General features: G+C 70.7%; 89 protein-coding genes, 4 tRNA genes and 1 pseudogene (2 of these 94 running past the window's edge). 71 read left to right on the forward strand and 23 right to left on the reverse strand.

Annotated elements, in window-relative coordinates; all coding sequences use genetic code 11:
• Positions 1-120: the beginning of an aminopeptidase N gene (pepN, locus tag ACIPJI_RS01760; RefSeq protein ID WP_402243888.1), read on the reverse strand. The gene continues 2,442 nt to the left of window position 1, outside the view; 120 of the gene's 2,562 nt are visible here — the first part of the coding sequence; the start codon lies at positions 118-120; the stop codon falls past the left edge of the window.
• A gap of 116 nt (positions 121-236) precedes the next feature.
• Here pepN and ACIPJI_RS01765 point away from each other — a divergent pair, with 116 nt between their 5' ends.
• Positions 237-875, forward strand: coding sequence for a DsbA family protein (locus tag ACIPJI_RS01765; RefSeq protein ID WP_356620983.1), 639 nt, complete (start codon positions 237-239; stop codon positions 873-875).
• Positions 876-1,000: 125 nt separating this feature from the next.
• On the opposite strand, the gene ACIPJI_RS01770 is transcribed toward ACIPJI_RS01765, so the two are convergent.
• The gene (locus ACIPJI_RS01770) at positions 1,001-2,419 is read right to left on the reverse strand and encodes an amino acid permease (protein ID WP_307706436.1); all 1,419 of its coding nucleotides are present in this window, start codon (positions 2,417-2,419) and stop codon (positions 1,001-1,003) included.
• A gap of 136 nt (positions 2,420-2,555) precedes the next feature.
• The gene (locus tag ACIPJI_RS01775; RefSeq protein WP_402243890.1) at positions 2,556-3,941 is read right to left on the reverse strand and encodes an amino acid permease; all 1,386 of its coding nucleotides are present in this window, start codon (positions 3,939-3,941) and stop codon (positions 2,556-2,558) included.
• A 263-nt stretch (positions 3,942-4,204) separates the two neighbouring features.
• Here ACIPJI_RS01775 and ACIPJI_RS01780 point away from each other — a divergent pair, with 263 nt between their 5' ends.
• Positions 4,205-4,789: a biotin transporter BioY gene (locus ACIPJI_RS01780; protein ID WP_402243891.1), complete on the forward strand. Its 585-nt coding sequence runs from the start codon at positions 4,205-4,207 to the stop codon at positions 4,787-4,789.
• A 200-nt stretch (positions 4,790-4,989) separates the two neighbouring features.
• Here ACIPJI_RS01780 and ACIPJI_RS01785 read toward each other — a convergent pair whose 3' ends face one another.
• Positions 4,990-6,471: an amino acid permease gene (locus tag ACIPJI_RS01785; RefSeq protein WP_356620980.1), complete on the reverse strand. Its 1,482-nt coding sequence runs from the start codon at positions 6,469-6,471 to the stop codon at positions 4,990-4,992.
• A 169-nt stretch (positions 6,472-6,640) separates the two neighbouring features.
• On the opposite strand from ACIPJI_RS01785, the gene ACIPJI_RS01790 reads away from it, so the two are divergent.
• Both ACIPJI_RS01790 and ACIPJI_RS01795 read left to right on the forward strand, forming a co-directional pair.
• On the forward strand, positions 6,641-7,129 hold the full coding sequence (locus tag ACIPJI_RS01790; protein WP_307706432.1) for a ribose-5-phosphate isomerase: 489 nt from the start codon (positions 6,641-6,643) through the stop codon (positions 7,127-7,129).
• 80 nt (positions 7,130-7,209) lie between these two features.
• The gene (locus ACIPJI_RS01795; RefSeq protein ID WP_356620979.1) at positions 7,210-8,025 is read left to right on the forward strand and encodes a DNA-formamidopyrimidine glycosylase family protein; all 816 of its coding nucleotides are present in this window, start codon (positions 7,210-7,212) and stop codon (positions 8,023-8,025) included.
• Positions 8,026-8,297: 272 nt separating this feature from the next.
• On the opposite strand, the gene ACIPJI_RS01800 is transcribed toward ACIPJI_RS01795, so the two are convergent.
• Positions 8,298-9,527: a GNAT family N-acetyltransferase gene (locus ACIPJI_RS01800; protein WP_402243893.1), complete on the reverse strand. Its 1,230-nt coding sequence runs from the start codon at positions 9,525-9,527 to the stop codon at positions 8,298-8,300.
• Positions 9,528-9,635: 108 nt separating this feature from the next.
• Between ACIPJI_RS01800 and ACIPJI_RS01805 the strand changes: the two genes are divergently transcribed.
• Both ACIPJI_RS01805 and ACIPJI_RS01810 read left to right on the forward strand, forming a co-directional pair.
• Positions 9,636-10,781, forward strand: coding sequence for a PP2C family protein-serine/threonine phosphatase (locus ACIPJI_RS01805; RefSeq protein ID WP_307706429.1), 1,146 nt, complete (start codon positions 9,636-9,638; stop codon positions 10,779-10,781).
• A 68-nt stretch (positions 10,782-10,849) separates the two neighbouring features.
• A complete protein-coding gene (locus ACIPJI_RS01810) occupies positions 10,850-11,323 on the forward strand; it encodes an HD domain-containing protein (protein WP_307706428.1) in 474 nt (157 codons plus the stop codon).
• 25 nt (positions 11,324-11,348) lie between these two features.
• Here ACIPJI_RS01810 and ACIPJI_RS01815 read toward each other — a convergent pair whose 3' ends face one another.
• Positions 11,349-12,515 carry an acyltransferase family protein gene (locus ACIPJI_RS01815; protein ID WP_356620977.1) on the reverse strand — a complete coding sequence of 389 codons (1,167 nt, stop codon included), beginning with the start codon at positions 12,513-12,515 and terminating at the stop codon, positions 11,349-11,351.
• A 423-nt stretch (positions 12,516-12,938) separates the two neighbouring features.
• Here ACIPJI_RS01815 and ACIPJI_RS01820 point away from each other — a divergent pair, with 423 nt between their 5' ends.
• Positions 12,939-13,133, forward strand: coding sequence for a hypothetical protein (locus tag ACIPJI_RS01820; RefSeq protein WP_005317603.1), 195 nt, complete (start codon positions 12,939-12,941; stop codon positions 13,131-13,133).
• A 434-nt stretch (positions 13,134-13,567) separates the two neighbouring features.
• Here the strand turns inward: ACIPJI_RS01820 and ACIPJI_RS01825 are convergent, their stop codons facing one another.
• The 3 genes from ACIPJI_RS01825 to ACIPJI_RS01835 form a co-directional block, all read right to left on the reverse strand.
• Entirely contained in the window at positions 13,568-14,644 is a 1,077-nt protein-coding gene (locus ACIPJI_RS01825) for a pentapeptide repeat-containing protein (RefSeq protein WP_402243895.1), read from the reverse strand.
• A 91-nt stretch (positions 14,645-14,735) separates the two neighbouring features.
• Positions 14,736-15,062, reverse strand: a complete 327-nt coding sequence (locus ACIPJI_RS01830; protein WP_402243897.1) for a hypothetical protein — start codon at positions 15,060-15,062, stop codon at positions 14,736-14,738.
• 225 nt (positions 15,063-15,287) lie between these two features.
• Positions 15,288-15,361, reverse strand: a tRNA-Gly gene (locus ACIPJI_RS01835).
• A 143-nt stretch (positions 15,362-15,504) separates the two neighbouring features.
• Between ACIPJI_RS01835 and ACIPJI_RS01840 the strand changes: the two genes are divergently transcribed.
• The 5 genes from ACIPJI_RS01840 to clpX all read left to right on the forward strand — a co-directional run bounded on the left by ACIPJI_RS01840 (position 15,505) and on the right by clpX (position 20,252).
• Positions 15,505-15,581 (forward strand) — tRNA-Pro (locus ACIPJI_RS01840).
• A gap of 150 nt (positions 15,582-15,731) precedes the next feature.
• A complete protein-coding gene (tig, locus tag ACIPJI_RS01845; protein ID WP_402243898.1) occupies positions 15,732-17,129 on the forward strand; it encodes a trigger factor in 1,398 nt (465 codons plus the stop codon).
• A gap of 328 nt (positions 17,130-17,457) precedes the next feature.
• Positions 17,458-18,063 carry an ATP-dependent Clp protease proteolytic subunit gene (locus ACIPJI_RS01850; RefSeq protein ID WP_307710356.1) on the forward strand — a complete coding sequence of 202 codons (606 nt, stop codon included), beginning with the start codon at positions 17,458-17,460 and terminating at the stop codon, positions 18,061-18,063.
• 41 nt (positions 18,064-18,104) lie between these two features.
• Positions 18,105-18,815 carry an ATP-dependent Clp protease proteolytic subunit gene (locus ACIPJI_RS01855; RefSeq protein WP_037774645.1) on the forward strand — a complete coding sequence of 237 codons (711 nt, stop codon included), beginning with the start codon at positions 18,105-18,107 and terminating at the stop codon, positions 18,813-18,815.
• A 147-nt stretch (positions 18,816-18,962) separates the two neighbouring features.
• Positions 18,963-20,252 (forward strand): ATP-dependent Clp protease ATP-binding subunit ClpX, encoded by a 1,290-nt coding sequence (clpX, locus tag ACIPJI_RS01860; RefSeq protein ID WP_005317626.1) that lies wholly within the window; start codon positions 18,963-18,965, stop codon positions 20,250-20,252.
• Between the two features lie 71 nt (positions 20,253-20,323).
• On the opposite strand, the gene ACIPJI_RS01865 is transcribed toward clpX, so the two are convergent.
• The gene (locus tag ACIPJI_RS01865) at positions 20,324-21,277 is read right to left on the reverse strand and encodes a hypothetical protein (protein ID WP_356620973.1); all 954 of its coding nucleotides are present in this window, start codon (positions 21,275-21,277) and stop codon (positions 20,324-20,326) included.
• Between the two features lie 144 nt (positions 21,278-21,421).
• Positions 21,422-22,351 carry a hypothetical protein gene (locus tag ACIPJI_RS01870; protein ID WP_356620972.1) on the reverse strand — a complete coding sequence of 310 codons (930 nt, stop codon included), beginning with the start codon at positions 22,349-22,351 and terminating at the stop codon, positions 21,422-21,424.
• Positions 22,352-22,488: 137 nt separating this feature from the next.
• Between ACIPJI_RS01870 and ACIPJI_RS01875 the strand changes: the two genes are divergently transcribed.
• From ACIPJI_RS01875 to ACIPJI_RS01960, 18 genes are all read left to right on the forward strand, one after another.
• Positions 22,489-25,110: a valine--tRNA ligase gene (locus ACIPJI_RS01875; protein ID WP_402243901.1), complete on the forward strand. Its 2,622-nt coding sequence runs from the start codon at positions 22,489-22,491 to the stop codon at positions 25,108-25,110.
• 87 nt (positions 25,111-25,197) lie between these two features.
• The gene (locus ACIPJI_RS01880) at positions 25,198-26,706 is read left to right on the forward strand and encodes a folylpolyglutamate synthase/dihydrofolate synthase family protein (protein ID WP_307706419.1); all 1,509 of its coding nucleotides are present in this window, start codon (positions 25,198-25,200) and stop codon (positions 26,704-26,706) included.
• Positions 26,707-26,712: 6 nt separating this feature from the next.
• Positions 26,713-27,063, forward strand: a complete 351-nt coding sequence (locus ACIPJI_RS01885) for a DUF4233 domain-containing protein (RefSeq protein WP_402243903.1) — start codon at positions 26,713-26,715, stop codon at positions 27,061-27,063.
• Positions 27,064-27,172: 109 nt separating this feature from the next.
• Positions 27,173-27,583, forward strand: a complete 411-nt coding sequence (ndk, locus tag ACIPJI_RS01890; protein ID WP_005317637.1) for a nucleoside-diphosphate kinase — start codon at positions 27,173-27,175, stop codon at positions 27,581-27,583.
• A gap of 283 nt (positions 27,584-27,866) precedes the next feature.
• Positions 27,867-28,886, forward strand: coding sequence for a rod shape-determining protein (locus ACIPJI_RS01895; RefSeq protein WP_307710355.1), 1,020 nt, complete (start codon positions 27,867-27,869; stop codon positions 28,884-28,886).
• Between the two features lie 129 nt (positions 28,887-29,015).
• Positions 29,016-30,038, forward strand: a complete 1,023-nt coding sequence (gene mreC, locus ACIPJI_RS01900) for a rod shape-determining protein MreC (RefSeq protein ID WP_402243905.1) — start codon at positions 29,016-29,018, stop codon at positions 30,036-30,038.
• 13 nt (positions 30,039-30,051) lie between these two features.
• Positions 30,052-30,723: a rod shape-determining protein MreD gene (gene mreD, locus ACIPJI_RS01905; RefSeq protein ID WP_307706417.1), complete on the forward strand. Its 672-nt coding sequence runs from the start codon at positions 30,052-30,054 to the stop codon at positions 30,721-30,723.
• A 16-nt stretch (positions 30,724-30,739) separates the two neighbouring features.
• The gene (mrdA, locus tag ACIPJI_RS01910; RefSeq protein WP_402243907.1) at positions 30,740-32,908 is read left to right on the forward strand and encodes a penicillin-binding protein 2; all 2,169 of its coding nucleotides are present in this window, start codon (positions 30,740-30,742) and stop codon (positions 32,906-32,908) included.
• A gap of 3 nt (positions 32,909-32,911) precedes the next feature.
• On the forward strand, positions 32,912-34,114 hold the full coding sequence (rodA, locus tag ACIPJI_RS01915; protein ID WP_402243909.1) for a rod shape-determining protein RodA: 1,203 nt from the start codon (positions 32,912-32,914) through the stop codon (positions 34,112-34,114).
• A 653-nt stretch (positions 34,115-34,767) separates the two neighbouring features.
• Complete coding sequence (locus ACIPJI_RS01920) at positions 34,768-36,285, forward strand: CHAD domain-containing protein (RefSeq protein WP_402243910.1); 1,518 nt, start codon at positions 34,768-34,770, stop codon at positions 36,283-36,285.
• A 51-nt stretch (positions 36,286-36,336) separates the two neighbouring features.
• Positions 36,337-38,262, forward strand: a complete 1,926-nt coding sequence (locus ACIPJI_RS01925) for a TIGR03960 family B12-binding radical SAM protein (protein ID WP_307706413.1) — start codon at positions 36,337-36,339, stop codon at positions 38,260-38,262.
• Between the two features lie 132 nt (positions 38,263-38,394).
• On the forward strand, positions 38,395-39,567 hold the full coding sequence (locus tag ACIPJI_RS01930; protein ID WP_402244721.1) for a hypothetical protein: 1,173 nt from the start codon (positions 38,395-38,397) through the stop codon (positions 39,565-39,567).
• A gap of 123 nt (positions 39,568-39,690) precedes the next feature.
• Positions 39,691-40,458, forward strand: coding sequence for a TIGR03936 family radical SAM-associated protein (locus ACIPJI_RS01935; protein WP_356620965.1), 768 nt, complete (start codon positions 39,691-39,693; stop codon positions 40,456-40,458).
• Between the two features lie 233 nt (positions 40,459-40,691).
• Positions 40,692-45,056, forward strand: a complete 4,365-nt coding sequence (locus ACIPJI_RS01940; RefSeq protein WP_402243912.1) for a ribonuclease E/G — start codon at positions 40,692-40,694, stop codon at positions 45,054-45,056.
• Positions 45,057-45,491: 435 nt separating this feature from the next.
• Entirely contained in the window at positions 45,492-45,812 is a 321-nt protein-coding gene (rplU, locus tag ACIPJI_RS01945) for a 50S ribosomal protein L21 (RefSeq protein ID WP_005317674.1), read from the forward strand.
• Between the two features lie 14 nt (positions 45,813-45,826).
• The gene (gene rpmA, locus ACIPJI_RS01950; protein ID WP_005317677.1) at positions 45,827-46,081 is read left to right on the forward strand and encodes a 50S ribosomal protein L27; all 255 of its coding nucleotides are present in this window, start codon (positions 45,827-45,829) and stop codon (positions 46,079-46,081) included.
• A 119-nt stretch (positions 46,082-46,200) separates the two neighbouring features.
• The gene (gene obgE / locus ACIPJI_RS01955; RefSeq protein ID WP_307706409.1) at positions 46,201-47,637 is read left to right on the forward strand and encodes a GTPase ObgE; all 1,437 of its coding nucleotides are present in this window, start codon (positions 46,201-46,203) and stop codon (positions 47,635-47,637) included.
• A 330-nt stretch (positions 47,638-47,967) separates the two neighbouring features.
• Positions 47,968-49,701, forward strand: a complete 1,734-nt coding sequence (locus ACIPJI_RS01960) for a stealth family protein (RefSeq protein WP_356620963.1) — start codon at positions 47,968-47,970, stop codon at positions 49,699-49,701.
• Positions 49,702-49,780: 79 nt separating this feature from the next.
• On the opposite strand, the gene ACIPJI_RS01965 is transcribed toward ACIPJI_RS01960, so the two are convergent.
• Both ACIPJI_RS01965 and ACIPJI_RS01970 read right to left on the reverse strand, forming a co-directional pair.
• Positions 49,781-52,591, reverse strand: a complete 2,811-nt coding sequence (locus ACIPJI_RS01965; RefSeq protein WP_402243915.1) for a stealth conserved region 3 domain-containing protein — start codon at positions 52,589-52,591, stop codon at positions 49,781-49,783.
• Complete coding sequence (locus tag ACIPJI_RS01970; RefSeq protein WP_307706406.1) at positions 52,588-53,511, reverse strand: hypothetical protein; 924 nt, start codon at positions 53,509-53,511, stop codon at positions 52,588-52,590. Before ACIPJI_RS01970 ends, ACIPJI_RS01965 begins: the two co-directional genes overlap by 4 nt.
• Positions 53,512-54,003: 492 nt before the next feature.
• Between ACIPJI_RS01970 and ACIPJI_RS01975 the strand changes: the two genes are divergently transcribed.
• From ACIPJI_RS01975 to ACIPJI_RS02020, 10 genes are all read left to right on the forward strand, one after another.
• A complete protein-coding gene (locus ACIPJI_RS01975) occupies positions 54,004-55,929 on the forward strand; it encodes a PIG-L family deacetylase (RefSeq protein WP_402244722.1) in 1,926 nt (641 codons plus the stop codon).
• Positions 55,930-55,973: 44 nt separating this feature from the next.
• Positions 55,974-56,951 carry a UDP-glucose 4-epimerase GalE gene (gene galE / locus ACIPJI_RS01980; RefSeq protein ID WP_307706405.1) on the forward strand — a complete coding sequence of 326 codons (978 nt, stop codon included), beginning with the start codon at positions 55,974-55,976 and terminating at the stop codon, positions 56,949-56,951.
• Positions 56,952-57,086: 135 nt separating this feature from the next.
• Positions 57,087-57,464, forward strand: coding sequence for a hypothetical protein (locus ACIPJI_RS01985; RefSeq protein ID WP_402243917.1), 378 nt, complete (start codon positions 57,087-57,089; stop codon positions 57,462-57,464).
• 227 nt (positions 57,465-57,691) lie between these two features.
• Positions 57,692-59,185, forward strand: coding sequence for an SDR family NAD(P)-dependent oxidoreductase (locus ACIPJI_RS01990; protein WP_373465283.1), 1,494 nt, complete (start codon positions 57,692-57,694; stop codon positions 59,183-59,185).
• Between the two features lie 131 nt (positions 59,186-59,316).
• Positions 59,317-61,386: a hypothetical protein gene (locus tag ACIPJI_RS01995; protein WP_402243919.1), complete on the forward strand. Its 2,070-nt coding sequence runs from the start codon at positions 59,317-59,319 to the stop codon at positions 61,384-61,386.
• Between the two features lie 156 nt (positions 61,387-61,542).
• A complete protein-coding gene (locus ACIPJI_RS02000; protein WP_402243921.1) occupies positions 61,543-62,796 on the forward strand; it encodes a glycosyltransferase family 2 protein in 1,254 nt (417 codons plus the stop codon).
• Between the two features lie 60 nt (positions 62,797-62,856).
• Positions 62,857-63,924: a glucose-1-phosphate thymidylyltransferase gene (locus tag ACIPJI_RS02005; RefSeq protein ID WP_307706401.1), complete on the forward strand. Its 1,068-nt coding sequence runs from the start codon at positions 62,857-62,859 to the stop codon at positions 63,922-63,924.
• Positions 63,921-64,907, forward strand: a complete 987-nt coding sequence (gene rfbB, locus ACIPJI_RS02010; RefSeq protein ID WP_402243923.1) for a dTDP-glucose 4,6-dehydratase — start codon at positions 63,921-63,923, stop codon at positions 64,905-64,907. The genes ACIPJI_RS02005 and rfbB overlap by 4 nt, the downstream gene beginning before the upstream one ends.
• Complete coding sequence (rfbD, locus tag ACIPJI_RS02015; RefSeq protein ID WP_402243925.1) at positions 64,904-65,800, forward strand: dTDP-4-dehydrorhamnose reductase; 897 nt, start codon at positions 64,904-64,906, stop codon at positions 65,798-65,800. Before rfbB ends, rfbD begins: the two co-directional genes overlap by 4 nt.
• Before the next feature lie 77 nt (positions 65,801-65,877).
• Positions 65,878-66,672 (forward strand): class I SAM-dependent methyltransferase, encoded by a 795-nt coding sequence (locus tag ACIPJI_RS02020; protein WP_307706398.1) that lies wholly within the window; start codon positions 65,878-65,880, stop codon positions 66,670-66,672.
• Positions 66,673-66,733: 61 nt separating this feature from the next.
• Here ACIPJI_RS02020 and rfbC read toward each other — a convergent pair whose 3' ends face one another.
• Together rfbC and ACIPJI_RS02030 are read right to left on the reverse strand one after the other, a co-directional pair.
• On the reverse strand, positions 66,734-67,333 hold the full coding sequence (rfbC, locus tag ACIPJI_RS02025; protein ID WP_402243927.1) for a dTDP-4-dehydrorhamnose 3,5-epimerase: 600 nt from the start codon (positions 67,331-67,333) through the stop codon (positions 66,734-66,736).
• A gap of 64 nt (positions 67,334-67,397) precedes the next feature.
• Complete coding sequence (locus ACIPJI_RS02030; RefSeq protein WP_402243928.1) at positions 67,398-69,560, reverse strand: glycosyltransferase family 2 protein; 2,163 nt, start codon at positions 69,558-69,560, stop codon at positions 67,398-67,400.
• A 409-nt stretch (positions 69,561-69,969) separates the two neighbouring features.
• Between ACIPJI_RS02030 and proB the strand changes: the two genes are divergently transcribed.
• The 5 genes from proB (at position 69,970) to ACIPJI_RS02055 (ending at position 75,198) form a co-directional block, all read left to right on the forward strand.
• Positions 69,970-71,076 (forward strand): glutamate 5-kinase, encoded by a 1,107-nt coding sequence (gene proB / locus ACIPJI_RS02035; RefSeq protein ID WP_307706395.1) that lies wholly within the window; start codon positions 69,970-69,972, stop codon positions 71,074-71,076.
• Between the two features lie 131 nt (positions 71,077-71,207).
• Entirely contained in the window at positions 71,208-71,810 is a 603-nt protein-coding gene (locus ACIPJI_RS02040) for a hypothetical protein (RefSeq protein WP_356620954.1), read from the forward strand.
• Between the two features lie 139 nt (positions 71,811-71,949).
• Positions 71,950-73,242, forward strand: coding sequence for a glutamate-5-semialdehyde dehydrogenase (locus ACIPJI_RS02045; protein WP_307706392.1), 1,293 nt, complete (start codon positions 71,950-71,952; stop codon positions 73,240-73,242).
• Between the two features lie 88 nt (positions 73,243-73,330).
• Complete coding sequence (locus tag ACIPJI_RS02050; protein ID WP_402243931.1) at positions 73,331-73,954, forward strand: hypothetical protein; 624 nt, start codon at positions 73,331-73,333, stop codon at positions 73,952-73,954.
• A gap of 167 nt (positions 73,955-74,121) precedes the next feature.
• On the forward strand, positions 74,122-75,198 hold the full coding sequence (locus ACIPJI_RS02055; RefSeq protein WP_402243932.1) for a hypothetical protein: 1,077 nt from the start codon (positions 74,122-74,124) through the stop codon (positions 75,196-75,198).
• Here ACIPJI_RS02055 and ACIPJI_RS02060 read toward each other — a convergent pair.
• Complete coding sequence (locus ACIPJI_RS02060; protein WP_356620950.1) at positions 75,183-76,277, reverse strand: M48 family metallopeptidase; 1,095 nt, start codon at positions 76,275-76,277, stop codon at positions 75,183-75,185. The genes ACIPJI_RS02055 and ACIPJI_RS02060 overlap by 16 nt on opposite strands.
• Before the next feature lie 172 nt (positions 76,278-76,449).
• Between ACIPJI_RS02060 and ACIPJI_RS02065 the strand changes: the two genes are divergently transcribed.
• The 8 genes from ACIPJI_RS02065 to ACIPJI_RS02100 all read left to right on the forward strand — a co-directional run bounded on the left by ACIPJI_RS02065 (position 76,450) and on the right by ACIPJI_RS02100 (position 81,420).
• Positions 76,450-76,662: a hypothetical protein gene (locus tag ACIPJI_RS02065; protein ID WP_005317744.1), complete on the forward strand. Its 213-nt coding sequence runs from the start codon at positions 76,450-76,452 to the stop codon at positions 76,660-76,662.
• Positions 76,663-76,700: 38 nt separating this feature from the next.
• Positions 76,701-77,336 (forward strand): nicotinate-nucleotide adenylyltransferase, encoded by a 636-nt coding sequence (gene nadD / locus ACIPJI_RS02070; RefSeq protein WP_307706388.1) that lies wholly within the window; start codon positions 76,701-76,703, stop codon positions 77,334-77,336.
• A gap of 19 nt (positions 77,337-77,355) precedes the next feature.
• Positions 77,356-79,191: an LCP family protein gene (locus ACIPJI_RS02075; RefSeq protein ID WP_356620949.1), complete on the forward strand. Its 1,836-nt coding sequence runs from the start codon at positions 77,356-77,358 to the stop codon at positions 79,189-79,191.
• Between the two features lie 95 nt (positions 79,192-79,286).
• On the forward strand, positions 79,287-79,721 hold the full coding sequence (gene rsfS, locus ACIPJI_RS02080) for a ribosome silencing factor (protein ID WP_307706386.1): 435 nt from the start codon (positions 79,287-79,289) through the stop codon (positions 79,719-79,721).
• Positions 79,718-80,395, forward strand: a complete 678-nt coding sequence (locus ACIPJI_RS02085) for a histidine phosphatase family protein (protein ID WP_402244724.1) — start codon at positions 79,718-79,720, stop codon at positions 80,393-80,395. Before rsfS ends, ACIPJI_RS02085 begins: the two co-directional genes overlap by 4 nt.
• 115 nt (positions 80,396-80,510) lie before the next feature.
• Positions 80,511-80,583 (forward strand) — tRNA-Ala (locus tag ACIPJI_RS02090).
• Between the two features lie 351 nt (positions 80,584-80,934).
• On the forward strand, positions 80,935-81,168 hold the full coding sequence (locus tag ACIPJI_RS02095) for a hypothetical protein (protein WP_005317760.1): 234 nt from the start codon (positions 80,935-80,937) through the stop codon (positions 81,166-81,168).
• A gap of 179 nt (positions 81,169-81,347) precedes the next feature.
• Positions 81,348-81,420: transfer RNA gene (locus tag ACIPJI_RS02100), tRNA-Ala, on the forward strand.
• A 64-nt stretch (positions 81,421-81,484) separates the two neighbouring features.
• Here ACIPJI_RS02100 and ACIPJI_RS02105 read toward each other — a convergent pair.
• Entirely contained in the window at positions 81,485-83,080 is a 1,596-nt protein-coding gene (locus tag ACIPJI_RS02105) for an NADH-quinone oxidoreductase subunit NuoF family protein (RefSeq protein ID WP_189467938.1), read from the reverse strand.
• The gene (locus tag ACIPJI_RS02110; protein WP_307706385.1) at positions 83,077-84,666 is read right to left on the reverse strand and encodes a hypothetical protein; all 1,590 of its coding nucleotides are present in this window, start codon (positions 84,664-84,666) and stop codon (positions 83,077-83,079) included. Before ACIPJI_RS02110 ends, ACIPJI_RS02105 begins: the two co-directional genes overlap by 4 nt.
• A gap of 430 nt (positions 84,667-85,096) precedes the next feature.
• On the opposite strand from ACIPJI_RS02110, the gene leuS reads away from it, so the two are divergent.
• The 5 genes from leuS to ACIPJI_RS02135 all read left to right on the forward strand — a co-directional run bounded on the left by leuS (position 85,097) and on the right by ACIPJI_RS02135 (position 94,272).
• A complete protein-coding gene (leuS, locus tag ACIPJI_RS02115; RefSeq protein ID WP_402243935.1) occupies positions 85,097-87,949 on the forward strand; it encodes a leucine--tRNA ligase in 2,853 nt (950 codons plus the stop codon).
• 167 nt (positions 87,950-88,116) lie between these two features.
• Positions 88,117-88,869 carry a hypothetical protein gene (locus tag ACIPJI_RS02120; protein WP_402243937.1) on the forward strand — a complete coding sequence of 251 codons (753 nt, stop codon included), beginning with the start codon at positions 88,117-88,119 and terminating at the stop codon, positions 88,867-88,869.
• Between the two features lie 90 nt (positions 88,870-88,959).
• Positions 88,960-89,805: a DegV family protein gene (locus tag ACIPJI_RS02125; RefSeq protein WP_356620946.1), complete on the forward strand. Its 846-nt coding sequence runs from the start codon at positions 88,960-88,962 to the stop codon at positions 89,803-89,805.
• Positions 89,806-90,838: 1,033 nt separating this feature from the next.
• Positions 90,839-91,564, forward strand: a complete 726-nt coding sequence (locus ACIPJI_RS02130; RefSeq protein ID WP_402243939.1) for a helix-hairpin-helix domain-containing protein — start codon at positions 90,839-90,841, stop codon at positions 91,562-91,564.
• Complete coding sequence (locus tag ACIPJI_RS02135) at positions 91,561-94,272, forward strand: ComEC/Rec2 family competence protein (protein WP_402243941.1); 2,712 nt, start codon at positions 91,561-91,563, stop codon at positions 94,270-94,272. Before ACIPJI_RS02130 ends, ACIPJI_RS02135 begins: the two co-directional genes overlap by 4 nt.
• A gap of 95 nt (positions 94,273-94,367) precedes the next feature.
• On the opposite strand, the pseudogene ACIPJI_RS02140 reads toward ACIPJI_RS02135, so the two are convergent.
• Positions 94,368-94,822 (reverse strand): annotated as a pseudogene (locus ACIPJI_RS02140) (pyridoxamine 5'-phosphate oxidase family protein).
• 121 nt (positions 94,823-94,943) lie between these two features.
• Here ACIPJI_RS02140 and ACIPJI_RS02145 point away from each other — a divergent pair.
• The 3 genes from ACIPJI_RS02145 (at position 94,944) to holA (ending at position 97,146) form a co-directional block, all read left to right on the forward strand.
• Positions 94,944-95,792, forward strand: coding sequence for an arylamine N-acetyltransferase (locus ACIPJI_RS02145; RefSeq protein ID WP_402243943.1), 849 nt, complete (start codon positions 94,944-94,946; stop codon positions 95,790-95,792).
• Positions 95,793-95,871: 79 nt separating this feature from the next.
• Positions 95,872-96,117 carry a hypothetical protein gene (locus tag ACIPJI_RS02150; RefSeq protein ID WP_356620943.1) on the forward strand — a complete coding sequence of 82 codons (246 nt, stop codon included), beginning with the start codon at positions 95,872-95,874 and terminating at the stop codon, positions 96,115-96,117.
• Positions 96,118-96,162: 45 nt separating this feature from the next.
• Positions 96,163-97,146 carry a DNA polymerase III subunit delta gene (gene holA, locus ACIPJI_RS02155; RefSeq protein WP_356620942.1) on the forward strand — a complete coding sequence of 328 codons (984 nt, stop codon included), beginning with the start codon at positions 96,163-96,165 and terminating at the stop codon, positions 97,144-97,146.
• 477 nt (positions 97,147-97,623) lie between these two features.
• Here the strand turns inward: holA and rpsT are convergent, their stop codons facing one another.
• Positions 97,624-97,890 (reverse strand): 30S ribosomal protein S20, encoded by a 267-nt coding sequence (rpsT, locus tag ACIPJI_RS02160; RefSeq protein WP_159692127.1) that lies wholly within the window; start codon positions 97,888-97,890, stop codon positions 97,624-97,626.
• Positions 97,891-98,143: 253 nt separating this feature from the next.
• Here rpsT and lepA point away from each other — a divergent pair, with 253 nt between their 5' ends.
• The 4 genes from lepA (at position 98,144) to hemW (ending at position 105,692) form a co-directional block, all read left to right on the forward strand.
• Positions 98,144-100,006, forward strand: a complete 1,863-nt coding sequence (gene lepA, locus ACIPJI_RS02165; protein ID WP_356620941.1) for a translation elongation factor 4 — start codon at positions 98,144-98,146, stop codon at positions 100,004-100,006.
• 268 nt (positions 100,007-100,274) lie between these two features.
• A complete protein-coding gene (locus tag ACIPJI_RS02170) occupies positions 100,275-102,164 on the forward strand; it encodes an AMP-dependent synthetase/ligase (protein ID WP_402243946.1) in 1,890 nt (629 codons plus the stop codon).
• A gap of 202 nt (positions 102,165-102,366) precedes the next feature.
• Complete coding sequence (locus ACIPJI_RS02175) at positions 102,367-104,445, forward strand: SpoIIE family protein phosphatase (RefSeq protein WP_402244726.1); 2,079 nt, start codon at positions 102,367-102,369, stop codon at positions 104,443-104,445.
• 14 nt (positions 104,446-104,459) lie between these two features.
• Positions 104,460-105,692 (forward strand): radical SAM family heme chaperone HemW, encoded by a 1,233-nt coding sequence (gene hemW, locus ACIPJI_RS02180; protein ID WP_356620939.1) that lies wholly within the window; start codon positions 104,460-104,462, stop codon positions 105,690-105,692.
• A 75-nt stretch (positions 105,693-105,767) separates the two neighbouring features.
• On the opposite strand, the gene ACIPJI_RS02185 is transcribed toward hemW, so the two are convergent.
• Positions 105,768-106,574, reverse strand: a complete 807-nt coding sequence (locus tag ACIPJI_RS02185; protein ID WP_356620938.1) for a DUF3097 domain-containing protein — start codon at positions 106,572-106,574, stop codon at positions 105,768-105,770.
• 26 nt (positions 106,575-106,600) lie between these two features.
• Entirely contained in the window at positions 106,601-107,323 is a 723-nt protein-coding gene (locus ACIPJI_RS02190) for an MBL fold metallo-hydrolase (RefSeq protein ID WP_356620937.1), read from the reverse strand.
• Between the two features lie 186 nt (positions 107,324-107,509).
• Here ACIPJI_RS02190 and hrcA point away from each other — a divergent pair, with 186 nt between their 5' ends.
• From hrcA to ACIPJI_RS02210, 4 genes are all read left to right on the forward strand, one after another.
• Positions 107,510-108,535: a heat-inducible transcriptional repressor HrcA gene (hrcA, locus tag ACIPJI_RS02195; protein ID WP_307706371.1), complete on the forward strand. Its 1,026-nt coding sequence runs from the start codon at positions 107,510-107,512 to the stop codon at positions 108,533-108,535.
• On the forward strand, positions 108,536-109,672 hold the full coding sequence (gene dnaJ, locus ACIPJI_RS02200) for a molecular chaperone DnaJ (protein WP_307706370.1): 1,137 nt from the start codon (positions 108,536-108,538) through the stop codon (positions 109,670-109,672).
• Positions 109,673-110,064: 392 nt separating this feature from the next.
• The gene (locus tag ACIPJI_RS02205; RefSeq protein ID WP_402243948.1) at positions 110,065-111,141 is read left to right on the forward strand and encodes a nitronate monooxygenase; all 1,077 of its coding nucleotides are present in this window, start codon (positions 110,065-110,067) and stop codon (positions 111,139-111,141) included.
• The gene (locus tag ACIPJI_RS02210; protein WP_402243950.1) at positions 111,141-111,884 is read left to right on the forward strand and encodes a 16S rRNA (uracil(1498)-N(3))-methyltransferase; all 744 of its coding nucleotides are present in this window, start codon (positions 111,141-111,143) and stop codon (positions 111,882-111,884) included. The genes ACIPJI_RS02205 and ACIPJI_RS02210 overlap by 1 nt, the downstream gene beginning before the upstream one ends.
• 50 nt (positions 111,885-111,934) lie before the next feature.
• Here ACIPJI_RS02210 and ACIPJI_RS02215 read toward each other — a convergent pair whose 3' ends face one another.
• The gene (locus tag ACIPJI_RS02215) at positions 111,935-112,327 is read right to left on the reverse strand and encodes a hypothetical protein (protein WP_307706367.1); all 393 of its coding nucleotides are present in this window, start codon (positions 112,325-112,327) and stop codon (positions 111,935-111,937) included.
• 74 nt (positions 112,328-112,401) lie between these two features.
• Between ACIPJI_RS02215 and ACIPJI_RS02220 the strand changes: the two genes are divergently transcribed.
• Together ACIPJI_RS02220 and ACIPJI_RS02225 are read left to right on the forward strand one after the other, a co-directional pair.
• Entirely contained in the window at positions 112,402-112,929 is a 528-nt protein-coding gene (locus ACIPJI_RS02220) for a hypothetical protein (RefSeq protein WP_356620933.1), read from the forward strand.
• A 45-nt stretch (positions 112,930-112,974) separates the two neighbouring features.
• Positions 112,975-115,343 carry the 5' portion of a S41 family peptidase gene (locus tag ACIPJI_RS02225; protein WP_356620932.1) on the forward strand. The gene runs 835 nt beyond the window's last position, so only the first 2,369 of its 3,204 coding nucleotides appear in the window; the start codon lies at positions 112,975-112,977; the stop codon falls past the right edge of the window.

The following is a 115,343-nucleotide window of genomic DNA, read 5'->3' on the forward strand; positions in this document are numbered from 1 at the left end:
TGAGGCGTCCTCGGGCTCCCCGACCGCGGACCGCACGTCGAGGGCCACCTCGTACCCGTCGACGGACAGCAGTCCGGCCCGGGAGCGGGCCTCGTCGCGGGACAGATTCTCACCGGGCACAAGCACTCCTTCGTGTCTCGTTCGAACACGAGCGATCCTCCCATGGGAATCGGCGGAGCCATCGGCGGCGTTGCCCGGGCAGGCGCGCAGGGCGCCGATCCCTTCCGAGGAGTGATATGTCGCACAACGGCAAGACGCCCGTGGACTTCTGGTTCGACCCGCTGTGCCCGTGGGCCTGGATGACCTCACGCTGGATGCTCGAGGTGGAGAAGGTCCGTGACGTACAGGTGCGCTGGCATGTGATGAGCCTCGCCGTGCTCAACGAGGACAAGCTCGACGAGCTTCCCGAGGAGTACCGGGACATGCTGGAGAACAAGGCGTGGGGCCCGGTGCGCGTCGTCGTCGCCGCCCAGCAGGAGCACGGTGACGAGGTGGTCGGCAAGCTCTACACCGCGCTCGGCACCCGCTTCCACAACGAGGGCATGGGTCCGGTCCGGGAGGCCGTCGTCGCGGCGCTCAAGGATGTCGGTCTGCCCACGTCCCTCGCCGACTTCGCGGACAAGGGCACGTACGACGCCCAGCTGCGCGCCTCCCACAAGGAGGGCATAGAGAAGGTCGGCCAGGAAGTCGGCACGCCGGTCATCGCGGTGCCCGGCTCCGACGGCGAGCAGATCGCCTTCTTCGGTCCGGTCGTCACCCCCGCGCCCAAGGGCGAGGAGGCGGCCCGGCTGTGGGACGGGACGCTGATGGTCGCGTCGATCCCCGGGTTCTACGAGATCAAGCGCACGCGGACCCAGGGCCCCATCTTCGACTGAACCGCCCGCCGGACGGCGACACCCGCGGCCCGGCAGCAGCCGCATCCCGCACAGCACGGTGCCCCCGCGAGTACATGACTCGCGGGGGCACCGTGCTGCGCGGGTGTGTTTGTGCGCCGCCGGGCTCAGTCCGTCGCGCCGGCCTCGACGGCGGCACGGGACTCACGCGTCTTCTGCAGCACGAATCCGACGACGGCGAGGACCAGCGTCAGGACACCGGTGCCGAGCAGCTGCATCCGGGTCTCCTCCTCGCGCAGCATCAGCGCGAAGACGGTCGCCATGCCGGCCAGGGCGAGCAGCGTGAGGCCGGGGAACAGCCACATCTTCACGACCAGCTTCTCGGGGTTCTCCCGCTCGGTGCGCCGGCGCAGCACCAGCTGCGAGACGGCGATGAAGAACCAGACGACCAGGATGATCGCGCCGATCGTGTTGAGCAGCCACATGAAGATGTCGTCCGGCCGCCAGTACGACAGCAGCACGCACAGGAAGCCGAAGACGGAGGAGACCAGCACTGCGGTCCGCGGCACGCCGCCGGAGATCCGGCCCAGCGCCGTCGGACCCTGGCGGCGGGCGACCAGCGAGCACGCCATCCGGGAGGCGCCGTAGATGTTGGCGTTCATCGCGGAGAGCAGGGCGATCAGCACGACCACGTTCATGATCTGGCCCGCGCCGTCGATGCCCAGGTGGTCCAGGGTCGCGACGTACGGTCCCTTCTCGGCGACCGCCTTCTCGTGCCACGGCACCAGCGTGACGATGACCGCCATCGAACCGATGTAGAAGACGGCGATGCGCCACATCGCGGTGCGCACGGCCTTGGCGACGCCCTGCACCGGGTGCTCGGACTCGGCGGCGGCGATGGTGACCGTCTCCAGACCGCCGTAGGCGAAGACGGAGGCGAGGAGACCGACGATCAGGCCCTCGGTGCCGTTCGGCATGAAGCCGCCGTCACCCGTGAGGTTGGCGGTGCCCGGCGCTTCGCTGCCCGGAAGGACTCCGGCGATCGCGAGGACGCCGATGCCCAGGAAGAGCACGATCGCGCCGACCTTCAGCGCGGCGAACCAGAACTCGAACTCGCCGAAGTTCTTCACCGCCGCCAGGTTCGTGCCGCAGAACACCAGCATGAACAGCGCCACCCAGGCCCACTCGGGCGTCCCGGGGAACCAGCCCGTCATGATGCCGGCGGCGCCGATGGCCTCCAGGCCGACGGCCACGCACAGCAGGAACCAGAACGCCCAGCCGGCGGTGAAGCCGGCCCACGGCCCGATGGCCCGCTCCGCGTGCACCGAGAAGGAGCCGGAGGCCGGGTTGGCCGCCGACATCTCGCCCAGCATCCGCATCACCAGCATGACCAGCAGTCCGGAGAGCGCGTACGCGACGACGATCGACGGTCCGGCCGCGGCGATGCCGGCGCCCGATCCCACGAAGAGCCCGGCGCCGATGACACCGCCGAGGGCGATCATCGACAGGTGGCGTTGTTTGAGGCCGTGCGTGAGCGTGGCGTCGGCCGGCTGGTCGACGGGCGCGGGCGCGGTGGTCCGAGACATGGGCGTGCCCTGTTCATGAGCTGAGACGGGGGAGCGGCCCAGTGTGGGCATGGTCGTCGCTCACAGGGAACAGATGTCCGCTATACGGTCACGACCTTCACGGAACGTCAACAACCGAACACGTGAACCCCGCAATTCAGCGGCGTCGTTCGCGTAGCTCCCGGACGGCCGAAACCAGCAGTACACCGGCGGTCGCGCCGCTCGACCACAGCACCTGCGGCCGGGCGGTGTCGTCGGTGAGCATCAGCCCCAGCACGGCCGCCATCACGGCGAGCGCCACCCAGGTGAGCCACGGGAAGCCCCACATGCGCAGGGTCAGCTTCTGAGGCGCCTCGCGCTCGAGGCGCCGGCGCAGCCGCAACTGCGACACCGCGATCAGCGCCCAGACGAACAGCAGTACCGCGCCGACCGAGTTGAGCATGTAGAGGAAGACCGAATCCGGCCACTTCAGATTCAGCAGCACCGACACGAAGCCGAACGCGACGGAGGCGAGCACCGCCTTGCGCGGCACGCCGCTCGGGGTGAGCTTCAACAGCCCCTTCGGGGCCTCGCCACGCTCCGCGAGCGAGAACACCATCCGGGAGGCGCCGTACAGGTTGGCGTTGAGCGCGGACAGCAGCGCCACGAAGACGACGATCTCCATGATCCGTCCGGCGCTCGGCACCCCGATGGAGTCGAGAACGGTGACATAGGGGCTCAGACCGGCCTTCTGCGCCGTCCAGGGCAGGACGGTCACGATGACGACCATCGAGCCCACATAGAAGAAGAGGATGCGGACCACCGCGCTGCGCACGGCGCGGCCCACCGCGCGGGCCGGGTCCTCGGTCTCCGCGGCGGCGATGGTGACGACCTCGAGGCCGCCGAAGGCGAAGACGACGGCGAGTACGCCGGAGATCACGCCGGACCAGCCGCCCGGCAGGAAGCCGCCCTCGCCGGTGAGCCGGGTGAGGCCGACCGGGTCCGTGTCCGGCAGCAGCCCGAAGATCGCCAGGGTGCCGAGCGCCAGGAAGAGCACGATCGCCCCGACCTTGAGCGCGGCGAACCAGAATTCGAATTCGCCGAAGTTCTTCACCGCCGCCAGGTTGGCGACGGTGAAGACCACCATGAACACCAGCACCCAGCCCCACTGGGGGACGGCGGGTGCCCAGCCGTGTGCGATCGCAGCGGCGGCCGTCGCCTCCGCCGCGAGCACCACCACCAGCAGGAACCAGTACAGCCAGCCGACGCTGAACCCGGCCCAGCGCCCGAGGGCGCGTTCCGCGTGCACCGAGAACGAACCGGAGGCGGGCATCGCGGAGGACATCTCACCGAGCATCCGCATCACCAGCATCGCGAGGGCGCCCGCGATCAGATAGGACAGGACGATGCCGGGGCCGGCCAGCGCGATGCCGGCGCCCGAGCCCACGAAGAGCCCCGCGCCGATCACCCCGCCGAGCCCGAGCATCGTCAGATGGCGCTGCTTGAGCCCGTGGCTCAGGGGTTCGGCCTCTGCGGCCAGGGGCGTGGGCGGCGCGTCGTGCATGTGCTGGAGAACTCTCGGATCACTCGGTACGAGTTATGGGGTCCCTACAGTCTTCCCGAGTTGATACCTCCTGTGCAAAACGGACGCCTACGCCCCGGACCTCAGTGACGAGCATCACGTCATCGTCGGCATGATCGAGACTCTTTGTGTGAACCCCACCAAGCCGTCAACCGCCGCTTTGTGGGCGGCTGCTGGTGATCGAGCGATTCTCCGTGGGCTACGGTCACCCTGTCCCGAACTGCCCTCACCCTCGCGGAGTCCCGATGAGCACTGCTGCCGCCCCCGTCCGATCGGGGCTCGTCCTCGCCGACCTGCTGCCCGCGTCCCGCGTCCGGGACATCACCCTCGTCGTCGGCGGCGCCGCGCTCACCGGCATCGCGGCGCAGATCGCTGTCCCGGTCCCCGGCTCCCCGGTCCCCGTGTCCGGCCAGACCTTCGCGGCACTCCTCGTGGGCACCGCGCTGGGCGCCCGCCGCGGCTTCCTCTCCCTCGCCCTGTACGCGGTGGCCGGCATGGCGGGCATGCCGTGGTTCGCCCAGGCGACCTCCGGCTATGCGATGCCGTCCTTCGGCTACATCCTCGGCATGCTGCTCGCGGCGACCGTCGTCGGCCACTTCGCCCGTCGCGGCGCCGACCGTTCCGTGCTGCGCATGGCGGGCACGATGGCGGTCGGCTCGGCGATCATCTACGCGGTCGGCGTCCCCTACCTGGCGCTGGCCACCGGCATGTCCCTCGGTGAGGCGGTCGCGGCCGGCCTCGTGCCGTTCCTGATCGGCGACGCGCTGAAGGCGGCCCTGGCGATGGGCGCTCTGCCCACGGCCTGGAAGCTCCTCGGCCGCCGCGGCTGACGCACGGCCCCTGTCCGCAGAAGAGGCTCGCCTCGGTTCTCAGCTCCTGAGACCGGCGGGCCTCTTGCGTTTTCCGGTCCGTACGCGAGGCGTACAAGAAGGGGAACAGAAGGGAGGCTCTCCGTCCGTCCCTCGCAGGACCGACGGAGAGCCTCCCGGGTTCACCTGACGCCACTTGGCATGTGGCGTCGGGTTCCCTCTCAGACTCCGGAGACCGTCTCCACGTCTTCGTCACGGGCGGCCGTGACGGGCGCGGCGGCGGGCCGCGGGAAGAACTTCTCGCGGGTCACGGCGATCGCGACCACCACCGCGGCGACGGCGATCGAGAGCAGCGCGACCTGCCGGTTGGCGTCGTCGACGACCATGTAGACGAGCACGAAGGTGATCATCGCGGCGGTCGCCCAGGTGAGGTACGGGAAGAGCCACATCTTCACCGTCAGCTTCTCCGGCGCCTCGCGCAGCAGGATGCCGCGCATCCGCAGCTGGGTGAAGCAGATCACCAGCCAGACGAACAGGGCGACGGCGCCGGACGAGTTGAGCAGGAACAGGAAGACCGTGTCCTTGAAGGCGTAGTTGAAGTACACGGCGGCGAAGCCGAAGACCACAGAGGCGAGGATGGCCGCCGTCGGCACACCCTTGGCGTTGACCTTGGCGAACGACTTGGGCGCGTCACCGCGCTCACCGAGCGAGAAGGCCATGCGCGAGGCGGTGTAGAGGCCCGAGTTGAGGCAGGAGAGGACCGCCGTCAGGATGATCACGTTCATGATCTGGCCGGCGTTCGCGATGCCGATGGAGTCCAGGGCGGCGACGTACGACCCCTTCTCCTCGATCGACTTGTCGTTCCACGGGAGCAGCGTCAGCACGACGAAGATCGAGCCGAGGTAGAAGAAACCGACACGCCAGATCACCGAGTTGGTGGCCTTGGTGACCGCGCGCCGCGGGTTCTCCGACTCGCCGGCCGCCAGGGTGACGATCTCGCTGCCCATGAAGGAGAAGACGACCAGCAGCACACCGGCGAGGATCGCGCCGGCGCCGTTCGGCATGAAGCCGCCCGCGTCGGTCAGATGGGCGAGGCCCGCCCCCGGGTTGTCGGAGCCCGGCAGTACACCGAAGACGGCCAGCAGACCGACGACGACGAACGCGCCGATGGCGACGACCTTGATGCCGGCGAACCAGAACTCGAACTCGCCGTAGGAGGAGACGGACACCAGGTTGGTCGCCGTCAGCACGACCATGACGATCAGCGCCCAGCCCCACTGCGGCACCGCCGGCATCCAGCCCTCCAGGATCTCGGCGCCGGCGGTGGCCTCCACGGCCAGCACGACGACCCAGAAGAACCAGTAGAGCCAGCCGATGGAGAAGCCCGCCCAGCGCCCGAGCGCGCGGTCGGCGTACGCGGAGAAGGACCCGGAGTTCGGGCTCGCTGCGGCCATCTCGCCCAGCATCCGCATCACGAACACGACCAGCATGCCCACGAGCGCGTACGACAACAGGATCGCCGGGCCGGCCGCGGCTATACCTGAGCTCGATCCGACGAACAGGCCGGCGCCGATCACACCGCCGATTGCGATCATGGAAAGGTGGCGGTTCTTGAGACCGGCCTTGAGACCGTCAGGGGAAGGCGACTGTCCCGGGGTGTCGGGCATGTCGCCTTCCTTTGTGAGGGTCGACTGCGACGTCATGGACGAATCCTTATGTCTTGGTGCCGCTCGGGTTACGAACTTCGGAATTAGAACCCAGTACGTGCCAGTACGGAAGGGTCGAATCCGTTTCGTTGCACTCGTCACTCCGGCGCGCCCCGAGCCCGGCCCCGCGCCGGACTGCGCATGCCCCGCATGCCACACTCGAACCATGCGCGTGTACCTCGGCTCGGACCATGCCGGCTTCGAACTCAAGAACCACCTCGTCGAGTGGCTCAAGGCCCATGGCCACGAGCCCGTGGACTGCGGTCCCCACATCTACGACGCCCAGGACGACTACCCGCCGTTCTGCCTCCGTGCCGCGGAGCGGACGGCCGCGGACGAGGGCAGCCTCGGCATCGTGATCGGCGGCTCGGGCAACGGCGAGCAGATCGCCGCCAACAAGGTCAAGGGCGTGCGTGCCGCGCTCGCCTGGAGCGAGCAGACCGCCGCGCTCGGCCGTGAGCACAACAACGCCAACGTCGTGGCCATCGGCGGGCGGATGCACACCCTCGAGGAGTCGACGAAGTTCGTCGAGATCTTCCTCAGCACCCCGTACTCGGGTGAGGAACGTCACACCCGCCGCATCGAGATGCTCTCCGCGTACGAGACCACCGGCGAGCTCCCCCCGATCCCGGCCCACCACCCGCAGCAGGGCTGAGCCCCGCACCCGCATCCGCTTCCCTGTGCCGCCGGGTCCGTCCCGGCGGCACGGTCATGCCGTCCAGGAGGGCCGACCTCATGCCCGAGGGGCACACGATCCACCGCCTCGCGGAGGACTACCTCCACCGCTTCGCGGGGTGGAACGTCCGGGTCAGCAGCCCCCAGGGCAAGTTCTCCGACAGCGCCGCGCTCCTCGACGGCCGGGTGCTCGACGGCGCCGACGCGCACGGCAAGCATCTGTTCCTCGGCTTCGAGGACATCGGGTGGGTCCACATCCACCTCGGCCTGTTCGGCAAGCTCGGCTTCGGCACGGCCCCCGCGCCGCCGCCCACCGACACGGTCCGCCTGCGCGTCCTGAACGAGGACCACTACGCCGACCTGCGCGGCCCGACCACCTGTGCGCTGATCACCGAACCCGAGAAGCGGGCGATACACGACCGGCTCGGTCCCGATCCGCTCAGGCCGTCCGACGACCCGGACCGGGCGTGGGCGCGGATCTCCCGCTCGCGCACGACGATCGCCGCGCTGCTGATGGACCAGAAGATCATCGCCGGCGTCGGCAACGTCTACCGCGCGGAGGTCCTCTTCCGTCACGGCATCGACCCCTACCGGGCCGGTAAGGACCTCACGCGCCGCCAGTGGGACGCCATCTGGGGGGACCTGGCCGAGCTGATGCGCGAGGGCGTCCGCAACAACCGCATCGACACCGTCCGCCCGGAACACACTCCGGAGGCGATGGGCCGCGCACCGCGTGTGGACGACCACGGTGGCGAGGTCTACGTGTACCGCCGGGCGAACATGCCGTGCCATGTCTGCACCACGCAGATCCGCACGGCGCCCCTGTCGGCGCGCAACCTCTTCTGGTGCCCCACCTGCCAGCCGGCCGCCGCCTGAACCGGGGCCTTCCCTCACCCCGCCCCTTCCCGAACCGGGCTCCGCCCGGACCCGCCGCGCGACCCCCCCTACGGCCTGACGGCCGTGGGAGGTGTCCCCAGTGAGGCCGGATGTGCCGGCGCGGCCGGATGCCGCGCAGCGGCGTTTCCAGCCCGCCCGGCGTTCGAGGGCACCGCGCGAAGCGCGGTACGGGGCCCGGGGCTTGCCCCGGTTCGGGAAGGGGAGGGGACAAGCCCGCCGCAGGCGCCACCCGCCCCCGCAGCCCACCCCCGCTAGAACCCGTGCGGCAGCCACGGCGCCACGTCGGAGCCGAACCCCACCGACGCCTCCGCCAGCGCCCCTTCCCGCAACTCCCGGACCCGTCCCGCACCCGCCAGCGCCGACAGCGCCACGCCCCCCAGATACGCCGCCCCCAACTCCCGTACGGACAGCGCCAGGTCCGCCTCGTCCCGGGTCCGCTCGCACGACGCGCCCTTCGCGTCGCCCGTGAGCCGCCAACGGCCGGTGTTCCAGGGGCAGAACGCGTCGTCGACGTCGAACACCACGTCGACAGGCGCGGTGTAGCGCCGGGCCTCCAGCGCGGCCGCCACGTCGACCAGCCGGACGTGCAGCGAGTCGCGTACCCGCACGCCGCAGCGGCGGATGTCCGTGACCAGCTGGAGCAGCGGGTCGTCCACGGGACGGTTGCGGGACCGCACGGTCGTCGTCAGGTCGATGCCGCACAGGAAGCGCCACAGCGCCGCGTACGCGACCGGGTCCAGTGCGTCGATGTGCCGTACGGAGATGGAGCCCTCGGGGCCGGCCGCCGACCAGTCCGGCTTGTTGTGGAAGCGGGCGTATCCCACGACCTGACCGTCCCTTTCCGCGAGTACGCACTGCATGGGGGACGCGCCCTCCCGCTCGCTCGGCGGGTCCAGCAGCGGCAGCCGCTCCCAGCCCGGCCGGCGGGCGAGCATCCCGGGCCGTGTGCCGATCGTGCGCCGGTACACCTCTTCGCACGCCTGAGCGCCCTCGGTGACCGACACGAAGCGGAGCCGGACGTCGTCGGCGCCGGGCGGCGCGGTGATCCGCGTCCGCGAGGAGTCGATCTCGACGGACATCTGGTGGGTGGCGACCCCGTAGCCGAACCGGCCGTAGATCTCCGGCTCGGAGGCCGTGAGCACGGCGAGCGGCTCGCCCCAGGAGCGGACGTCGTCGAGCTGGCGCCGCATCATCGAGGTGAGGATCCCGCGCCGCCGGTGGGTCGCCGCCACGCTGACCATGGTCACGCCGGCCGCGGGCACGAACGTGCCGCCCGGCGCGGACACGGAGAAGGTGAACGCCCCCGCGGTGCCGACACAGTCGTCGCCGTCCCAGACGCCGATGGAGCGTTCGGTCTCCGTCAGGTCCGCCCAGAGTTCGCGCTCCGGCCGGGTCTCGGGGACACCGCCGAAGGCGAGCTCCAGACTCCGGTACCACCGGTCCCACTCGGACTGTCGCAGCACCCGCAGATCTGTCGTCATATGCCATCCCTACCAGCCGTCCACGGCCCGTCGCGACCCGATTTCGAACGCAATGTCGTGGGGGTCTCCCCTGCACGCCGGGGCGGCGGGTGGATAGGGTCCACGGCAATGGCCCGCGGCTCTGCAGCAGACTCGTCCACGGCCCGGTTGCGGAAAGCGGTGCACCGGGCACGTATCGCGCTGCGCAAGTCCGGGGTCGACTACTTCCGCGGCGACGGTTCCGACTGGCTCGCCCTGGCCGGACTGCTGTTGACGATCCCCGCGATCACCTGGGGCACGATCGCCGCGCCACTGTGGTGCTCACCGGTGGCGCTGGCCCTGCCGATCGTGGCGGGCGGCCTGCTGTTGCGGCCGGCCAGTCTGCTCGGCCTCTACGCGGCCGCGGCCGTGGCGCTCATCGTGGAGTCCATAGCACTCGGTCCGTACACGGACGGCCCGGCGAGGGTCACCCCCGGCACGGTCCTGGTCGTCGCGGCGTGCGGCATGTTCGGCCTGCTCATCGCCCAGTTCCGGGCCAGGGTCGGCGTGCCGTGGCGACGCGGCGGCACCATGCTCTTCGACCTGCGCGAACGCATCCGGGTGCAGAGCGCCCTGCCGCGGCTGCCGAAGGGCTGGCACCAGGAGATGGCGCTGCGCCCGGCCGGCGGCCAGTCGTTCTCCGGCGACTTCGTGGTCGCCGCCCGCACCAACGGCGGCCGCTCCCTGGAGGTCGTCCTCACGGACGTGTCCGGCAAGGGCATGGACGCGGCGTCGCGGGCGCTGCTGCTGTCGGGGGCGTTCGGCGGCCTGCTGGGCTCGCTGCCGCCCCACGGCTTCCTTCCCGCGGCCAACGGCTATCTGCTGCGGCAGGACTGGGACGAGGGCTTCGCCACGTCCATCCACCTCGTGCTCGATCTCGACTCCGGCGACTACGAGTTGCTGTCCGCGGGACATCTGCCCGCGCTCCAGCTCCACGCGGGCAGCGGCCGCTGGGAGGAGATGGCCGCGGAGGGCCCGCTCCTCGGTGTGTACGACGCGGCCCAGTTCGACCCGGTCAAGGGCTCACTGCGCCCCGGCGACGTGCTGATGCTGTTCACCGACGGTCTGGTGGAGGCGTCGGGCCGGGACATCAGCGAGGGCATCGACCGGCTGACCGGCGAGGCGGACCGCTATGTGACCGCCGGCTTCGAGGGCGCCGCCTGGCATCTGATCGAGGCCGTCGCCAAGGACGTCAACGACGACCGGGCGCTGCTGCTGCTGTGCCGCCAGGCGTGAACCGCCCCCACGGCGTGAGCGTGCGGCGGGCCCTCATGACGGCGTTCCGCGACGCGTACAGTCGTGCCATGTCCGAGCAGATGCTGACCCTGGCCGAGGTCGAGACCGTCGCCCGCGAGGCCCATGCCGCCCAGCGGGACAAGGCGGGCCGCCCTTACGCGCAGCACCTCGAAGCGGTCGCGGAGGGGGTGCGAGCCCGGGGCGGGAGCGACGACCAGATCGCCGCCGGCTGGCTCCACGACGCGGTCGAGGACGGCGTGCTGAGCCGCGAATGGCTCGAACGCGCCGCACTTCCACGGGCCGTGAAGGACATCGTCCTCGCCCTCACCAGAGGCGAGGACGAGGACCTGGAGACGTATACGCGGCGGATCGCGGCCACTCCCGGCGCCCTGCTCGTCAAACAGGCCGACCTGGCCCACAACGCCGACCCCGCCCGCCTCGCGGTGCTCGACGAGGCGACGCGGAAGCGGCTGGCGGAGAAGTACGCCAGGACACGCGAACTGCTGGGCCTGACGGCCGACGAGGGCCCGGCGGCCGACTGAGAGCCGGCCGCCCAGGGGCCGGCGGCTACCGGCGCGGCCCCGCCTCGGCCGCGTCCTGGCGGAACGCCCACTTCATCTCGGGCTCCGTGACGCACTTCAGAGCCCGGCGCACCGGCGGCGAGCACAGCAGGGTCACCATGCCCGTCGCGCAGACCGTCACCACGACCAGACCGACCGGGCTGCCGAGCCACTTCTGGCTCTCGAACAGCCCCCAGTAGTCACCGGCCTTGACGACGAAGCCGTGCAGCAGGTACCCGCTGATGGTCCCGGCACCCAGCACCGTGAACCATGCCCGGCGACCGGGGACCAGCGCGAGGAACGCGGCGCTCAGCAGTACCGCGCACCCGAAGAACGCGATGATCACCACGAGTCCCGACCACCACGGCCAGCCCAGGTCCTGCACGCTGCTGGAGCGGTAGAACCAGCCGAGGTTCATCCGGGGCGCCACCCAGTACGCGAAGACGAGCGTCACGGCGAAGAACGGAACGGCCAGCAGCCGCACCTCGCGCCGGCGCAGCATCTGGAAGTGCTCGGGCTTCAGGCACAGGCCCAGCACGAAGAACGGCAGGAACTGCAGCACACGCGCGAGGTTGAGGTCCGCCCCGATGTTCGGGGTCAGAGTGGCCAGCGCGCCGATGACCAGCGCGATCGGCAGCGGCCACCGCACGATCCGCCACAGCGGGGTGGTGAGCCGCCAGATGAACAGCGCGGCCAGGAACCACGTCAGGTAGTACGGGTCGAGCAGGCTGATGGGATGGGAGGGATCGTCGTTCCCGTACCGGGCGAAGAGGGAGTAGGCCACCTCGAAGACGACGTACGGCAGCGCGATGCCGGTGAGCAGTCGTCTGAGCTGATGCGGCTTGCCCTGGTAACTCCGGGAGAAGTAGCCGGAGACGATGATGAAGGCCGGCATGTGGAAGGTGTAGATCACCATGTACAGGGCACGCGTGGCCCTGCTGCCCTCCATCACCGGTTCCCAGGCGTGGGCCACGGCCACCAGCACGATGGCCAGGTACTTCGCGTTGTCGAAGTAGGCGTCCCGTCCGATGGCCTTGGGAGCCGTCCGCGGAGCGGACTTCAGGCCACTCGTGGCAGGGGCGAGAGCGGTCGCCGCCCGGCTCGTCGGGGTGGTCTCGGGCTCCTTGACCTCGGGTGCCGGAGCCCTCTCGTATCCATGCGCAGCGTGGAACATTCAAGGCACCCTAGCCGCGCCTATTCGATTTCGTAAAACACGCCGGGCACCTGACCTATTCGAATCTGACACGGGCGCCAACAGACCCGTATGCCCTGGTTAATCCCTCTTAAACGGGGCATATGGCCCGGGTGGCCCGCGAGGTGAATTACCTCACGAAGAGGCTTCGAATTTCTCGTGACCAAAGTGTGGGGACAGTGAAACGATCACGTTGATTTCCTTCCCGAATTTCACTCGCCCGGCCCCGCCGGTACGGCCGTCACCCGGGCGCCGTCCGGGGCGGGTTGGCGTGATCTTGTTCAGGACGGTTCGTCACCGGGCAACAGGGGCAGGGGGGTTGGTGGCACGATGGTGCAGGCGGGAGTGTGCTGGGCCGTGCGCTCCCGGGCCGGCAAGGCGGACCGACCGAGGGTGTGATCAGTTGTGGCCATTTCACTGTCAGTGGTGCTTCTGTTGGCGATCGTCCTCGTGGTGCTGATCCGCGGCGGTTCCATCAAGGCCGGGCCCGCGATCGTGGCGGTCCTCTTCGGCTTCTTCCTCGCCTCGACGGGCATGGCGCCGTCGATCAACAGATTCATGAACTCGATAGCCGAGACGATCAACCAGATCAGCTTCTGAGACCGACCGCCGGGCGCCGGCTCCCGCGATCGGCTCTGCTCGATCCACCTTGGAGATCACCTTCGGAGATCACCTTCCGGGAGGCGCCTTGCGCGGCTCTCCTCGCGGAACGACCTCGGGCCCGGCCCGGTGAATGATCACCGGGCCGGGCCCGAGTCGTGCACAGAGCGAGCGACGGGAATCGAACCCGCGCAGCCAGTTCGGAAGACGCCGTATGCGGCTGGTCGCTGAGCTGCGGCGCTGCTGACCTGCGGCTGGGCAGGTGCGTCTCTCTGGTTCCCCGTGTCTCCCGACTTCCCCGGCGATCGGGCACGGATGGGGCACGCCGCTAGCGCTTCGGGGCCTGTACCGCTTGAGTAGCGCGTTGCTCGCCCGGCCGCGCGCGGCGAGCGGAGCGAGCTGCCCTGATGGAGGTGGAGAAACCTGTAACTGGCCTAATTCTCCTGCGGGAGCCCACGCGCGCCGGTCCGCTTCGCATCCTTCAGCTCCGCACCGGTCAGCTTGGCGCCACGGAAGTCCGCGTTCGTCAGGTCCGCGTTGGTGAGGTTCGCGTTCGTCAGGTCCGCGCCACGAAGATCCGCATCGTTCAAGGTTGCGTGACGAAGGTCGGCCTGGCTCATCTTGGCGTTTCGCACATCCGCCCCGTCCAGAAAGGCGTACTCAAGGTCCACGCAATCTGTCAGCTCGATCACCTCACCGGTCTCTGGGTCACCCTCGAAGCCCCCGCATGTCATGTCTGCTCCGCGAAGGTTCGCGCCTGTGAGATTCGCGACGACGAGGCTCGCCCCCATCAGCTCCGCACCGCTGAGGTTGACCTCATGGAGAGAGGACTCGTCCAGGTTCGTGTAGCCCAAGGACGCCTTACGGAGGTCCGCGCCGGACAGATCGGCAGAGCGGAGATCCGCGTCGGACAAGTTCACCCCGGGGAGGTGGATGGGGGCCCGGTCGGTGAAGCGGAGGCCACGTAGATCGGTTTTGCTCAAGTCGATGACCGTCCCGCTGTCGCGGTCGGGGCGGCGCCTAACCAGCGTGGCGATCGCTGCCCGGACATCGGCCCTTGGTGTGCGGTTGTAGGCGCTCTCAGACGGCTCCTTCAGGCTCTCTGTGCTCGAGCCGGCGTGCCGCTGTGCGAAGGCGGCCAGTACGGAGACAACCGTGGGGTGGTCGCGAGCGGAGTCCTGCATGATGCGCTGCAGGGCGTAGATACCGCCCAGTCGGATATCCAGGGACTCCGATCCCAAATTGTCGATGGCGGCATTGAACCTGCTGGTGATCTGCCCGTGCTCGGAGATCCGTAGCTCCTTGCTGGCCTGTCCGACCTGCATCCAGGTGAACAGCAGCGCGCCCAGCGCGGCGAGCCCCGGCAGGCTGACCGCGATCAGAGTGATCCATTGTGTCCGGTCCCTGCCCTCGGACCTGGGTGCTGCCGAGCGGCTGACGTACCCACGTCGGCGGACACGACGCCGACGAGCGATGCGGCGAAGCCCATCGGCACTCAGTTTCCCAGCCACCTGCCCATCGCATCCCGCGCTCCAAGCGGCAGCAAGCCTTATTACGCCAGGAAGACCACGACCAAGGTCTGCCCGGTGATCAGGGGTCGCCCTAGCCGGCGCGACCGAGCGTGGTCAGGTGATCCAGGTACTCCCGGCCCGTCGCCTCGTCGGCGAAGTCCCGGTTCACGATGGCTGCCGGTTCACGGCTGACCATGAGCAGGGGCGGCAAAGACTGCCGGTCGCCCTTCAGCGCCCATTCGCCGTAGGTGACGGCCTGCTCCAAGTCGCCCTGCCCGGCTGCGACCACGCCGAGCGTGATCCGCGCCTCGCCGTGTTCGCCGAGCCGGGCCCGGACGGCCGGTTCTTCATCGGGGCCAAGAAGGCGACGCCTCGCCGGAACCACTTCGGCAAGCTGTGGCGCAAGGCGTGCGATCAATGGCCCTGATGACCAGGAGGGGCCGCAGCACCGCCCGTGCCGCGCTGATCCACCAGCACGCCACGGCCGAGCGGGAACGGCTGATCGGCCAGGCCGTGAGCGCGGTCGTCGAGCAGGCCCAGAAAGCAAGATCCCGATCCGGACGGGCACGTAGGCGGAAACGAAGATCCGAAACGCATCAGGGCCAGGCTGGAGGATGAACCTCCGACCTGGCCCTGAGCCATGTGGAGCGGGCGACGGGAATCGAACCCGCGTAGCTAGTTTGGAAGACTAGGGCTCTACCATTGAGCTACGCCCGCAAGCTCGCACCGCAGGTCACGAGGGCCGCGGCACGAGAAGCATCGTAGCGGGTCCGGGGCCCTCGCCGCACACCCCGTTTCGGTACGCCCCGTAAAGGGGGCCGCCCACGCTGCCGGGGCATGTACCCTACGGTTCGCACCGACGGGGTGTGGCGCAGCTTGGTAGCGCGTCCGCTTTGGGAGCGGAAGGTCGTCGGTTCGAATCCGGCCACCCCGACCACCAGCAAGATCGCGTTGTGAGGCGCCTCCCGCTTGCCGTTACTATGCAGGCTGTGTGCCCGTGTGTCTGATGTGCCGGGCTCCATCCGCTGAATCGCCGAATCCGGCGCCAGCAGTACCCCAAGATGTCAGCCACCAAGGAGACCGAACCGTGAAGAGCGCCGTGGAGACCCTGAACCCGACCCGGGTTCGGCTCACTGTCGAGGTGCCCTTCGAGGAGCTCAAGGACAGCCTCGACGCGGCGTACAAGAAGATCAACCAGCAGGTCACGGTCAAGGGCTTCCGTAAGGGCAAGATCCCGGCCCGAGTGATCGACCAGCGGTTCGGCCGTGGTGCGGTGCTGGAGGAGGCTGTCAACGACGCGCTTCCCAAGCTCTACACCGAGGCTGTCAACGAGGCCGAGCTGAACCCGCTCGGCCAGCCCGAGGTGGACATCACCGAGCTGAAGGACGGCGAGACGCTGGCCTTCACCGCTGAGGTCGACATCCGCCCCGAGATCCAGATCCCGGACTACTCCGGCATCGAGGTCACGGTCGACGCCGTCGAGGTCACCGACGAGGACGTCGAGAAGTCCGTGGAGCAGCTGCGTGAGCGCTTCGCCTCGACGAACCCGGTCGAGCGCGCCGCCGCCGAGGGCGACGTCGTCACGATCGACCTCGAGGCCAAGGTCGACGGCGAGGTCCTGCCCGACGGTGTCGCCGAGGGTGTCTCCTACACCATCGGTTCCGGCGAGCTGCTCGACGGCATCGACGAGGCCGTCACCGGCCTGGAGGCCGGCGGCGAGGCCACCTTCACCTCGCAGCTGAAGGGCGGCTCCGCCGAGGGCAAGGACGCGGAGGTCACCGTCAAGGTCACCGCCGTCGCCGCCCGTGAGCTTCCCGAGCTCGACGACGACTTCGCGCAGATGGCGAGCGAGTTCGACACCCTCGAGGAGCTGAAGGCCGACAGCCGCAAGCGCCTCGAGAACATGAAGCAGTACGACCAGGCCACCCAGGCCCAGGAGCGCGTCCTCGACGAGCTGCTGAAGCTGGCGGAGGTCCCGATCCCCGAGAAGCTCCTCGAGGACGAGGTCAAGACCCGCAAGCACAACCTTGAGCACCACCAGCTCGGCCAGATGGGCCTCGACCTCGCCAAGTACCTGGAGATCCAGGGCAAGACCGAGGAAGAGTTCGACGCCGAGACCAAGGAGCAGGCGGTCAAGGGCATCAAGACCCAGTTCATCCTGGACGAGCTCGTCAACAAGGAGAAGCTGAACGTCAACCAGGAGGAGCTCACCGAGCACCTCATGCGGCGTGCGCAGTCCTCCGGCATGAGCCCCGACCAGTTCGCCCAGGCCGTCGTCGAGGGTGGCCAGGTGCCGATGCTCGTCGGCGAGGTCGCCCGCGGCAAGGCGCTGGCCGTGGTCGTCGAGGCCGCCAAGGTCGTCGACACCAACGGTGAGGTCGTCGACCTCGAGGACGAAGAGGACGAGGCCGAGGTGACCGAGGCCGCCGCCGAGACGGCCGAGGCCGCCGCCGAGGGTGAGGCCGAGGAGAAGAACGAGGCCTGAGCCTCGCGCTGACCCTGCTACGGGCTCCGGACGCGACCACGCGCCCGGAGCCCGTACGCGTACCACCGGCCTTCCACAGGTCCGTGCACGGCCCTTCCCGGGCCCGTTCGCGGCCTTCCGCAGGGCCCGTTCACGGGTTGCGCCGGTGTCCCGCGAGGAGTGTCGACCTTGCGCTCCGAGCGAACAGTTCGGGAAGCGGGATGGCTCTGTCCGACCTGCGCGTTAGGGTCCATGAATACGAGGGCAGGGGAGTCCCCGCCCCCGGTTACGAAGACGCTGAGACGGTCGAAGCCGTCAGAGACGAGCAGGTGGACACGTGACGAATCTGATGCCTTATGCCGCCGGCGAGCCCTCCATCGGTGGTGGCCTCGGCGACCAGGTCTACAGCCGGCTGCTCGGCGAGCGGATCATCTTCCTCGGCCAGCAGGTCGACGACGACATCGCCAACAAGATCACCGCACAGATGCTGCTCCTTGCCGCCGATCCGGACAAGGACATCTACCTCTACATCAACAGCCCCGGCGGTTCGGTGACGGCCGGCATGGCGGTCTACGACACCATGCAGTACATCCCGAACGACGTGGTGACGATCGGCATGGGTATGGCCGCGTCGATGGGCCAGTTCCTGCTCACCGGCGGCGCCGTCGGCAAGCGGTTCGCGCTGCCCAACACCGACATCCTCATGCACCAGGGTTCTGCCGGCCTCGGCGGCACCGCCTCGGACATCAAGATCCAGGCCGAGTACCTGCTCCGTACGAAGAAGCGGATGGCGGAGATCACCGCCCAGCACTCCGGTCAGACCGTCGAGACGATCATCCGCGACGGTGACCGCGACCGCTGGTTCACCGCCGAGGAGGCCAAGGACTACGGCCTCATCGACGAGATCATCTCCGCCGCCTCGGGCGTCCCGGGCGGCGGCGGCACCGGCGCCTGAGCGCCTGCCGCACCGAACCCCGCCCGCCGAACGCCACCAGGATGGTGAACACCCACATGAGTAACTTCCCCGGCATCCCCGGTCTGTCCGGACACTCCGGCGCCTCCGCGAGCGGCCTCTACACGGGCCCCGCGGTGGACAACCGCTACGTCGTCCCCCGCTTCGTCGAGCGCACCTCGCAGGGCGTGCGCGAGTACGACCCGTACGCGAAGCTCTTCGAGGAGCGCGTGATCTTCCTCGGCGTGCAGATCGACGACGCGTCCGCCAACGACGTGATGGCGCAGCTGCTGTGCCTGGAGTCGATGGACCCGGACCGGGACATCTCGATCTACATCAACAGCCCCGGTGGGTCCTTCACCGCGCTGACCGCGATCTACGACACGATGCAGTTCGTGAAGCCGGACATCCAGACGGTGTGCATGGGCCAGGCGGCGTCCGCCGCGGCCGTGCTGCTCGCCGCCGGTACGCCCGGCAAGCGGATGGCCCTGCCGCACGCCCGTGTGCTGATTCACCAGCCGTCCTCGCAGACCGGCCGCGAGCAGCTCTCCGACCTGGAGATCGCGGCCAACGAGATCCTTCGTATGCGTGAGCAGCTGGAGGAGATGCTGGCCAAGCACTCCACCACGCCGATCGAGAAGATCCGCGACGACATCGAGCGCGACAAGATCCTCACGGCCGACGGCGCCCTCGCCTACGGCCTGGTGGACCAGATCGTCTCGACCCGTAAGAGCACGGCCGCAGCGGCCGCCTGACCGATCCGGCGCCCTTGGCGCGGTACACGACAATGTGTGAACCGCGCCAAGGGGGGCCCGTACGGGGGGCTCGGCAAGGTACCGTCGAATATGAGGCACCAGGAGCCGGCTGAACCAAGCCGCTCCCAGGCGAAGGGGAAGCACCTCGTGGCACGCATCGGTGATGGCGGCGACCTGCTCAAGTGCTCGTTCTGCGGAAAGAGCCAGAAGCAGGTGAAGAAGCTCATCGCAGGCCCCGGTGTGTACATCTGCGACGAGTGCATCGACCTCTGCAACGAGATCATCGAGGAGGAGCTCGCAGAGACCTCCGAGGTGCGTTGGGAGGAACTTCCCAAGCCGCGCGAGATCTATGAGTTCCTCGAGGGGTACGTCGTCGGGCAGGAGCCCGCGAAGAAGGCCCTCTCGGTCGCGGTGTACAACCACTACAAGCGCGTCCAGGCCGGCGAGAACGGCGGCGCGCAGGGCCGGGACGACGCGATCGAGCTCGCCAAGTCCAACATCCTGCTGCTGGGGCCCACGGGTTCCGGCAAGACACTGCTCGCCCAGACGCTCGCGCGCATGCTCAACGTCCCGTTCGCCATCGCCGACGCGACCGCGCTGACGGAGGCGGGCTATGTCGGCGAGGACGTGGAGAACATCCTGCTCAAGCTGATCCAGGCGGCCGACTACGACGTCAAGAAGGCCGAGACCGGGATCATCTACATCGACGAGATCGACAAGGTCGCCCGTAAGAGCGAAAACCCGTCGATCACGCGTGACGTCTCCGGCGAGGGCGTCCAGCAGGCCCTGCTCAAGATCCTGGAAGGCACCACGGCCTCCGTGCCCCCGCAGGGCGGCCGCAAGCACCCGCACCAGGAGTTCATCCAGATCGACACGACGAACGTGCTCTTCATCGTGGGCGGCGCGTTCGCCGGCCTCGAGAAGATCATCGAGTCGCGCGCGGGAGCGAAGGGCATCGGCTTCGGCGCGACGATCCGCTCCAAGCGCGAGATCGAGGCGAGCGACCAGTTCCAGGAGGTCATGCCGGAGGACCTGGTCAAGTTCGGCATGATCCCCGAGTTCATCGGCCGTCTGCCCGTCATCACCTCGGTCCACAACCTGGACCGCGAGGCCCTGCTGAAGATCCTCGTCGAGCCGCGCAACGCGCTGGTCAAGCAGTACCAGCGCCTCTTCGAACTCGACGGCGTCGAGCTGGACTTCGACCTCCCCGCCCTCGAGGCCATCGCCGACCAGGCGATCCTCCGCGGCACCGGCGCGCGCGGCCTGCGCGCCATCATGGAGGAGGTCCTCCAGTCGGTGATGTACGAGGTCCCGTCGCGCAAGGACGTGGCCCGCGTCGTCATCACGCGTGACGTCGTCCGCAACAACGTCAACCCGACGCTGGTCCCGCGCATCGTCAAGGACGACGGCAACGGCCGTCACGAGAAGAGCGCGTAGCGCTTTCGTTCCTGAACGCCGAAGGGGCGCCCGGTCGTTGACCGGGCGCCCCTTTCGTGTACGTGGTGCCGCTACTTGGCGACACGCACCTCGTTGCGCACGTCGGAAGCGAGCTTCGCCGCCTCGTCGAGCGTGGTGCCCTTCTCGCCCTGGACCGGCTCGACGACGCCGAGGGTGCTGTAGTCGGACCACAGGCACATGTAGGTCTTCTGGGTCATGCCCGTCTTCTGGTTCTTGCTCTCGGCCTCCTGGCACTTCATCAAAGCGCCGTCCAGGCCGTCGGGGTTCACCTCCTGCGGGTCCCCGATCATCTTGGTCTCCGTGTCCTTCGTGTTCTTGCTGAACTCGGCGAAGGCCGCGTCGAGGACCTTCGCCGGGTCCTCGATCTTGCCGTAGAAGCCGATGAAGACCAGGTTCTGCGCCTTCGAGACCTTCTCGATCGCAGTGGGGTCGCTCGGGTCGAGCTTCGTCAGGTCGATCGTCGAATACGTCGAACCGATGGACATGGCATCGGTCACCCCGCTGGCGGCGAGCATCTTCGAAGAGTCCTTGTCGGCCGGCTTCGGCTCGGGATCCTTCTTGTCGGCGCGCATGTACTTGCCACCGATGATGGTCTTCGGCGCCGTCAGCTTGTGCGGGCCGTCGTCCTCGAGGCCGCCACCGCCGCCGCCGAAGACGAAGTAACCGCCCACACCCAGCGCGGCCACCAGCACCACCGCGCCGATGATGAGTCCGGTCTTCTTGCCGCCCCCGCCCTGGGCCGGCGGCGGGGGCGGATAGCCGCCCGGCTGCTGCGCGCCGTACTGGGGCTGCTGGCCGTAAGGGCCGGGCTGGCCGGGCTGCTGAGGGTATCCGTAAGGCTGCTGCGGCGGCACACCCTGCGGGGCCTGCTGGGGGTACCCGTAACCGGGCTGCGGGGCCTGCGGCTGCTGGCCGTAAGGGCCCGGCTGGCCCTGCGGCTGGCCGTACGGTCCGGGCTGCTGCGGCTGCTGCCCGCCGTACGGACCTGGTTGGTTGTAACTCATTCCAGTTCTCCTTGGACGACAGCCGGTGCGGGGCTGAGCGGCCTTGATCGTCTGTTGTGGTTTCCCGGGTCTCAGCGGCCCGGCTCAGGCAGGCCGCAGGGCGCCGCGGTGTACACCGGGCGCCCTCGCGCGGTGGCCTTCGCGTCAGAGCTTGACGCGAACTTCCTTGCGCAGCTTGGCGGTGGTGACGGCCGCTTCCTCGGGCGAGGTTCCCTTGCCGGCCATCAGACTGGCGATGTCCATGGGCATAACGAAAGCGAGCGTGCTGTGGTCGCCCCACACGCACATCGACATGGTGATCTCCTTAGGCCCCATGTCGGAGGAATCGGCACCATCGGGCTTGGTCTTGATCTGCTGGCACTTCACCACAGCGCCCTCGGCCTCGGCGGGGGTGTACGCCTTCGGCTCGCCGACCAGCTCGGCCTCCGAGTCCTTCTCCTTCTGGGACTCCGCCTTGATGGTCGCGAACACCGCGTCGACGACCGCCTCAGGGTCCTCGATGTCGCCGTACACGCCACCGAACTGGAGCAACTTCCCAGCCAGCGGGTTGGTCTCGTCCTTCACCTCGTACTGGGCTTCGACTTCCTTGGCGTTCTTGACGCCGCTCTCCTCGGCGTCCTTCAGGAAGTCGTCCCCGTCGCCGCTGCTGGACGGCGACTTCTTGTACTCGCCGAGCACGGTCGCCGGCGTCGTCAGCTTGTGCGGGCCGTCGTCGGCGACGTCGCTGCCGCCGCCGCCCGAGGTGAAGAACCACACGCCGCCGGCCACCACCGCGACCGCGACGACGGCGGCGGTGACCATCAGGCCGGTCTTCTTCTTCGGCGCGGGCGCCGGAGGCGGGTAGCCGGGGCCCGCGCCGTACGGGGGCTGCGGAGGCTGGCCGTACGGCTGACCGGGCTGCTGAGGGTAGCCGTACGGCTGCTGCTGCGGCGGAACGCCCTGCGGGGCCTGCTGGGGGTACCCGTAACCGGGCTGCGGGGTCTGCGGCTGCTGGCCGTAGGGCCCCGGCTGGCCGTACGGTCCGGGCTGCTGCGGCTGCTGCCCGCCGTACGGGCCCGGCTGGTTGTAGCTCATTACGGGTTTTCCCCTCGTGATGTCTATGTGTTCCGAACATCCTGGCCCAAGCCCCGGCCGGATGGGGCGCCGGGGGGCACACCGTTACCGAAGAATCGAGTTTCGGAACGGCTCCATGACACCTCTAAACTGGGCCCGTGACCGAGAAGACTCAGCAGCAGACAGCGCCCACTCCCGAACTGCCGACCCAGTACGCGCCGGCCGAGGTCGAGGGGGCGTTGTACGAGCGCTGGGTAGAACGTGGGTACTTCGAGGCGGACGCGAAAAGCGACAAGCCGCCCTTCACGGTCGTCATCCCGCCGCCCAACGTCACCGGAAGTCTCCACCTGGGCCACGCCTTCGAGCACACGCTGATCGACGCGCTCACCCGCCGCAAGCGGATGCAGGGTTACGAGACGCTGTGGCAGCCCGGCATGGACCACGCCGGCATCGCCACGCAGAACGTCGTCGAGCGTGAGCTCGGCAAGGAGGGCAAGTCCCGCCACGACCTGGGCCGTGAGGCGTTCATCGAGCGGGTCTGGCAGTGGAAGGGCGAGTCCGGCGGGCAGATCTCCGGCCAGATGCGCCGCCTCGGCGACGGTGTCGCGTGGTCCCGCGAGCGGTTCACGATGGACGAGGGCCTGTCCCAGGCCGTCCAGACCATCTTCAAGAAGCTCTACGACGACGAGCTGATCTATCGCGCCGAGCGCATCATCAACTGGTGCCCGCGCTGTCTGACCGCCATCTCCGACATCGAGGTCGAGTACCAGGACGACGACGGCGAGCTCGTCTCCATGAAGTACGGCGAGGGCGACGAGACCATCGTCGTCGCGACGACGCGCGCCGAGACGATGCTCGGTGACACCGCCGTCGCCGTCCACCCCGACGACGAGCGCTACAAGCACCTCATCGGCAAGCAGATCAAGCTGCCGCTGACGGACCGTACGATCCCGGTCGTCGCGGACACGCACGTCGACCCCGAGTTCGGCACCGGCGCCGTCAAGGTGACGCCCGCCCATGACCCGAACGACTTCGAGATCGGGCAGCGGCACGACCTGCCCTCCATCGCGATCATGGACGAGCGGGCCGTCATCACCGCTCACGGTCCCTTCGAGGGTCTCGACCGCCTCGAGGCACGGTCGGCGATCGTCGGTGCCCTGCGCGCCGAGGGCCGGATCGTCGCCGAGAAGCGCCCGTACGTCCACTCCGTCGGCCACTGCTCGCGCTGCAAGACCACCATCGAGCCGCGGCTGTCCATGCAGTGGTGGGTCAAGGTCGGCCCGCTGGCCAAGGCGGCCGGTGACGCCGTCCGCGACGGCCGGGTCAAGATCCACCCGCAGGAGATGGAGAAGCGCTACTTCGACTGGGTCGACAACCTGCACGACTGGTGCATCTCGCGCCAGTTGTGGTGGGGCCACCGCATCCCCGTCTGGTACGGCCCGAACGGCGAGATCGTCTGTGTCGGCCCCGACGAGGAACCGCCGAGCGGCGACGGCTGGACCCAGGAGACCGACGTCCTCGACACGTGGTTCTCTTCGGGTCTGTGGCCCTTCTCCACGCTGGGCTGGCCGGAGCAGACCGAGAGCCTCGCGAAGTTCTACCCGAACTCCGTCCTGGTCACCGGCTACGACATCCTCTTCTTCTGGGTCGCCCGGATGATGATGTTCGGTCTCTACGCGATGGACGGCACGCCGCCGTTCCACACCATCGCCCTGCACGGCATGGTCCGGGACCAGTTCGGCAAGAAGATGTCCAAGTCCTTCGGCAACGCGGTCAACCCGCTGGACTGGATGGACAAGTACGGCTCCGACGCGCTGCGCTTCACGCTCGCCCGCGGCGCCAACCCGGGTGTCGACGTCCCGATCGGCGAGGACTGGGTCCAGGGTTCGCGGAACTTCGCCAACAAGATCTGGAACGCCACCCGATTCGCGCTGATGAACGGCGCCACCGTCGAAGGCCCGCTGCCGGCGCCCGAGGAGATGTCCTCCACGGACCGGTGGATCCTGTCGCGGCTGAACAAGACCGTCGCCGAGGTGGACGCGTACTACGAGGACTACCAGTTCGCGAAGCTGTCGGAGACGCTCTTCCACTTCGCCTGGGACGAGGTCTTCGACTGGTACGTCGAGCTGTCCAAGACGACGTTCTTCGCGGGCGGGGAGCCGGCCAAGGTCTCGGCGCGCGTCCTCGGCGAGGTCCTCGACGTCATGCTGCGGCTGCTGCACCCGGTGGTCCCGTTCGTCACCGAGACGCTGTGGACCGCGCTGACCGGCAAGGAGTCGCTCGTCATCGCCGACTGGCCGGCGATGAGCGCCTTCCGCGACGAGGCGGCCGAGCGGGAGATCGAGCTCGTCCAGCGGGTCGTCACCGAGGTCCGCCGGTTCCGCAGCGACCAGGGGCTGCAGCCCGGCCAGAAGGTCCCGGCCAGGCTCACCCTCGACGGCACGGCGCTCGTCCCGCACGAGGCCGCGATCCGTCAGCTGCTGCGCCTCCAGCCGGAGGGCGAGGGCTTCCACGCCACCGCGTCGCTGCCCGTCGCCGGCGCCACCGTCGCGCTCGACCTGTCGGGAACGATCGACGTCGAGGCGGAGCGCAAGCGTCTGACGAAGGACCTGGGCGCGGCGGAGAAGGAGATCGCCCAGGCGACCGCCAAGCTCGGCAACGAGGCCTTCCTCGCCAAGGCACCGGACAACGTGGTCGACAAGATCCGTACCCGGCTCGCCAAGGCCGAGGAGGACATCGCGCGGATCAGCACCCAGCTCGCCAATCTGCCGGTGAGCTGAGCCGCGGGACGCGGATACGGCCGAGGCCCCGGGGACGCCCCCGGGGCCTCGGCCGTATCCGTCGGCGCCCGTCCGTAGACTGGACCCGTGAGTGAGCAGCCCGACGCCTTCGACGAGTCCGACGCCTTCGACGAGATCGTCGACGCAGAGACCGACCGCGACCCCGACCTGGCGGTGATCGAGGCCGGCAGCCGCACCCTGCGCGCACAGGCCGGATCGCCGCAGGCCGACCAGGTGCCGTCCCGCCCGGCGGATCCGGAGGTGGACAGGGCGCTGCGCGAGGTCGAGGCGGATCTCGCGACGCGCTGGGGCGAGACCAAGCTGGAGCCCTCCGTCGCCCGTATCGAGGCGCTGATGGACGTGCTGGGCGAGCCGCAGCGGGCCTACCCCTCCGTCCACATCACGGGGACGAACGGCAAGACGTCCACGGCCCGGATGATCGAGGCCCTGTTCTCCGCCTTCGATCTGCGCACCGGCCGGTACACCTCGCCGCACGTGCAGTCGATCACCGAGCGGATCAGCCTGGACGGCGCTCCCATCGACGCCGAGCGCTTCATCGAGACGTACAACGACATCAAGCCCTACGTCGAGATGGTCGACGCGCGCCAGGAGTACCGGCTGTCGTTCTTCGAGGTGCTCACGGGCATGGCGTACGCGGCCTTCGCCGACGCCCCTGTGGACGTGGCCGTCGTCGAGGTCGGCATGGGCGGCAGCTGGGACGCGACCAACGTGATCGACGGCTCGGTCGCCGTGGTCACCCCCATCGACCTGGACCACACCGACCGGCTCGGCACCACTCCTGCCGAGATCGCCACCGAGAAGGCCGGGATCATCAAGCAGGGCGCGACCGTCATCCTGGCGCAGCAGCCGGTGGACGCCGCGCAGGTGATGCTGAAGCGGGCCGTCGAGGCCGACGCGACCGTCGCCCGCGAGGGTATGGAGTTCGGCGTCGTCTCGCGCGAGGTCGCGGTCGGCGGGCAGCTGCTGACCCTGCGCGGCCTGGGCGGCGAGTACGAGCAGATCTTCCTCCCGCTCTACGGCGCGCACCAGGCACACAACGCGGCGGTGGCGCTCGCGGCGGTCGAGGCGTTCTTCGGCGTCGGAGCGGGTGACGCGCGCACGCTGGACGCCGACACCATCCGCAAGGCGTTCGCCACCGTGGCCTCGCCCGGTCGGCTGGAGGTCGTGCGCCGCAGCCCCACCGTCGTGCTGGACGCCGCGCACAACCCGGCGGGCGCGCGGGCGGCGGCGGCCGCCGTCACCGAGTCGTTCGGCTTCTCCCGGCTGATCGGTGTCGTGGGCGCGAGCGACGACAAGGACGTCAGGGGCTTCCTGGAGGCCTTCGAGCCGATCTTCCACGAGGTCGTCGTGACGCAGAATTCCAGTCACCGTGCCATGAACGCGGACGCGCTGGCCGCTGTCGCCGTGGAGGTCTTCGGTGACGACCGGGTGGTCGTGGAGCCGCGGCTCGACGACGCGCTCGAGGCGGCGATCACGCTCGCCGAGGAGGAGTCGGAGTTCGCCGGCGCCGGTGTGCTGGTGACCGGTTCCGTGATCACGGTCGGCGAGGCCCGGCTGCTGCTGGGGAGGGGCTGACATCCCGTGCGTACGCTTTGTGCATCGACCCTGATCGGCGAGTTCTTCGTGATCGGCTTCGCCGGCCTCGTGGCCATGAAGTCGGACGACGTCTCGATGGCGGCGGTCTGGACGGTCTGCGGCGTAGCGATGCTGCTGTCGCTGCTGCTGTGCGGCATGATCACCCGCCCCGGCGGGACCCAGCTCGGCTGGGCGCTGCAGATCGCGCTGATCGTCGGTGGCTTCGTCGTCCCGGCGATGTTCTTCCTCGGCGTCCTCTTCGGCGGCCTGTGGTGGGCCTCCATCCACTACGGCCGCAAGATCGACGAGGCGAAGGCCCGGTGGGCCGCGCAGTCGGCGGAGGCTGACGCCCGGTAGCCGGCCGAGACCTTGACGCCGGGGGTACGGGGCGGGTGCCGCACCCGGCGTCACACCCGGTAATCTCGGCCCGACCGCACACATCCTGGCCTGCAAGGAGCCGCACACCATGACTCAGCGCACCCTCGTCCTTCTCAAGCCGGACGCCGTCCGTCGCGGACTCGTGGGCGAGGTCATCGGCCGCATCGAACGAAAGGCCGACTGGAAGATCACCGCGCTGGAGCTGCGCACGCTCGACCGGGCCACCCTGGAGCAGCACTACGCCGAGCACGTCGGCCGGCCGTTCTACGAGCCGCTGGTGGAGTTCATGCTGTCCGGCCCGGTGGTGGTCATGGCCGTCGAGGGTGAGCGTGTGATCGACGGCGTACGCCAACTGGCGGGGCCGACCGACCCGATCGCGGCTGCTCCCGGGTCCATTCGGGGTGACTTCGGCACGATCGTCCGGGAAAATCTGATCCACGCCTCGGACTCCGAGGAGTCCGCCGTTCGGGAACTGAAGCTGTTCTTCCAGGAAGGCTGAGGCCTGCCCCTTTCCAGGGCTTTTCTGACAGGACGTCAGCCGAACAGCGCTCTTGTCCTGGGGCGACCGATGGAATTCGGTCGCCCTTCGGCATACGCAAGGGCATTGCGGGAACGCATCGCTCCGACGCATCGTCACCATAAACAAGAGGTGGACCACCGCGCGGTGTCCGTGCAGGCGGCACTACGATGGAAGCCTCCACGCCACAGCACTCACCTCGCCATCCTGAAAAGCCATCAACGCTCGATTTGGGAAGGCCAGACGCATCCTCATGGGGAACAACATGTCGTTCATCGGCCGTGACATGGCTGTCGACCTCGGGACCGCCAACACGCTGGTGTACGTCAGAGGCCGGGGGATCGTTCTCAACGAGCCGTCCGTCGTCGCCATCAACACCAACACGGGCGGCATTCTCGCGGTCGGCGCCGAGGCGAAGAAGATGATCGGCCGGACACCGGGCAACATCGTTGCCGTCCGGCCGCTGAAGGACGGCGTCATCGCCGACTTCGAGATCACGGAGCGGATGCTCCGCTACTTCATCCTCAAGATCCATAAGCGCCGTTATCTCGCCCGGCCCCGCGTCGTCGTCTGTGTGCCTTCCGGTATCACGGGTGTCGAGCGCCGCGCGGTCATCGAGGCGTCGACCCAGGCGGGCGCCCGACAGGTGCACATCATCGAGGAGCCCATGGCCGCGGCCATCGGCTCCGGCCTCCCGGTCCACGAGGCCACCGGCAACATGGTGGTCGACATCGGCGGTGGCACCACAGAGGTCGCCGTGATCTCGCTGGGAGGAATCGTCACGGCACAGTCCATCCGTGTCGCCGGCGACGAACTGGACAACGCGATCATCCAGCACATCAAGAAGGAGTACTCCCTCCTCCTGGGTGAGCGGTCCGCGGAGAGCATCAAGATCACCATCGGTTCGGCGTACGAGATGGAGCAGGAGGAGCACACCGAGATCCGCGGCCGCGACCTGGTCTCCGGTCTGCCCAAGACCGTCGTCATCTCCGCCACCGAGGTCCGCAAGGCCATCGAGGAACCGGTCAACGCGATCGTCGACGCCGTGAAGACCACGCTCGACAAGTGCCCGCCCGAGCTCTCCGGCGACGTCATGGACCGCGGCATCGTCCTCACCGGCGGTGGCGCGCTGCTGCGCGGCCTCGACGAGCGGCTCCGCCGGGAGACGGGCATGCCGATCCACATCGCGGAGAACCCCCTGGACTCGGTGGCGCTCGGATCCGGCAAGTGCGTCGAGGAGTTCGAGGCGCTCCAGCAGGTGCTGGACGCCCAGCCGCGTCGTTAGACGGTCGGACAATACGCCGTACGGGGGCCGTGAGGCCCCCACATGGGGTCCTCCCCGCCTCCGACACGGGGGAAGGATCGTTGCTCTACCGACACGACCATTCCTACGAGGAAGGCACGGCCGCCGCACGTGAGGGACACAAAGGAGAGCCGGCTGCTCCTGGCATTGCTGATCGCCATCGCGTTCGCCCTGATCACGGTGGACATCCGCGGCGGTGAGGAGTCACCGGTCGACGGTGCACGGCAGGCCGCTGCGTCGGTCTTCGGGCCCGTGGAGAACGGCGTCGCGGCCGCCGTCGACCCCATCGGCAACGCGATCGGAGCGGTCCGGGACTCCGGTGACCGTCACGACCGCATCAAGCAGCTCCAGTTGGAGAACGCCGAGCTCAAGCAGCGGCTCGGCAGCGACGAGCGCAACAACAGCCGGCTCCGCCAGCTCGACGGCATGATCAGGACGGCTGCCGCCGGCCAGTACGGCATCAAGGGCGCCGAGGTCATCGCCATAGGAGCGGCCCAGGGCTTCTCCTGGACGGTGACCATCGACATCGGCTCCGAGGACGGCATCAGGCGGGACATGACCGTCATCAACAGCGAGGGACTCGTCGGCCGCGTCACGACCGTCGGCCCGCGTACCTCGACCGTACTGCTCGCCAGCGACCCGGACTTCACCGTCGGCACCCGGATGGAGAAGACCGACGAGCTCGGCTTCGCCACCGGACAGGGCGACCGACCGCTGCTGGTCCAGCTCCTCAACGGCAAGTCCAAGGTGAAGAAGGGCGACCGGCTGGTCACCTTCGGCTCCCAGGGCAGCAAGCCCTTCGTGCCCGGCGTGCCGGTCGGCGAGATCATCCGGGTGGACCCCGCCCGGGGCGACCTCACCCGCAACGTCTACGTGCGTCCCTACGTCGGCTTCAGCAGGCTCGACATCGTCGGCGTCGTCGTTCAGGCGCCGCGGACCGATCCCCGTGACACCGTGCTGCCCCCGAAGCCCGCGGGCCCCAGGCCGACGCCGACCGTCACCGTCACCGTCACTCCCGGCGCGACCCCGCCGGAGGGCGAGGCGCCGGTCCAGGACGACGACGGTCAGGTCCAGGGCGGCGGGCCGGATCCCGGTGCCTCCGGCGACGCCACAGGCCAGAACGACGACCAGTAGGAGCTGATCCGTCATGCGTGTCAACCGGATGCTGCTCTCCACGACGCTGGTCGTGGTCGCCCTCGTCATCCAGGTCTCCGTCCTCGCGCGGCTCCAGCTGCCCGGCGCGGTGCCCGACCTCGTCCTGCTCGTCGTCCTCGGACTCGCCATGGTCTACGGCCACATGGCCGGGGCGTTCATCGGCTTCGGCGCCGGCCTGCTCGCGGACCTCGCCCCGCCCGCCGACCACGCGGCCGGCCGCTACGCGCTCGTCCTGTGCGTCATCGGCTATCTCGCCGGTCTGGTCCGCCCGGAGAACGGCAAGCCACTGCGGTCCGCCAGCGGGCCCATGGCCGTCGTCGTCGCGGCGGCGATCGGCTCGACCCTGCTGTACGCCCTGGTCGGCGCTCTCGTCGGCGACACCGCCGCCCGCCATGTCGGCCTGGGCAGCCTGCTGTTCACCGCCGCGGTGTACGACCTGCTCCTCGCGCCGTTCACCGTGCCGCTGATCATGTGGCTCGCCAGACGCAGCGAGAACGATCCGCTCGCCGAGAGCCAGAGCGCCGGCGGCACGGACGTGGCCGCGGGCTGGCTCGCGTCCGGCACCGGCCTGCGCATCGGCGACCAGCGCGGCGGACTGCGGCTCAGGGCGGCGAAGACCCGGGCCGCACGGGCCGGACGCATCAAGGGAGTCAAGCGACTGTGATCGAGGGGGCAGCAGCGTGAGCAACATTCCGGAGACCGGCCGGACCCCCCGGGTCCAGATCCGTCTCGTCATCATCCAGGTCCTCGTCTTCTCCCTTCTCCTCACCCTCGGCGGCCGGCTCTGGTACCTCCAGATCCGCAACGGCGACGAATACGCCGACGAGGCCAGCGGCAACCACGTCCAGCGGGTCGTCACACCCGCCGTACGCGGCTCGATCCTCGACGCCCGCGGTGTGCCGCTCGCCGACAACGAGACCCGCCTCGTGGTCTCCGCCTCCCGCACCGAGCTGCTGAAGATGAAGGACGACGGCGAGGCCGTCCTCACCCGCCTCGCCGGCGTCCTCGGCATGAAGCCGAAAGAGGTCATGGACAAGGTCCGCCTCTGCGACTCCAAGACACCGCAGCCCTGCTGGAACGGCTCCCCGTACCAGCCGATCCCGGTCACCGACGAAGCCACCACCCAGCAGGCGCTGCAGATCCGCGAACGCTCGGAGGACTTCCCCGGCATCACCGCGGAACCCACCGCCGTACGCCGCTACACGGCCCCCGCCAAGGCCCGGACCGCGCAGGTGCTCGGCTATCTGTCGCCCGTCACCGACGAGGAGATCCAGAAGGCCAAGGACAGCGACTCGCCCTACCTGCGCTCCGACCAGGTCGGCCGCTCCGGCCTCGAGCGCACCTACGACAAGGAACTGCGCGGCAAGGCCGGCGTCACGTCCTACGAGGTCGACAAGCTCGGCCGGGTCATGGGCCAGGCCGAGGCGGACCCGGGCGTGCCCGGCTCCCACCTCGTCACCAGCATCGACGCTCGCGTCCAGGCCGTCGCCGAGTACGAACTCCACCAGGCGATGAAGACCGTCCGTGGGGAGACCGACAAGATCACCGGTCGCCCGTACGAGGCCGACGCGGGTGCCGTCGTGGTCATGGAGTCCAAGACCGGCCGGGTCGTCGCCATGGCCTCCCAGCCCGACTACGACCCCAACGCCTGGGTCGGCGGCATCTCCGCCAAGGACTACGCCAAGCTCACCGGCAAGAGCTCCAACTACCCGCTGCTCAACCGGGCCACCCAGGGACAGGCACCCGCCGGCTCGGTCTTCAAGGTGGTCTCGGCGAGCGCGGCCGTGCGGGCCGGCTACCCCTTCGACGACCTCTACAACTGCAGCAGCTCCTACAGCATGGGCAACCGGAGCTTCGCCAACTTCGAGTCCCAGGGACACGGCCCCATCACCCTCGGCGACGCCCTCAAGTTCTCCTGCAACACCGTCTTCTACCGTCTCGGCCACCAGGAATGGCAGCGCGACGGCGGCCTCAAGCCCAAGAAGGGCGCCCACGACTGGTTCTACCGGACCGCCCACGACTACGGATTCGGGTCCGAGACCGGCATCGACCTCCCGAACGAGGTCAAGGGCCGCATCCCCGACCGCCAGTGGAAGCAGGCCTTCTGGGAGGCCAACAAGGACTCCTGGTGCAAGCAGGGCAAGAAGGGCGGCTCCTACGTCGAGCAGATCGCCTATGAGAGCTGCCTCGAAGGCAACCAGCTGAAGGCCTTCGACAGCATCAACTTCGCCATCGGCCAGGGCGACGTACTCATCACCCCGATCCAGCTGGCCACCGCCTACGCCGCCATCAGCAACGGCGGCACCCTCCACAACCCCACCGTCGGCAAGGCCGTCATCAGCCCCGACGGCAAGAAGATCGAAGAGATCAGGCCCAAGTCCCACGGCAAGCTGCCGGTGAACGCCGAAACCATCAAGGACCTCGACAAGGGACTGCGCTCCGTCGTCGAGCCCGGCGGCACCGCCGCCTGGCGGTTCGGCGGCTGGCCCCAGGACAAGATCCCCATGCGGGCCAAGACCGGCACCGCGCAGGTCTACGGCAAGCAGACCACCTCGTGGTTCGCCACCTACACCGACGACTACACGATCGTCATGACGATCTCCCAGGGTGGCACGGGCTCCGGCGCGTCCGGTCCCGCCGTACGCAACATCTACGACGCGATGTACGGCCTGGACAAGGAAGGCAACCAGAACCTCAAGCGGGCCCTGCTGCCCAAGCCGCAGCAGACCCTGCCCAAGATCGCCCCGGACGGCTCGATCGACGCCCCCGAGGTCAAGCCCTACGTTCCTCCGAAGCCGAAGGACACCCAACCAGTGCTCGCGGGAACACCCGCGTCGCGGAGGGACTGAGACATGACAGGCGCAGGCGGCTTCTCCGTCCCGGGATACGGCCCGGAGCGCGGCGGGGTCTGGACCAGGCTCACCGCCCGTGACTCCGTGGTGCGCAGGCTCGACTGGCCGATGCTGCTCTCCGTGATCACGCTCTCGCTGCTCGGCGCGCTCCTCGTGTGGTCCGCCACGCGCGGGCGCACCGAACTCAACCAGGGCGACCCGTACTACTTCCTCGTCCGGCACCTGCTCAACACGGGCATCGGCTTCGTACTGATGGTCGGGACCATCTGGCTCGGCCACCGCACCCTGCGCGGCGCCGTCCCGTTCCTCTACGGGCTCTCCGTCGTGCTCGTGCTGCTCGTCCTCACCCCGCTCGGCGCGACCATCAACGGCGCGCACGCCTGGATCCAGCTCGGCGGCGGCTTCTCCCTCCAGCCCTCCGAGTTCGTGAAGATCACGATCATCCTCGGGATGGCGATGATGCTCGCGGCCCGCGTCGACGCCGGGGACCAGGTGCACCCCGACCACCGCACCGTCGCCAAGTCGCTCGGACTCGCCGTCCTGCCGATGGTCATCGTCATGCTGATGCCGGACCTCGGCTCGGTCATGGTCATGGTCGTCATCGTCCTCGGAGTGCTGCTCGCCTCCGGCGCGTCCAACCGCTGGGTCTTCGGCCTCATCGGCGCCGGGGCGGTCGGCGCGATCGCCGTCACGGCGCTCGGGCTGCTCGACGAGTACCAGCTCAACCGCTTCGCCGCCTTCGCCAACCCCGAGCTCGACCCGGCCGGCGTCGGCTACAACACCAACCAGGCGCGCATCGCGATCGGTTCCGGCGGGCTGTACGGCGAAGGGCTCTTCAACGGCCACCAGACCAGCGGCCAGTTCGTGCCCGAACAGCAGACCGACTTCATCTTCACCGTCGCCGGCGAGGAACTCGGCTTCCTCGGCGCCGGGCTGATCATCGTGCTGCTCGGCGTCGTACTGTGGCGCGCGTGCCGGATCGCCCGCGAGACGACCGAGCTCTACGGCACGATCGTGGCCGCCGGGATAATCGCCTGGTTCGCCTTCCAGTCGTTCGAGAACATCGGCATGGCGATGGGCATCATGCCGGTCGCGGGCCTGCCGTTGCCGTTCGTGTCGTACGGGGGCACGTCGATGTTCGCGGTGTGGATCGCGATCGGGTTGCTGCAGTCGATCAGGGTGCAACGGCCCATAAGCGCGTAGCCCTTGGGCGGGCGGCATACCCGACCCTTGGGGCGCGGCGCCCCGGCCATCGGGCCGGGCTGGTCCGATGGCCCCGCCCGGGCCGGTCCGCGTGCGCGGCGTTCTCGGGGCGTCCCGGTCCGGTGGCGTTGTGCCCTGCGGGGCGGGCTGCGTGGGTGGGTGCCGGGTGTCGGGGCCTCCGGAGGGGGGTGTCCGGAATGGCTGTCCTCACCGCGCTTCGCGCGAGTTGCGACGCTTTACTTCCGGACACCCCCCTCCTCCGACCCCGCCCCCCTCCCGTCCGTGGGGCCCGCTCCGGTCGCGTTGTTCCCGGTGGGTTCTGGTCCTGAGGCCGGTAGCCGTCGGGGTCGGGCGGTGTTTGCGGCGCGAAGCCGCCGTTTCGGGGGTGGTTCAGCCCCCACCGAACTCTTCTCCCCCCTCCCAGGGGAGGGGGGAGGGGGCGTCAGCCCCATGGGGGCCGGGCTCGCCCCGGGTCAGGAAGCGGCATGGCCGGGACCGGGCCGCGCATCGGCTGGTCGGGGGTGCGGGAGCCTGTCCCCTCCCGGGGGAGGGGCGCTGGGGGCGTCGGCCCGCACGGGGTCCGGGGGAGACCCCGGTTACGGAAAAACGCGTGGGCCTGCTTACCTAGCGGCCGCGCGGTTAGATTCGATGGCATGGCGGACACCAAGCGCGAGATCGAGCGGAAGTACGAAGCCACCCCCGACACCCCGTTGCCCGACCTGACCGAAGTGGCGCGTGTGGCCGAGGTCGTGGGGAAGGGCATGGCCGAGTTGGATGCCGTCTACTACGACACCGCCGATCTGAGGCTGGCGGCCTCGTCCGTCACGCTGCGGCGCAGAACGGGAGGCGCCGACGCGGGATGGCATCTCAAGCTGCCCGTGGCACCCGGAGTACGGGACGAGATCGCGGCGCCCCTGTCCGACGGGGTGCCGGACGACCTGGCCGGCCTTGTGCGGGCGTACGCGCGGGGCCGGGAGCTCGTGCCCGTGGTGCGGCTGCTGTCCTCGCGGGACGTACAGCACCTCGTCGACGCCGACGGCGCCCTCCTCGCGGAGCTCAGCCGCGACGCCGTCGTCGCGGAGCGCCTCCATGGTGGCGAGGGGACCGCTCAGTGGGACGAGATCGAGGTCGAGCTGGCCGACGGCGGAGAGCCGGCCTTTCTGGACGCCGTCGACAAGAAGCTCAGGAAAGCGGGCGTCCGCACGGCCGCCGCGCCGTCCAAGCTGGCCAGGGCGCTGACGGAGACCGGGGCCGGTCCGGCAGAGCGCCAGGTGCGGGGCGATGCCAGGACGGCGGGCGATCATGTTCTCGCCTATCTGGAGAAGGAGGTCGCCGCGGTCGTCGCCCACGACCCCGGCGTGCGCCGCGACCTGCCCGACGCCGTGCACCAGATGCGGGTCGCCACCCGGCGGCTCCGCAGCGCCCTGCGGAGCTACCGGAAGGTCGTCGACCGCGATGTCACAGGGCCCCTCATCGACGAGCTCAAGTGGCTCGCCGGGGAGCTGGGCGTCGCGCGTGACCAGGAGGTGCTCGCGGAACGGCTGGCCGAGCGGGTCGACGCCGTGCCCGTGACGCTGCTCCTCGGCCCGGTCGACGCACGGCTGGCCGCGTGGGCGGTGGCCGGCGCCGCCGACGCCCGGGAAACGGTGATCGCCGCGCTCGACAGCGACCGCTATCTCGCCCTGCTCGACGCGCTGGACGAGCTGTGCGCCCGCCCGCCGCTGCTGAAGGCGGCCGCGGGAGCGCCCGGGGACGTACTCCCCAAGGCCGTGCTGAAGGAGTACGACCGGCTGGCCGCCCGTATGGACAGGGCCCTGGCGCTGTCCGAGGGGGAGGAGCGGGACCGCGCCATGCACGACGCCCGGAAGGCGGCCAAGCGCGCGCGGTACGCGGCCGAGGTCGCGAGGCCCGCGCTCGGCAAGGCCGCGAAGCGGTTCGGGAAGCGTATGAAGGCCGTGCAGAGCGTGCTCGGCGACCACCAGGACAGCGTCGTCGCACGGGAGGCGCTGCGTGAGCTGGCGGTCCGGGCGCACCCGGCGGGGGAGACCACCTTCGTCTGGGGACTGCTGTACGGCCGGGAGGAGGCCCGCGCCGCGGCGCGGGAGGCCGAGCTGCCCGGGGTGTGGGTCAAGGCATCGGCCCCCCGGATCCGGACGGCGCTCGGCCGCTGAGTGGGCGGGTACGCTTGAGAGTCGCCCCCTTGCCAGCCCACGAAGGTTTCCATGTCTGCCGAGTCGGTCTTCCCACAGCTCGAAGCGCTGCTCCCGCATGTGCAGAAGCCCATCCAGTACGTCGGCGGTGAGCTGAACTCCACCGTCAAGCCCTGGGAGTCCTGCGACGTCCGCTGGGCGCTCATGTACCCGGACGCCTACGAGGTCGGTCTGCCCAACCAGGGCGTCATGATCCTCTACGAGGTGCTGAACGAGCGCGAGGGCGTGCTGGCCGAGCGCACGTACAGCGTCTGGCCGGACCTCGAGGAGCTGATGCGCGAGCACAAGGTCCCGCAGTTCACGGTGGACAGCCACCGGCCCGTCGGCGCGTTCGACGTGTTCGGGCTGAGCTTCTCCACGGAGCTCGGGTACACCAACATGCTCACGGCCCTCGACCTCGCGGGCATCCCGCTGGAGTCCAAGGACCGCACGGTGGACCACCCGATCGTGCTGGCCGGCGGGCACGCGGCGTTCAACCCGGAGCCGATCGCGGACTTCATCGACTGCGCGGTCATCGGCGACGGCGAGCAGGCCGTGCTCGACATGACCGAGATCATCCGCGCCTGGAAGGCCGAAGGCCGCCCGGGCGGGCGCGAGGAGGTCCTCTTCCGTCTCGCGAAGACCGGCAATGTGTACGTGCCGCGCTTCTACGACGTCGAGTACCTGGCCGACGGCCGCATCGGCCGTGTGGTCCCGAACAGGTCGGGTGTGCCGTGGCGGGTGTCCAAGCACACCGTCATGGACCTCGACGAGTGGCCCTACCCGAAGCAGCCGCTGGTCCCGCTCGCCGAGACCGTCCACGAGCGGATGTCCGTCGAGATCTTCCGCGGCTGCACCCGCGGCTGCCGCTTCTGCCAGGCCGGCATGATCACGCGCCCCGTGCGGGAGCGAAGCATCACCGGCATCGGCGACATGGTCGAGAAGGGTCTCAAGGCGACCGGCTTCGAAGAGGTCGGCCTGCTGTCGCTGTCCTCCGCGGACCACAGCGAGATCGGCGACATCGCGAAGGGCCTCGCGGACCGGTACGAAGAGGACAAGATCGGCCTCTCGCTGCCGTCGACCCGCGTCGACGCGTTCAACGTCGACCTCGCCAACGAGCTGACCAGGAACGGCCGCAGGTCCGGTCTGACCTTCGCCCCCGAGGGCGGCTCCGAGCGCATGCGCAAGGTCATCAACAAGATGGTCTCGGAGGAGGACCTGATCCGTACGGTCTCCACCGCGTACGGCAACGGCTGGCGTCAGGTGAAGCTGTACTTCATGTGCGGTCTGCCGACGGAGACCGACGAGGACGTCCTCCAGATCGGCGACATGGCGGTCAAGGTCATCGCCGAGGGCCGCAAGGTCTCCGGGCAGAACGACATCCGCTGCACGGTGTCCATCGGCGGTTTCGTGCCCAAGCCGCACACGCCGTTCCAGTGGGCGCCGCAGCTGAGCGCGGAGGAGACCGACGCGCGTCTGGAGAAGCTCCGCGACAAGATCCGCGGCGACAAGAAGTACGGCCGCTCGATCGGCTTCCGCTACCACGACGGCAAGCCCGGCATCGTCGAGGGCCTGCTCTCGCGCGGTGACCGCCGCGTCGGCGCGGTCATCCGCGCCGTGTACGAGGACGGCGGCCGCTTCGACGGCTGGCGCGAGCACTTCAGTTACGACCGCTGGATGGCGTGCGCCGCCAAGACGCTGCCGGACTTCGGCGTCGACGTCGACTGGTACACCACCCGTGAGCGCACGTACGAGGAGGTCCTGCCCTGGGACCACCTCGACTCCGGTCTCGACAAGGACTGGCTCTGGGAGGACTGGCAGGACGCCCTCGACGAGACCGAGGTGGAGGACTGCCGCTGGACGCCGTGCTTCGACTGCGGCGTGTGCCCGCAGATGGACACGCACATCCAGATCGGTCCGACGGGCAAGAAGCTGCTCCCGCTGACCGTCGTCAAGTAACACAGCTCGGGGGACGGCCCGGCCGCGGGGAAACCTGCGGCCGGGCCTTCTTCCGTTGCACGCGAGGACCCGGGGGAAAAGCGCAGGTACTGGATCCGAACGGGCCTGTGATGCGTCATCTGTGACATGGACTTGGAAAAGCCGACGCACACCACCGCGCCCCGGCGCCACGGCGCCCACCAGGCGCCGAAGGACTACGAGCCGGGCGACGGCTGCCTCGCCCAGGTCGTGCGGGTCCCGGTGCGTGTCGTCGTGGTGCTCGTCGTCGTCCCGGTGCGGATGGTGTGGGACGTCCTCGTCCTCTGCGGCCGGGCGGTCGAGCGGGTGCTGCTGAGGCCGCTCGGGCGGGCGCTGGCCTGGATCTTCGAGAAGGTGCTCACCTCCGTGGCGCGCGCCGTGGGGCGGGTGGCCACCGTCACCCTCAAGGCATTGTTCTACTGGCCGTGGGTGGCGCTGTGGCGGTACGTGGTCGTGCCGGTGGTGACGTACGGGCTGGTGGTGCCCGTGGTGTGGGTGTACCGGCAGCTGCTGACCCCGCTCGGCCACGGCATCGCCTGGCTCGTGGAGCACCTGCTCCTCGCCCCGGCGCGATGGATCCACCGCACGCTCCTCACCCCGCTCGGCCACGGGACAGCGGCCGTGCTGACCTGGCTCGGCAAGGCGTTGTTCTACTGGCCGTGGGTGGCGCTGTGGCGGTACGTGGTCGTGCCGGTGGTGACGTACGGGCTGGTGGTGCCCGTGGTGTGGGTGTACCGGCAGGTCCTGACCCCGCTCGGCCACGGCATCACCTGGCTCCTTCGCACCCTTGGCCGGGGCTTCGCATGGCTGGTGCGGACGCTGCTCGTGGTCCCCGTGGTGTGGCTGTACCGGTACGTCCTCGCTCCCGTCGGGCGCGAGATCGCGGCGGCGGTCGCCGTGGCCTGGCGCATCGCCGGCTACATCTCGCGTGCGGTCGGCCGCGGACTGAAGTGGCTCGCGTGGAACCTGGTGGGCCGCCCGGCGAGCTGGTTCTACCGCGGCGTGTGCACGCCCGTCGGACACTTCGTGCGCGATGCCGTGTGGCGCCCGGCCGCCAGGGCCGCCGCGCAGGCGGGCCGAGCGGCCCGGGCGGCCCTCGCGTCGGCGCGCGAAACCGTACGTCAGGCACGGCGCGACGCCTGGCGCGCGCTGATCGGCACGCCCCGCGAGCCGCGGCCCGTGGTGGGTACGGCGGGTCAGGCGCGTAACCTGGGTGGCAGACAACAAACACAGACCGTTCCCGGCGTGGCGGCCGAACCCGAGATCTCCCTGCACAAGCAGGGGTGAACCGGTCGGCCCCCGGGGAGCACCCCGCACCTTGAGGGCGGCGCGCCACCCGCGCCCGCTCCACACCGAGGAGAAGAACCACTGGGCAAGCGACAGCCCGAAGGCCCGCCGCCCGCACCTGCGGTGCAGCGCATCCGACTGCGCTACACCAAGCGCGGCCGCCTCCGGTTCACCAGCCACCGTGACTTCCAGCGTGCGTTCGAGCGGGCACTGCGGCGCGCCGAGGTGCCCATGGCGTACTCGGCGGGCTTCACCCCGCACCCGAAGGTGTCGTACGCCAATGCCGCACCCACCGGCACGGGCAGCGAGGCCGAGTTCCTGGAGATCGCCCTCACCGACCACCGCGACCCGGACAAGCTGCGCGAGCTGCTCGACGAGTCGCTGCCGGACGGGCTGGACATCATCGACGCCGTCGAGGCCCGCACCGCGGGCCTCGCCGACCGGCTCACCGCCTCCGTGTGGGAGCTGCGCCTGGACGGTGTCGGGCCCGGGGACGCCGAAAGCGCCGTGGCCGCCTTCCTCGCCGCCGAGACCGTCGAGGTCACCCGGAAGACGAAGAGCGGCATGCGCACCTTCGACGCCCGAGGCGCCGTCGCGTCACTCGAGGCGTCCGATAGGACCGGGGACACGCCCTGTGCGATACTGCGCCTGGTTGTTCGGCACGTGACACCTGCCGTGCGACCCGACGACGTCCTGTCCGGTCTCCGAGCTGTGGCCGACCTGGCGCCGCCGGTCCCCGCAGCGGTGACCAGGCTGGCGCAGGGGCTCTTCGACGAGGAGTCCGGCACGGTGACCGACCCGCTCGCGCCCGACCGCGAGGCAGCTCCGGCCGCTCCACCCACGGCCGCCGGGACCGCTTCTGCGACGGCGCCGGAAGGTCCCGCCGCGTAAGGACGGTCGTCGTAGCGCGGCTCTTGCACTCGGGAGCCACCTGGGTCGGGCCGCGCGCTGACACAAAAGACTTTCGCCAGGCCGTGCGTACATCGCGTACGGAACCGGCGAGCCAGACATCAGCTCCCGTGCGGCGCCCGCGCCCCGGACGGCGGCACCGCGCACATCACGCGGGCCGCGGCCGGACCGGATACAGGCGCGGCGCCCGGGAGCGTGACGGGAGAACCGCCCGCATGCTCGAGTCGAACGAAACCGGCACCGCCGGAAACAACGAGAACGAAGACAACAACAACAGCCCCAGCGACACGCTGCCGCCGCGCCGCAGGCGCCGCGCGGCGTCGCGACCCGCGGGAGCCCCGAAGACGGGCGAGTCCGCCGCCGCACAGGCACAGGCCGCCGAGGCCGTCATCCCGGCAGTGGCCGCGGTGGGCGCCGTGGTGGGCGGGTCCGGCGAGGCCGCCGAAGAGACGCCCGCCGACGCCGGTGCCGCGGAGGCCGCGCAGGTCGCCAAGGCCGTGACCGACGAACCGCGGGCGCGCCGTCGTGCCACCCGCAAGGCGACGGCCCCGGCCGGTTCGCCGCAGACCGCGGAGCCCGCAGAGGCCGACGCCACCGCCGGTGGCGAGGCCGAGGAAGCAGCGCCCCGCACCCGTCGCCGTGCCACCCGTAAGGCCACCGCGCCCGCCGGCGCCCCGCAGGCCGCCGAGGTCACCGAGCCGGAGACGGCCGTCGCCGGCGGATCCGCCGAGGACGCCGCAGCCACGCGGCCCGCGCGCCGTCGTGCCACCCGCAAGGCGACCGCCCCTGCCGGTTCGCCGCAGGCCGCCGAGACCGTGGAGCCCGACGTCACCGCGGAAGCCGCGGAGCCGGTCGCCGACGAGGCCCCCGCGCCGCGCCGCACCCGCCGCCGCGCCTCCGCTCCGGCCGGTGCGCCGGCCGCCGTCGAAGCGGCACAGGCCGCCGAGGCCGACAGCGCCGCGCAGGCGGCTCCGGCACAGGTGGCCGAGCAGGAGACCACGGAGCCCGCACCGCGTGCCCGTCGCCGTGCCACCCGTAAGGCCACCGCGCCCGCCGGTGCGCCGCAGGCCGCCGAACCGCTGACCGGTGAGACGGTCCAGCCGGAGCCCGTCGCCGAGGAGGCGCCGGCCGCTGAGGCGGAGTCCGTCGCCCCCCGGCGCACACGCCGCCGTGCCTCCGCGCCCGCCGGTGCGCCGAAGGCCGTCGAGGCGCCGGCCGAGGCCGCCGTCCCGGTCGCCGAGGACGAGGAGACCATCGTGGCCGAGGAGCACGAGGCCCCGGCGGTCGAGGCCGCCGAGGAGGCCCCCGTCTCCCGGCGTACCCGCCGCCGTGCGTCCGCGCCCGCCGGTGCGCCCAGGACCGGGACCGTGGAAGAGGGCGAGCAGGCAGAGGCCGAGGCGTCCGCGCCGCGCAGCCGTCGCCGTGCCACCCGTAAGGCGACCGCTCCCGCGGGCGCTCCGCAGGCCGCCGGCGAGGAGATCACGGAGGCCGGCGAGAGCCTGCCCGAGAGCGCCGTCTCCCAGATCGCCGCCGGTGAGGCGGAGGTCGCGGCAGCCGAGAAGGCCGCCACCCGTGGCCGCTCCCGCCGCCGCGCGGTGTCGCCGCAGTTCACCTCGCAGCCTGCCGCCAAGGCGGAGCAGGCCGCCGAGGAGGAGCCCGCTCGTGGTCGCCGTGCCCAGCGGCCGGCCGTACCCACCTTCCGGGCCCCGGTCTTCACCGAGCCGATGTTCCAGACCCCGGAGACGGCCGCCGCCGCGGCCGTCGCCGCGGCGGCCGGCCCCGAGCCGGAAGAGGAAGAGGAGACCGCGGTGACGCCCGCGGCGGAGAGCGCGGCCCCCGAGCCGGCCGGCCGCCGTCGCCGCCGCCGTCGTGGCGAGCCCGCGGAGCCCGTGGAGGCGCCCGTCGCCGAGCCCGTCGCGGCCGAGGCCGCACCGGCCGAGGACGAGGCGGAGCCCGAGGAGGCGGAAGCGGCCGAGGCCGAGGAGCAGGACGACTACGAGGACCGCCCGTCGCGCCGCCGCCGTCGTGGTGGCCGCCGTCGTCGCCGTGGAGAGGCCCCCGACGCGGACGAGTCCGCGGAGGAGCAGGCCGAGGACGCGGACGCCGAGGCGGAGGAAGCCCAGGACGAGGGCGACGAGGAGGACGAGACCGACACGGAGACGCCTTCCGCCGTCGGAACGAGCAGCAGCCGTCGTCGTCGCCGTCGTCGCCGTCGCAGCGGTGACGGGGCCACGGAGGCCGAAGCGGTCACCGACGACCCGGAGCGCACGGTCGTCAAGGTCCGTGAGCCCCGTAAGAAGGAGGAGCCGAGCGACGAGGTCCAGTCCATCAAGGGCTCGACGCGTCTCGAGGCGAAGAAGCAGCGCCGCCGTGAGGGCCGCGAGCAGGGCCGCCGCCGGGTGCCGATCATCACCGAGGCGGAGTTCCTGGCGCGCCGCGAGGCCGTCGAGCGGGTGATGGTCGTCCGCCAGAGCGGCGAGCGCACCCAGATCGGCGTCCTCGAGGACAACGTGCTCGTCGAGCACTACGTCAACAAGGAGCAGGCCACCAGCTACGTCGGCAACGTCTACCTGGGCAAGGTCCAGAACGTGCTGCCGTCCATGGAGGCCGCCTTCGTCGACATCGGCAAGGGCCGCAACGCGGTCCTGTACGCCGGTGAGGTGAACTTCGAGTCCCTCGGCATGTCGGGTGGCCCCCGCCGAATCGAGGCCGCCCTCAAGTCCGGTCAGTCGGTCCTCGTCCAGGTGACCAAGGACCCGATCGGCCACAAGGGCGCCCGGCTCACCAGCCAGGTGTCCCTGCCGGGCCGTTACCTGGTCTACGTGCCCGAGGGCTCGATGACCGGCATCAGCCGCAAGCTGCCCGACACCGAGCGCGCGCGTCTGAAGACGATCCTCAAGAAGATCGTCCCCGAGGACGCGGGCGTGATCGTGCGTACCGCCGCCGAGGGCGCGAGCGAGGACGAGCTGCGCCGTGACGTCGAGCGTCTCCAGGCGCAGTGGGAGGACATCCAGAAGAAGGCGAAGAGCGGCAACGCGCCGACGCTGCTCTACGGCGAGCCGGACATGACCGTCCGGGTCGTCCGCGACATCTTCAACGAGGACTTCTCCAAGGTCGTCGTCAGCGGCGACGAGGCCTGGGACACCATCCACGGCTATGTCTCGCACGTGGCGCCCGACCTCGTCGACCGGCTGCAGCGCTGGACCAGCGAGACCGACGTCTTCGCGGTGCACCGGATCGACGAGCAGCTGATGAAGGCGCTGGACCGCAAGGTCTGGCTGCCGAGCGGCGGCTCGCTGGTGATCGACAAGACCGAGGCCATGATCGTGGTCGACGTCAACACCGGGAAGTTCACCGGTCAGGGCGGCAACCTCGAGGAGACCGTCACCAGGAACAACCTGGAGGCGGCCGAGGAGATCGTGCGCCAGCTGCGGCTGCGCGACCTGGGCGGCATCGTCGTCGTCGACTTCATCGACATGGTGCTCGAGTCCAACCGTGACCTGGTCATGCGGCGGCTCCTGGAGTGCTTGGGCCGTGACCGGACCAAGCACCAGGTGGCGGAGGTGACGTCGCTGGGCCTCGTGCAGATGACCCGTAAGCGGGTCGGCCAGGGCCTGCTGGAGTCGTTCTCCGAGACCTGTGTCCACTGCAACGGCCGTGGCGTGATCGTGCACATGGAGCAGCCGACGTCCGTGGGCGGCGGCGGTGGCGGGAAGCGCTCGAAGAAGCGCGGCCGTGGTGCCGCGCAGGAGATCGAGGGCCGTCCGGAACCGCTCGAGCCCGAGACCGAGCTCGAGACGGAGGAGGAGGTCGCCGCCGAGGTCGCGGCACCCGTGGCGCTCGCGGAGCCCGACTTCGTCCCGGACGAGGAGCTGTACAGCAGCGCGGCGGAGGCCGAGGCGGCAGCCACGCGCGGTCGTGGCCGTCGCCGTGCGACCCGCAAGGTGTCGGCCCCGGCCGGCGCGCCGAAGGCCGCCGAGCCGGAGGCCCCGGCGGCGCCCGCCGCGGAGGCCGCGCCCGCCGTGGCGCCGGTGGAGGAGGCGGCCCCCGCGGGCCGTACCCGGCGCCGTGCCACGCGGAAGGCGTCCGCTCCGGCGGGCCCGCCCGCGACGTCGGAGCCGACCGTCGTGGAGACGACCGTTCCGGTCGCACCGGCCCCGGCCGAGCCGGAGGCGGCCCCGGCCGCTCCTGCCCCGGTCGTGGAGGAGGCGCCGTCCGCGGCTCCGCCGCGCGCCCGCCGCCGGGTGACCCGCAAGGTCACGGCTCCCGCGGGTTCGCCGTCGGGCGCCGAGGAGGCCGCGGTCGTCGTGGTCGCCGCGGAGCCCAAGGCCGCCGAGCCCGAGACGCCGGCCGAGCCTGAAGCGGCCATGTCGGAGGAGGCCGGAGCCGAGGCGCCGGCGGCCAAGAAGGCGGCCCGCAAGACCGCCAAGAAGGCCACGGCGAAGAAGGCGGCCGCCAAGAAGACCACCACCGCCAAGAAGACGGCTGCGAAGAAGACGACGGCGAAGAAGGCCTCGAAGAAGACCGTCGCCGCCGAGCAGACGCCGGCCCCCGGCGTCTCGTCCGACACGGAGGCGTAGTCGGTCACACGGCACACGTAGTACGGCGGTGGGCCCCTCTCCTGCGCGGAGGGGGGCCCACCGCCGTTCCGTGCGGCGTACGGCTGCGACGACGTACCGCGCAGGGTCCGGGAAATGCCCCGGCACGGGCCTGGCCCGGCCCGTGCGGCGTTCGCACGGCCTGCGCACACCGCGGACGGCGGTACCGCGACCGAGCGCGGGAGCCGGCGGGGAGCGGCCGGTGCGCCTGGGAGTCGGAGGCGCGGGGCCGGTTTGACCCTCCGAGCGGCGGCCCGTAACCTTGACCCTCGGCGTGTTTCCTTACACGTCCACTCCTGAGCACCTCCCTCCCGGCCCGCCGGGAGAGGCCGCTCGTCCATTCCGGACCGTCATGGGCCCCAGGCCCGTGCGAGCGGCTGGCATCAGGAGTTTCGTTCGAGCGAGAGAGAGATCCGCGTGTACGCCATCGTGCGCAGCGGTGGTCGCCAGCACAAGGTTGCTGTCGGCGACATCGTTGAGGTTGACAAGATTTCCACCGCCAATGTTGGCGACACGGTCGAGCTCTCGACCCTGCTCGTTGTCGACGGCGACGCCGTGACCAGCGACCCGTGGGTGCTGGCCGGTATCAAGGTCACGGCCGAGGTCGTGGACCACCACAAGGGCGCGAAGATCGACATCCTTCGCTACAAGAACAAGACCGGCTACCGCCGCCGCCAGGGTCACCGTCAGCAGTACACGGCGATCAAGGTCACCGGCATCCCCACGGCTGCGAAGTAAGGGACTGAGGAGAGATGGCACACAAGAAGGGCGCATCGTCCACCCGGAACGGTCGCGACTCCAATGCCCAGCGGCTCGGCGTGAAGCGCTTCGGCGGTCAGGTCGTGCTCGCCGGTGAGATCCTGGTCCGCCAGCGCGGCACCCACTTCCACCCCGGCGCCGGTGTCGGCCGTGGCGGCGACGACACGCTGTTCGCGCTGCAGCCGGGCGCGGTGGAGTTCGGTACCCACCGTGGCCGCAAGGTCGTGAACATCGTTCCGGTCGCCTGACCGGAATCCTTCACGAGGGGCGGACCTCACTTCCCGTACGGGAAGCGGGTCCGCCTTTCGTGTGTTGAGAGACAGACATTTACGTACGTACGTCACACGTCATCACTGGAGGCACATCCATGACCACCTTCGTGGACCGCGTCGAGCTGCACGTCGCCGCGGGTAACGGAGGCCACGGCTGCGCCTCCGTACACCGGGAGAAGTTCAAGCCGCTCGGCGGACCGGACGGCGGCAACGGTGGCCGTGGCGGGGACGTGATCCTGGTCGTCGACCAGTCCGTCACCACGCTGCTCGACTACCACCACAGTCCGCACCGCAAGGCCACCAACGGCAAGCCCGGTGAGGGCGGCAACCGCTCCGGCAAGGACGGCCAGGACCTGGTCCTGCCGGTCCCCGACGGCACCGTCGTCCTCGACAAGGAGGGCAACGTCCTCGCCGACCTGGTGGGCCAGGGCACGACCTTCGTCGCCGCCGAGGGCGGCCGGGGCGGCCTCGGCAACGCGGCGCTCGCGTCCGCGCGCCGCAAGGCCCCCGGTTTCGCGCTGCTGGGTGTCCCCGGCCAGACCGGGGACATCGTGCTGGAGCTCAAGACGGTCGCCGACGTGGCGCTCGTGGGCTTCCCGAGCGCCGGCAAGTCGTCGCTGATCTCCGTGCTCAGCGCCGCCAAGCCGAAGATCGCGGACTACCCCTTCACCACCCTCGTGCCGAACCTGGGCGTCGTCACCGCGGGCTCGACCGTGTACACCATCGCGGACGTCCCCGGACTGATCCCGGGAGCCAGCCAGGGTCGCGGCCTGGGCCTGGAGTTCCTGCGCCACGTCGAGCGCTGCTCGGTGCTGGTGCACGTCCTGGACACGGCGACGCTGGAGTCCGACCGTGACCCGGTCTCCGACCTCGACGTCATCGAGGAGGAGCTGCGGCAGTACGGCGGCCTCGACGACCGGCCGCGGATCGTCGTCCTCAACAAGGTCGACATCCCGGACGGCCAGGACCTCGCCGACATGATCCGCCCCGACCTCGAGGCGCGCGGCTACCGGGTGTTCGAAGTGTCGGCGGTGGCGCACAAGGGCCTCAAGGAGCTGTCCTTCGCGCTGGCCGAGATCATCGCGGAGGCTCGGGCCGCCAAGCCCGTGGAGGAGGCGACCCGGATCGTGATCCGCCCGAAGGCGGTCGACGACGCGGGCTTCACCGTCCGGCAGGAGGAGGACGGTCTCTTCCGAGTGCGCGGCGAGAAGCCGGAGCGCTGGGTGCGCCAGACCGACTTCAACAACGACGAGGCCGTCGGCTACCTGGCAGACCGCCTCAACCGCCTCGGTGTCGAGGACCAGTTGATGAAGGCGGGTGCTCGCGCCGGTGACGGCGTGGCCATCGGCCCCGAGGACAACGCGGTCGTCTTCGACTGGGAGCCGACGATGATGGCGGGCGCGGAGATGCTCGGCCGCCGTGGCGAGGACCACCGCCTCGAGGCGCCGCGTCCGGCCGCGCAGCGGCGGCGGGACCGCGACGCCGAGCGGGACGAGGCGCAGAAGGAGTTCGAGGGCTTCGACCCCTTCTGAGCCTCCGGTTCTGATCCTCCAGACGCAGGGTGAGCGGCCGCGGCGGCCGGCACCCCCGAGGTGCCGGGCGACCGGGCCGCACTTGGATCGGCGGCCGGGCCCGTACCTACGGGCCCGGCCGCCGAGTGCGGGGCACCGGCTCCGGCACGGCGCATGAACTCCGCCCGCGCCGGTCGTTCTCCGGCCCGGGCGGGCCGTCCGTACGGGCCGTGTGCCACGGTCCGGCCACAGTGGCGGGATACCGTGCCCGGCGGCCCGGAGGGTAGGGAACACCGGTCATACTGAAGGTGTTCACGTTCCCTTCCGATCACGTTCAAGGAGTCGCCCGCAGTGCGAAATCCCGAGGCACCCCGGCTGCTTGGGGTCTACCGCCGAGCCGTACCGGAGAGTGTGCGGCGGGCGATCGTCTCGCAGGTCGATGCCGATGTGCGTCGCCGTCTGAAGACGCGTATAGCCAATGGCACCGCCGTCGCGGAGCGTATCCGTGCCGGCCGCGTGGCCCGGCGTTACGAGGCCCTCGCCTCAGGACCCGACCGCGCCGTGATCTCCGTCGGCCAGGAACTGAAGGTGGCGTTGGTGGCGGTGGGGACGACCCCGCTGCAGGCCCGCCGGGACAATCTCTCCGCCGTGCTGCGGGTGCTGGCCGGGGCCGGCATCGAGCACTTCTGTGTACGGGGCCGTTCGGACCGCGCGTCCGCGGTGGCCGTCCGCGTCGAGGACCGCGCAGAGGTGCTGAAGGCGCTCGCCGCCGCCTGCCGTGACGAGCCCGGCTACGCCGCCGAGGTCCGGGGCAACGGCCCGGCTCCCCGGAGCTCGCTGCCCGGCTACGAGGCCTCCACGTGGCGTCGGTTGCGTGACGCGGAGATCATCCGCGTCACCTGGTACCGCACCGACCCCACCCGCCAGTTGAAGCTCGGTGCCGAGTACGGCTGCGACATCGAGTTCTGGCACGAGGAGGAGGGTCTGCTGACGGCCCCGCGGCCCGGGAAGCTCGCTGCGGCCCTGCCGCTCGAAGGCGGGACCGTCACCGTGTCGGAGGCGTACTTCACCGACCTCGCGCCCCGTGAGGCCGCCGACGCTCCGCAGGTGCCCACACGGGCCGAACTGGCCGTCGTCCCCACCGAGACGGTCACCTTCCCCATCGACGTCGTGTACACCTGGGTGGACGGCGCCGACCCCGCGTGGCTGCGGCGCCGGGCCGAGTTCTCCGGTGAGGGCTACCACGCGGAGGCGGCCAACGCCGCGCGTTACCTGAGCCGCGACGAACTGCGCTTCTCCCTGCGCTCGCTGCACATGTACGCGCCCTGGGTGCGCAACATCTACCTCGTGACGGACGACCAGACCCCGGACTGGCTGAACACCGAGGTGCCGGGCCTGAAGGTGGTCAGTCACAAGGAGATCTTCCGCTCCCCGAACCTGCTGCCCACGTTCAACTCGCACGCCATCGAGAGCCAGCTGCACCACATCGAGGGGCTGGCCGAGCACTTCCTCTACTTCAACGACGACGTGATGCTCGGCAGCGAGGTGACGCCGCAGGACTTCTTCCTTTCCAACGGCCTCACCAAGTTCTTCCCGTCCCCGGCGCTGGTGCCGCTCGGTGAGCGGACCGCCGAAGACCCGCCGGTCGCGGCAGCGGGCAAGAACAACCGCCGGCTGATCGAGGAACGCTACGGCGCGGTGCTCGTCCAGAAGATGAAGCACATGCCGCACGCGCTGCGCCGCAGCGTGCTCACCGAGATCGAGTCCGAGTTCGAGGCCCAGTACCGCCGCACGGAGGCGAGCAGGTTCCGCAGCATCGACGACATCTCCATCGCGTCGTCGCTGCACCACTACTACGCCTTCCACACGCAGCGGGCGGTGCCGTCGAAGCTGCCGTACAGCTACCTGGACCTGACGCACCCGTGGACGGAGGCCCGGCTGGGGCGGCTGCTCGCCAACCGCGACAAGACGGTGTTCTGCGTCAACGACACGGTCTCGACGGAGCAGGACGTGACGGGCCAGAAGGACCTGATCACGCCGTTCCTCGAGGCGTACTTCCCGGTGCGGAGCCCGTTCGAGAAGTAGCGGGGAACGCGCCGACAGCATGAAGGAGGGGCTCCTCGTCCGTACGGACGAGGAGCCCCTCCTTCATGCGCTGTTCGCCTCAGCTCCGCTCGAACCGCGAAGGGACCGGGAAGTAGGCGTTGAGGAAGGCGCGCAGCACACGGTCCTGCTCGTCGACGGGCACCTCGGCGTCCGCGGACTCCCCGATGCAGAAGACGTCGTGGCTCCGGGCGGCCAGCAGCCTGCTGAGCACCGAGTGGTGCTCGTAGTTGCCGACGTTGATGTAGCTGCAGGAGATGGCGGACGGCACGGAGCGGCCCGTGAGGTAGCCGTAGTGGTGGTGCAGCGACGAGGTGATCGACAGGTCGGTGTTGGCACGGAACGGATTACGGGCCGTCGCCGAGACCTCCTCGGGGAACCGCTCGGCGATCTCCGAGAGCACACTGCGGCGCAGCGGGTGGGGGGCGTGCAGGAAGCCGTGGGTGGCGACCCGGCCGAACGCCTCCTCCAGCAGGGCCCGGTTGTTCTTCGCGGCGGCGAAGTAGCCCTCGTCGTCCGGCGACGGCTCGCTCGGCGGGACGGGGGTCGGCGAACGGAACAGCTTCGCGACACCGTTGCTGAGGAAGAACGAACCGGCCGAGAGCGGACGGCCGATGAACACGTCGTCGTTGAAGTAGAGGAAGTGCTCGGCCAGTCCGTCGATACGGTGCAGCTGGCTCTCGATGGCGTGCGAGTTGAACGTGGGCAGCCACGACTGGTCCGGGAACATGTCGCGGTGGCTGACCACCTCGATGCCGGGCTGATCGGTGTCCAGCCAGTTGGGGGTCTGGTCGTCGGTCACGAGGTAGATGTTGCGCACCCACGGCGCGAACATCGCCAGTGACCGCAAGGAGTACCGCAGTTCGTCCCGGTTACGGAAGCGGACGTCACCGCTGTCGGCGTCGTCGACCGGCATGTCCAGGCGGCGGCGGACGTTGTCGCGCCGCTCCCGCCACGCCGGGTCGGTGTCGTCGACCCACGTGTAGACGACGTCGACGGGGAAGTCCACGTCCCACATCAGCTGCTTGGTGAACTGGGTCAGCGTCGGATAGTCGTGTTCGCCGACCTGGAGCTTGGCCGTGGGCTCCAGCGAGGGCAGACGGCGTCCGAGGAGCGTGTTGGAACGCGGGCTGTTCCGCCAGCCGTCGTCGTCCTCGTCCCAGAACTCGACGGTGCATCCGTACGCGGGGCCGTAGCGCAGTGTCCGGCTCTCGCTCGTCACCGGCTTGAAGACCCGTACACCGGCGATCTCACCGACGTCTTCGAGCCGCTCGGCCAGCACGGCGCCGGGTGCGGCACCCCGCGGAGTGATCAGCTCGCCGTAGACGGGCTTGCCCTGCAACTGGGTCGCCAGCGCCTGGAGGGCGCGGGCGCGCTGCTCGACGGGCACGGCCAGGAGGTGTGCGAGGCCGTCGTTGCGGACGAGGACGAAGGGGACACCCGAGTCCTCGAGAGCCTTGGCCGTTATCTCCAGGTTGAGGTTGGCCATCGTCGGCCCGTCGATGTCGTCCCGCTCTTCGGCGAGACGGCCGGCGGAGCGGATGAGCGACCGGTTCTGTGCCTGGATCAGTACCTCGCGCGCCTTCTGCTCGTCCGCGGAGTTCGCGAGCAAGGAGACGGGGGCCGCGACGCTGAAGCTCTTGGTACCGCCCTGGGCGATGCGCATGGCGGTGCGGTCGGCACGGTCGGCGAGGCGCTTCGGAGAGTCACGCCGGGCGACGAGGCGCTCGAAGAGCTCCTCCCACTGCGACGTGATCTTCTCGCCGGAGAAGCGCTCGTTGACCCCGGTCCTGGCCGCCTTGCCGAAGGCGTGCCGAGTGGCGTCGTCCTCCATCAGGCGGGACATCGCCGCGGCCAGTGAGTCGATGTCACCGGGCGGCACCAGCAGTCCGTCGACGTCGTGGCGGATGATCTCGGCGGGACCGGTCACGATGTCGTAGGCGATCACCGGAACACCCGCGGCGAACACCTCCAGCAGCACCAGGGGGAAGGCCTCGTTGCGCGACGGCAGCAGGCACAGCGAAGCCTTCGCCCACTCCTGCTCCATCTGGTCGGAGCGGCCCATGAGTTCGACCTGCGAGTGCATGCCGAGGCCCTCTACGAGGCGACGCAGCCGCACCTGCTGAGGACCGTCGCCGAAGATGCGCAGCGTCCAGTCGGGGAAGTCCCCGGAGACCCGGTGGAAGGCATGGATGGCATGGTCCAGCTGCTTCTCGGGAGTCATCCGGGCAGCCAGAACGATGGTTTTGCTCTCCAGGTCGGACCGCGGGCGGAAGCCGTCGGGGACCGCGTTCGGGATGGCGACCAGCTCGGGCGCGGCGCCCTGGAGCGAGTCGGCGAACCAGTCGTTCGTGCGCTCGGTGAGCGAGACGAGGGCGTCGATGCGGGGCGCGTAGACGAGGAGGGGCTCGCCGGAGACGCCGCGGAGCTGGGAGGCGCGGTGCTCCTGGTGCACGGTGACGACCCGCGCCGGAGCGAGGTCGGCGACGGCGGCCATGAGCGCCGGCGTGGTCGTGACGAGGACATCGGTGTCCAGGGAGCCGAGTGCCCTCGTCATCTCCACGTCGGAGAGGCGGTTGAAGGTGCTCTCCCACGCCGGCTTGATGATCTCGCTGGGCAGGGAGGCCAGCGTGCGGCAGGCCTCCGCGTCGAGCGCGGAGTCGCGTACGGGCCGCTCGTGCCCGTCCGTCCGGTCCACCAGGTAACGGCGCTCGACCTTCCGGGCGGCTGCGAAGAACGGTTCCTGCCGGGTCTTGAAGACGCTGAGGACTTCTACCTCATGGCGTGGCGCGAGATGGATCGCCTGGGTGTAGGCGGCCATCTCGGTGCCGCCCATCTCATCGCCCCAGGTGAGCAGAAACGTGATCTTCATGCGACTTCCTCTGTGCTGCGGGGCGCGGGTACGAGTTCGGCGCAGCTGACGGAAAGCGCGCCGGCCGCCGTGAGATGAGCGTGCACCCGCAGGAGAGAGCCGTTGTCGAGGGCGACGATACGGAAGGGGGTGCGGTAAACCTGCCGGGGATGACGGACATCGGTCAGCCGGCGGGTGATCCTGAGCCGGCTCCTGCCGAGCCGCAGGTACAAGTCCCAGGTCCGTGCTGTCCCCCCGCCCATCCTGTCGAGGGGCACATCGAAGGTGAACCGGTCGCCCTGCCACTCCGGTCTGGTGGTGACAGCCTTCTGGTTGCCGCGGCGCACAACGGCCTCGACCGTCCCGGAGGCTTGCGAGGGAGCGCAGCCGATGAGCCTGCCGTGCACGGTGACCCGGTCCCAGCGCAGGTCGAACGAGGTGAGTTCGGCGTGGGGGCGGGGCGACCTGACCTTCAGCAGCGCGAAGCCGTCGACGGAACGGACGGGACGGAACCACGCACCGCTCGTCGGCGAGGGCGAGTACGGCAGGGTCGGACCGTCCGACAGCACCGGCGGCGCGGGGGCGGTGACCCTGGTGCGATGCGTCTGCCCGTCGGCGGTGGTGATCAGGACCGCGAGTCTCCAGATACCGGTGCCCAGGGCGGGTCCGCGGTTCGTGGGCTCCTGCGCGTCGCGATGGCGCAGCGGCACCGTCGCGGTGAGCAGCAGTGTGCCGTCGGCCTGCGGCTCGAGCTCCAGGGGTACCTGTTCGCGGGCAGTCCCGTGAGAGAGCAGCAGAGCGGCGGAAGCGACCTGCCGCCCCGGGACGGCGACGGCGAAGTTCAGGGTCCGGCCGTTGGAGACCGAGTAGTGGACGGGCCGGAGCTGCGCGCGTGGGCGGATCCCGCCGCTGATCGTCGGGACCGTGTGCAGCTGCTCCACGCGACGGCGTATTCGGACGGCGGCCCGGCGAGCACGTTTGGCAGCGCCCACCGCATAGGGCAGCAGTGAGTCACTCACGGCGATCCCGGCTTCCACTCAGAGCTGATGGTCAGCGTCGCATGGTGCCAAGAATGAGCACCATCGGCAAGTTGACTCATAATTTGACCCTTATGTGATGACGATCACGTGATCGCGTGAAACCTGCCTATCTCTTACTCCTCTTCATCTGTGGCGATCTTGCTTGACCGCCACAGAGGTGGAGAAGGAGCCATGGGCAGGACCGAATCGCATTATCCCGCGCCGTCACGGCGTGCCGTACTGGCGTGTCTGGCGGGTGCTTCGGCAGCGCCCCTGGTGGGCGGCTGCACCGCCGCGGCAACCCGCTCGCCGGATTCAGACGCACCGGCGGGTGCGGGCGGTTCCGGCACGCCGGCCGAGCGACCGGGCAGGGAACAGCGGATCGGGTTCGCCCGGCCAGGACGTGCGCGTGTGATGCAGTTCGTGGCGCATCCGGACGACGACCTGTTCTTCATGAACCCCGACACCGCGGACACACTGTCGAGCGGAGTGCCGGTGACGACCGTGTATCTGACGGACGGGGGCTCCTTCGGCGTGAACGCGGTCCCGGGCCGGCCGAAGCCACGGCCGGACGTTCCGGCGTACGTCTCGTCACGTCAGCAGGGTCTGCGGCAGGCATACGCGCAGATGCTCGGGGCGCCGCTGTTCAGTACCTGGGAGCGCACCACCCTGCGGCTCCCGGGTGGCCGGGAGGTCGAGCTCGATCGGCTCGAACATCAGGGAAGGTCCGCGGAGCTGATTTTCCTCAACCTCCGGATGCATGCGAAGTACGACGGCAGGCCCGTCAACATGGCGCACCTCTGGGCCACTCCCGATGTCAGTCTCCCGGCGCGTCCCACGCCCGGCTCCCCCGTCCGCGCGCACTACTCCTACCGCCGGGCGGACCTGATCGACGCCCTTGTCTCTTTGCTCCGGCGCTACCGGCCCACGCTGATACGCACGCTCGACCCCGACCCGGACTCCCAGGTGCACGACCGGCTGCATCCGCGCGCCAGCGATCAGCGGGGCTACTCGGACCACCCCGACCACACTGCTGCCGCGCTCTTCACCTGGGCCGCGCTGGCCAGATGGGCCGGTGACAGCACCAGGATCCCGCTGTTCCAGACAGAGGCGTACCGGGGCTACTACAACGAGCGCTGGCCGAAGAACCTGCCTCCGGAGACGGTCGCCCTCAAGACGTGGCACCTCAACGCCTACGGCGGTGACGCTTCCTGGGAGTGCGGCAACCCGTCCGGTTGCGGTGACTACTCGATCGGCGGGGACCGCGTTCTGACGTCGAAGCGGGGATGGGTGCGCAGTACCCACCGCCGCTATCCCACCGCCGGCCCGAAGGCCGTCACCGGCACCGACGGCCGGACAGTGGTGTACGGCGTCCTGGGGACCCGCCTCGCTCGGTGGACCGCTACGACCGCCGGAGGGCCGGCCGCCCCGGAGGACCTCGGGGGCGGCCCCCTCGCCCCCGCGATAGCCGTCGCCACCGCTGCGGACGGCCGCCATCTGATCTTCGCCCTGCGCTTCTCCGGCCTGGCCGGGAGCACGTCGGGCAACACACGCGAGATCGTCATGCTTCGGCAACGAACGCCGGGAGGTGACTTCGAGACCGGCTGGCGCAGCCTCGGCAATCCTGAGACGGCGCCGCGGCGCAGCAGGCTCACCGGCCCGCCGACGGCGGTGACAGGACCCGACGGCCGCGTCCATGTCTTCGTACGGAACGGGAAGAAGGGCGTGAGCACCCGTGTGCTCGACGGGAACGGCAACTGGTCGGGCTGGCGGCGGCTGCCCGGCGGACACATACAGGAAGGGCTCACGGCCACGGTGGACGGCGACGGGCTCATCCATCTCTTCGCCTCCTCTTCCGGCTGGGTCGAGCACTGGGCGCAGCGCAAGCCGTCCGCCGGACTGCGCAAGGGGTCGCGAAGATTCGTGGCCGAACCGGGGGACGTCCCTGACGCGGTCACCGCCTCGGACGGCTCGGTGCTGGTCGGCTATCGGCAGGCGGCGGGCGACCGAGTCACGGTCGAGCGCCTCGGCTCCGGCAAAGCGGGCCGCTGGGCGACCGTGACGACGGTGCCCCTGCCAGGTTACGGGCGGGTCGGTCTCGTCGGTGGCCGCGATGCCCGCGCGGAGGAGTTGCTCATGGCCGTCAGGGCCGGAACAGGCGCGGCGCAGGTGTACGACGGTCGAGGCGGCAGAGTTGTCACGACGGGAGCTCCGGCCGTGATGGTGGGGACCTCCGGGACTCTGGGTGGCCCTGGCAGCGGCCGGGCTGCTGTCGTGACACTCGGGCTCGGGGGTGTGCCTGTGATCACACAGCTGGGGTCCGAGCCGGAGAGTGCCTGAGGCGGGGAAGAGGACCGTGCCCGCCGGTCTCCTAGAATGACCGGATGACGTGGATGATCACAGGCGGTGCGGGCTACATCGGTTCTCATGTGGTGAAGGCCCTCACCGAATGCGGGGAGCGCGTGGTCGTTCTCGACGACCTCAGCACCGGCGATCCGGCGAGGCTCCCGGCCGGTGTACCGCTGGAGCGCGGTTCCGTGCTGGACCGGGAACTGGTGGACCGCGTACTGCGGGACCACGCGGTCCAGGGCGTCGTCCATGTGGCGGCGAAGAAGCAGGTCGGCGAGTCCGTCGAGCGCCCGCTGCACTACTACAAGGAGAACGTCACCGGCCTCCAGACGCTCCTGGAGGCCGCGGCGGAGGCCGGGGTCCGCCGGTTCCTGTTCTCCTCGTCCGCCGCCGTCTACGGGATGCCCGACGTCGACCTGGTGACGGAGCAGACGGAATGCGCTCCGATGAGTCCCTACGGTGAGACCAAGCTCGCCGGCGAGTGGCTGGTGCGCGGGGCCGGCCGGGCGCACGGCATGGCCACCGCCTCGCTCCGCTACTTCAACGTGGCCGGTGCCGCTTCCCCCGAGCTCGGTGACCCCGGCATCTTCAACCTCGTACCCATGGTCTTCGAGCGACTTGACCAGGGCCGGTCGCCGCTGATTTTCGGGGACGACTACCCGACTCCGGACGGCACCTGCGTACGGGACTACATCCACGTCGAAGACATCGCCTCCGCGCATGTGGCGGCCGCACGCCGGCTGGTCGAGGACCCCTCCGCGGAACTGGTTCTGAACATCGGACGGGGCGAGGGCGTGTCCGTCGCCGAGATGGTGGACCTCATCCGCGAGGTCAGCGGCCGCACGGACACGGAGGCCGAGATCGCGGCCCGTCGTCCCGGAGATCCGGCCCGGGTGGTGGCCTCGGCCGAGCTGATCCGCAAGGAGCTGGGCTGGAGCGCCCGGTACGACGTCCGGCAGATGGTCGAGTCTGCGTGGCAGGGCTGGCGCCTGCGGCACCCCCAGGAGCGCTGAACCCCGAAAGAACCTCCCGCACCCCGCCGAGATCCCTCGGGCCCGGGCCGACGACCGCCTCGCGCGACCGTCGGCCCGGGCTTTTTCGTGCCATGGAGACGGGCTGCGCTGTCTGCCCGGCCTGCCCAGGAGGTGATGGGGCATCACCGCCGCCGGGGAGAAGGGACGGACGAGATCCATTTCCGTGGCAAAAAGGTCGGCAAGGACGGATTTCGGTTCCGTTTTTCCTCTTCCGTACCGGCGGCGTCACAGGTGAGTGGAAACGATGTGCGGGACTTTTTCATTCGCTGTGCGCCCGCTGTGAAGCCGGTGAGGATCGGCCGGCTGCTCGATGATCCGGTGATGAGGCAGCGGATTTTCGTATACCCGCACCCAGTGTCGGGGAAGCGCAGGCATACGGGCCTGTCGCGTGCGGTGGCACGGCGTGTGCTGGGAGGGCAACGAAAGAAGATCCGCGTGCACGTTTATTACACGCTCTCGAACGACCTCGCGCTCAATGTGGCGGATATGTAAGTGCCGCTTCTCCCGCTCTGTGATACTTCACTCCGTCCGAACGTGTGGCGTCGGTCACCTGATCGAGAGGTACCGTTCGGGGTCGCATGCCCGCAACGCCAGGGTGAACAGCAGGTTTATTCGAATGTGCGCGAGGTGTCAGCCGTCTTGCGGGACGGTGAGTACGAATGTCAGCATCGGCCTTGTCCCCAGCCCCCGCAAGATTGGTCCCCTTGTCCGTGCACCACATGGCCAGATCCCGAACCACAGCTGTCCTGCTCGCCGGGGGTACCGGTCAGCGGGTGGGGCTCGCGATTCCCAAGCAGCTGGTGAAGATCGCGGGTAAGGCGGTCATAGAACACACGCTGGCGATTTTCGAACAGGCCGACTCCGTCGATGACGTCGTCGTGATGATGGCGCCCGGTTATGTCGCGGAAGTGGAGAAGATCGTCGCGAAGGCCGGGCTGGCCAAGGTCACCAAGGTCCTCGAAGGCGGCGCGACCCGCAGCGAGACCACCGAGCGCGCCATCGCCGCCCTCGGTGAGGGCCTCGCGGAGGGGGAGGACCTCAACGTCCTCTTCCACGACGCGGTCCGCCCGCTGCTCTCCGAGCGGGTCATCAGGGACTGTGTCGACGCACTGGACCGCTACCAGGCCGTCGATGTCGCCATCCCCTCCGCGGACACGATCATCGTGACCCGCACCCACGGCGAGGACGGCGAGTTCATCACCGACGTCCCGGACCGCTCCCGGCTGCGCCGCGGGCAGACCCCGCAGGCGTTCAAGCTGTCGACGATCCGCAAGGCGTACGAGATCGCGGCGTCCGACCCCAACTTCCAGGCGACCGACGACTGTTCGGTCGTGCTGAGGTATCTGCCGGACGTGCCCATCTACGTCGTCGCGGGCGACGAGTACAACATGAAGGTCACTCAGCCGGTCGACGTGTTCATCGCCGACAAGCTCTTCCAGCTCGCCTCGACCGCCCTCCCGGCCCCGGCCGACGAGCGGGCCTACCGCGAGCAGCTCACCGGCAGGACGGTCGTCGTCTTCGGCGGCTCGTACGGCATCGGCGCCGACATCGCCAAGCTCGCCGAGTCCTACGGCGCCAAGGTGTACGCGCTGGGCCGCTCCACCACCGGCACGCACGTCGAGAACCCCGAGGACGTCGACGCAGCCCTCTCCAAGGCGTACGCCGAGAGCGGCCGCATCGACTACGTGATCAACACCGCGGGCGTGCTGCGCATCGGCAAGCTGGCGGAGACGGACAACGCGGCCATCCAGGAAGCGCTGAACGTCAACTACCTGGCGCCCGTCCACATCGCCCGTGCCTCGCACAAGTATCTCGCGAGGACCCGGGGCCAGTTGCTCCTCTACACCTCCAGCAGCTACACCCGAGGCCGGGCCGAGTACAGCCTGTACTCGTCCACCAAGGCCGCCATGGTCAACCTCACCCAGGCCCTGTCGGACGAGTGGGCCGCCGACGGAATCCGGGTGAACTGCGTGAACCCCGAGCGCACCGCCACTCCGATGCGGACCAAGGCGTTCGGTGTCGAGCCCGCCGGTTCGCTGCTGTCCTCGGAGGCCGTCGCCCGTACCTCGCTCGACGTGCTGCTGTCCGAGATGACCGGCCACGTCATCGACGTCCGGCAGCAGGACCCGACCCGTGGCGCCTCGGAGGCGACCGGGTTCGAGCAGGCCCTGGCGTCCGTCCTCGACCGCCACGAGGACGAGGAACACAGCTGATTGCTCGTGCGCTGGGGCCTCTGCGGTCGCCGCAGGGGCCCTAGTCTGTCGAGCGGGGCTCAACGTCCTTCGCAGAAAACCGTCGGCACCCCCTTGGAGCAGGTTTTTCCGTGATTTCGAAAGCCATTCGCATGGCACGCGTGGGCAGCGGATCGGAGCTGGCAGCCGCGCTCCTGCTGATGCTGGGATTCCCGTGCGTCATGCTCGCGGCGATAATCCCCAGCCTCTGGTTCTTCGCAGTGGCCGTCGCCGTGACGTACGCGGCGGACCAGTTCCTCCACCAGCGGTCGAGTTATCTGATCAACCGGCTCGCCAAGGTGCGGGCCGGTCTGTCGATCCGCTTCCTGGTGCGCCAGCTGCTGCTCGTGCTGCTGCTGGCCCGGATGGGGTTCGCGGAGGAGCCCGTCTTCTACGTGACGGTCGCCTGCCTCCTCGGCTTCTACGGTCTCCAGGCGCCGCACGGCGCGATGGTCACGCTGATCCGGCTGCGCCGCAAACTGCCCGTGGTCACGCGGAACGTGGATCTGAGCCGGGTGCGCATCCCCGACGCGCCGCCGCGCCCGCTGCTGGACCGATCGGCGGAGAAGATGCTCCACCTCGACGTCTTCTCCTTCATCGGTGTACTGATCGCCGTCGGGATCGACCGCACCGTCTTCGCGTACGCCGGACTCGGGCTCACGCTCCTCCTCGCGGTCGTCTACCTGGCGCTGCTCGTCCCGCACCTGCGGCCGGGCCGTCTCGTGCCGCCGCCGGACAAGGTGCTGGCCGGCGTGGACGCCTGGCTGCGTGAGTACAAGCCGACGGTGATGCTCTACTTCTCCGGCTCGAGGGAGTCGGCGTACCAGGTCAACATGTGGCTCGACACCATGGCCAAGATCGACGGCCGGCCGCTGATCGTCCTGCGTGAGCGCAACATCGTGCCGCAGCTCGGTGCCACGTCCGTCCCGGTGATCTGTGTGCCCGGCGGGGTGCACCTGATGAACCTGGACCTGTCGACGGTCCGGGTCGCGCTGTACGCCGCCAACGTCGGCAAGAACATCCACATGCTGCGCGTACCGACCATGAAGCATGTCTTCATCGGTCACGGCGACAGTGACAAGCTCGCCAGCGTCAACCCGTACAGCAAGGTCTACGACGAGGTGTGGACCGCCGGCCGGGCCGGCCGCGACCGGTACGCCCTCGCCGACGTCGGTGTGCGCAGCGAGGACATCGTCGAGGTGGGCCGCCCCCAGCTCGCTCCCATCCGGTCCTGGACGGGCGGGCCGCAGAAGCCGATCCCGACGGTCCTGTACGCCCCCACCTGGGAGGGCTGGGACGACAACCCCGGCAACACCTCCCTGCTGCTGGCCGGCGAGAACATCGTGGAGCGGCTGCTGAACGCGGAGCAGCCCATCCGGGTCGTCTACAAGCCGCACCCGTTCACCGGCACCCGCAGCGCGCAGGCCAAGGCCGTCGACGCGCGGATCAGGGCGCTGGTCGAGGCGGCCGCCGCAGCCCGGGCGGTCGACCCCCGGTGGATGGCGGAGGCGGAGGCCGACGCCGCGGACCATGCTGCCGCGCGCCTCGTGCTGCAGCGTGTCGAAGCACGTATGGCGGAACTGTCGGGCGTCTCCAAGGCCGGCGGGGACGAGGCGGAGGAGGCCCGCGACTCGGTGGCGGACCCGGCGCGCGAGGCCGAGATCATGAAGCTCAAGGACGAGTGGAACGCCGCGTACTGGCGGTCCTTCGGCTGGTGGGAGCACCGGGTCATCACCGGTCCCGAGCCGCGCCTGTACGACTGCTTCAACGAGTCGGACGGCATGGTCTCCGACATCTCGAGCGTGGTCTCGGACTACATCGCGAGCGGCAAGCCGTACGCCGTCACCGACTCCGCGGGCCTGGGAGAGGCGGAGTTCCGGCGGCAGAACACCGCGGTGCGCGCCGCTGTGATCCTCTCCAACAGCGCCGCGGAGCTCGACGAGTTGCTCGCGGCCGTCTCCGACGGCGCGGCGGACACCCGTGCCGAGGCCCGGCGGGAGCTCAAGGAGTATCTGCTCGGCCCCGACGAGCCGACGTCCCTCCAGCAGTTCGACGCGGCGGTACAGGCACTGGCCGCCAAGGCGGAGGCGCGCAATCTTGGGCTGCAACAGCGGCTCGCGGGACCCGAGCAGGCGCCGGGGCTCGACGACTCGACCGTGGGCGACACAACCGTGGGCGGCTGACACGACCCGTCCGCAGCGGCCCGGTGGCGTCCCCGAGGGATGCCACCGGGCCGCTGTCGTCTTCATGGCCGGCGGCGCGTACCGGGCATGATGTGCACATTTGACCGAAGGGTTGTCCAGCGCAACCTTTGCCTGGTTCGGGTTGTCTTTATGTCCATGAATGACAGTCTCGTGCCCGATGTCACGGTGGTCGTCGGCGCCTATGAAGCCATGCCGTACCTGGTCCGCTGCCTGGAGTCGGTGGAGTCGCAGACCATGGGCGTCGACCGCATCGAGATCGTCGCGGTCGACGACGGTTCGACGGACGGCACGGGCGAGTACCTGGAGGAGTTCGCCGCCCGCAGCAAGGTGCGCACCACGCTGGTCCGGCAGGCGAACTCCGGCGGGCCGAGCGGTCCGCGCAACGTCGGTCTCTCCCTCGCGCGGGGCCGCTATGTCTTCTTCCTCGACGCCGACGACTTCCTCGGCGACGAGGCACTGGAGCGGATGGTCGCCATGGCGGACCGCGCCGGGACGGACGTGGTGCTCGGCAGGATGGCCGGGCGGGGCCGCGGCGTTCCCCGCTCTATGTTCAACGAGACCGTCGAGCGTGCCGATGTGTACTCGTCACGGATCATCTACGCGCTCAGCGCGCAGAAGTTGTTCCGGCGCGAGATGCTGTGCCGGCTCGGCCTCACGTTCGACGAAAGTCTCCCGACGGGTGAGGACTCGTTGTTCACCATGGAGGCCTATCTCGCCGGCAACGGCGTCTCCGTGGTCGCCGACTACGACTGCTACTACCTGGTCGGCCGCGAGGACGGCAAACACGCCACCCGGCGCGGGACGTACGCCGACCGTTTCGAGGCGCTGACCGGTCTGACCCGGGTGATCGCCCGCCTGGAGCCACCGGGGCCGCGCCGCGATCTGCTGATGGTCAGGCCGTTCACCGTGGGCCTGCTCCAGCAGTTCGGACCCGGTTTCCTGCGGCAGCCGGAGTCGGAGCAGCGCGACAAGCTGCGGCTGGCGGCCGCCATGACCGGGTACTGGAACGAGGGCGTCGCGGGCCGCGTCAGGGTGGGGGAGCGGCTGGTGCTGGAATGCGTCGCACGGGGCCGGCTCGACCTGCTGAGGGACATGGTGGAGTTCACCGCCGCCAAGTCGGTCCCCGAGGTGCTCCGTGAGCCCCGTACGGGACGCCGGGGCCGCGTGTATCTCGCCTATCCGCACTTCCGGGACCCCGCGGCTGGCCTGCCCGACCAGTCGTACGCCGTCACTGTGCCCGACTGGGCCGGCAACTGTCGGGTCCTGCCGCCGGAGGCGCAGGCCCTCACCGTCCGGCGGGTGGTGCGCGGGGTACACAGACGGGTGCGACGTCTCATGCGCGGCACCTGGAATCGGAACACACCGTCTGTGCAGGGGAGCCGTGGGTAAAGTCGAAAGGGCTGAGCGGTATCCGCTCGGGGAACATCACTCGACTCGAGGACATGAATCGTGAAGGCACTCGTTCTCTCCGGAGGGGCGGGCACCCGCCTGCGTCCCATCACGCACACCTCGGCCAAGCAGCTGGTGCCCGTCGCGAACAAACCGGTGCTCTTCTACGGCCTCGAGGCGATCGCGGAAGCGGGGATCACCGAGGTGGGTGTGATCGTCGGCGACACCGCCGACGAGATCAGGGAAGCCGTCGGGGACGGGTCCCGATTCGGTGTGAAAATCACATACATTCCGCAGGAGAAGCCGCTCGGCCTGGCGCACGCCGTCGCCATTTCGCGGGACTTCCTCGGCGAGGACGACTTCGTGATGTACCTCGGTGACAACTTCATCGTCGGCGGCATCACCGGCCTCGTCGACGAATTCCGTACGGAACGCCCGGACGCGCAGATCTTGCTGACCAAGGTGCCCGACCCGACGTCCTTCGGTGTCGCCGAACTCGACGGGGACGGCCGCGTCGTGGGCCTGGAGGAGAAGCCCAAGGAGCCGAAGAGCGATCTCGCCCTCGTCGGCGTCTACCTCTTCACCTCTGCCGTGCACGAGGCGGTGCGGTCCATCGAGCCTTCCTGGCGAGGCGAGTTGGAGATCACCCACGCCATCCAGTGGCTCATCGACCAGCGCCGCGACGTGCGTTCGACGACCATCGCCGGCTACTGGAAGGACACCGGCAACGTCACCGACATGCTCGAGGTCAACCGCTCCGTGCTGGAGACGGTGGAGCCGAGCAACGACGGCGAGGTCGACCGGAGCAGCGAGATCATCGGCCGGGTCCGGATCGAGAAGGGCGCACGGATCAGCAACAGCCGCATCGTGGGCCCCGCGATCATCGGCGGTGACACGGTGATCAGCGACTCGTACGTCGGCCCCTTCACCTCGGTCTCGGAGGCGTGCCGGATCCAGGACAGCGAGATCGAGTACTCCATCGTCCTGCGCGGCGCCTCCATCACCGGTGTGCGACGTGTGGAGGCCTCGCTGATCGGCCGGGACGTCGAGGTCACACCCTCTCCCCGTAACCCGTCCTCCCACCGACTCGTGCTCGGCGACCACAGCAAGGTACAGATCTCCTCATGACAACGAAGATCCTGGTGACCGGTGGCGCCGGTTTCATCGGTTCCCACTACGTCCGCACACTGCTCGGCCCCGGCGGGCCGGGCGACGTGGCCGTCACCGTGCTCGACAAGCTCACCTACGCGGGCAACCCGGCCAACCTCGACGAGGTCCGCGACCACCCCGGCTTCGGCTTCGTGCAGGGCGACATCTGCGACGCCGACCTCGTCGGCAAGCTCATGGCGGAGCACGACCAAGTGGTCCACTTCGCCGCCGAGTCGCACGTGGACCGCTCCATCGACGGCGGCGCGGAGTTCGTGCGCACCAACGTGCTCGGCACCCATACGCTGGTCGACGCCGCCCACCGGGCCGGCGTCGGGCGGTTCGTCCACATCTCCACCGACGAGGTCTACGGTTCGATCGACGAGGGCTCCTGGCCGGAGACGCACCCGCTCGAGCCCAACTCGCCGTACTCGTCGGCCAAGGCGTCCAGCGACCTGATCGCCCTGTCGTACCACCGCACGCACGGTCTGGACGTCCGGGTGACCCGGTGCTCCAACAACTACGGGCACCACCACTTCCCCGAGAAGGTCATCCCGCTGTTCATCACCAACCTGCTGGACGGCGGGAAGGTCCCGCTCTACGGCGACGGTGGCAACGTCCGGGACTGGCTGCACATCGACGACCACGTCCAGGGCATCGAACTCGTCCGCACCAAGGGCCGCTCCGGCGAGGTCTACAACATCGGCGGCGGCACCGAACTGTCCAACAAGGAGCTCACCAGGCTGCTGCTGGAGGCCTGCGGCGCCGAGTGGGACACCAGCGTCGAGTACGTCACCGACCGCAAGGGCCACGACCGCCGCTACTCGGTCGACTGCACCAAGATCCGCGCGGAGCTCGGCTACGAGCCGCGCAAGGACTTCGCCACCGGGCTGGCGGAGACCGTCCAGTGGTACCGCGACAACCGTGCCTGGTGGGAGCCCCTGAAGGAGCGTGCGGCCCTGTGAGCTGGCTGGTCACCGGAGCCGGCGGCATGCTCGGCCGGGACGTCGTCGACCGGCTGGCCGCGGAGGGTGTCCCCGTCGCCGCCGTGACGCGCGCGGACCTGGACATCACCGATCCCGATGCCGTGCGCTCCTGCCTGGCGGCCCACCGCCCCGCCGTCGTGGTGAACTGCGCCGCGTGGACGGACGTCGACGGCGCCCAGGAGCGGGAGGCCGCCGCCCTGGCCGTCAACGGCACCGGCGCGAGGAACGTGGCGGAGGCCTGCAAGGAGAGCGGCGCCGTCCTGCTGCACATGTCCACCGACTACGTCTTCGCGGGCGACGCCACCCTGCCCTACGCCGAGGACGCCCCCACCGCGCCGCGCAGCGCCTACGGGCGTACCAAGCTGGCGGGGGAGCGGGCGGTGCTCGAGCTGCTGCCGGAGACCGGCCATGTGGTCCGTACGGCCTGGCTCTACGGCGCGGGCGGCCCCAACTTCGTCCGCACCATGATCCGGCTGGAGGCGGCCAGGGACACCCTCGACGTCGTCGACGACCAGCGCGGCCAGCCCACGTGGAGCGCCGACCTCGCCGGTCTGCTCGTGAGGCTCGGGCAGGCGGCGGTGGCCGGGACCGTTCCCGCGGGCGTCCACCACGGCACCAGCCGGGGCGAGACCACGTGGTACGGCTTCACCAGGGAGATCTTCCGGCTGCTGGGCGCGGACCCGGACCGGGTACGGCCGACGGACAGCGGGGCCTTCGCGCGTCCGGCGCCCCGTCCTTCGTACAGCGTCCTCGGTCACGAAGGCTGGCGGGGCACCGGGATCGAACCTGTTCGCGACTGGCGTGAGGCGCTCGTAGAAGCGTTCCCCGCGCTCGTGGAGGCAGAGCGCGGAACGGGTGCTACTGGCCGGTAGACATTTACGTCCGGGCCGCGTACACGCTAACTTCGCTGGGAATCAATCAATTTGATTCCCAGCGAAGGGTTCGATCGGTGGATCGCCACGGTTTTCTGCGTCAACTGCACCGCACGTACAAACCCCGTAACTATCTCGAAATCGGGGTCAACGACGGACGCAGTCTGGCACTCTCCCGGGTCCCTTCCGTCGCGATCGACCCCGCGTTCCGTGTCGTGACGAGCATCAGTTGCGATGTTCACCTCGTCAGGGCCACCAGTGACGACTTCTTCGCGCGCAAGGACCCGCTGGTGCATCTGCGCACCGGCCGTAATCCCTTCCGTGCCCTGGCCCGCAAGGACCCGCTGAATGTGCTCGGCGGAGAGCCGAAGCTCGAGCTTTCGTTCATCGACGGAATGCACCTCTTCGAGTACGCGCTCCGCGACTTCATGAACGTCGAGCGGCATTCACGCTGGTCCAGCGTGATCGTGCTCGACGACATGCTCCCGAGGGACATCGACGAGGCCGCGCGCGACCGGCACACCAAGTTCTGGGCCGGCGACGTCTACAAGGTCGCCCAGGTCCTGCGGAAGTACCGACCCGACCTGGTCGTCGTCGAGGTCGACACCGCGCCGACCGGAGTCGTGGCGATCTTCGGTGCCGACCCGGAGAGTACCGTCCTCAAGAACGCGTACGACAAGATCATCGAAGAGTACGTGGTGCCCGACCCGCAGGACGTCCCGGAAGAGATCCTCGTCCGCAAGAACGCCGTCCAGCCGGAGGCGCTGCTGGGGGCCGACTTCTGGCCCGCCCTGATCAAGGCCCGCACGCTGCGGCGGCCGCGCTCGGCCTTCGCGCCGGTGCGCAGGAGCATCGAGAGGCTCACGGGCTGAGCCGTTCCCCTCACGCCCCGGGTCCGCCGGACCCGGGGCGTTCGCCTGCGTGCCGCGCCGTTCAGCCGCGCGCGACCAGCTCGGCGTAGTAGGCCTGGCACTCCTCGTACCGTGGCAGCAGGCCTTGGCGCTCCGCGTCTGCCAGCGACGGTGCCGCGGCGTCCTTGTCGGAGAGCACCGGGGCGATGTCCTTCGGCCAGTCGATGCCCAGGCCGGGGTCGAGGGGGTTGATGCCGTGCTCACGTTCGGGGGCGTAGCCCTCGGAGCACAGGTAGACGACCGTGGCGTCGTCCGTCAGGGCCATGAACGCGTGCCCGAGGCCCTCCGACAGACAGACGCTGCGATGGTCGACGTCGTCGAGACGGACCGCCTCCCACCGCCCGAACGTCGGTGAGCCGACCCGGATGTCGACCACGACGTCCAGGACGGCGCCCCGCACGCACTTGACGTACTTCGCCTGACTCGGCGGAACGTCGGCGAAGTGGACGCCTCGGAGCGTGCCACGGCTGGAGACCGAGCAGTTGGCCTGGGCGAGCCGCAGACCGTGGCCGGCGGCCTTCGCGAAGTCGCCTTCCTTGAACCACTCGTGGAAGCTCCCGCGGCTGTCCGGGAAGATCTTCGGCTCGTGCACCCAGGCGCCGGTGATGGAGAGCTGCCGCATGTGATCCTGTCCTCGTTCCGGTATTGCGGTCAGGTGGCCGATGCCGGGCCCGCGGGTTCGCGGGTCATCCCAGCAGCCGCGCCGCGAACCGGCGTACCTTCCTGCGCCCGGAGGACGGCAGCCGTCGCACGACGGGGCCGGCCACGGTGCGCACCGCCTCGCGCAGCGCCGCCCGGCGGCGCTGCACCGTCAGCTTCCGCAGCAGGGCGGGGTCCGGTGCGGGGAGGCTGCCGTCCAGGCGGAGACGGCCGGCGGCATCGACGTCCACCGTACACAGCGCCAGGGCCCGGCCCTTCTCGCCGTCGAGCCGCACCCCGAGCTGCCAGGTGCCCTCCGGCGCCCCCTCGACCCGGCGGGGCACCGGCAGATGGGCGCGACCGTGCACCGGGCGCAGCGTGGACGGGAACGCGTGGACGACCGCGGCGTCCGGTGCCTCAGAGGTCTCCGGCTCCTCCGGTCCCGTCTCCGCCGCCTCTGCGGTGGCAGGGGCGGGCGCGGCCGGCGGCTTGCTCAGCACCAGCTGCACCGCCGTGGGAGCGGTCGCGGCGGTCGTGACCAGGTCGAGCCGCAGCTGCGGCGAACGCCCCGGCATGCACAGCACGGGGCGGCCCTCCAGATACGGGACCAGCTTCTTGCCGCGACGGGAGACGTCGAGGGTGAGGTTGCCGTGCGGGTCGGTGAAGTACGGGATCACAGGGCGGGCGGGTGCGGACAACAGCGCCGGGAGGCACTGGCCGTCGACGTGCTCCGCACGCTCGGCGCCCAGCCGTGTCTTGCGCACGAGACCGAGGCCCCGCACGCTCACCCAGGCGTCCCAGAAGCCCCTGGGAAGGTTGCCCCGGCCCTTGCTGCTGCCCTGGGGGGCCAGCACACCGGTGCCCCGGAGCACGACCTCGCAGGTCCGGCCCGCTTTCTCCGGCCCCTCCCCGCCGGGCTCCGTGGTCTCGTCCTCCTCGTCGTCGAGCATCTCGACGTGGGTCTCCAGCGTGGTCGGGCACAGCCACTCCACGGCCTTCTCGCGGTCACGCAGCGACAGCTCGGCCTGGAAGCCGGCGAGATCGTCGGTGATGTCGAGGAGCGCGCCCTCGGGGAGGAACCCGGAGGTGATGTCGGGGTGCAGATACAGCCGCTCGTCACGGCGCAGAAGCTTCAGCGGCAGACGCTGCTCGCCGTGGACCAGCCGTCCTGCCATGGTCACCGTGATCCGGCCGTCGGTCTCCCACTGCACGTTCTCCAGCCGTGCGGAGCCCTTGACGGACGAACCGAGCCGGGCGAGCCGCAGCAGCCCTTCCGCGTTGTCCTCGCGCAGCAGGGTGGAGCGCATCCGCAGCATCGGACCGAGGCCGTCGTGCACGGAGTCGTCCATGTACTCCAGTGCGAGCGGCCGTACCGCGTCGACCATCTCGCGCAGGTAGTCGTCGTCGTACTTGAGCACCGCCGGCTCGCTGAGGCGGCCCAGCATCTCCACCCGGTAGAAGCGGCGCAGCACCCGGTCCCGCAGCGGACCGGGTTCGGTGTTGGCGACGACGACGTCGAGCACCTCGCGGAGGTTGCCGTAGTAGCCCTCGGGGACGAGCTTCGCCGACCCGGCGTTCTTGCCGTCGTCCCGCTTCGAGTAGTGGTAGCAGGTGTACGTGCCGAGGATCGAGACGACCTCGGCGGGGAAGTACGCCCGCATCATGTACAGCTGGTCCTCGAGGCGGCGCTTGCCCTCGGGGTAGGCGATGCCGTGCTCGCGCAGGAACGCGGTGCGGAACATCTTGTGCGGCGTGAGGCTGTCGAACAGCGGCGCGTCGCGCAGCGTGCACTTCTCGCGGTTCGTACGGAAGACGCCGTGCGGCACGCCGCGGAAGTTGCTGGCCACCTTGCCGATGACGATGTCGGAGCCGTTCCTGTGCCCCATGTCGTACAGGCGGCGCAGCGCGTCCGTGCCCAGGTGGTCGTCCTGGTCGAGGAACTGGACGTACTCACCGCGGGCTTCGGCGACCCCGACGTTCCGCGGCTTGCCCGGCCAGCCGGAATTGGGGATGTGGATCACCCGGAAGTGGGGATGCTCGGCCGCCAGCTTGTCGAGCCGCTCCGGCGTGTCGTCGGTGGAGCCGTCGTCGACGAACAGGACCTCGAACTCCTCGGCCGGCAGGGTCTGGCGGACCAAGGAATCGATGCACGGATCGATGTACTTCCCCGGGTTGTACACCGGGATGACGACACTCACTTTGACCGACACAGCTGCGCCCCGTCTGTTGTGGGAACCGGAGTCGAAGGTGGCGGGCCGGAGACAGGCATGCGCCGGAACGGGCGCGGGCCACCGCCCACCGGCCACCCTAGCGGTTGGCCGGATCGAACAACCATCGGCGCAGTCAACTCGCGCCCTCCGCCAGGCCCTTTCGGGGGTGGCACCGTCCCACGCGGGTCAGGGGGACAGGTGCCGTTGGCCGGATGCTGCTGTCCAGCGAGCGGAATGGCCGCGCACTCGACAGGGACGCTGACATACATTCGGCCTTGTGACAGAGGCGAGGCACGGCGTGAGCGGACAGAGCCCGGAACAGCAGGCCGCAGGGCATTCGGCAGGAGCCCCGGCGGGGCAGCCACCGGCCTCCGCCGCACCGGCGGGCACGGTCCCGGCGAGGACGCACGTGACCGCCGCCCGCCGGATCGTCGTCAAGGTCGGCTCCTCCTCCCTGACCACCGCCGCCGGCGGGCTCGACGCGGACCGGGTCGACGCCCTGGTGGACGTGCTCGCCAAGGTCCGCAGCGGCGGCGAGAAGGAGATAGTGCTCGTCTCCTCCGGCGCCATCGCCGCGGGCCTCGCGCCGCTCGGGCTCACCCGCCGGCCCAAGGACCTGGCCCGGCAGCAGGCCGCCGCGAGCGTGGGCCAGGGCCTGCTCGTCGCCCGCTACACCGCGTCCTTCGCCCGCTACGGCGTGCGCGTCGGCCAGGTGCTCCTGACCAGCGACGACACCAGCCGGCGCGCCCACTACCGCAACGCCTACCGGACCCTGGACCAGCTCCTGGCGATGGGCGCGGTCCCGGTCGTCAACGAGAACGACACCGTCGCCACCGACGAGATCCGCTTCGGCGACAACGACCGGCTCGCCGCGCTCGTCGCCCACCTCGTACGGGCGGACCTGCTGGTCCTGCTCTCCGACGTCGACGGCCTGTACGACGGGGACCCGGCCCGTCCCGACACCAGCCGTATCGAGGAGGTGCAGGGCCCCGAGGACATCGCCCATGTGCAGATCGGCAGCGCGGGCAAGGCGGGCGTCGGCACCGGCGGCATGGTCACCAAGGTCGAGGCGGCCCGGATCGCCGCGGCCGCCGGCGTGCCCGTGGTCCTCACCTCCGCGAGCCGTGCCGCCGACGCGCTCTCCGGCCGTGACACCGGCACGTACTTCCACGCCACCGGACGCCGCTCCGCCGACCGGCTGCTGTGGCTGGCGCACGCCTCCACGCCGCAGGGCTCCCTCACCCTCGACGAGGGTGCCGTACGGGCCGTCGTCGACAACAGGAAGTCGCTGCTGCCCGCCGGGATCGCCGCGGTGGACGGCGAGTTCAGTGCCGGCGACCCGGTCGAGCTGCGCGACGCCGCCGGCCGGCCGGTCGCACGGGGGCTGGTCAACTTCGACGCCAAGGAGATCCCCCGGATGGCCGGCCGCTCCACCAGGGAACTGGGGAAGGAGCTCGGTCCGGAGTACGAGCGGGAAGTCGTACACAGGGACGATCTGGTCGTCCTTCAGACGTGAAAAGGCGGAAAGTCCCGCCATCTGGCAGAGACCTTTACCAAAACCGCCCCACGCCCCGCCGTGGGCTGGTCAACTTTGTTGCGGGGGAACGCGGGGTTCGGCACGACGACGCAGCAGCAGGGAGGCCGCCGGTGAGACGAGCGCGCCCAGGGGATGCGCCCCGAGGGAACGGGAAGCTGCCGGGCGTCCGCCGGTCGGTGGGCGAGGAGCGGGCTCTGACCAGCGTCGGGGCGGGGGCCGACTTCGGCGACGGGCACGGTGACGCGCGCGGCGAAGGGCGGGCCGACGGCGACGCCGCCCGCGGGGACCGGATGAAGATCCAGGACCAAGGGGCCGGGACCGGCACCGTGGAGGCCGGGACACGGCCGGGCGCCGCCGACGAGGAGCGTGTGCTGTCCCGCCTGTGGCACATCACGCTCAGCGTCTCCGGCCGGGAGGCCCCGCTCAAGGAGGTCCGCCGCGGCCTCGAGCAGCTGGCCCACGATCACCCCTTCCTGCTCACCAGCCGGTACGCCAACGACCACGCGGAGATCCGCTACTGGGAGGAGGCGCGCGACCTGCACGACGCGGCCGCGGTCGCCCTGCGGCTGTGGGGCGAGCACCGTTCCACGGCCAACCTGCCGCCGTGGGAGATCGTCGGCCTCGAGGTCATCGACCGGCAGACGTATCACCAGCGCGTCGCGGAGGGTTACGGCCCGCCGGCGGCCGCGCGGGTGGGAGTGCATCCCTTCTGAGGGCAGGGCACGCGGGTTCGAGTGCCTCCCCCCTGTTCGCGGGGCGCGTGAGGTGGTCGAGGCACGCGGCGCGAGGCGGTCCGTCTCGGACTGCGGGATACGGGAGGGGCGCCCCCGGGCGGCGCATTACGCTTCCTGTATGACGTCGCTCTCTTCGGTTTCGCCCTACGACAACATGTCCCCGGTCGCCCAGGTGGCCTATCGGGCCCGCGCAGCGGCCGCCGACCTCGCGCCTCTGCCGCGATCGGCCAAGGACGACGCGCTGCTCGCGATGGCCGACGCCCTGGAGGTCCGTACGAGCGAGATCGTCGAGGCCAACGCCGAGGACGTCGCCCGCGCCCGTGAGGCGGGGACCAGCGAGACGGTCATCGACCGGCTCACGCTCACTCCCGAGCGGGTGCGGGCCATCGCCGCCGACGTGCGTCATGTGGCCGCGCTGCCCGATCCCGTCGGCGAGGTGGTGCGCGGCTCGACCCTTCCCAACGGCATCGACCTGCGCCAGGTGCGGGTGCCGCTGGGCGTCGTCGGCATCATCTACGAGGCCCGGCCGAACGTCACCGTGGACGCCGCCGCGCTGTGCCTGAAGTCGGGCAACGCGGTGCTGCTGCGCGGCTCGTCCTCCGCGTACTCCTCCAACACCGCCCTGGTGCGGGTGCTGCGGGACGCGGTCGGTGGCTCCGGCCTGCCGGCCGACGCCGTGCAGCTCGTGCCCGGCGAGAGCCGGGACTCCGTACGCGAGCTGATGCGGGCCCGGGGCATGGTCGACGTGCTGATCCCCCGGGGCGGCGCCTCGCTGATCCGCACGGTCGTCGAGGAGTCCACCGTCCCCGTCATCGAGACGGGCACCGGGAACTGCCACGTGTACGTGGACGCCGAGACCGACATCGACATGGCCGTCGAGATCCTGATCAACTCCAAGGCGCAGCGGCCGAGCGTCTGCAACGCCGCGGAGACCCTCCTCGTCCACAAGGACATCGCGGCCGCCTTCCTGCCGCGCGCCCTGGACGCCCTCGCGGACGCCGGGGTGACCGTGCACGGCGACGAGCGCGTCATCGAGTACGCGGACGCCACCAAGGCCACGATCGTGCCCGCGACCACGGAGGACTGGGAGACGGAGTACCTCTCCTACGACATCGCCGCCGCGGTCGTCGAGTCCCTGGAGTCGGCCGTCGCCCACATCCGTCTCTGGTCGTCCGGTCACACCGAGGCGATCGTCACCACCTCGCAGGCCGCGGCCCGGCGATTCACCCAGCTGGTGGACTCCACGACGGTCGCGGTGAACGCGTCCACCCGTTTCACCGACGGTGGTCAGTTCGGATTCGGCGCCGAGATCGGCATCTCGACGCAGAAGCTGCACGCGCGCGGTCCGATGGGGCTGCCCGAGCTGACCTCGACGAAGTACATCGTGACGGGCGACGGCCACACACGGTGACCGTCAGCGGGGCGGCCCCGGGTCACCCGGGCGGGGAGAGTTTGCGCTCTCCCTGCCCAAACCGGGCCCCCCGGTCTACTCTGAGAACGTGCCGGACGACGTGGGGGGCAAGCCGTTCCCGGACGGCTGGGAGCCTGACGACGACCGCGGGGGCGCGGACGAGGACTTCGCCACCGTGGTGTTCGACGAGGACTTCGTACGGGCCGCCAAGATCCACGAACCGACCGCGGTGGAGCGGCTGCTGGCCGCCGCGGAGGCACGCGCTGAGGCGGACGCCGCCCGGTCCGGTCCGCGGGGACACTCTCCCGACGACGATCTCTACGACAGCCGCCCCACCGCCGGCCACCGGCGCCGCGGCTACGACCACGACGACGAGGACGACGAGGACACCGGCCCCGACGGCGACTGGGCAGGCCCCTACGGGCGGCACGGCGGCGCTCTGCGTCCCTATCGCGGCACCGCACGCTGGCACCGGCCGGTGGCCTGGCTGCTGGCCCTGCTGATGGGCATCGGGATGGTCGCCCTCGCCTTCACGGCCGTGTACCGCGGCGCTTCGAACGGCAACCGGCAGGATCCGGTGCCGCAGCCCGCACGGACGGGCGTGGACGCACCCCCGACGGGAGCCACGGTCAGCGGGCGGGGCAACGGTCCAATCGCCACGCCGCTCGAACGCTCCGCCCCGCGGGTCTCCACGGTGCCACCGGCTCCCTGAGGCCCCCGCGTTTCCTGGGGCCCGAGCGCTCCGTGAGGCTCTCGCGCCGGCCCGGGAGACCCGCGCCAATACGCCCTGGGCACCCCGTGCGCAACTGGTGAGAACTCGTCAGAACTTGTGGTGGACCAGGGCGTTTACCGCGTGCCCGCCAGACCTACCCTGAAAGTATGGCTGGGCGTGGAGACCCGCCCGAGGGGACTCCCGAGGGGCTCCCCGGCGGTGGAGATGACGAGTTCGGATCGGTCGTCTTCGACGAATCGTTCATTCGTGCTGCCCGCGTCCAGGAATTCTCCGCGATGGAGCGGATGGGCGAGCACGCTCCGGCCGTGCGCAGCCTCCCCGCGTGGAACGCGGGACGGGCCCCCGGCCAGATCCTGCTGCTGGTCCTTCTCGTCGTGATCGCCTTCGGCACCGCGATCTACCTGGGTGTCCGGCACCCCTACCAGCCGCCCCAGGCCCGGCAGGCCGAGCAGTTGCGCGTCACGGTCGTCCCGCTCGCACCGCAGGGCCCGGTGCCGGGCGGCTCGCCCGCGGAGCTCTATGCGAGCAGCCAGGCCGGGCAGTTCCGCACGGGCGCCGCGGGCATCACCATGCCGCCCGTGCGCCGGACCGAGCACTTCTCGGAGGCGCAGGTGATGACCGCGCTGGCGACCGTCAAGGACTACCTGGTGACGTCGTCGCTCGCCCCCGACGTCCTCACCGGTGACGCCGTCCAGCCCGTGCGTACCCTGCTCCACCCGGACCAGATGGCGCAGTTCGACCGGAGCGTCGCCTCACCGGCCGCCGACGGCCGGCACGCCGCCACCGGCTGGCTGGTGCGCTTCGACCCCGCGAAGGTCGCGCTGGCCGATCCGGACGTGCGGGTGCGGGGCACGCTCACCGTCACAGAGGCGGGCACCGGCGCCCTGGAGGTCGTCTCCGACCACACCTTCGTCTACGCGCTGCGCCGGGCGGCCGTCAGCGGTCCGGGCATGGACGAGGCCTCCCTCTTCACGGTCCGCCGCGAGCTCCACTTCCGCTTCGACAGGGACGACCTCGCCCACCATCGTCTGGAGGTACGGGTCAGCAACCTCCACGCCGGGCCGCAGGCCTGCTCGTCCGACGTGTCGGGAGTGCTTCATCCGCTGCTGTCCGGACAGCGGGCGGATTCCGACGGCCCGGCCGGCACCGACCCGTACGCGACGGGCCGGGCCACCGTGGCGCTGTGCGGGTCCCTCGCCCCTGAGGCTCAGCCCTCGCCCTGAGCGCTGCCGCCCGCCGGACCGGTGCCGTTGCTGCCGCCGCCGGTCTCGCCGGCCGCGCCTCCGTTGCCCATGAACTTGTCCCGCAGCTTGCCGCCGAGGTCTCCGGCCCCGCCCGCTATGTCGCCCACCAGCTTCATCAGCGGATCCTTGCTGGTGCGCACCGTGTCGGCGTAGTGCGAGGCGGACTCGCGGAACGAGTCGGTGACCGAGGCGTCCTTGTCCTCGGTGCGGCGGGGGTAGTGGCCGTCCATGATCCGCTGGTAGTCGCGGCTCTCCGCCCACTTCTTCAGCTCGGCGGCGCGCACCGTGGTGAACGGGTGCGAGCGGGGGAGCACATTGAGGATCTTCAGGACCGAGTCGCGCAGGTCGCCCGCGGACTCGTACTCCTCCGCCTGCTCCAAGAACGCGTCCACGTTCATCTCGTGCAGGTGGTTACCGCCGGCGATCTTCATCAGGCCACGCATCGACGCCTGGAGATCCTGGCCCACGAGCAGGCCCGCGCGGTCGGCCGACAGCTCCGACTTGCGGAACCACTCGCGCAGCGCCGTGACGATCGCCATGATCGCCACATTGCCCAGCGGGATCCAGGCGACCTTCAGCGCCAGTCCGGTGAGGAAGAGGAGGACCGTGCGGTAGACGGAGTGTCCGGAGAGGGCGTGGCCGACCTCATGGCCGACGACCGCCCGCATCTCCTCCTCGTCGAGCAGCTCCACGAGCCCGGTGGTCAGGACGATGATCGGCTCGTCCAGGCCGATGCACATGGCGTTGGGACGCGGGTCCTGCGTCACGTACATCGCGGGGATCTTCTTCAGGTCCAGGATGTAGCAGGCGTCGCGCAACATGTCGTTGAGATGCGCGAACTGGGCGTCGCTCACCCGCACCGAGTCGGAGAGGAAGAGAAGTCGCAGGCTTCGCTCGGGAAGCAGCGCGCTGAGTGCCTTGAAGACGGTGTCGAAGCCGCTGAGCTTGCGCAGCGCGACGAGCGCCGAGCGGTCCGCGGGGTGTTCGTACGCCCGTGAGGAGATCTCCGGGAAGCGCTTGCGCTGCCTGCTCGGTACCTGCTCGTGGCTGTTGGTCATGGTGCCCCCTGTTGGTGCGAGTCCTCGCTCGTCCCCCTGACGGACCTCAGCCTAGGGGCTGGGGCCGCGGCACGGCGGGGCCTGTGGACAACTCCCGGGAACCCCTGTGACGGCGTCTGCGGTGGGCACAACGACTGAGTCGGCGTGAGCGTGCCCGGGAGGCCCGCATACGATGTCCGCGAAGTCTCCGACTCCCACTCCCGATCGATTGGTCCTGTTGAAGATGAGCCTCACCGGCACCGCCGCCAACCTGGTCACTCTCGCCGAGGGCGCCGAGCACGGCGGCAACCACGAAAGCCTCAGCCCGTACGTGACCGGCATCGGCGCCTTCGTCGCCCTGATGCTGCTGCTGTGGATCACCACCCGCTTCAACCGCGACCGCTGATCCCTGGCCGGCGACCGGTGCCAGTAGGCTCTGCACGCATGGGAGAGCAGATAGTGGCCGCGGGCTCCGGCGCCGGCTCCGGTCCGGGCAGACGCCGACTCGGCGTGATGGGCGGGACGTTCGACCCGATCCACCACGGCCACCTGGTGGCCGCCAGCGAGGTGGCCGCCCTCTTCCACCTCGACGAGGTGGTGTTCGTCCCGACCGGACAGCCGTGGCAGAAGAGCCACAAGAACGTGTCACCGGCCGAGGACCGCTATCTGATGACGGTCATCGCCACGGCGTCCAACCCCCAGTTCTCGGTGAGCCGTATCGACATCGACCGCGGCGGCCCGACGTACACCATCGACACTCTGCGGGACCTGCACTCCCTCAACGAGGACTCGGACCTGTTCTTCATCACGGGTGCCGACGCGCTCTCCCAGATCCTCGGCTGGCGCAACGCCGAGGAACTGTTCTCGCTCGCCCACTTCATCGGAGTGACCCGGCCGGGCCATGATCTGACGGACGACGGCCTGCCCGAGGGCGGAGTCTCCCTGGTGGAGGTTCCGGCGCTGGCCATCTCGTCGACCGACTGCAGGGAGCGAGTCGCCCAGGGGGACCCGGTCTGGTACCTGGTGCCGGACGGTGTGGTGCGCTACATCGACAAGCGCCAGTTGTACCGCGGCGAATGAGCCGCGGAGAGGGGCACCGTTGAACGACCAGCAGAATCCTTACGACCCGTACCACCAGCCGCAGATCATCGGCTACGACGAGTACGGACAGCCGGTCTATCAGCAGCCCCAGCAGTACGACCCCTACGCACAGCAGCAGGGCGGCCACTCTGGGCAGCAGGACGGACAGAGCGGCCCCGCCCCCGGGGCCTACGGTTCCACGCAGGAATACGGCTCGGCGCAGGGCTACGCCCCCGAGCAGGGGTACGGCGACGCGGACGGGGGCTACGGCGGCACCGGGCAGGACTACGGCGCGCCCCGGTCGTCCCAAGGCTACGGATACGACCCGTACCCCCCGCAGCCGCAGGCGCCGGCGGGGCAGGACCGGGGTTACGACCCTTACGCGTCCGGCCAGGGCGGTTACGGCTACGACACCGGCACCCAGCCCGCCGTCGACACCACGGCGCAGTGGTTCCCGCAGCAACAGATTCCACAGCAACAGCAGACCCCTCAGCAGCAGGCCGCTCAGCATCAGCAGCAGCGTCCCGCTCCTGGGGCCCAGGAAACGGCCGGGGTGCCGGAGCAGCGCCGGCCGGCGGACGGGTCGGAGCGTCCCTACCAGACCGAGCAGTTCTCGTTCATCGAGGAGCCGGACGAGGACTCCGAAGACGTCATCGACTGGCTGAAGTTCACCGAGAGCCGCTCGGAGCGACGCGAGGAGGCCAAACGCCGGGGCCGCAACCGCGTCGTCGCGCTCCTCGTCACGCTGGCCCTCGTGCTCGTCGGCGGCGTCGGCTACCTCTGGTACGCGGGCAAGCTCCCCGGCCTGTCCGGCTCCGACACGAAGAGCGAGGCGGCCGCCGGCCCGCAGAAGCGCGACGTCATCGTCGTGCACCTGCACAACACCAAGAAGAAGGGCACGTCCACCGCCCTTCTCGTCGACAACGCCACCACCGGCCAGGGCACCACCGTCCTGCTCCCCGACAACCTCTCCGTGGCGAACGACGACGGCACGGCCACCACCCTCGGCAAGTCCGTCGAGGACGACGGGTCCACCGGCACCCGCGAGGCGATCGGCACCCTGCTGGGCGCCAAGGTCTCCGGCACCTGGCGCCTCGACACCCCTTACCTGGAGAACCTCGTCGAGCTGGTCGGCACGATCGACCTGACGACCGACACCGAGGTGCCCGGTGCGAAGAAGGGTGACGAGCCCCTGGTGAAGAAGGGCGAGAACCAGACACTCAACGGGCGGGCGGCCGTGGCGTACGCCACCTACGTCGGACCTGAGGAGGCCGAGGAGAAGCAGCTGCTGCGCTTCGGCCAGGTCATGCAGGCGGTGCTCAAGAAGCTCCCGGACGACCCGAAGTCGGCCACGGTCATCGTGGAGACGCTGGCACAGATCCTCGACCCGTCCCTCAACGAGCGGGACCTCGGGACGTCCCTCGCCAAGCTCGCCGAGCACGCGAAGGGCGGCGACTACAAGACCGCGCTGCTGCCCGTCCAGGAGGACGGCACGCTCAGCGACGAGGCCGCCGACAGCGTCGTCAAGGATGTCCTCGGCGGCTCGGTCAGCGCGCCGGAGCCGGGCGACACCCTCCGTGTGGGGATCAAGAACGGCAGCGGGAAGGCCGAGGCCACGGAGCAGGCCCGGGTCACCCTCATCAACGGCGGCTACAACGTCATCGACGGAGGCAAGGCGGACACGGTCGACGCGTCGCAGGTCACCTACGGTGACGACGCGCAGAAGGCGAAGGCGGAGGAGGTCGCCAAGACCCTCGGTCTGCCCGCTGGTGCCGTGAAGAAGGGCAAGGCCGCCACCAACGCCGACGTCTCGGTGGTCCTCGGCCCCGATTTCAAGATCGAGGAACCGGAGTGACCAGGGCGACGCCGGGGGCCTGAACATCGCTGCGTGGGGTGTCGGCGGTCCGTGAGACCCTTGAAGGGTTCCTGACCGCCGACGAAAGCCTGCCTGTGACCGCCACGGATCGCTCCATCGAGCTCGTCAACGCCGCCGCCCAGGCGGCGGCCGACCGGCTCGCGCACGACATCATCGCGTACGACGTCAGCGATGTGCTCTCCATCACCGACGCCTTCCTCCTCGCCTCGGCGCCCAACGACCGCCAGGTCAAGTCGATCGTCGACGAGATCGAGGAGCGGCTGAACAAGCAGCTCGGCGCCAAGCCGGTGCGCCGCGAGGGCGACCGCGACGCCCGCTGGATCCTGCTCGACTACGTCGACATCGTGGTGCACGTCCAGCACACCGAGGAGCGGGTCTTCTACGCCCTCGAGCGGCTCTGGAAGGACTGCCCTGAGCTCCCGCTCCCGGAGGACGCCAGGAAGACCCGCGGCAAGGCCAAGGAGCATGCCGAGCTCACCGGCGGTGACACGGAAGGGGAGCAGCGCTGAACGGCAACAGCAGCGGCGGCGCCGGGAGCAGTCGGCGGGGGCGCGGCCGGCGCATCGTCTTGTGGCGTCACGGCCAGACCGCGTGGAACCTGGAGCGCCGTTTCCAGGGCTCCACGGACATCGAGCTGACAGAGGCCGGCGTCGCCCAGGCGCGCCGTGCCGCCCGGCTGCTCGCGTCGCTGAACCCCGACGCGATCGTCGCCTCCGACCTGAAGCGGGCCGCGGCGACGGCGGGCGAGCTGGCCGGTGTCACCGGCATCGACATCTCCTACGACGCCGCCCTGCGCGAGACGTACGCGGGCGCCTGGCAGGGCCTGACCCACGAGGAGATCATCGAGCGCTACGGCGACCAGTACGCCGCCTGGAAGCGCGGCGAGCCCGTCCGGCGCGGCGGCGGGGAGCTGGAGACCGAGGTGGCCGACCGGGCCGCTCCGGTGGTGCTCCACCACGCCGAGAAGCTGCCCGACGACGGCACGCTCGTCGTCGTCAGCCACGGCGGCACGATCCGCACGACCATCGGCCGGCTGCTCGGTCTCGAGTCCCAGCACTGGGAGAGCCTCGGCGGGCTCACCAACTGCTGCTGGTCGGTGCTGGGCGAAGGCGCGCGGGGCTGGCGTCTGCTCGAGCACAACGCCGGCACCCTGCCGGAGCCGGTCCTCGGCGACGACACCTGAGCAGGCCGGGGCCGGCGCGCACCGCCCGGCGGCGGTCCCGGACCCGGATTTCACTTTCCGGCAGGTCGCAGGCTAAAGTTCTTCTTGTTCGCAGCGCGGAGCGCGAAGAACACGCGGGGCTATAGCTCAGTTGGTAGAGCGCCTGCATGGCATGCAGGAGGTCAGGAGTTCAATTCTCCTTAGCTCCACAATCGGATCCCGTCCCCTACCAGGGGGCGGGATTCTTCGTTCTTGTCCGATGATGACCGCCCTCCTGTGGTTGCGTGGCCGATCTCGTACGCGAACGCCGCTGACCACCATGCGCGGCCGTGGCAGAATCGGACGGCCGGAGGGGACACCGGCGGTACGGGAGGGAGCGCACGATGTCCGCCAGCGGCGAGGAAGCCGGGGAGGCTGCCGATGACCTGCTTGCCACGGCGGAGGCCGGTGCTCGCCTCAGCTGTCCTTCCTGTGGTTCTGTCCATGTCGCCCAGGTCCTCGGGGACAACGGCGGCGTTTCCTTCGTGTGTACGGCCTGCGGCCACAGCTGGAGCTGAGTGATGGGTGCCCACAGGCGTAAATGCGACTGGTGCGGCAGCGGTACGCCGATCGTCAGGGACATGGATCCGGTCAATCCGGAGTTCCAGTACTGGTGCGAGGAGTGCGCGCGGGCGCTGATCATAAAAGGCGACCCGATCGAGACCTACCGCGAGCTCGAGGGTGAACCGATCTACGGCCGGCTCCTGGACGAGCACTGCACCCTCAAACGCTTCTATTCGTTCGCGACGGCCTGACGCCCTCAGGGCCTGACAGACTGTCGGATCCGCCCCCTTTGTCGCCCCGCTCGAGAACGGGGCGAACCGGGGCGTTGCGGACGGGACCGGAAACGATTTGGAGATGCGGCGACGGGGGCGTTAATGTTCTCTACGTCGCCGCCGCGGGGGAAACCCGAAAGCGGGGCGGTACACAGCAAGGGGCTATAGCTCAGTTGGTAGAGCGCCTGCATGGCATGCAGGAGGTCAGGAGTTCAATTCTCCTTAGCTCCACAAGAGACAGTGAAGCGGGCCACCCGGATCGGGTGGCCCGCTTCACTGTTGTGCGTGGCTGCCGTCAACTACGGCCGCTGCCCAGGGCCTTGCGGTTGCTGCTGGGGAGCGCCGGACGCGCGGGCGGCGGAGTCGGGCCCGAGGAGGGCACCTGCTCGATCCGCATGGCGAGGGCGGGGCAGCGGCGCACGGCCCGCTGCGCGCGGCCCCGCATGTGCATGGGGACCATCGCGTCGGCCACCGACGGGTAGCCGTCGGGGTTGAGCCGGATCAGCTCCGGGATGATGTCGGCGCACAGTCCGTGGCCCTGACAGAGCGTCCAGTCGACGAAGATCTTCTCGCCGCTGGGGATCGACTCCTCGGCCTCCTCGTAGCCCGGCAGGGGCAGGGGCAGCACACCCGTGGTGTCGCGCCCGCAGCCACCGTGCAGGACGTGCGCCGCCAGGTCGTCCGTGAAGGCGGACAGCGTCGAGGCGAAGAACCGCGCCGAACCGTCGGGGTGCTTGCAGGCGCCTCGGCCCTTGACGGCCTGCGTGACCTCACGCAGCGCCTCCAGCGCCGCCGGGCCGCCGCCGTTCATCACATCGGCCAGACCGCCCGCGGCCGCGGGCAGCCCGAGCTTGCAGGGGCCGCACTGGCCGGCGGTCTCCGCGGCCAGCCAGTTGGCCACCCGCAGGGCCTCGCCCAGCGGGCAGGTCTCCGGGCCGATCGGCAGGATCGCGCCCGCGCCCAGGGCGCCGCCCACGGATGCCAGGGACTCCTTGGACACGACCGCCTCGTGGACCGCGGCCGCGTCGATCCAGTTGCCGTGGTAGCCGCCCGTCAGCACCCCCTGCGGCTGCGGCGGGGCGCCCGCCAGCTGGAGCACGTACCGCAGTGGCACGCCCGTCGGCACCTCGACGACCATCGGCCGGGCCACCGCGCCGGAGATCGTGAGCATGACCGTGCCCGGTTCGGAGTCCAGGCCGGTGTGGCTGTAGCGGCGGGCGCCGATCCGCGCGGCGACGGCGAGCTGCGCGAACGTCTCCGCGTTGGAGAGCAGCGTCGGAGCGCCGCCGACGCCCGTCTCCGCGGCGCGCACGCGCCGGCCCGGCGGCAGCGCGGGGCCGCCGTTGACGGCCCGGATGACGGAGGACGCCTCGCCGGAGACCATGCGCTCGGGGGTGCGCACCACGCGGGCGCGCAGGGCCTGGCCGCGACGGTCCGAGAGGCCGCGCTCTGCGAGCGCGGCGCGCATGGAGATCTCGGTCGAGTTGCGGGTGACCGCGACGACGAGGGTCCGTGCGCCGAGCGCCTCCGCCGCGAGCAGCGCGCCGTCGAGGATGAGGTGCGGCGCGCGGTTGAGGAGCACCGTGTCCTTGCGGCAGGCGGGCTCACCCTCGCTGCCGTTGACGACGACCACCGGCCGTATGCCGCGCCGGATGGCGGACTTGGCGACGGCCCGCAGCTTCTTGCCGAAGGGGAAGCCCGCGCCGCCGCGGCCGGTGAGGGATATGTCCTCCGCGAGCTGTGCGAGCCGCTCGCCGCTCACGGGCTCGAGCGGCCCGTGCACCTTCAGATGCATGGGCAGGTCGAGGCGGTCGACGAGGTCGAAACCCTGCGTCAGCTGGGGGAGGCCGACGACGCGGACCTCCGGGACGTCGGGGAGGGGCGCGTTCACGGTCGTTCTCCTGCTGGTGCGTGCCAGGGCTCTCCGGCCGGGGGCGGGAAGAGGGGGCCGGGCAGTGGCGCCGTCTCGTCGTACGCAGGGACGTTTCCGTTGTCGTACGAGGACCGGTCGCCGTACGGGGCTGCGGGTGCGGGATCGGTCAGGGGTGTGTCGTAGGAGGCCGGCGGCGGGTAGCCGCCGGAGGTGTCGTACGCGGCGGACGGCGCGTACGCGGCCGTGGCGTCCTGCGCGGGGAAGCCGCCGGTGTCGTAGGAGGGGAGGCTGCCCGTGTCGTACGAGGTGGGCGCCTCGTACGCGGCGGAACCGCCGTACGGCGCCGGTGGCGTGTCGTACGAGGGCGCGGCGTCGAAGAGCGGCGGGGGAGGGGTGTCGTAGAGAGGCTGGGCCGGGTCGGGCCGCACCGACTGCGCCGGCGGAGGCGGCGAGGGTGTCGGCCAGCTGCCCGTCCGCGGGCCCGTCTCCGACACCACGGGTATCTCCTCCGTCATCGGCACCCGCTCGGCGAGCGGGGCCGACGGCTCGCCCGCCAGCGAGACCGCGCGGTAGGCGGCGGACATGCCGGTGCGGCGGCCGCCGGTGGGCCCGCCGCTGTCCGGCACGAACACCGGCTCCTCCTCCTGAGGGCGCGGGGCCTCGTAGAGCTGCGGCGAGGGCGCGGCGAGCCTCGGGGGCTGGGCGCGCGCCTGGCCGAGGGGCGGCTGGAAGTCCTGTTCGTACGGGCGCTGCGACGGCACGCCGTTCATTGCGCCGGTCATGCGGTCCACGCGGTCCATGCGGTCCATGCCTGCGGGTACGGTCGGGCGGCCCGTCCCGTTCATCCCGCTGACGCCCGGAAGCGGCGCCGTGGCGAGATCGCGCTGCGCCTGCTCGTCCGCTCCGGCGGCACCGGTCAGGGACATGATCTTGGCGGCGATCCGGCGCTGGACCGGACGCGGCATCATGCGTACGGAGACCGCCGCGGCGACTCCCAGGAGGGCCAGGCAGTACATGGTCACGACCCATGTCGCGGCCGGCCGGCCGGCGTAGAGGCCGTGGACCAGGGCGAAGCACCAGGCCGGGTACGCCAGCATGTGCAGCGGCCGCCAGCGGCCGGCGACCTTGATGTTGCCGGCCAGCGCACTGCGGAGGGCGCCGGTCGTACCGGCCACCACCATCAGGAACCCGGCCAGCGAGCCGAAGCCGATGAGCGCCTCCGTGCCGGTGACGCCCAGGCCGAACGGGATCATCGCGCCGAGCAGCGGCACGTGTCCCAGCGACACCTTCACCGTGGCGTGCAGCAGCAGGAACCCGAGCGAGGCGATGGCGGTCGCCCGGTGGATGCCCTGTGCGAGCAGCCGGTGGCGGGGCGAGAGCAGCAGACGGTCGGTGGCGATGAGGCCCCAGGCGACGGAGGCGGTCAAGGACACCAGGGAGAGGACCCCGGTGGTGAAGTCGAGCGCGGCGCGGAAATCGTCGCTTCCTCCGACGGCGAGCAGGGGTAGGAGCACCAACGCGGCCACGGAGATGCCGCCTTGCACCTGGCGGCTGAGTCCGCGGCCCGGACCGGGCGACAAACGCATCTTGAGACGAGGGTTCATGGGGCGACTCCGAATGGTGCGGGAAAGCTGTCCCGTTGACGCACTCTAGGTCGACCCATACCAACCAGTACGAGGTTTCAAGGTTTATCGAGGTGAAGTGAGCGCAACTGACTCGGGGGTTGCCCTGGATAGGGTCGATACGCGGAGTAACCCGCACGCCTTGATCGCCGGAGTCGGCCGGAACCCGCCGTTCATGGCTCCCGGGGGCCCGGAACGGACACTCATGCGGGCGGTTCCCCCGCTGCGGTACCCTGACGCCATGCGTGCCGTACGCCTTCTGCTTAGCGAGCCGCGCTGATCAGTCCCGACGGATGAGAAATCCGGTCGGAATCGGCGCGGCGTCCCCTCCTGTGCGAGGGGATTTTTCATTTCCCCTGGTACGTGAATCGGCTGGCAGTCGGCAGAGACGATCGATGGAGCTTCAAGGATCATGAGCGAGATGAACTCGGCTGCGGAGACAGCAGCCCCGCATCGTTATACGGCTGCCATGGCGGCCGACATCGAGGCACGCTGGCAGGACTTCTGGGACGCGGAGGGCACCTATCAGGCGCCCAACCCGAGCGGGGACCTGGCGGGGGATGCCGCGCAGGTGGCCAGGCCCAAGAAGTTCGTCATGGACATGTTTCCGTACCCGTCGGGTGCCGGGCTGCACGTCGGCCACCCCCTGGGATACATCGCCACCGACGTCTTCGCCCGTCACCAGCGCATGACCGGGCACAACGTCCTGCACACCCTGGGCTTCGACGCCTTCGGCCTGCCGGCGGAGCAGTACGCCGTGCAGACCGGCACGCACCCGCGCGTGTCGACCGAGGCGAACATCGAGAACATGAAGGCGCAGCTGCGCCGCCTGGGCCTGGGTCACGACAACCGCAGGTCCTTCGCGACGATCGACCCGGGCTACTACAAGTGGACCCAGTGGATCTTCGTCCAGATCTTCAACTCCTGGTACGACCAGGAGGCGGACAAGGCGCGCCCGATCGACGAGCTGGTGGCCCAGTTCGAGAGCGGCGCCCGTGAGGTGCCCGGAGGCCGGGCATGGAGCGAGCTGAGCTCCCTGGAGCGCGCCGACGTCCTGGGCGGCTACCGCCTGGCCTACGCCTCCGACGCGCCGGTCAACTGGTGCCCCGGCCTGGGCACCGTGCTGGCCAACGAGGAGGTCACCGCCGACGGCCGCTCCGAGCGCGGCAACTTCCCCGTCTTCAAGGCCAAGCTGCGCCAGTGGAACATGCGCATCACCGCCTACGCCGACCGGCTGCTGAACGACCTGGACGCGCTGGACTGGCCCGAGGCCATCAAGCTGCAGCAGCGCAACTGGATCGGCCGCTCCGAGGGCGCCCGCGTCGACTTCACCGTCGACGGCCACGACGGCGCGCGGATCACCGTCTTCACCACCCGCCCCGACACCCTGTTCGGCGCCACCTACATGGTCCTGGCCCCCGAGCACGGTCTGATCGACTCCATCGTCCCGGCCGAGTGGCCGGAGGGCGTCAAGGCCGAGTGGACCGGCGGCGCCGCGACCCCGGCGGAGGCCGTCGCGGCCTACCGCAAGCAGGCCCAGACCAAGAGCGACGTCGAGCGCCAGACCGAGCACAAGGACAAGACCGGTGTGTTCACCGGCTCGTACGCCGTGAACCCGGTCACCGGCGAGCGGATCCCGGTCTTCGTCGCCGACTACGTCCTGATGGGCTACGGCACCGGCGCCATCATGGCCGTCCCCGGGCAGGACGAGCGCGACTGGGAGTTCGCCGAGGCCTTCGGGCTGCCCATCATCCGCACGGTGCAGCCGCCGGAAGGCTGGGAGGGCGAGGCGTTCACCGGCGCGGGCCCCGCCATCAACTCCGCCAACGACGAGATCTCCCTGAACGGCCTGGACGTCGCGGAGGCCAAGGCGAAGATCACGGCCTGGCTGACCGACAAGAGCATCGGCGAGGGCACGGTCAACTTCCGGCTGCGTGACTGGCTGTTCAGCCGGCAGCGCTACTGGGGCGAGCCTTTCCCGATCGTCTACGACGAGGACGGCGTCGCGCACGCGCTGCCCGAGTCGATGCTGCCCCTGGAGCTGCCGGAGGTCGACGACTACTCGCCGCGCACCTTCGACCCCGACGACGCGGACACCCAGCCCGAGACGCCGCTGTCCCGCAACGAGGACTGGGTCGACGTCGAGCTGGACCTGGGTGACGGTCCCAAGCGCTACCGCCGCGAGACCAACACCATGCCCAACTGGGCGGGCTCGTGCTGGTACGAACTGCGCTACCTGGACCCGCACAACAGTGAGCAGCTGGTCGCCCCGGACATCGAGCAGTACTGGATGGGGCCGCGCGAGGGACAGCCGCACGGCGGTGTCGACCTGTACGTCGGCGGTGCGGAGCACGCCGTGCTGCACCTGCTGTACGCGCGCTTCTGGTCCAAGGTGCTGTTCGACCTGGGGCACGTCTCCTCGGTCGAGCCGTTCCACAAGCTGTACAACCAGGGCATGATCCAGGCGTACGTCTACCGCGACGAGCGCGGCTTCCCGGTCACGGCCACCGAGGTGGAGGAGCGCGACGGGAAGTTCTTCCACGACGGCCGGCCGGTCAAGCGCGAGCTGGGCAAGATGGGCAAGTCCCTGAAGAACGCCGTCACTCCGGACGAGATCTGCGCCGAGTACGGCGCCGACACCCTGCGCCTGTACGAGATGGCGATGGGCCCCCTGGACGTCTCCCGGCCGTGGGACACCCGCGCCGTCGTCGGCCAGTACCGGCTGCTGCAGCGGCTGTGGCGCAACGTCGTCGACGAGGCGACCGGCGAGGTCACCGTCGTCGACGGTGAGCCGGACGAGGCGACGCTGCGAGCCCTGCACAAGGCCATCGACGGGGTCTCCCAGGACATGTCGGCGATGCGTTTCAACACCGCCATCGCCAAGATCACCGAGCTGAACAACCACCTGACGAAGACGGGTGGCCCCGTGTCGCGCTCGGTGGCGGAGCGCCTGGTGCTGCTGGTCGCGCCGCTGGCACCGCACATCGCCGAGGAGCTGTGGCGCAGGCTGGGCCACACCGACTCGGTCGTCCACCAGGACTTCCCGGTCGCGGACCCGGCGTACGTCGTGGACGAGACCGTCACCTGCGTCGTACAGATCAAGGGCAAGGTCAAGGCGCGGCTGGAGGTCTCCCCGTCCATCACGGACGAGGAGCTGGAGGCCCTGGCACTGGGCGACGCGGCGGTCGTCGGCGCCCTGGCCGGCGCCGGAATCCGCAAGGTGATCGTGCGGGCGCCGAAGCTGGTCAACATCGTGCCCGCGTAACGAGGGACGGGTTCGCGGCCGCATGACAGGGGCGGATCCCGCCTCTGCGACGGGTGGCGGGCCGCCCGGGGGTTTCCCCTACGGGCAGGTTGGGGGTTGTGAAGGAACCTACGGCCTGCCCGTTCCGTTTACCGTGGAAGGACCACAACCGACGCCGGAGGGCGCACATGGAAGCCGCGATCATGATCCTGGCGCTGCTCTTCTTCGCCTTCGTGGCACTTGGGGTGTACGTGGGCGTGAAAGCCGTGAAGGCCGCGAAGCGCGGTGTCGAGCGCACCGTCACCCAGGCACGGCGCACGGTCGAGGACACCGCGCTGCGCGCCAAGAGCTACGGGCAGACCGGCGTGACCGGCGAGCTGGCGCAGCTGCGGCTGAAGCTGCGCACCTCGATGAGGGCGACACAGGAGGCGCTGAACGCCGGCGCGGCCGAGGACGCCTCACTGTCCGAGTCGCTGGCCCTCTTCCGGCGGCTCAGCGCACACGGACACGAACTGGACGACGAGCTCAGGCGGCTCGAGCGCGAGCCCGACCGGGCCACGGTCGGCTCACTGATGCCGGGCCTGCGCGAGCGCACGGAGCGGATCACCCGCTCCGCCGAGTCGCTGCGCTGGGCTGCGCGTGACCGCGCCCAGAAGTTCGCCGAGGACGATCTCGACGTGTTGAGCTCGCAGATCGACATGGAGGCGGGGGCGCTGCGGCACTGGTCCGCGACCGACGGCAGCGGGACCGCAGAGCCCGCGGCATGGCCCGAGGCGCCGGAGTCCGGGCGTCCGGCGGCGGCGCGGCCCGAGCCGGGTGCCCGCACACATTCCGAGCCGGAGGAGGAGACGCCCGGCCGGCCACAGGCGATCACCGCACCGGACCCGCGGCAGACCACCTACCCGTGGCAGAAGACCGCCCGCCCGGAAACCACGAACTGACGCCTGCCGCGGCGGCCCGACCACCCCTGCGCACGACGTGTGGACAGGTCGGGCTGCCGTACGGCGCCGCCTGCGGGTAACCTCCCGCTCATGTCCCGCCATGTCGCGATCGTCACCGATTCAACGGCCTACCTGCCGCCACCGACGATGGAACGGCACGGCATCACGGCGGTGCCGCTGACCGTCGTGCTCGGCGACCAGGCGCTGGAAGAGGGCACCGAGATCTCGGCCCGCTCGCTCGCCACCGCCCTGCAGAAACGGCGTTCGGTCACCACCTCCCGGCCCAGCCCCGAAACGTTCGCGCGGGCCTACCGCGAAGCTGCGGCCACCGGCGCCACGGGAATCGTCTCGTTGCACCTTTCCTCCGAACTGTCCGGCACCTACGACGCGGCGGTACTGGCGGCCAAGGACGCACCGGTGCCGGTCAGGGTCGTCGACACCGGGATGATCGCCATGGCGCTCGGATTCTGCGCTGTCGCGGCGGCGGAGGTGTCGGAGGCGGGCGGATCGCTGGACGAAGCGGTGGCCGCGGCGGAGAAGCGGGCGGCGGACACCGCCGCGTATTTCTATGTCGACACCCTCGACTACCTGCGCCGCGGCGGGCGGATCGGGGCGGCGCAGGCGCTGCTCGGCTCCGCCCTCGCCGTGAAACCGCTGCTCCAGCTGGTCGACGGCCGGATCGACATGCTGGAGCGGGTGCGGACGGCGTCGCGGGCGATCGCCCGGCTGGAGGAGATCGCCGCCGAACGGGCCGGCACGGCGCCGGTGGACATCGCGGTGCACCACTTGTCGGCGCCGGAGCGGGCCGCCGCCCTCGCGGACCGGCTGCGGAAGCGGGTGCCGGGGCTGGCCGACCTGCATGTGAGCGAGGTCGGCGCGGTGATCGGGGCGCACACCGGGCCGGGACTGCTCGGCGTGGTGGTCTCGCCGCGCTGAGACGGCGGGGCGTGGTCCGGGGCGGGCCTCGGTGCCTGGGCGGCTGGTCGCCGGTCCGGGACGGTCGGCGTGCCCGGGGGCTGGTCGCCGGTCCGGGACGGTCGGTTGCCGTGCTGGGGTGGTCGGTCTCCATCACCCGTGAGGGTGGTCGAGATATTCACAAGGGGCCGCTTTTCCACTGGAATTGGGCGTGCTCGGTGGGTTCGGGCGAATGTGCCTACCGTCCTGTGGCATGGCTCTTCGATCACGTTCCGCAACCAGTGGCCCGGGCCGCGCCCCGGCCTCCGACCGCCGCGCACGCTCCCACGGTCATGGTCACGGCCATGTCCTCGGCCGACCGCCTGCCCTGACCGGGCACGCGTACCGGTCGGGGGCGGCGCAGGCCGTCGGCGGAGGGGTGCCTTCCGGTGCTGGTGCTGCTGCTGGTGTTGCTCGTGCCGGGGGCGTTGGGCCGCGGGTCCTACGGCCTTCTCGTCTGCGGGGCGGACGTGCCCCGACCGCGGAGGCCGCCGCCCTGCGACAGCGGGCGGACGCCTTGTTCACGGCCGCGGCGGTTCCGCACGGCGGGGGTGGTGTGCTCACGGGGGTTCCGCGCGGCAGTTCGCTCACGCGTCCGGCCCCGCGCCCGCCCCGGCGTCGGGTGACGCACCTCGCGTCGCACTCGCCGCCGCACCTGCCGGAGCCGGCGGCCTCGGACCCGGTAACGCGTCCGCCCACACGCCCGGTGCCGCGGGGGCGGCGGGCCGGCGCGGGGACCGGCCCCGGACGCGGCGGCCCCAGTGGGCGGGCGCGGTCGCCACGGCTGCCCGGCCTGCCGGGGCCGACCGCCTGGACGACGGCACCGCGGGCCGGCGGCTACGGAGGGGCCGAGGCCGCAAGAGCGGCCGGGGCCGGAGTCGCCTCACCCGGAACCGACGGTGGCGCACCCGTCCCTGACACCAGGAGGGACGACGCACCTGGGACAGGTGCCGACAGGGACGCATCCGTTACCCGCACTGACGGGGACGCATCCGCTGTCCGCACCGGCAGGCACGTGGCCGGGGCCGGGCCGTCCCGCTTCGGGCTCGCGCTCCGGGACCGGCTGCCGGCCTGGGTGCAGGTGCGATGCGGGCTCGAGCCGAAGACGCTCGCGGCGCTCGCCGTGGTCCTTGTGGCGGCGGCCGTGTTCGCGGCGCAGCACTTCTGGGCGGGCCGGCCGCAGGCGGTACGGGCCCCGGATCTGGTCCAGCAGGGTTCGGCCCAGCCGCAGTCCCGGGCCGGGCCCGCCGCAGGAGCGGCGGGCGAGCCGTCACCTTCGCCGGGCCGGCCGCCCGTCGACCCGCAGCAGGCGGCCGGGATCGTGGTCGACGTGAGCGGCAAGGTGCGGCGGCCCGGAGTGCTCGAGCTGCCTGCCGGATCACGGGTGGCCGACGCGCTCGAGGCGGCCGGAGGCGTGAAGCCGGGCACGGACCTGACCGGGCTCAACCGGGCGCGGGTGCTGAGCGACGGCGAACAGGTCGTCGTGGGCGCGCCCGCGACGCCCACAACGGGCGGTTCCGCCGCGGGTTCTGCCGCCGGACCCGCCGCAGGACCGATCAGCCTCAACTCGGCGACACCGGAGCAGCTCGAGACGCTGCCGGGAGTGGGCCCCGTGCTCGCGCAGCACATCATCGACCACCGCATGCAGAACGGCGGCTTCCGGTCGATCGACGAACTGCGTGACGTCAACGGGATCGGCGACCGCCGGTTCGATGACCTGCGGAACCTGGTGCGGCCATGACCGCTCTCCCGGTCCACGCCGACACGGACCACCGGCCGGGCGCGTCCGGCTCTCCTCCGGAAGGCCCGACCGATCTGAGGCTCGTCCCGCCCGCGTTGGCGGCCTGGGCGGCGTCGGCTCTCGCGCTGGGGGCGCCGGTCCGGTGGACGGCGGCCGGGGTGGCTGCCTGCCTCGCCGCCGCGGCACTGCTGCCGCTGTGGGCTGCGGTGCCACGGCCCGGTGGCCGCCGGGACACGGCGTGTGGTGCGGCGGCACAGCGCAGAGGCCACCGGGACACGGAGTGGGTCGCGGTGGCCCCGCCCGGTGGCCGCCGGAGAACGACATGGGTTACGGCGTCACGGCGCTCACCGGGCAGGGACCCGGCAGGCGTTGGGGTGTCACGGTCCGGTGGCCACCGGGACACTGCGCCGTGCCCCGGCGGCAGAACGGCAGCACAAGCCCCCTCGGGCCGTTCGACGCGGTGGTGGCGGGGGGCCACCGCCCTCGCCGGTGTGTTGCTGTGCGCGGCGGCGGGCGCGGCCTCCGCCGGGCTGCACGGCGCGGACCTCCACCGTGGGCCGCTGCCCGGCCTGGCCGACCGGCAGGCGCGGGTCACGTTGGAGTTGACCGTCACCTCCGATCCGCGTCCCACCCGCTCCAAGACCGCGGGCGACCCGGCGGCCCCGGCGGCATGGCTGCTGAACGCCGAGGCGACGCGGGTCACCGTGCCCGGCGGAGCCGTCACCGGGACCCGTACTCCCGTCCTGCTGATCGTGTCCCCCGGCGAAGCGGACACGGCCTGGCAGCACCTCCTGCCCTCCACCCGCCTGAGGGTGGGCGGACGACTGGTGAAGCCGCTCCGTGAGGACGATCCGTTCGCGGCCGTGTTACGAGCTGACGGCGGCCGGCCGCTGGTCGTCCGCCCGCCGACCGGCCTGCAACGCACGGCCGGTGACCTGCGCGCCGGACTTCGCGAGGCCACGGACGGCCTGCCCCCGGACGCCCGTGCGCTGCTGCCGGGGCTGGTGGTCGGGGACACCTCCCGCATCCCTGCCGACCTCCACGCCGCCTTCGAAGCGACGGACCTGACCCACCTGTTGGCCGTATCAGGAAGCAATCTCACCATCGTGCTGATCCTGCTGATCGGACCACCGGGCACGGCCCTGCTGGCCGAACGGCGAGGGCTCGCACCCCGGTTGGGCATCACTCTGCGCGGCACGGCGCTGCTCGGAGGTGCGCTCACGCTCGCGTTCGTGGTCGTGTGCCGGCCGGAGCCGAGTGTGCTGCGAGCAGCGGCCTGCGGACTCGTCACCCTGCTCGCCATCGGCACCGGCAGGCGCAGGTCCCTCGTACCGGCACTGGCCGCCGCCGCCCTTCTGCTCGTGCTCTACGACCCGTGGCTGTCGCGCAGTTACGGCTTCCTGCTCTCCGTACTCGCCACCGGCGCCCTCCTGACCATCGGCCCGCGCTGGAGCGAGGCGCTTCAACGGCGGCGGGTGCCGGCCCGGCTCGCTGAGGCGCTCGCCGCGACGGCGGCGGCACAGGCGGTGTGCGCGCCGGTGGTCGCCGTGTTCGCGGCCAGAGTCAGTTTGGTCGCGATTCCCTGCAACCTCGTCGCCGAACTCGCCGTCGCTCCCGCGACGATCCTGGGATTCGCGGCGCTGGCCACCGCACCCGTGGCCCTACCGGTCGCCGAGCTGCTGGCGCGTATGGCCGGCTGGCCCGCAGGCTGGATCGCGTCCGTGGCACGCTCCGGAGCGGCTCTGCCCGGCGCCCAGACCGACTGGCCGGGCGGCTGGCGCGGCGGCCTGCTGCTCGCCGGACTGACCGTGGTGCTGATCCTCGTGGCGCGCCGGCTGACACGACACCCCTGGGCGGTGGCGCTCTGCGCGCTCCTGCTCGTGCTGGCCGTGGTCCGCCCGGCCCCGCTGACCGCGAGGCTGACCGGATGGCCCCCGCCCGGCTGGGCGTTGGTCATGTGCGACGTGGGACAGGGTGATGCCATGGTGCTCGCGGCCGGTGACGGCGCTGCCGTGGTCGTGGACGCGGGACCGGACCCCGGTCTCACCGACCGCTGCCTGAGCGAGCTCGGCGTCACGGAGGTGCCGCTGGTGCTGGTGACCCATTTTCACGCCGACCACGTGGCCGGTCTCGAAGGGGTGCTCCGCGGCAGGGCGGTGGGCGCGGTCCAGACGACCGCGTTCGAAGAGCCGCGCTGGCAGGCCACGTTCGTCCGGCGCACGGCAGCGGCGGCCGGGGTGCCGGTGATCCACGCGATACCGGGGGAGCGGCGCAGGGCGGGGCGGCTCAGCTGGCAGGTCCTGTGGCCCGACCTGTCCCGCGGCGCGGCACCGGAAGGGCCGAACGACGCCAGCGTCGCGCTGTTCGTCCGGGCGGCGGGCGGGCCGTCCATGCTGCTCCTCGGCGACCTCGAACCGCCGTCCCAGCAACGGCTGATACGGGCGCACCCGGCACTTCCGGCTGTCGATGTGCTCAAGGTCGCCCACCACGGATCCGCCTATCAGGAGCCCGCGCTGCTGGCGGGAGCCCGGCCACGGCTGGCGCTCATCTCGTGCGGGAGGGACAACAAGTACGGACATCCCGCGCCCCGCACGGTCGCCGCGTTGCGGGCACGGGGTGCGCTGGTGATGCGTACGGACCGGGACGGTGCGATCGCGGTGACGGGCGCCGGTGCGGACCTGCGGGCGGTGGCACGCGGCGCCGGATGAACCTGTCGGCCGAGCGCCCGTCGGGACGGTCCCGTCGGGCGAGGACCGGCCTGGACGGTCCGGCCGGCCGGACCGGCCGTGCGTCCGTCGGGCCGTCAGTCCAGCCAGTGTCCGTCGTTCATGATCAACCGGTCCTTCAGCTCGTTCTCCTCGCGCCATGCCTTCACCACACGGGGGGTGATCCGCAGATACACCCAGGGATGCCGGTCCCGCGGGTCCCAGCGCAGCTTCGTGGCGAAGGCGTCGGCCGCTCGGCAGTCAGTGCCGAGCCCTCGACGACCTCGGCGGTCCCCTCGATGTGCACGACGTCGCGGGTGTGGCCGATGGTCACGACGACCTCGCCCCGCGGCGTCAGGTTGCGGGCGGTGGGATTGGTGCGCCGGGTGCACATCAGCAGAGTGGCGCCGTCCCATGCGAACGACAGCGGCATCAAACACGGCTGCCCGTCCAGGGACGCCGTCGCGACCCACGAGTCCTTGTCGTCGGTCAGCCGGGCGAGGGTGTCCCGCCGGCGCTCCTCCCGGCTGCGTGCCTGCTCCTGGGTCGTCATGGCGGCAAGCTACGTGGTGTCCACGCCGCGCCGCGTCGGGCTGCGGGAGGAGCCGTGTACGCCTTCCGGACCAGGACCAGCGGCCCTGGCGGGGCGGCGGAGCGCGCAGCAGACTGCGTTCATGAACACGCTCCCGCCGACCCCGCCCGCCGTGACCCCGCCCGATCGCTCGTCACGGGACACCGACTCACGGGACACCGACGCCTACCTCGCCCGCATCGGCTGTGCACGGCCGGAGCGGGCCGACGCCGCGGCGCTGCGGGAACTCCAGCTGCGGCATTTGCTCTCCGTACCGTTCGAGAATCTGTCGATCCATCTCGGTGAGCCCCTCGTCCTGGAGGACGGCCCGCTCCTCGACAAGGTCGTCGGTGCTCGCCGCGGCGGTTTCTGCTACGAACTCAACGGCGCGTTCGCCGTGCTGCTGCGCAGCCTCGGCTTCGGCGTGACCCTGCTCCAGGCCAGGGTCTTCGGCGACGGCGGACGCCTCGGCATTCCCTACGACCACATGGCGCTCCGGGTGGAGACGGCCGACGACAGCGGCCCCTGGCTGGCCGATGTCGGCTTCGGCGACCACAGCCATCACCCCCTGCTTCTCGCGGAGCGGGGTGGGCAGGAGGACCCCGCGGGCACGTTCCGTATCGCAGAGGCGGCCGAGGGGGACCTCGACGTGATCCGGGACGGCAGGCGGCAGTTCCGTCTCGACACCAGACCGCGTGAGCTGCCGGACTTCGAGGCGGGCGCCTGGTGGCACCGCACCTCGCCCTTGTCGCACTTCACCAGGTCGCTGGTGTGCTCCCGGCTCACGGAGGACGGCCGGATCACGCTGACCGGCCGCAAGCTCGTCACGACCGTGGCCGGTGAACGGCACGAGCGGCTGCTGGGCAGCGACGACGAGGTGCTCGACGCATACGGTGAGCACTTCGGCCTGGAGCTCGACCGGGTGCCGGAGGTCCGGCCCGCGGCAGCCTGAGACCGGTCGCGTCACCGTTCGCCGGACCGGTCACCGGGCACGGTGACGACGTGGCCACGCGCCCCGGCACAATGTGCCGGTGAGCGATGTGAGACATGTGCTGGTGCTGCCCGACCGCGACGCCGCGGAGGAGGTGGCGGAGACGATCGGCGAGAGCTTCCCGGTGACGGAGGAGCCCCAGCTCGTGCGGGACGCACTGGCGGGCGAGGACGACGCGGAGGACGCCCAGTGGCTGGTCGTCGTCGAGGACCCGGAGGGCACGATGGACGCCGCCGCGCTCGACGCTTTCGTGGCGGCCTGGGACGGGTGGCGCGAGGCGAGCTGACCGTTCGCCCGGGACTGTCCGTGGGGCGTGGGATGCTGGAGCGCGATGGCCACCAAGAACTCGACCGACGATCCGCTCGCCCCCGTGACTCTCGCCGTGGGCCAGGAGGATCTGCTTCTCGACCGTGCCGTTCAGCAGGTGGTGGCGGCGGCGCGGGCCGCCGACGCCGACACGGATGTACGGGACCTCACCGCCGATCAGCTCCTGCCCGGCACGCTCGCGGAGCTGACCAGCCCGTCGCTCTTCGCCGAGCGCAAGGTGGTGATCGTGCGCAACGCACAGGATCTCTCCGCCGACACGGTCAAGGACGTGAAGGCGTATCTCGGCGCTCCCGCCGAGGAGATCACCCTGGTGCTGCTGCACCCTGGTGGAGCCAAGGGCAAGGGCCTGCTGGACGCGGCGCGTAAGGCCGGGGCGCGGGAGGTCGCCTGCCCCAAGACGACCAAGCCCGCCGAGCGGCTGGGCTTCGTGCGGTCCGAGTTCCGTGCGCTGGGCAGGTCCGCCACCCCCGAGGCGTGCCAGGCCCTCGTCGACTCCATCGGGAGCGACCTGCGGGAGCTTGCCTCTGCGGTGTCGCAGCTGACGGCGGACGTCGAGGGCACCGTCGACGAGGCTGTCGTGGGCCGTTACTACACGGGCCGCGCGGAGGCGTCGAGCTTCAACGTCGCCGACCGGGCCGTGGAGGGCCGGGCGGCGGAGGCGCTGGAGGCGCTGCGCTGGTCACTGTCGACGGGCGTCGCGCCCGTGTTGATCACGAGCGCGCTCGCGCAGGGTGTCCGGGCGATCGGCAAGCTGTCCTCCGCGCGCGGCGGACGGCCGGCCGACCTGGCGCGTGAGCTGGGCATGCCGCCGTGGAAGATCGACCGTGTCCGCCAGCAGATGCGCGGCTGGACCCCCGACGGTGTGGCCATGGCCCTACGGGCGGTGGCCGAGGCGGACGCGGGGGTCAAGGGCGGCGGTGACGACGCGGAGTACGCGTTGGAGAAGGCGGTCGTGACGATCGCGACGGCGGCGCGCTCGCGCCGCTGAGCCGGCCCGGACGTCCTGGCGGGACGCCGGCAGTGCAGGCGCCCGCCGCTTGGGCGAAGCGCCCGCCCCCGGGACAGGTACGCGCCCCTGGAACCATTCACGGGCCCCTTGGTCTAGGCGTCCTCTTGGACAGGCCCCCGCCCCTGGAACAGGCCTCGGGGACAAGCACGCGTCCCTGGGCGAGGCGCCCCCTGAGGCCCGCATCGCCCCGCTGAGACCTCCATCGGCCCGCAGAAGCCCGGACCAGCCTCGGACCGGCTCGCTTCGGCCCCCGGACCCGCCCCGACTCACACCCGGCTCACACCATGACGAAGGCCCCGGTCCGCCGTCCTGGGGAAGGACAGCGGACCGGGGCCTTCGTGTGAAGCTCGGTGCGCCGCACCCGCGTGGCGAACGCAGGCCGCGTGCGGCGCGGGGGTGCCGACCGGGAGCGGATGAGAGGGCCCGCTTTGTCCCTGCCGGCGATCAGTCAGTAGCTCAGCCCTGGAGGGAGCCAACCTTGGCAGCCAGCGCCGACTTCTTGTTGGCGGCGGCGTTCTTGTGGATGACGCCCTTCGAGACGGCCTTGTCGAGCTGACGGGAGGCCGCACGGGCCGCCGCGGTCGCCGACTCGACGTCGCCGGTGGCGACAGCCTCACGGGCCTTGCGGATCGCGGTCTTGAGCGAGGACTTGACGGCCTTGTTGCGCAGGCGCGCCTTCTCGTTCGTCTTGTTCCGCTTGATCTGGGACTTGATGTTCGCCACGAAAGAGCCTTTTCAGGTTCGATGATCTCTGAGGTTGCGTCCCTCCCCCGTGACCCTGCGGGTACGGAAGGCGCCTCCGGAGAGGAAACGAGACACAGCTGCTCAGGCTACCAGTCGCCCCACGGGCGGCCCAAACCCGGCACAGTCGCCGACCCGTGGGACCATGGAGCCTACGTATCGATCCGACAAAGAGCCGAGCCGAGCCCGAGCCGAGCTCACCGACCCGGCGTCTGCCAAAGAATCAGGACCCTGCGTGCCCGCGACTCCTATCCACGTGCCCGAGCCGAGCCGTACCGACCCGGCTCTGATCCGCAACTTCTGCATCATCGCGCACATCGACCACGGCAAGTCGACCCTTGCCGACCGGATGCTCCAGCTGACGGGTGTGGTCGAGCAGCGGCAGATGCGCGCCCAGTACCTCGACCGGATGGACATCGAGCGCGAGCGCGGCATCACGATCAAGTCCCAGGCGGTCCGTCTGCCCTGGGCCCCCACCGAGGGAGAGGGGCAGGGGAAGACCCACATCCTCAACATGATCGACACCCCGGGTCACGTCGACTTCACGTACGAGGTGTCCCGGTCCCTGGCCGCCTGTGAGGGCACGGTCCTGCTGGTCGACGCGGCCCAGGGCATCGAGGCGCAGACCCTCGCCAACCTGTACCTGGCGATGGAGAACGACCTCGCGATCGTCCCGGTGCTCAACAAGATCGACCTGCCGGCCGCCCAGCCGGAGAAGTTCGCCGAGGAACTGGCGAACCTGGTCGGCTGCGACCCGACCGATGTGCTCAGGGTCTCCGCCAAGACGGGTCTCGGTGTCGAGGCGCTGCTCGACCGGGTGGTCCGGGAGGTGCCGCCCCCGGTCGGTGTCGCCGACGCCCCCGCCCGCGCGATGATCTTCGACTCCGTCTACGACTCGTACCGCGGTGTCGTCACGTACGTCCGTGTCATCGACGGCCAGCTCAACAAGCGTGAGCGGATCCGGATGATGTCGACCGGCGCCACGCACGAGCTGCTGGAGATCGGCACCAACTCGCCGGAGATGCTGCCGGCCGACGGCCTCGGTGTCGGTGAGGTGGGTTACCTCATCACCGGTGTGAAGGACGTCCGCCAGTCCAAGGTCGGTGACACGATCACCACTCTGCACAAGGGAGCCACCCAGGCCCTCGGCGGCTACAAGGACCCGAAGCCGATGGTGTTCTCCGGCCTGTATCCGCTGGACGGCTCCGACTATCCCGAGCTGCGTGACGCCCTCGACAAGCTCCAGCTCAACGACGCCGCGCTGGTGTACGAGCCCGAGACGTCGGCGGCGCTGGGCTTCGGCTTCCGTGTGGGCTTCCTCGGCCTGCTGCACCTGGACGTGATCCGGGAGCGCCTGGAGCGCGAGTTCGGCCTTGACCTGATCGCCACCGCACCGAACGTGGTCTACCGCGTGACGATGGAGGACGGTACCGAGCACACGGTCACCAACCCGAGCGAGTTCCCCGAGGGGAAGATCGCCGATGTCCACGAGCCGGTCGTGCGCGCCACGATCCTCGCGCCCAGCGAGTTCATCGGTTCGATCATGGAGCTGTGCCAGACCCGCCGCGGCACCCTCCTCGGCATGGACTACCTCTCCGAGGACCGGGTCGAGATCCGCTACACCCTGCCGCTCGCGGAGATCGTCTTCGACTTCTTCGACCAGCTGAAGTCCAAGACCCGGGGCTACGCCTCACTGGACTACGAGCCCACCGGCGAGCAGGCCTCCAGCCTGGTCAAGGTCGACATCCTGCTGCACGGCGACAAGGTGGACGCGTTCTCGGCGATCACCCACAAGGACGCCGCCTACGCGTACGGCGTGCGGCTCGTCGCCAAGCTGCGCGAGCTGATCCCGAGGCAGGCGTTCGAGGTGCCGATCCAGGCGGCCATCGGATCCCGGGTCATCGCCCGCGAAACCATCCGCGCCATCCGCAAGGACGTCCTCGCCAAGTGCTACGGCGGTGACATCTCCCGTAAGCGGAAGCTGCTCGAGAAGCAGAAGGAAGGTAAGAAGCGGATGAAGATGGTCGGTTCCGTGGAGGTCCCGCAGGAGGCCTTCATCGCGGTGCTGTCCAGCGACGAGGGTGGCAAGAAGAAGTAGCCACCGCGTCGCCCTGGGCCCGCGAAAGCGCCCGTCCCGTGCCGGGACGGGCGCTTTCGGCCGTCCGGAACCGTCGCGGAATGTAGGTGCCTTATGCATCGATCCGTTCCGCCAACCGGTGGACCTGCGCTCTGTTCGTTATCAAGCGGCAGCCCGCAGGCACTTACGCGCCGGTCCCACGGGCTCTACTCTGAGCACGGCTCGATGGTTACTCGCCAGTTAAACAACCAGCCAGTCGTGCAGTGTTGCCGCAGGCCCGGAGGACGTCGTGAGCGAAACCCAGACCCTGATCGAGAACCGGCCGCCTTCGGTGGCGACCCTCTTCACCGAGCGCGTGGCAGCCACGCCGGACGGTGAGGCCTACCGGTACCCGGTGCCCCCCGCCTCGGGCTCGGGCCCCGACGACTGGAAGTCCCTGAGCTGGGGGCAGGCCGCCGAGCGGGTCTACGCCGTCGCGGCCGGACTGATCGACCTGGGCGTGAACGCGGAGGAGCGGGTCGCGCTCGCCTCCTCCACCCGGGTCGAGTGGATCCTCGCCGACCTCGGCGTGATGTGCGCGGGCGGCGCCACCACGACGATCTACCCGTCCACCAACGCGGAGGAGTCGGCGTACATCCTCGCCGACTCCTCGAGCCGGGTGCTGATCGCCGAGGACGCCGTCCAGCTGGCCAAGGCGCGGGAGAAGCGCACCGAGCTGCCCGAGCTGAAGCATGTCGTGGTCATCGACCCGGCCGGCGTCGAGCCGGACAGCACCGAGCCGGAGGGGTGGGTCCTCACCCTGGCCGACCTCGAGGCGCGCGGTGCGAAGTACCTCGCCAAGAACCCGGAGGCGGTCAAGGAGCGGGTCGCGGCGATCACCGCCGACCAACTGGCGACCCTCATCTACACCTCGGGCACCACGGGTCGCCCCAAGGGTGTGCGCCTGCCGCACGACAACTGGTCCTACATGGCGAAGGCCATCGCCGCGACCGGCCTGGTCACCAAGGACGACGTGCAGTACCTCTGGCTGCCGCTCGCCCACGTCTTCGGCAAGGTGCTGACCTCGGGGCAGATCGAGGTCGGCCATGTCACGGCGGTCGACGGCCGCGTCGACAAGATCATCGAGAACCTTCCGGTCGTCCAGCCGACGTACATGGCGGCCGTTCCCCGCATCTTCGAGAAGGTCTACAACGGGGTCGCGGCCAAGGCGCGCGCCGGCGGCGGCGCCAAGTACAAGATCTTCCAGTGGGCCGCGGGAGTCGCCCGCGAGTACGCGAAGGTCACACAGGACAACTTCCGCCGCACCGGTAACGCGTCCGCCCCCTTCGGTCTGAACGCCAAGCACAAGGTCGCCGACGCGCTCGTCTACTCCAAGCTGCGCGAGGCGTTCGGCGGGCGGCTGCGCGCCGCCGTCTCCGGTTCCGCCGCCCTCGCCCCCGACATCGGCTACTTCTTCGCCGGCGCCGGCATCCACATCCTCGAGGGCTACGGTCTGACGGAGTCGAGCGCCGCCTCCTTCGTCAACCCGGGCGAGGCCTACCGCACCGGCACGGTCGGCAAGCCGGTGCCCGGCTGCGAGGTGCGCATCGCCGACGACGGCGAGATCCTGCTCCGCGGCCCCGGGATCATGGAGGGCTACCACAACCTGCCCGAGAAGACCGCCGAGGTCCTCGAGCCCGACGGCTGGTTCCACACCGGCGACATCGGCGAGCTGTCCGCCGACGGCTACCTGCGGATCACGGACCGCAAGAAGGACCTCATCAAGACGTCCGGCGGCAAGTACATCGCGCCCGCCGAGGTCGAGGGCCAGTTCAAGGCGGTGTGCCCGTTCGTGTCCAACATCCTGGTGCACGGCGCGGACCGTAACTTCTGCACCGCGCTGATCGCCCTGGACGAGCCGACGATCCTCGGCTGGGCGGAGGAGAACGGCCTGGGCGGCAAGAGCTACGCCGAGGTCGTCGCCTCTCCGCAGGTCGAGCAGCTCATCGAGGGCTATGTGAAGCGCCTCAACGAGGGGCTCCAGCGCTGGCAGACCATCAAGAAGTTCCGGCTGCTCCCGCGTGACCTGGACATCGAGCACGGCGAACTGACGCCCAGCCTCAAGCTGAAGCGCCCGGTCGTGGAGCGCGAGTACAAGGACCTGATCGAGGACATGTACGCCGGTTCCCGCGAGGCGTGACCCCGCACGAACAGCGGCGGAACGGTGTCGGACCGACGGCCGTTCCGCCGCATGCGTGTGTGCTCTTTAGGCCTTCCTGCCGGTTTCCTTCCCCCTAGTTCGGTGACTCCGTGCTTATGAGCCCCCTCGGTCTGTCACTCTGTCGGTGTCATAAGCGGCGCACGCCAGCACCGACCAGGAGCCGCGGGTGGGGTCCATTCCGATGCAGCGCGAGACCGGCAACTCTTCGACTCCCGTGTGGCCGGCACGGTCCGACCCCAGGCTGGTCGTGCACACCAGCCTGCCCGGCAACCTCCTGGCCCCGGCCGCAGCACGCCGTTTCGTGCGCGACGCCGTCGACGGGTGGACGGGCCTCGGTCTCCTGTCCGGCGGCTCCTGCGCCGACCGGCTTGCCGACGACGCGGCCGTCGTCGTCAGCGAGCTCGTCACCAACGCCGTCGTGCACGCCGGCACCGCGGCGGAACTGCTCTGCCGTTTCGAGGAGTCCACGCACGAGGAACCGGCCGCGCTGGTGGTCGAGGTCTCCGACCACCACCCCGCCAGCGCCGTCACCGGCGGGCCGCACAGCGCCGACGAGTCCGGCACCGCGGACTACGGCCGCGGCCTCCAGCTCGTCGCCTCCCTCGCGGAACGCTGGGGCATCACGTTCCACGCAGCGCTGAAGACGGTCTGGGCCCGCCTGCCGCTCGACGGCCGTGACATCCGCCCGCCCGCCGCCGCGTACTTCGCACCGCCCGCACGCCGGGGCGCGGACGGGACGGAGACGTCCGCGCCGGGGCGCGGGCGTGACGACCTGGAGTGGGTGAGCCGCGGGGCGCCCGCGTTCCTCGCCGAGGCGTCCGACCTGCTCGCCGGGCAACTGGACGAGGACATGGTCGCCGCGCTGGCGGGCCAGCTGCTGGTGCCGCGGCTCGCCGACCGGTGCGCGATCTGGCTGGACGGCGGGGCGAAGGGGCACGGACGAGGGACCGGGGAAGGAGGGACGGGGGCGAGGCTCGTCGGGGTGTGGCACAGCGACGAGGCACGTGTCGGGCCGCTGCGGGAGGCCCTGGGCGAGGAGCCGCCCCTGCTGCCTCTGACGTCGGACGGTGGACCGGTGCCGGTGGCATGGCCGGACGGGACCCACGGCGAGCACCCCGCGCCGCCGCACGGCGCCCCGGCGGCGCAGGACGTCCCCCGGCGAGCGGCCGGGGCGCCGCACCCGCCCGAGCCCGCCGCCGCCACTCCCTACCCGGGCGTGGCCGGGCCGCCCGCCGTCACCGGCACCCAGCAGCCGGCCGGGCCCCTGCCCGCCGAGGAACCGGTCACCGCCCTGGCCTACCGCCTCGGCGTCGGCGGCCACCGTCTCGGCATGCTGCTCGTCGCGCAGAACGGCCCGGCGGGCGTCCCCGCCGAAGTGGCCGCACTCATCGAGGACTTCGCCCGGCGGGTCGCCCTGGCCGTCAGCGCCGCCCGCCGGTACACCCGGCAGGCCACCATCAGCCGGGTCCTCCAGCGCGGCCTGCTGCCGAGCAGGGTGGGACAGATCCCGGGCGTCGACACGTTCCTGGTCTACGAGCCCAGTGACGACGGTGTCGCCGGCGGCGACTTCTACGACGTCTTCCCCGCCGGGTCCGGCGGCCGCTGGTGCTTCATGCTCGGCGACGTCCAGGGCAGCGGGCCGGAGGCCGCCGTCGTCACCGGGCTCGCCAGGCCCTGGCTGCGGCTGCTCGCCCGCGAGGGCTACGAGGTCGGCCAGGTCCTCGACCGGCTCAACGGCCTCCTCCTCGACGACGCGATGGAGGCGGCGGAGGCAGCGGCACTGATCGTCACCGGTGGGCACGGGCCGGGCCTCCCGGACGGGCAGCACGCGCGCTTCCTGTCGCTGCTGTACGGCCAGGTGGTGCCGTCACCGTCCGGCGCCGACGGCGCCCGCTGCACCCTGGCGAGCGCCGGGCACCCGCTGCCCCTGCTGCTCCGGCCCGACGGCACCGTACGGGCCCTGGCCGAGCCGCAGGTGCTGCTCGGGGTCGTCGACGACGTCGCGTACCAGAGCCACACCTTCGACCTGGAGCCCGGTGACACGCTCCTGTGCGTCACCGACGGGGTGACCGAGCGGCGCTCCGGGTCGCGGATGTTCGACGACGAGGACGGTCTCGCGGCCGTCCTGTCCGGATGCGCCGGGCTCACGGCGCAGGGAGTCGCCGAGCGGATCAGGGCCGCGGTGCACGCGTTCGCGCCGACGCCGCCCGGGGACGATCTGGCGCTGCTGGTGCTCCAGGCGGGGCGACCTGCCGGGTGACGGACAATGGGGGCATGCCTTCCGTACTGCCTGACGGCGAGCCCATGCCCGAGGACGGCGCGCTGCCCGCGTCCGCCCTCCACGGCGCCGAAGCCCGGCCGCTGGCCTTCTACCTGCACGTGCCGTACTGCGCGACGCGCTGCGGCTACTGCGACTTCAACACCTACACGGCCACCGAGCTGCGCGGCTCGGGGGGAGTGCTCGCCTCCCGAGACAACTACGCCGAGACCCTGGCGGACGAGGTCCGTCTCGCCCGCAAGGTCCTCGGCGACGACCCGCGGCCGGTGCGGACGGTGTTCGTGGGCGGGGGCACACCGACACTGCTGGCCGCCGGTGATCTCGTACGGATGCTGGACGTGGTGCGTCAGGAGTTCGGTCTCGCCGACGACGCGGAGATCACGACGGAGGCGAACCCGGAGTCCGTCGACCCGGCCTATCTGGCGGCCCTGCGGGAGGGCGGCTTCAACCGGGTCTCCTTCGGTATGCAGAGCGCGCGGCAGCACGTGCTGAAGGTGCTCGACCGCACCCACACCCCCGGCCGGCCGGAAGCGTGCGTGGCGGAGGCGCGGGCCGCGGGCTTCGACCATGTGAACCTCGACCTGATCTACGGCACCCCGGGCGAGAGCGACGACGACTGGCGGGCCTCGCTGGAGGCCGCCGTGGGCGCGGGACCGGACCATGTGTCGGCGTACGCGCTGATCGTGGAGGAGGGCACACAGCTCGCGCGCCGCATCCGCCGCGGCGAGGTGCCCATGACCGACGACGACGTCCACGCCGACCGCTATCTGATCGCCGACGAGGTGCTCGGCGCGGCCGGCTACGACTGGTACGAGGTCTCCAACTGGGCCACGTCGCCGGAAGGCCGCTGCCTGCACAACGAGCTGTACTGGCGCGGCGCCGACTGGTGGGGCGCCGGCCCTGGGGCGCACAGCCACGTCGGCGGCGTGCGCTGGTGGAACGTCAAGCACCCGGGCGCGTACGCGGCAGCCCTGGCGGAGGGCCGCTCGCCCGGCGCGGGCCGCGAGCTCCTCCCCGACGAGGACCGCCGCGTGGAGCGGATCCTTCTCGAGCTGCGCCTGCGGGACGGCGTACCGCTGGACCTCCTGCGTGAGGCCGGCCTCGCGGCGGCCGCCCGTTCCCTGGCCGACGGGCTGCTGGAGCCCGGCGCGTACGAGGCCGGGCGCGCGGTGCTGACCCTGCGGGGACGGCTGCTGGCGGACGCGGTGGTGCGGGACCTGGTGGACTGAGGGACCGGCCGGAGTGAACGACCACCGGCCGGAGTGATACCGGCCGGAGTGAATGCCCCCCTCGGCCGGACAGGTCTAGTCGGACACGGTCACGAAGTCGATCAATTCCTCGACCCGCCCCAGCAGCGCAGGCTCCAGGTCCTTGTACGAACGGACCTTGGAGAGGATGTGCTGCCAGGCCGCGCCCGTGTTCTCCGGCCAGCCGAGGGCGCGGCACACGCCCGTCTTCCAGTCCTGACCGCGCGGCACCGTGGGCCACGCGGGGATGCCCACGGAAGAGGGCTTCACCGCCTCCCACACGTCGATGTACGGGTGGCCCACCACCAGCACGTGCGGGTCGGTGACCGAGGCCGCGATACGGGACTCCTTGGAGCCCTCGACCAGGTGGTCCACCAGGACGCCGAGGCGGGCGTCGGGACCGGGGGAGAAGTCCGCCACGATCGACGGCAGGTCGTCGACGCCCTCCAGGTACTCGACCACCACGCCCTCGATCCGCAGGTCGTCGCCCCACACCCGCTCCACGAGCTCGGCGTCGTGGCGGCCCTCCACGTAGATGCGGCCCGCGCGGGCGACCCGGGCCCGGGCGCCGGGAACGGCGAGAGAGCCGGAGGCCGTACGGGACGGACGTGCCGGGCCGGCCGGGGCCGGACGGACCAGCGTGACGACCTTGCCCTCCAGCAGGAAGCCCCGCGGCTCGAGCGGGAACACCCGGTGCTTGCCGAAGCGGTCCTCCAGGGTGACGGTCCCCGCCTCGCAGCGGATCACGGCGCCGCAGAAGCCGGTCGACACCTCCTCCACCACAAGCTCAGGGTCGGCCGGGACCTCCGGCACGGGCTTCGACCGCTTCCACGGCGGCGTGAGATCAGGGCTGTAGCTGCGCATTCGCACGACGATACGGCCGCACGCCGCTACGACACGCCGAAACGCGCCGCCAGTTCGTCGCGCTGGGCCCGTACGAACGCCGCGTCGACCACCGCGCCGTGCCCGGGGACGTACAGGGCGTCCTCACCGCCGAGGGCCAGCAGCCTGTCGAGGGCGGCGGGCCACTGGGGCCCGACGGCGTCCCGGCCGGCCTGCGGCTCCCCGGATTCCTCCACCAGGTCTCCGCAGAACACCACTTCCCGTTCGGCGGGCACCAGCAGCGCCAGGTCGTGGCCCGTGTGGCCGGGGCCCACATTGGCCAGCAGCACCTGGCGGCCTCCCAGGTCGAGCGTCCACTCCCCGCACACCGCATGCTGCGGCGCCACCACCATGTCCGCGGCCTCCGCCGCCTCCTCGGCAGCGACCCCGTGCCGGATCGCGGACGCGCGGAGCGCGTCCCGCTCCCGGCGCAGCAGCGTGTCCATGCCCACAGCCCCGTACACCTCCGCCCCCGCGAAGGCCGCCGTGCCCAGCACATGGTCGAAGTGGGGATGGCTGAGTGCGATGTGCGTCACGCGGCGCCCCCCGAGCAGCCCCTGTGCCTGGGCCCGCAGCTCGGCCCCCTCGCGGAGCGTGGAGCCCGTGTCGTACAGCAGCACGGCGTCCTGGCCGACGACCAGGCCGGCGGTCGCGTCCCACCTCGGGAGGCGGCGGCGGCCGACCCCCTCGGCCACTCGTTCCCAGCCGAAGTCTTCCCAACTGACGTCCATACGGCGACGCTATCCGCATCACATCCGCATCGACCTGCGCGGGCCGCACGAGCGCGTGTCCGACCGCACGGTCGGCCACCCTTGCTACCCGCGTACCCGGCAGCCGTACACTGGCCGGGGGAATGCTGGCACTCGGGCGCACCGAGTGCCAGGACACACAGAGGAACCACAGCTGGAGGTGCGCGAATGCTCAGCGAACGCAGGCTCGAGGTGCTGCGCGCCATCGTCCAGGACTACGTCGGCACCGAGGAGCCTGTCGGCTCCAAGGCCCTCACGGAGCGTCACAACCTCGGCGTCTCCCCGGCCACCGTCCGCAACGACATGGCCGTGCTGGAGGAGGAGGGCTTCATCGCCCAGCCCCACACGAGCGCCGGGCGGATCCCCACGGACAAGGGGTACCGGCTGTTCGTCGACCGGCTGGCCGGCGTCAAGCCGCTGTCGTCGCCGGAGCGCCGCGCCATCCAGAACTTCCTGGACGGGGCGGTCGACCTCGACGACGTCGTGGGACGTACGGTGCGGCTGCTGGCGCAGTTGACCCGGCAGGTCGCCGTCGTCCAGTACCCGTCGCTTACCCGGTCCACGGTCCGGCACGTGGAGCTCCTCTCCCTCGCGCCCGCCCGCCTGATGCTCGTGCTGATCACGGACACGGGCCGGGTCGAGCAGCGCATGATCGACTGCCCCGCCCCGTTCGGCGACGCCTCGCTCGCGGACCTGCGGGCCCGGCTCAACAGCCGGGTCGTGGGACGCCGCTTCGCGGACGTGCCGCAGCTGGTGCAGGACCTTCCCGAATCCTTCGAGCACGAGGACCGCGGCACCGTCTCCACGGTGCTCTCCACACTGCTCGAGACCCTGGTCGAGGAGACCGAGGAGCGGCTCGTGATCGGCGGCACCGCCAATCTGACCCGCTTCGGGCACGACTTCCCGCTGACCATCCGGCCGGTGCTGGAGGCGCTCGAGGAGCATGTGGTGCTCCTCAAGCTGCTCGGCGAGGCGAACGAGTCGGGCGGTATGGGCATGACCGTACGTATCGGTCACGAGAACGCCCATGAAGGCCTCAACTCCACGTCCGTGGTCTCGGTCGGCTACGGTTCGGGCGACGAGGCAGTAGCGAAACTCGGCGTGGTCGGACCGACCCGCATGGACTACCCCGGAACGATGGGAGCGGTACGCGCAGTGGCACGTTACGTCGGACAGATCCTGGCGGAGTCGTAAGTGGCCACGGACTACTACGCCGTACTCGGCGTACGCCGCGACGCATCGCAGGACGAGATCAAGAAGGCCTTCCGCCGCCTCGCGCGCGAACTCCACCCGGACGTGAATCCGGACCCGAAGACGCAGGAGCGCTTCAAGGAGATCAACGCCGCGTACGAGGTGCTCTCGGACCCGCAGAAGAAGCAGGTCTACGACCTCGGCGGTGACCCGCTCTCGCAGGCCGGGGGCGGCGGCGCCGGAGGCTTCGGTGCGGGCGGCTTCGGCAACTTCTCCGACATCATGGACGCGTTCTTCGGCACGGCGTCGCAGCGCGGGCCGCGCTCGCGTACGCGCCGCGGCCAGGACGCGATGATCCGGCTGGAGATCGAGCTGGGCGAAGCGGCCTTCGGCACCACGAAGGACATCCAGGTCGACACGGCCGTCGTCTGTACGACCTGCTCCGGCGAGGGCGCGGCGCCCGGCACGTCGGCGCAGACCTGCGACATGTGCCGCGGGCGCGGCGAGGTCTCGCAGGTGACGCGGTCCTTCCTGGGCCAGGTCATGACGTCGCGGCCCTGCCCCCAGTGCCAGGGCTTCGGCACGGTCGTGCCGACCCCGTGCCCCGAGTGCGCCGGCGACGGCCGCGTCCGGTCGCGGCGGACGCTGACCGTGAAGATCCCGGCCGGTGTCGACAACGGCACCCGGATCCAGCTCGCGGGCGAGGGCGAGGTCGGCCCCGGCGGCGGCCCCGCCGGTGACCTGTACGTCGAGATCCACGAGGTCGCCCACCCCGTCTTCCAGCGGCGCGGCGACGACCTGCACTGCACGGTGACGATCCCCATGACCGCGGCGGCGCTGGGCACGAAGTGCCCGCTCGAGACGCTCGACGGCGTGGAGGAGGTCGACATCCGTCCGGGCACGCAGTCCGGCCAGTCGATCCCGCTGCACGGCCGCGGGATCACGCACCTGCGCGGTGGCGGCCGGGGCGACCTGATCGTGCATGTCGAGGTGACGACGCCGACGAAGCTGGACGTGGAGCAGGAGCGACTGCTGAGGGACCTGGCGAAGCTGCGGGGCGAGGAGCGGCCGCTGGGCCAGTTCCAGCCGGGCCAGCAGGGGCTGTTCTCGCGGCTGAAGGACGCGTTCAACGGGCGTTAGCCCGGTGGTGGGCGGGGCGGGTCCGCTGCGCGGGGCGGTGTCCCCTCCCCGCCCCTCCCCTTCCCGTAACCGGGGTCTCCTCCCCCTACGCCTGGCGGCGTGGGGTGACCCCCACCGGACCCCCGCGCCTCGATCGCGGACGGGGCTGGTTTCGCGAAGCGAAATCCAGCCCGCCTGGGGGCACCTCCCACGGCCGCCAGGCGTAGGGGGAGATCGAGGGCACCGCGCGGAGCGCGGTACGGGAATCCGGGGCCTGCCCGCCACGCGGCGGAGCCGCACATCGGCACGGCGGTAAGGGGCGGGTAGGGGGAAGCATGCCCCTGCGGGCCCGACGCGGGTTCGGGCGGAATGGGGGATTCGGACCCGTCGCGGGGACGTGGCACGATGCGTGCATGTCGTCATCCGCACTGGCCGGCCTCTGCCGTCATCCGATCGTGCAGGCACCCATGGCCGGCGGCGCTTCCTGTCCGCAGTTGGTCGCCGCCGTGTCGGAGACCGGTGGGCTGGGCTTCCTGGCCGCCGGGTACAAGACGGCGGACGGGATGTACGAAGAGGTCAAACAGGTCCGCGGGCTGACCGCGCGGCCTTTCGGCGTCAACCTGTTCATGCCGCAGCCCGGCAACGCCGACCCCGCCGCCCTCGGTGTCTACCAGGACCAGCTCGCCGGTGAGTCCGCCTGGTACGAGACGCCGCTCGGTGATCCCGACAGGGGACGGGACGACGGTTACGACGCGAAGCTCGCGATCCTGCTCGACGACCCCGTCCCGGTCGTCTCGTTCACCTTCGGCTGTCCCTCGCGCAGCGTCATCGAGTCGTTCAGCAAGGCGGGCACCTTCACGATCGTGACCGTCACCACGCCGGAGGAGGCGCGGGCGGCCCAGTGGGCCGGTGCCGACGCGGTGTGTGTGCAGGGCGTCGAGGCCGGCGGCCATCAGGGCACGCACCGGGACGACCCCGCGACCGACGGGTCCGGTTACGGACTGCTCGCGCTTCTCGCACTGGTGAAGGAGACCGTACAGATGCCTGTCATCGCCGCCGGCGGACTGATGCGCGGCAGTCAGATCGCCGCGGTCCTGGCGGCCGGGGCGAGTGCCGCCCAGCTCGGTACCGCGTTCCTGGTGTGCCCCGAGTCGGGGGCACACCCGGTACACAAACAGGCCATGACCGACCCGCTGTTCGTGCGCACCGACCTGACCCGGGCCTTCTCCGGGCGGCCTGCGCGGGGGCTGGTGAACAGGTTCATGCGGGAGCACGGGCCGTACGCGCCGGCCGCGTACCCCGAGGTGCACCATCTGACGAGCGGGCTGCGCAAGGCCGCCGCGAAGGCGGGCGACGCGCAGGGCATGTCGCTGTGGGCGGGCCAGGGGCACCGGCTGGCGCGTGAGATGCCCGCCGCCCAGCTGGTGGGGGTGCTGGCGGCGGAGGCGGACTCGGCACGGGCCGCGCTGTCGCTCGGCGGTGGTGTGTGATGACCGCTCCTGTCTTCCTCGTCGAATCGCTCGCGGGCGTCGCGCCCGGCGCGACCGTCGTCCTGGACGGGCCGGAGGGTCGGCACGCCGTCTCCGTGCGCAGGCTCCAGCCGGGCGAGGACGTCGTCCTCACGGACGGCGGCGGCCGCGGAGCGTCGGGCACCGTCGTCTCCACCGAGGGCAAGGACCGTCTGACGGTCGAGGTGAGCGAGTGCCCCGAGGAGCCGCAGCCGGTGCCCCGCATCACCGTCGTGCAGGCGCTGCCCAAGGGTGACCGCGGCGAACTCGCCGTGGAGACCATGACCGAGACCGGTGTGGACGCGGTCGTGCCGTGGTCGGCGGCGCGCTGCATCACCCAGTGGAAGGGCGAGCGCGGCGCGAAGTCGCTCGCCAAGTGGCGGGCGACGGCCCGTGAGGCGGGCAAGCAGTCGCGCAGGCTCCGCTTCCCGGAGGTCGCGGAGCCGGCAACGACCAAGCAGGTCGCGGCACTTCTGGCGGACGCGGACTTCGCCGCGGTGCTTCACGAGGAGGGCGCCATGCCGCTCGCCACGGCGGAACTCCCCACGGAGGGCTCGATCGTGCTCGTGGTCGGCCCCGAGGGCGGTGTGTCCCCGCAGGAGCTCGACCTGTTCGCGGAGGCGGGCGCCAGGCCGTACCGGCTGGGACGCAGCGTGCTGCGTACGTCCACGGCCGGCACGGCGGCGACGGCGCTCCTGCTGGGGCGCACCGGCCGCTGGTCCTGAGCGGGGCGGTCCGTCGGCTCAGCCGGCCTGAAGGGGCGGCCCCTGTCGGCTCAGCCGGCCGGGCCTGCCGGCACGTCGCCGGCCACCGCGTCGAACAGCGGCCACCCGTCGGTCTCGACCGTCCGCGGCGTGTCCGGCAGGAGCCCGCGGGCGGTGGCCGCGTCCAGGAACCGCCGTGCCACGCCCGGTTCGTAGAGATTCAGCCAGGTCCCGCCGGAGACCACGGCACCCGCCTCGAAGTACCCGCCGGAGACGATCCGGCCGGGGCCTTCCCGGAAGACGACCGCCAGGCGCTGCTGCGTTCCCTCGCGCCACAGCGACAGCGTCGTACGGCAGTCACGGGTGCCCGAGCCGTCCCGTGTGTGGCGGTGCCTCACCGACCACATGTACACGTTGCCCGCGTCCACGACGAGGCGGCGGGCGCGCCGGAGCTTCCTGGCCATGACCCGACCGTACGGGCGGCACCATGGCCGCAACCACTCTTTTACCGGCCGGGAGGTGCTGGCACTCTGGCTTCATGCCCGCCCGGACCAGAGCACGGCGCGCCTTGGCCGCGATCGCCGTCGCAGCAGCGGCAGTTCCCGCCCTCGTGGCCTGCGAGCCCACCGCAGGAGGGCTGAACACCGGTGCCGTGGCCGTCACCACCGACCTGACCGCGACCAGCACGCTCGAGCGGCTCAAGTTCGAGGTCGCCTGGCTCAGTTGCACGGCGAAGGCCGACACCCCCGCCACCGCCTCGCCCGGTTCCACCGCCTCGCCCGGTTCCGGTCCAAGCCGTGCCTCCGTGGACTGCCAGGGTGAGACCGGGTCCGGTCAGGACATCACCGTCACCGGCAAGGTGACGGAGGAACGCGGCGGGAAGTGTGTCCGTGGCGATCTGACCGCACGGATCGAGAAGAAGATCGTCTTTCAGGCGACCATGCTCGGCGACTGCAGTGCCGCACCGAGCAGTGCGCCGGCCGGCGACCCTCCCGCTCCCGGGAGGCCGTACCCGACCGTCACCGTCACCGTCACCGAAACGGTGACCGCCGTTCCGGGCAAGTGATCCAAAAACCACACCCTGAGGCTCCCACCTGCCTAGGGTGACGGTGTGACGCACCCTGCCTACCTCCGGTACCCGCATCTGCACGGCGAGTTGATCGCCTTCACCGCCGAGGACGACGTCTGGGTCGCGCCGCTCGACGGCGGCCGGGCGTGGCGCGTGAGCGCCGACAACATGCCCGTGAACCACCCCAGGATCTCTCCCGACGGCACCCGTATCGCCTGGTCCTCGTACCGCGACGGCACGCCGGAGGTCCACCTGGCGCCCGTCGACGGCGGCCCTTCCGACCGGCTCACCCACTGGGGCAGCCACAAGACCTCCGTACGGGGCTGGACCCCCGACGGCCGGGTCCTGGCGCTCACCACGCACGGGCAGGCGTCGCTGCGCCGCACCTGGGCGCACGCGGTGCCGCTCGACGGCGGCCCTTCCGAAATCCTCCCGTACGGGCCCGTCGGCGGCGTCGCGTACGGCCCTCGCACGCTGCTGCTGTCGGCCACCATGGGGCGCGAGGCCGCGGCCTGGAAGCGCTACCGCGGCGGCACGGCGGGCAAGTTGTGGATCGAGGGGGAGACCGAGGGCGAGTTCGTACGCCTCCACGAGGACATCGACGGGAACGTCGAATACCCCCTGTGGGTGGGCGAGCGGGTCGCGTTCCTCTCCGACCACGAGGGTGTCGGCGCCCTGTACTCGTCGCTGCCCGACGGCTCGGACCTGCGCCGCCACACCGGCCTGGACGGCTTCTACGCCCGCCACGCGGCGACCGACGGCACCCGTGTCGCCTACGCCTGCGCCGGCGAGCTGTGGCTGCTGGAGGGCCTGGACGGCGAGCAGCCGCGCCGCCTGGACATCCGGCTCGGCGGCCAGCGCACCGATCTCCAGCCCCGGCCGATCGACGCCGGCCACCACCTCGGCGCGGCGGACCCGGACCACACCGGCCGCGGCAGCGCCGTGGAGATCCGCGGCGGCATCCACTGGGTCACCCACCGTGGAGGACCCGCGCGTTCGCTCGCCGTCGAACCGGGCGTACGGGCGAGGATGCCGCGTACGTTCGGCGTCGACGGCGAGCAGTACGTCGTCTGGGTGACCGACGCGGAGGGCGACGACGCGCTCGAGTTCGCGCCCGCCACCGGTACCGCCGCCGGCGCCACTCCGCGCAGACTCGCCGCGGGCCGGCTCGGCCGGGTACTGGCACTCGCCGTCGCCCCCGACGGCAGCCGCGCCGCCGTCGCCTCGCACGACGGCCGCGTCCTCCTCGTCGAGCGCGAGACGGGGGAGGTCCGCGAGGTGGACCGCAGCGAGCACGGCGACGCCGACGGCCTCGTCTTCTCGCCCGACTCGGCATGGCTCGCCTGGTCCCACCCCGGCCCCAGCCCGCTGCGGCAGATCAAACTCGCCAACACCGGTGATCTGACCGTCTCCGAGGCGACACCGCTGCGGTTCGCCGACTTCCAGCCCGCCTTCACCCTCGACGGCAAGCACCTCGCGTTCCTCTCGGAGCGCGCCTTCGACCCCGTCTACGACGCGCACGTCTTCGACCTGGCCTTCGTGGGCGGGTGCCGGCCGCACCTGATCACGCTGGCGGCGACCACGCCCTCGCCGTTCGGGCCGCAGCGGCACGGCCGGCCCTTCGAGGCGGACAAGGACGGCTCGTCGGAGACGGACGACGGCTCGGCGCCCGTCACCCGTATCGACCTCGACGGGCTCGCCGACCGCATCGTGCCGTTCCCGGTCGAGGCCGCCAGCTACTCGACTTTGCGCGCCGCCAAGGACGGTCTGCTGTGGCTGCGCCACCCGCTGCGCGGGGTCCTCGGCGCGGGCCGCGCCACCCCCGACGACCCGGGGCCCCGGACCACCCTGGAGCGCTACGACCTGGGGCAGCAGCGGGTCGAGGAACTCGCCTCCGACGCCTCCTACTTCCGCGTCAGCGGCGACGGCAAGCGGGTTCTGCTGTACACCGGCGACAAGCTCAAGGTCGTTCCCAGCGACCGCGAGGCCTCGCACGACGACGGTGACAACGACCAGGCCGCGAGCATCACCGTCGACCTGTCCCGGGTGCGTCGCACCGTCGAACCGGCCGCCGAATGGCGGCAGATGTACGACGAGGCCGGGCGGCTCATGCGGGACCACTTCTGGCGGCCCGACCTCGGCGGTGTCGACTGGGCGGGCGTCCTCGAGCGCTACCGGCCCGTCCTCGACCGCGTCGCGACCCACGACGACCTCGTCGACCTGCTGTGGGAGGTGCAGGGCGAGCTCGGCACCTCGCACGCGTACGTCATCCCCCACGGCGACCACGGCGACGCGTCCACCCGGCAGGGACTGCTCGGCGCGGACATCTCCCGTACCGAGGACGGCAGTTGGCGCATCGACCGCATCCTGCCGTCCGAGTCCTCCGACCCCCACGCGCACTCGCCGCTGGC

It is taken from the genome of Streptomyces sp. NPDC086835, from assembly GCF_044745705.1.
Taxonomy (GTDB): Bacteria; Actinomycetota; Actinomycetes; order Streptomycetales; family Streptomycetaceae; genus Streptomyces.

Bases quoted from the DNA above. Each gene is read 5' to 3' on its own strand.
- ACIPJI_RS01765 (WP_356620983.1), top strand. From the start codon at position 237: ATGTCGCACAACGGCAAGACGCCCGTGGACTTCTGGTTCGACCCGCTG.
- ACIPJI_RS01770 (WP_307706436.1), bottom strand. From the start codon at position 2,419: ATGTCTCGGACCACCGCGCCCGCGCCCGTCGACCAGCCGGCCGACGCC.
- ACIPJI_RS01775 (WP_402243890.1), bottom strand. From the start codon at position 3,941: ATGCACGACGCGCCGCCCACGCCCCTGGCCGCAGAGGCCGAACCCCTG.
- ACIPJI_RS01780 (WP_402243891.1), top strand. From the start codon at position 4,205: ATGAGCACTGCTGCCGCCCCCGTCCGATCGGGGCTCGTCCTCGCCGAC.
- ACIPJI_RS01785 (WP_356620980.1), bottom strand. From the start codon at position 6,471: ATGACGTCGCAGTCGACCCTCACAAAGGAAGGCGACATGCCCGACACC.
- ACIPJI_RS01790 (WP_307706432.1), top strand. From the start codon at position 6,641: ATGCGCGTGTACCTCGGCTCGGACCATGCCGGCTTCGAACTCAAGAAC.
- ACIPJI_RS01795 (WP_356620979.1), top strand. From the start codon at position 7,210: ATGCCCGAGGGGCACACGATCCACCGCCTCGCGGAGGACTACCTCCAC.
- ACIPJI_RS01800 (WP_402243893.1), bottom strand. From the start codon at position 9,527: ATGACGACAGATCTGCGGGTGCTGCGACAGTCCGAGTGGGACCGGTGG.
- ACIPJI_RS01805 (WP_307706429.1), top strand. From the start codon at position 9,636: ATGGCCCGCGGCTCTGCAGCAGACTCGTCCACGGCCCGGTTGCGGAAA.
- ACIPJI_RS01810 (WP_307706428.1), top strand. From the start codon at position 10,850: ATGTCCGAGCAGATGCTGACCCTGGCCGAGGTCGAGACCGTCGCCCGC.
- ACIPJI_RS01815 (WP_356620977.1), bottom strand. From the start codon at position 12,515: ATGTTCCACGCTGCGCATGGATACGAGAGGGCTCCGGCACCCGAGGTC.
- ACIPJI_RS01850 (WP_307710356.1), top strand. From the start codon at position 17,458: ATGCCTTATGCCGCCGGCGAGCCCTCCATCGGTGGTGGCCTCGGCGAC.
- ACIPJI_RS01855 (WP_037774645.1), top strand. From the start codon at position 18,105: ATGGTGAACACCCACATGAGTAACTTCCCCGGCATCCCCGGTCTGTCC.
- ACIPJI_RS01865 (WP_356620973.1), bottom strand. From the start codon at position 21,277: ATGAGTTACAACCAACCAGGTCCGTACGGCGGGCAGCAGCCGCAGCAG.
- ACIPJI_RS01870 (WP_356620972.1), bottom strand. From the start codon at position 22,351: ATGAGCTACAACCAGCCGGGCCCGTACGGCGGGCAGCAGCCGCAGCAG.
- ndk (WP_005317637.1), top strand. From the start codon at position 27,173: ATGACTCAGCGCACCCTCGTCCTTCTCAAGCCGGACGCCGTCCGTCGC.
- ACIPJI_RS01895 (WP_307710355.1), top strand. From the start codon at position 27,867: ATGTCGTTCATCGGCCGTGACATGGCTGTCGACCTCGGGACCGCCAAC.
- mreD (WP_307706417.1), top strand. From the start codon at position 30,052: ATGCGTGTCAACCGGATGCTGCTCTCCACGACGCTGGTCGTGGTCGCC.
- rodA (WP_402243909.1), top strand. From the start codon at position 32,912: ATGACAGGCGCAGGCGGCTTCTCCGTCCCGGGATACGGCCCGGAGCGC.
- ACIPJI_RS01920 (WP_402243910.1), top strand. From the start codon at position 34,768: ATGGCGGACACCAAGCGCGAGATCGAGCGGAAGTACGAAGCCACCCCC.
- ACIPJI_RS01925 (WP_307706413.1), top strand. From the start codon at position 36,337: ATGTCTGCCGAGTCGGTCTTCCCACAGCTCGAAGCGCTGCTCCCGCAT.
- ACIPJI_RS01940 (WP_402243912.1), top strand. From the start codon at position 40,692: ATGCTCGAGTCGAACGAAACCGGCACCGCCGGAAACAACGAGAACGAA.
- rpmA (WP_005317677.1), top strand. From the start codon at position 45,827: ATGGCACACAAGAAGGGCGCATCGTCCACCCGGAACGGTCGCGACTCC.
- obgE (WP_307706409.1), top strand. From the start codon at position 46,201: ATGACCACCTTCGTGGACCGCGTCGAGCTGCACGTCGCCGCGGGTAAC.
- ACIPJI_RS01965 (WP_402243915.1), bottom strand. From the start codon at position 52,591: ATGAAGATCACGTTTCTGCTCACCTGGGGCGATGAGATGGGCGGCACC.
- ACIPJI_RS01975 (WP_402244722.1), top strand. From the start codon at position 54,004: ATGCAGTTCGTGGCGCATCCGGACGACGACCTGTTCTTCATGAACCCC.
- galE (WP_307706405.1), top strand. From the start codon at position 55,974: ATGACGTGGATGATCACAGGCGGTGCGGGCTACATCGGTTCTCATGTG.
- ACIPJI_RS01985 (WP_402243917.1), top strand. From the start codon at position 57,087: ATGGGGCATCACCGCCGCCGGGGAGAAGGGACGGACGAGATCCATTTC.
- ACIPJI_RS01990 (WP_373465283.1), top strand. From the start codon at position 57,692: ATGGCCAGATCCCGAACCACAGCTGTCCTGCTCGCCGGGGGTACCGGT.
- ACIPJI_RS01995 (WP_402243919.1), top strand. From the start codon at position 59,317: ATGGCACGCGTGGGCAGCGGATCGGAGCTGGCAGCCGCGCTCCTGCTG.
- ACIPJI_RS02000 (WP_402243921.1), top strand. From the start codon at position 61,543: ATGAATGACAGTCTCGTGCCCGATGTCACGGTGGTCGTCGGCGCCTAT.
- rfbB (WP_402243923.1), top strand. From the start codon at position 63,921: ATGACAACGAAGATCCTGGTGACCGGTGGCGCCGGTTTCATCGGTTCC.
- rfbC (WP_402243927.1), bottom strand. From the start codon at position 67,333: ATGCGGCAGCTCTCCATCACCGGCGCCTGGGTGCACGAGCCGAAGATC.
- ACIPJI_RS02045 (WP_307706392.1), top strand. From the start codon at position 71,950: ATGACGTCGCTCTCTTCGGTTTCGCCCTACGACAACATGTCCCCGGTC.
- ACIPJI_RS02055 (WP_402243932.1), top strand. From the start codon at position 74,122: ATGGCTGGGCGTGGAGACCCGCCCGAGGGGACTCCCGAGGGGCTCCCC.
- ACIPJI_RS02060 (WP_356620950.1), bottom strand. From the start codon at position 76,277: ATGACCAACAGCCACGAGCAGGTACCGAGCAGGCAGCGCAAGCGCTTC.
- ACIPJI_RS02065 (WP_005317744.1), top strand. From the start codon at position 76,450: ATGTCCGCGAAGTCTCCGACTCCCACTCCCGATCGATTGGTCCTGTTG.
- nadD (WP_307706388.1), top strand. From the start codon at position 76,701: ATGGGAGAGCAGATAGTGGCCGCGGGCTCCGGCGCCGGCTCCGGTCCG.
- ACIPJI_RS02095 (WP_005317760.1), top strand. From the start codon at position 80,935: ATGGGTGCCCACAGGCGTAAATGCGACTGGTGCGGCAGCGGTACGCCG.
- ACIPJI_RS02110 (WP_307706385.1), bottom strand. From the start codon at position 84,666: ATGAACCCTCGTCTCAAGATGCGTTTGTCGCCCGGTCCGGGCCGCGGA.
- leuS (WP_402243935.1), top strand. From the start codon at position 85,097: ATGAGCGAGATGAACTCGGCTGCGGAGACAGCAGCCCCGCATCGTTAT.
- ACIPJI_RS02120 (WP_402243937.1), top strand. From the start codon at position 88,117: ATGGAAGCCGCGATCATGATCCTGGCGCTGCTCTTCTTCGCCTTCGTG.
- ACIPJI_RS02125 (WP_356620946.1), top strand. From the start codon at position 88,960: ATGTCCCGCCATGTCGCGATCGTCACCGATTCAACGGCCTACCTGCCG.
- ACIPJI_RS02135 (WP_402243941.1), top strand. From the start codon at position 91,561: ATGACCGCTCTCCCGGTCCACGCCGACACGGACCACCGGCCGGGCGCG.
- ACIPJI_RS02145 (WP_402243943.1), top strand. From the start codon at position 94,944: ATGAACACGCTCCCGCCGACCCCGCCCGCCGTGACCCCGCCCGATCGC.
- holA (WP_356620942.1), top strand. From the start codon at position 96,163: ATGGCCACCAAGAACTCGACCGACGATCCGCTCGCCCCCGTGACTCTC.
- ACIPJI_RS02175 (WP_402244726.1), top strand. From the start codon at position 102,367: ATGCAGCGCGAGACCGGCAACTCTTCGACTCCCGTGTGGCCGGCACGG.
- hemW (WP_356620939.1), top strand. From the start codon at position 104,460: ATGCCTTCCGTACTGCCTGACGGCGAGCCCATGCCCGAGGACGGCGCG.
- ACIPJI_RS02185 (WP_356620938.1), bottom strand. From the start codon at position 106,574: ATGCGCAGCTACAGCCCTGATCTCACGCCGCCGTGGAAGCGGTCGAAG.
- ACIPJI_RS02190 (WP_356620937.1), bottom strand. From the start codon at position 107,323: ATGGACGTCAGTTGGGAAGACTTCGGCTGGGAACGAGTGGCCGAGGGG.
- hrcA (WP_307706371.1), top strand. From the start codon at position 107,510: ATGCTCAGCGAACGCAGGCTCGAGGTGCTGCGCGCCATCGTCCAGGAC.
- ACIPJI_RS02205 (WP_402243948.1), top strand. From the start codon at position 110,065: ATGTCGTCATCCGCACTGGCCGGCCTCTGCCGTCATCCGATCGTGCAG.
- ACIPJI_RS02210 (WP_402243950.1), top strand. From the start codon at position 111,141: ATGACCGCTCCTGTCTTCCTCGTCGAATCGCTCGCGGGCGTCGCGCCC.
- ACIPJI_RS02215 (WP_307706367.1), bottom strand. From the start codon at position 112,327: ATGGCCAGGAAGCTCCGGCGCGCCCGCCGCCTCGTCGTGGACGCGGGC.
- ACIPJI_RS02220 (WP_356620933.1), top strand. From the start codon at position 112,402: ATGCCCGCCCGGACCAGAGCACGGCGCGCCTTGGCCGCGATCGCCGTC.